This is a genomic window from Bacillus sp. ISL-18 (genome assembly GCF_018613415.1).
Lineage (GTDB): Bacteria > Bacillota > Bacilli > Bacillales > Cytobacillaceae > Neobacillus.
Map to the genome: position 1 here is coordinate 115,344 of NZ_JAGGQG010000002.1, position 114,332 is coordinate 229,675.

A 114,332-nucleotide genomic window follows, 5' to 3' on the forward strand; every position below is an offset into this window, starting at 1 on the left:
ACGAACACGATAAATTCCTTATCTTCGATATGCAAGTTGAAATCCTGTACAGCCGTTACTTTATTATCGTAAATTTTATAAATATGATCTAATTTTAATTCAGCCATTTGTGTTACCTCCCTGAATAAGTTGTATCTTTAGTGTACAGGGAATGAAAACATTTACATATAGACAGGTTGCACAAAAAGTGAAAACGCTTTTTTGGGCATGTTGTCATTTCTGCTGTTCATATAGCAGACAAGCTAGGAAGACAGTAAAAGCCCCATAGAAATCCTTAAGACCGATCCCTGACTTTTCGATAAATTTATCAATTCGATACTGTAGTGTATTTCGATGAATATATAATTTTTTTGCTGTCATACTGGCATTCAAATTGTTTTCAAGAAAGACTTTGATCGTGGCAAACATTTCATGATCTTCTTTGAATAGCTCAACGATTTCTTGGCTAACCTTATTTTTTAATTCGAGCGGCAGGTGAAAAGCTAAATACGCAGGAAAAACCCGTTCAAAAGTAAAGATATTCGACGGACCCATTCGTGAAACAGCGAAAGAAAAATACTCCTTCTCTTGAAGAAATTTACTTGGTAACTGCTCGGTAAATCCTCTTGGTTTACCGATGTAAAAAGAAATTTTTACATAAAAGTCGCTTTCAAGTGTTTCAGACATGGAAAGAATCTCTTCCTCTGAGAGGGCCATGGTATTCTTCTCTTCAATGACAATCCCTCTGCTTCCGCTTTCCCAAATAATCATAATGTCTTCCGTGAAAAAACCTTTTAAAGCGGATTCTATTTCAGGTTGATTGGTTTCAGCTCCGTTTATATGGAACTGGATAATTCTAAGTGTATTTCCAGCTATGTGGTTTGGTAACGGACCATTTGAATATAGAAAATCATGCCATATTTTTACAGTCGGATGAAGGCTCGAGTTCTGGAATTCTACTAAAGAATAGAGTGTTTTAAGGAGGCTCACTTCTCGTTCATTGAGCTCAGTTTTAGGAATCCCAATCCATTCCTCCTCTGCTTCACTGCAGAAATATAGATAGCGATCTGATGGATTTTCGGGCTTGCTGGGAAAAAGGATCGAATTTTGGTAGAGTGACATTATTTTATTTATCATGTATGATTTCCCCGTTATTAAAGATTTTCAGGCTTTAGGCAATATTATACCAATAGTATGGCAGAGCATAAAAGATAAATGGCTGCACCCAACTTAATTATTAGGTACAGCCATTTCAACTTTATTCAATTTCAGCTGGTGGTTCTTCTTTAGGAAGGTCATGTGCTTCCTCAATATTCGCCGCATCTTCGCGGGCATGGACTGAACCGCCGGACAATCCTTCATTGATCATACGGTCTACATCTACGAAAGCCTTATCTCTGCCTTCGAAGGCAGATTCCTTAGTAGAGAGATTATCTCTCATCATGTGAGTCACCCTTTCCTCTAATACAAATGAACCAGCAGACTTTTCTATTTTGGCCGCGGGTTTAATCTCATCGCATAAGAAGAGATGATGATCTTATTGTGCGGGAAAATGTAAAGTTTCATGCATTTTTTACGCTATTCATAAACATGATAAAGCATTAACTCATGAATCTGGCTCGTTACTACTTCAAGGTCCTCCTGTTCAGGTGCCTCACTCATCCATTCAATGGCACCCGTTTGGTGGTAGGTTCCCGTATATCGTTTTTTCTTGAAATAAAAGGAAATAGTCCAGCCCGGAATATGTTGATTTGAAAAAAGTGGTTTATATTGAAAGTGTAAAATCATCAGCATCCTCTCCTCCTTAAAGACTAATATACATATAGCTTACCTTGTCTTTAAGAAGAGGGAAATCTTTTCTTTCCGGCTGAGGAGGATTCTTCAATGAGTTGAAGAAATAAGCGACATAGGTTTTCAATTTTCTTTTTCTCAATCTCTTCTTCATCAAAGCTCATGGGTTTTGAATTTACCTCGTAAATATAATATCTTCCTGTTTTACTTACTCCGGCGTCAATGGTAAACTCACCGAAGTATCCAAAATAGTTGGATAGTGATTTACCGATACTAGGAATAATTGTCTGAAAAAACACATCATGCTCTTTTGATTTTAGCAGCTGATAGGGAAGGAGGCTTCCCCCTGACGGGATATGAGTTGTGATTTCTTGTTCCTGAGAAAGGCGAACCCCAACTCCTGAAAGGGTGTAATCATCATGATTGGCATGTGCTAGGATTCGAAAATCAAAACGTTTGCCTTCATACTCTGCTGATCGAACTTCTTCCTGTGCTATATATCGTTTCTTTAATAGTTCTTCGTTCCATTCTTCCCAAAAATGAGTAAAGGATGAGTAGGTTTCTTGTTTAAGAATGCTATCCAATTGTATTCCCGAGGGACCGTCCATCCGTAGACGTACAATACCTTTTCCCTTTGAAGATTGAGTGGGTTTTAAATAAATCCCTCCGAATTCCATGAGAAATTCTAATAATTCGTTATGCCCCTGTACAAGGATGGTTTTCGGCAAATAATACTGCAGGATATCATCACCTTTTAATAGTTGATACAGTTCATATTTGTCGATAAAACAAGGATTAAAAAAAGGTATTTTCTTTTTCTTTAAAAGTGAAAATAACCATTGGCTCTTTTCTTCCTGTTCTGAAGCACGAAACGGGATACGGTTATAGACTAAATCCGGGAAGGGGAAGGACTTCTTTTTCCAACGGTTTTCCTCAGGTGAATAAAAATAGCCGTATATATAATCATCCTTCACATCTTCCGGTATGAATACAAAGCTTAGTCCATTTAGTGAAATAAGCTTTTTTTGGATGTTAATAAATAGTGGACCATTTCCAGCAATGGTGTCCTCTGATTTCCTTGCTGTCAAGATACCAATCAATGGTGTGCCATCGGTTTTCATTTAAAGATTTCCTCAGGGTGTAATAAGGCTTGCTCAGTTAGAAAAACGGCAAACGCAATGGATAATTTCCGGGTTAATAAATCAAATTCCTTTAATTCCGGATGACTAAAGATGGATCTTCCTGGTTTCGAATTAGCTTCAAACAGCCAAACATCACCGTTTCGATCAATTCCTAAATCAAAGCCAATCTCTCCAATAATACCCTCAATAGTAAGATCGAGTGCCTTACTTAGCAAAAGAGCGGCCTCACTTAGTTTTTCACTGAAGGTTTCAGCTTCTTGTTTAGGGAAAATTTCACCAACTGTCTTTATTTCCCCGCCGCTTCGTGTATGGGTGGTGACGCTGCCTTGCCCAGCAATTTTTCCAGCAATGGCTGTTATCTGCCATTCACCATGTTCGTCTTTATTTGTATGGACGCGGAAATCAACTGGACGTTGATTGATTCTAAGCAGATGAATCCCTTGCTGGACTAACATTCTATCGAGTGATTGCGTTGCAAACACCGATTGAAATAATCGTTCCAAACTGGCGTATTTTCGTAATCGATTAGTTCCTGTGTCGTCTTGATACCGGCAATAATAATCGTTTGTGTGTTTGTCGAAGATAACTTGATGAACCCCATGACCTAGACTGCCATTCTTGGGCTTTATAACAACATGACCAAACTTGGAAAGCATGGTTTCAATTGAGGAAAAGGATGTAAACGGATAGGTCTCAGGTAAATAGGCTGTAACAGATGAGTCTTGCTGCAGTCTTTCATAAATATCAAGTTTATTAAAGAATCCAGGGTTGTACCATGGAATCAGATATTCTTTTTGGAGGCGATTTCTCACTTTAATTAATTTTGGATTTTCCTCACTTTTTCGATTCGGGAGGCGGTCATAGATCACATTGGGGAAAGGAACTTCAACTGTTAGCCAAGCATTATCCTGAAAGAAATATCCTTCCATCGTTCCCTGCTCCCAATTAATATGCTGTTCCCCAAAAACAAAGGCATGCGCACCGACAGATTGATTGACAGAAAGCAGCTTCGAAAAAAATAAGGTCCGTTCACCAATTGGCTGTTCTGGGTACGAAGTAAATCCAGCCGTAAAGATCCCAACTAATGGACCAATATAAAGAACCTCATCCTCTAGAAAGGCATGTAAAGGAACTCTAAAATAAGGATACTGGATCATCTCTTGGATTTTCCTGCTGATGACAATTCGGTCATCTTTGTCCGGATGGGGAAAAAATTCAACTTCCATTGATTTTGAGCCAAAAGCGATTTTTTTAATTTCTTTACCCTGAAGCAGCTTAGAAGGACAAAAGACAATTAACTGATCATTTTGTGCCACTTCAATGAGATAATGTTTTCTCATAATAGACCTTCCTTTCCGTTTGATCATGCTCTGAAAGGTATTTTCCGTAAAGGAGCGGTTTGGTGTAAAGGGACTCTTGTAATTCTGGGTTCGTCGATAAAAGCACTTTCCTGCCTGGTTTAGAGTTAATATCAAGTATCCAAATTGAACCGTCTTTGGCAATGCCGATATCTATTCCAATTTCAAATAGAGGCATAAACGCATGTTCCAGAGGAGAGGGGAGACTGGAAAGAATAAAATTTAGCTCCTGCTGTAAATATTCAGCTTTAGCAGGTGGAAGGGAAATAAGCCAGTCTTTAAAATTGATTACATTCCCTCCTGCAGCTAAGTTTGATAGAATTCCGCCTGTCGTTCCCATCCGTATTCCCCGCCCTTGTTCTCCCCATACTCCCTGTTCATTTTTTTGCAAAAGAATCCGAATATCAAAGGGCTTGTGGTCTTTATTTGAAAGTTCCAAATACGGCTGCAATAAATAACTTCGCTGTTTTAATAGAAGCTTGAGCCATTGACTAAGCTTTGCTTCATTTGGAAAGATTCGAGCAATAATTCTTTTTTGTTTTTCTGTTTTAACATGTATCGTTTTTTCATTTTTCTTTAAATAGTAAATACCGTACCCTTGGGAACCATTAATCGGTTTTAAAATTATTTTTTTCCTAAGTGTAAGTTCCGTCAAGATGCCTTCAACATCTGAAACTGCCTGTGTTGAAGGTAAATAGGATGCTAGTTTAGTCGTTTTTAAAGTTTGATATAGTTCCCATTTATTCGGTAATCCATAGCCTAAAAAGGTAATATCATTTCGGCTTTTTAACCATGTGACAATAGTCAGGCATTGTTTAGAATGTTCATCTTCTCCGTAAAAACAACGATCATAAATAATAGTTGGGATTGGAACGGTGCATTCCAACCAAGAAGCTGTACTTGAATCAAACTTCGCCCCTTTAACGTGGAGATTATGTGGATCTATATCGGAAGGAATAAACCTGAAAACCTCCATCTCCAATGACTCAGCACGGTTAGCCAATTCATTTATATATGCATTTTCACTTTCCCTATTTAATGTCATAATTCCAAATGTTAACAATTTACATTTCCTCCTTAATAACGGCTGTATCAAATGCAAGAATGGTACAGAACTGGATAATGGCCTTGGCAGAGGGTCTGATTTTTGTTAAACCATCCTCAAAGTTTTTGGATGGCTTAGAATTCACCTCGATTAACCATGGTTTTCCATCTTGATCAACGCCAATGTCGATCCCAAGTTCCCCAATAATGCCTTGTGAATTTCGGTTTAAAATCGAGGCAGTTTCGAGTGCTAATTCTTTCATTTGGGCTAGTACTTCTATAGCTTTGTTACCACTTATGCACGTTCTTAATGCATTTAATGGTCGTGTAAGGGTGCCGCCTCTTGCTAAATTTGAGACAAACTCTTGATCCGCGGCAATCCTTGCTACAGTTGAGGTTACCATCCAATCGTTATCCAAATTTTGATGGCATAGAACTCTGAAATCCATCAAAGCTGACTGATAGGACAACAATGGAATTCCTTGTTGAATAATATAAATCCGATCGTGGATAAATGGCTTGATTTGTTGATATAGTTCATCTAACGAAAAAGGCCCCCCTTGTTTAGCAGCCAAGGATTTTAACGAGGTTTCAAAAGTGTAAAGAGAATCCTGGGCACGAGTTACTTTAAAAATATTTCGGCCTTGACTTCCATGAATAGGCTTTAGAAAAAGGGTGTGATGTTTTTGTGCCAGGTCATAAAAATGTTTTTTCGAAAATAGTTTTGTTTCAGGTAGATAAGAATCTAGATTCTTTTCATATTTTAGGTGTTCGTAAACTTCCCACTTCGAAAGAAAGCGGTCGTTAAAGAACGGTATCAATAATTGCGCAACTTTTTCTCGAAAATGTTTAAAGTCCTTTTTATACTCCCGTGCTCTGGAATGGATCCGGTTATAAATAACATCCGGGACAGGCAGCTGTGCAGCGGTCCATTTTCCATCTTCGCAATAATATCCTTGACTACTTAAAAACTGTTCATAGGAAAAAACGTAGAAGAATCCACCATTCTCACTAAATCCTTGTTGAAGTTCCTCACAAAACAAATGGATGGAGCGAAATTTCGGTCCAGTGTTTTTGTTTTCAATTGAATCTGTCAATAAAGCTGCCACAGGTCCGAGCTTTAAGGTTTGACACTCAGGAAGAACCATTGCTTGAAATTTAATGGGATGAATGGGGAGAAAAAAGGATTCCATAAAATCTTCTGAAAAATGAATCGTATGATCTGGTAAGTCTTCGGTTTGAACGATCGCAGGAATGGTTTTTCTACCGATCGAGATGTTTAGCTCACTGAGCTGATTTAATTGTAGCTGCTTGCACAATTGCGCAGACATTTGGATAACATTCTTATCTTTGTCTGTTAATTTTTTCGGTACAATTAGGATCGAGGTTAATGAAAATGACATACTCACCCCTCATTTTCTTGGATATTGGGCATTAGTTGATATAAGTAATTTATGTAAAGGCTTGAGAAATGGTGATTTGAACATTCTCGCAATAAATAGAATAGTTTGTTATAGTTGTGAAGATGTTTATACAAAAAGGAGTGGCTTAAAATGGCAGTTAATTTATATGATTCAGCCTACGCATTAGAAACAGCAATTCGTCAAAGCAATGAGTATATACAATTACAGCAGGCTTATAGCGAAGTAAATGCAGACCCTCAAGCAAAACAAATGTTTGATCAGTTTAGACAAATGCAAATGAATTTGCAGCAAAAACAAATGATGGGCCAAAATATTTCTGAGCAGGAAATCCAGCAGGCTCAATCAACCGTTGGCCTTGTTCAGCAGAATCAAAAAATTGCCCGTCTAATGGAAGCAGAACAGCGAATGAGCATGGTGATTGGCGAATTAAACAAAGTTATTATGAAGCCATTGGAAGATTTATACGGAAACCTCTAAAATGAATTGAAAGCCTTCGGTCGCAAAACCGAAGGCTTTCTCTTTTTGTTCTATATACCCCCAAAAAATCATAAAAGTGTTATAAAGGTAATTTCACCAAGAACAGGGGGCAACATAATGATTTATCGCTTGCTTGCGCTAAATATTGATGGCACGCTACTCCAATCGAATGGGAAAATCCATAAATCAACTAGGGAAGCAATTGAATATGTTCAGCAAAAAGGGATTTATGTAACATTGGTTACATCGCGAAGCTTCCCCTCAGCTAAGAAGGTGGCGAAGGCGTTAAAAATAACCGCACCCCTTATTACCCACCAAGGAGCATTTATTGCCAGTACAGTGGAGAAGCCTGTTTATGTTAAAAGAATTGATGAAGACATCACGTATGATGCGATTCGTTTTTTAGAAGCATTGCCGTGTCAAATCAGGCTAGTTCATGAGCAATTTTCATTAGCCAATAAATTAAAGCTTAATAATCAGTTACTGGCTAAAACTGTATTTACTTCAGGAGATCCCGTTTTCTATTCCCAGCAATTTGTGTCTTCTTTAAGCGAGTATCTACATGACCAGCCAGTAACATCTCCTAAAATAGAGGTGTACTTTGAAGATGAGCGGGACCTTAGCGATGCAGTTCAGGCATTAAGAAAAATGTTTACAGAAATTGATGTGATCCAATTGGATTCTTTGAGATTAGATATTGTTCCGGCCGGTGTTTCTAAGCTGGCTGGATTATCATACTTAGGCAGCCAACTGGGGATCAAGCGAAGTGAAATGGTTTATATTGGTGATGGGCTGGATGATATTCCATTAATCGCAGCAGCAGGGCTAGGGGTGGCAATGTGGAATGCCGATTTTGAAGTAAAGAAGGCTTCCGATTGGGTAACCAGATCGAAAAATGAACATGGTGTTGCCTACATGGTAAAAGAACACTTCCGCAAGCAGCAGCCAATTGAATTTTTAAGGAAAATGAAGATCATCAAAAATTAAAATATGAAGGTGTCCCAAAAGTTTTAGGGATACCTTCTTTTTTACATTAAACTAGTCTGTTGATTTCCGCTCCAGGCGCTTCGCTTTCCGCGGGCGGTACGGGGAGCCTCCTCGTCGCTTCGCTCCTGCGGGGTCTCCCCTGCCCCGTACTCCCGCAGGAGTCTTCGCGCCTTCCGCTTCATTCAACAGGTGTGCAAATTTAGTCATCAACCATCTTTAGGGTCGGCCTCTTTTTGTAAGAACTTTGAAAATTGTCCGCTCCAGCAACTGGGGGTCAAGACGCTTCCTTTTTCCATTTGACCTTGTTTTCTTGATTTTGTACACTTAAGAGAGTTTAGAAATGTCTAGCATAAGCAGCAGAAGAAGGATTCTTGTGCTTTTTATATGAAAGGTGATTAACTTTGCGAATTTCAATTATTGGGATAGAGGATGAAAGATTTAACCGGCAATTGCAGCTTATTGCCAATTTGTTTTTTGAGGAATCTGAAGTTTTTATGGGGATTCAAAGCGATGAAGATGTTCACATAAAGTTTTCGCTACAGGTCCAAGATCTTATAACTGTAGAAGCTGAATTAAAGGATCAGAATGGAAAAGTACTGTTCACTAATTATCAGAAAAAAATGATTATATCAGATACTGAAAAGGAACAGTTTAAACAAATTAAGAATGCAGTAGCTCATGTTTATTTAACATTACTCCAGGACTGGACAGGCATTATACAAAAATGGGGGATTTTAACAGGGGTTAGACCTACAAAATTACTTCATCGGAAAGTGCAGGAAGGCATACCGCAAGAAGAGGCGCATCAGCAATTAAAAGAGGATTACTTAATTAGCGATGAAAAGATTGAGTTGATGCAGCATATTGTTGACCGCCAGCTTGCAGTTGTTCCTGACCTATATTCGCTGCAAAAAGAAGTCAGTATTTATATCGGTATCCCGTTTTGTCCAACCAAATGCGCCTATTGCACCTTTCCTGCTTATGCTATTAATGGCAGGCAAGGTTCTGTCGATTCTTTCTTGGGGGGCCTTCATTATGAAATGCAAAAGGTTGGTGTTTGGCTAAAGGAAAAAGGTGTCAGAATCACAACGGTTTACTATGGTGGAGGCACCCCCACTAGTATTACAGCGGAAGAAATGGATATGCTTTACGAAGAAATGTATACTTCGTTTCCTGATGTTGAGCACATTCGTGAAATTACAGTAGAGGCGGGGCGCCCTGATACGATTACACCTGAAAAATTAGAAGTCCTAAAAAAGTGGAATATTGATCGGATTAGTATAAATCCACAATCTTATACTCAAGAGACTTTAAAGGCGATCGGAAGACATCACACCGTTACCGAAACAATTGAAAAATACCATTTGGCGCGTCAAATGGGCATGAATAATATTAATATGGACTTAATTATCGGTTTACCGGGTGAGGGGTTGGATGAATTTACCCATTCCTTAACAGAAACAGAAAAATTAATGCCTGAGTCGCTGACCGTTCATACGCTGTCATTCAAGAGAGCCTCAGAAATGACAAAAAATAAAGACAAATATAAGGTTGCTCCGCGTCAAGAAGTAGAAAAAATGATGGAGCTTGCTGAAAATTGGACTAAAGCTCATAGCTATGTACCCTATTACTTATACCGTCAAAAGAATATCCTTGGAAATCTTGAGAATGTCGGGTATTCATTCCCTAATCAAGAAAGCATCTATAATATTATGATTATGGAAGAGCAGCAAACCATTATAGGACTTGGCTGTGGTGCTGCAAGTAAATTTATTAATCCGGTAACTGGGAAGATTACGCATTTTGCCAATCCGAAGGACCCTAAATCGTATAATGACAACTTTGAAAAATACACGCAAGATAAACTTACGATTCTAGAAGAATTATTCTCAGAAGAAGGTTCCCCTGCTTAAATCTAAGCGGGGTTTTTTGTATAAGGAATAGGAAAATTTACTTAGAGTACTGTCTGGATCAAGCCTTCCTTAAGAAAATTCAATATATTTTGAATGCTTATTTTTATTGTTGTCAATTCCATATATAATGGAATTGAATGAATAAAAGGGGGGAGATGCGGATGTCTATTAATTTTGTAACGGATAAGGTGAATTTGCGAGTAAATGGCCGTGTTGCCACGATTGAATTAAACCGGCCGGAGGCATTAAATGCAATGGACACAGATGTTATAAAGGGGCTGGTTTGCAAGCTGAAGGAGATTAGTGAGTCTGATGAAATCGATATAGTAGTCCTAACAGGAAAAGGAAAAGCCTTTTCAGCCGGCGGCGATATTAAAACCATGCTGTCCAATATGAATGAGGCGGATTTCTTTCCAGTGATGGATTACATCAGCGAATTAATTATTACTTTATACAGCCTGCCAAAACTAACAATTAGTGCTGTTTCTGGTGCAGCTGCCGGTTTAGGATTTAGTTTGGCGCTAGCGACCGATTATATTATCGCAGATAAAACTAGTAAGCTAGCGATGAATTTTATTGGTATTGGCTTAATTCCCGATGGCGGAGCACACTTCTTTTTAGAAAAAAGATTAGGAGAGACCATGGCTAAGCAGGTCATTTGGGATGGAAAAATGTTAAGTGCTGACGAAGCATATAAAATAGGATTAATCCAAGAAGTAGCAGCAGGCAGCCTTCAGGAAACATTAGAGGAAAGGGTACAAGATTGGTTAAGCCGTCCAGTTCAGGCCATGATTAAAACCAAAAAAATTATGGCTGAGAAGAATCGTCCCCAATTACTTAAAGTACTGGAGTTAGAGAAATTCGGCCAGCAAAAAATGCGTGAAACACTTGACCACCGTGAAGGAATCCGGGCTTTTCTCGAAAAAAGGAAACCGAAATTCATAGGAAAATAAAGCAACAAAGAAGCCCATGGGCTTCTTTGTTTGCTTTATGAATGAAATAATAAAAGCTTGCCGCTAGGTGATGTTAATCGATGTGTCTTTTCTAGTAATTGTTTTTCTTGTAATAGTTGTTCCCCTTGTTTCTTTGCAGCCTCATCATTTTCGGCTTGAAGATTTTCTTCTAATAATTTGTCCCCATTTGCCTCGAAGGCTGTTAATTTATAAGTTTTCATCGACAATCCCCCTCATGTATCAATGTTTAGTAGGAGCCGGCGTTTATTCATTAGCCGTTTCTATTAAAATTCTATTTTCACACAATTCTTTAAATTTTTCAAAATAAAAAAGTTGAAACCAAAATATGGTATATTCGTATTAAAGAAGGAAAGGGGTGCGTAATATGGTACTCAAACTTGAACATGTTACCAAAAGGTTTGGTCAATTTACGGCGGTTAATGATTTATCAATAACGGTACCTGAAAAAGAAATGTTTGGATTCTTAGGGGCAAACGGCGCCGGCAAAACGACAACATTTAGGATGATATTAGGACTACTGGATAGTTCGGGAGGCCGGATTACTTGGGATGACCACCCCATTGATTATTCCACTAGTCATTTGGTCGGCTATTTGCCTGAGGAAAGAGGCTTATATCCAAAATTAAAAGTACGTGATCAAATAGTCTATTTAGCAAGGCTGAGAGGAATGCAAAAGACTGAGGCATTAGTTGAATTAAAATCGTGGTTAAAGCTTTTTAAAATTCCAGACTATGAGAATAAGAAGGTTGAAGAGCTTTCAAAGGGAAACCAGCAGAAAATCCAGTTTATAGCTGCGGTAGTCCATAAACCTAAATTATTAATCTTAGATGAGCCGTTCAGCGGACTTGACCCTGTTAATGTTGAGATGCTAAAGGAAGCGGTTTTAACCTTGAAGGAAAATGGAGCAACAATCGTGTTCTCGAGTCATCGGATGGAGCATGTGGAGGAGATGTGTGAACACCTATGTATCTTACATAAGGGCAGTCCGGTCGTAAGTGGATCGTTAAAAGAGATCAAACGGGAATTTGGCAAAAAGAATCTAGTGATTCATGCAGATTTTGCCTTAGACTCATTGAAAAATTTCCCTGGGGTCGTGAAAGCTAAAGTGACCATGGAGGGTATTCACCTGCAGATTGATGGGGAGGAAGTTGCGGGGAAAATCCTTAAAGACATTGTCGATAAAGGGTTTATACGCAAATTTGCTCTAGAAGAGCCTTCATTAAATGATATCTTTATTGAGAAAGTAGGTAATTCTTATGAATAGTTTCTGGATTATCTTATTTCATACCTATCTTAACAAGCTCAAAACGAAATCGTTTATTGTCACGACATTATTAACCGTTGTCATTGTCTTAGCGATTACGAACATTAATAATATCATCGATTTATTTGATAAAAATGGCGGAAAGGAAAAGGTTGCGGTAATTGACCAATCCGGCCAGCTTTATGAGCCATATAAACAGCAAATAAAAAGTGTTAATAAGGATATTCAACTGACTTTTTACAAGGGCAGTGAAAAGCAGGCGGAAAGATTAGTTGAAAAAGGTGAATTTGCAGGAGTTATTCAACTGAATGTTAACGAGCAGAAGCTGCCTGAAGCTACCTATAAAGCCAAAAGTATCGCCGATTCAACTTTATATACTGATCTTCAAACAGGATTGCAGCAGCTTAAAACGATGCTTGCAGCTTCACAGATTAATTTAGCACCGGATCAGCTGCAAAAACTTTATGAACCAGTCTCGTTTAAAAAAATGGCCCTTGAAAAAAATGCCAAAACGGAAGAGGAGTTAAACCAGGCAAGAGGATTAGTCTATGTCTTGCTATTTGTTATCTATTTTGCCGTGATTATGTATGCCAACATGATTGCGATGGAAGTTGCAACCGAAAAATCTTCACGGGTTATGGAGATTTTAATATCAAGTGTTTCTCCAATTAAACAAATGTTTGCCAAAATAGTGGGAATTGGATTATTAAGCCTGACCCAATTAGCGGTTTTTTTAGTGGTTGGTTATTATTCATTTATGAGAAATATGGAGTCATTAAAGGATGGTTTTTTCGGGGTATATGGATTTGGAGGAATCCCAACCGCGACCATTGTGTATGCAGTTATTTTCTTTATTCTTGGTTATTTTCTATATGCCACACTCGCAGCCTTTTTGGGGTCGCTTGTCAGCCGGATTGAAGATGTACAGCAGATGATTACACCAATGACCTTAATGGTGGTTGCTGGCTTTATGATTGCCATGTTTGGACTTGGTAAGCCTGACGCCTCATTTATTACTGTAACATCCTATATTCCTTTCTTCACACCGATGATTATGTTTTTACGTGTCGGTATGCTGACGATCCCGGCCTGGGAGGCAATCTTAGGAATCATCATCCTTATTGCAACGATTGCAATACTTGCTATTTTTGGTGCCCGTGTATACCGCGGCGGTGTGTTAATGTATGGAAAATCGAACTCCTATAAAGACATTAAAAAGGCATTACAATTAACAAAAAACGAATAAGAATAAGAGGGTCTTACCACTTTTGGTAAGGCCCTCTTGTTTTAGAACATGTATTCGCATTTCTCCATTAAAGGTGCTACAATGGAGAAAAGATGGTGAAAGGAATATTTTATGAAAAAGATATCGTTTATCCATGCAGCCGACCTCCATTTAGACAGTCCCATGATTGGTTTAAAGCATTTGCCGGAAAATATCTTTAATCGAGTAAAAGAGAGTACATTTACTGCATTGAAAAAACTAACCGGGACTGCGATTGAGCGGCAAGTTGATTTTGTCATCATTGCAGGGGATATATTTGATGGTGAGGATCGCAGTTTACGTGCACAGGCTCGTTTTCGTAAGGAAATGCTAAAACTTAACGACGAAAAAATCCCGGTCTATATCGTTCATGGTAATCATGACCATTTAAATGGCTCTTGGGTTCACCTAGACATGCCAGAAAATGTACATGTTTTTGGAAGCAAGGTTGAAAAAATGGAGTTAATCACAAAAAGCGGTACCAAAGTCCATCTATACGGATTTAGTTATGGAACAAGACATATTTTTGAACGAAAAATCGATGAGTACAACAAAATCGAGGGCGCAGATTACCATATTGGAATTCTTCATGGAAATGAGAGTTCCGGGACAGACCACGATAATTACGCGCCATTTACAGTAAAGGATCTCGTTCAGAAAAATTTTGATTATTGGGCGCTGGGACACATTCATAAACGTTCAGAATTATCCTTGAATCCTCCTATTATTTATCCCGGTAATATCCAAGGAAGAAATAAAAAGGAACCGGGAAGTAAAGGATTCTATCATGTTGTATTTACAGATGGGGATGCAGCAATGGACTATATTGAGGCTTCTGATATTATTTGGGAGGAATTAACCGTTAATGCCGAGACAGCCGTTAACTTTGACGATCTCTTCCATTTATGCCAAATAGCCATTAATGAACTAAGAAGAGAACGTAACGGAACACTACTAACCCTTAGGTTGAAAAATACACAGCTGGCAGATATGCGCGAACAGAAAAGTATCGATAATGAATTGCTTGAACTTCTCTTAGAAGATGAAAGTGAAGAAGAGTCCTTTGTTTGGGTAGCGGATTTGAAATTCAATGAAAAATTGCCTTTCGATAAAGAAAAAGTAAAAACGGAAGCCAATTTTTATGGTGAATTATTTGAGGTCATCGACCATTTTGATCAAACCGAGCAAGCCTTAGCACCACTTTATGAGCATCCATTAGCAAGAAAATACTTACCGCATTTAGAAACGGCAGAGAAAGATGAATTACTTAGAAAAACAGAAAAATTAATAATTGAATTACTTTATCAGGCCTAATTAAGGAGAAGCGGATGAAAATTCAGGAAATATACATTTATGGATACGGCCAATTAGAAAATGTAATCATTAAGTCTCTTTCAGATTATCAAGTTTTTTATGGCGAGAATGAAGCAGGGAAGTCCACCTTGATGGCTTTTATTCATGGCATTTTATTCGGTTTCCCTACCAAACAGACATCCGAGCTTCGCTATGAACCAAAACATAGTACGAAGTACGGTGGAAAGCTTAGAATTTATCACGAAGAGCATGGATTTGCTGTGATTGAACGTGTAAAGGGGAAAGCCGCAGGGGATGTACAGGTGATGATGGATAATGGGACTGCCGGCGGTGAGGAGCTCCTAAAACAATTGTTGGGTAACTTTGATAAAAGCTTGTTTCAGGCCGTTTTCTCCTTTAATTTACAGGGGCTTCAGAACATTCACCAAATGAAGGGCGAAGAAATTGGCAAGTTTTTATTTTCAGCAGGGACCCTGGGCAATGAGCAGCTGGCCAAAGCGGAAAACTTTTTGCAAAAAGAACTGGATGTACGTTTTAAGCCATCAGGGAAGAAACCAATTTTGAATGAAAAATTACAGGAACTTCATGAATTAAAAGGGCAATTAAAAAAGGCGGCAGCGAGGAATAATGAATACGAGGAACTTCAACGAAAAAAAGAGGCATTGCATCAAGAGATCGATCTAAGGAATACTGCAATCCAAGAAACTGGCGAAAAAATCAATAAACTTAAAGAATGGAAGAGAATCGAATCTGTTGTTAAGGAAGAAATTTGGACCGAAACAGAGCTAAAGGAGTTAGGAACAATCGACTTCCCAGCTCGCGGGATTGAAAGACTCGAAAAAATAAATCAGCTGATTCATCCCCTTAAAGCCGAAATTACTAGTAGTACCACTAGGGTAGAAGGTTTACAGGAAGAATTAACCGGTATTGGCCCTGATCTTGAATTCCTAGAAAATGAGCCCTCCATAGTAACATTACTTGACCAAGTTCCAATTATCGAACAATTAACATTAGAGAAAAAGCAATCTGAACAGAAACTCTTAGATTTTGAAGAAAAGCTTTCGGTAACAAGAGAAAAACTGCATTTGCCCCTAACAGAGGATGAAATCCTCATGATTAATACAAATATATACATGAAAAACCAAGTAGAAATGGTTACTCGTAAAAAACAAAAGTTAGAAGAAGTAAAGGAAGAGTTAGATAGTCAATATCAAGAGGAAAAAGAGGCGCTTGATCAAATAGAAAAAGAGGTTCATTTCGCTGAGAGTAAGATATTGCCCCAAAAAGAAAGAGTTCAAATCGAGGAGCAAATAAGTCAGCGGAATGATAAACAGAGCTTAGAATGGGAACTAAAATCAATACAAGAAAAAATAGAATACTACCAGCATGAAAATGAGCGAAGTCAAGCGGCAAAAAAAAAGCAGCAAAGTGATCGGAAAAATCAGATGTTTCTCATTACGTCAATCCTATTTGGAGTATTTTTATATGGGCTAATTACCATGCAATGGTTCCTGATGATTGTTGGCGTAGCAGGGTGTATCGGTCTTGTCCTTTTTTGGATGAAAGGGGCAAAACAGACGAAAGAAGACAGCATTTGGCAAAAGATTGCTGAATTAAAAGAAGAAGAAAAAGCTTTGCAACAAAAGCTTCAGACATCCGAATATCTCGATGCTAAATCACTTGAGAATCAATTGCTTGTTGATAATCAAAGGCGTCAAGAGCTGCAATTGTTAAAACTCAAGCTAAAGCAGCAACAATCCCTATTTGAAAAGATCATCTCTAAATTCGAGGACTGGGAATTAGCAACAGAACAAAATAAAGAAAAACTCCTTTTCATTAGTAAAGAGTTAAATATTCCTGAATATATTGCCGTTAGTTTTTTAGCCGAGGCATTTGCGTATATTGAACAGTATAAATCGATTTGTCGAGATAAAAATCAGTTTGCACTAAGGATAAACGAAATTAACCATCAACAATCTTTAGTAGAAGAAGGCTTAAGGTCAATAGAAGAGCGCTTTTTACAAGAAAAGGGCCATGATTTACACACTTCAGCCTATCTAATACGAAACAAACTCAAGGAAGAACATGAAAAGCAAATCATGAGCAAAGAGAGAGCAAAGAAGCTAGCAGAAATTAAAGCAGATTTAGCTCAAAAAGTACAAGAACTAGAACTTTTACAACTAGAACATCATAAACTCTTACTTGCTGCAAAGGTAGATTCAGAACAAGAATTCTACTTATTGGGGGAAAAGGCAAAAAAATACGAGGAACTGCTTGAAAGACGACGCTCTCTGCACAACCAACTCCAATATTCTCTCCTCACAGAAATGGAGAAGGAAGGCTTTTTGTCTATATATGACTGCGAGGGGTTAATCAAGCAATGGGAGTTTGACATACAGCAATTACAAGAAAAGCTGAAAAAGGATCGAGATGAAATGGCTGCCATAAATTTTGAAATTCAAGTTCTCGAAGAGGGTGGGGTGTACACTGACATTCTCCATCAGTTTAAACAAAAGAACTATGAATTGGGAGAGGCAGCCAAAGAATGGTCTGTCTATCGTTTGGCGCAAGCGGTATTGGCGGAAACGATTGATAAATATAAAAACGTCCATTTGCCAAGAATGCTTGTAAAAGCAGAGGAGTACATGTCTTTTTTAACAGATGGAAGCTACAATAGAATCCATTTGCAAAAGTCAGGAACAGGTTTTCTAGTTGAACGGGATGACCACACTGTCTTTGAAGCAAATGAGTTAAGCCAAGCGACAACGGAACAATTATATGTTTCGATTCGATTGGCTTTGGCTACAACACTTTATGATAAATATCAGTTTCCTATTATCATCGATGATAGTTTCGTTAATTTTGATGCAAAAAGAACGCAAAAGGTGATTGAACTTCTGCGTGGATTGAAACAAAATCAGGTCCTATTTTTTACTTGTCATGAGCATTTATTAGCTCATTTCAAAAAGGAAAATGTTCTTCGTTTGGAAAAAGGTGCTGTTCAGACTACTTAATAGAGTAATAGCTGGATATGGTATACTCTAATTATCGGAAGGGAGAGTGAAGAGGTTGAGCAAGGGGATATTACAGTATGATGTTGGAGAACAAGTTGAATTATACCTTCTAATAAAGAGTTCAACAAAGGGAATTGCCAGTAATGGGAAAGCATTTTTGACATTAATTCTGCAAGACCAAAGCGGGGAGATTGAGGCGAAGCTTTGGGATGCTGGGGCAGAGGATGAAAAGAATTATGCAGCACAGACAATTGTAAAAATACTTGGGGAACTTCAAAACTACCGAGGGAAAAGTCAGTTGAAAATCCGTCAAATTCGAAAAACGGGCCCTTCTGATGGTGTCAGGCTTGATGATTTTCTTGTGACTGCACCAGTTAGTCAGGAAGAAATGATGAGTAAGTTGACCCAGTATATATTTGAAATGAAAAATCCGAATATCCAAAGGGTCACCCGGCATTTAATAAAAAAGCATCAAAAGGCCTTCTTAGAATATCCTGCAGCAACAAAAAATCATCATGAATTTGTTTCAGGGCTCGCCTATCACGTTGTCAGTATGTTGGACTTGGCCAAAGCAATAGCATCCTTATATCCCAGCCTTGATAAGGATTTACTTTATGCTGGAGTAATTTTGCATGATATGGGAAAGGTTATGGAATTATCAGGACCTGTTTCAACTACCTATACCATTGAAGGGAATTTACTTGGACATATTACCATTATGATCACCGAAATCGGAAAGGCAGCTGAGGAACTAGGCATTACAGGAGAAGAAGTATTAATCCTCCAGCACTTGGTTTTAAGCCATCATGGTAAAGCAGAGTGGGGAAGTCCCAAACCTCCTATGATAAAAGAAGCGGAAATCCTTCATTATATTGATAATCTTGATGCAAAAATGAACATGCTCGACCGGGCCCTTGAGAGAGTAAAGCCAGGGGAATATACCGAGCGCATATTTGCCTTAGATAACCGTGCCTTTTATAAGCCGGTATTCCATAAGTAATACAAAAAAATAACCCGATTTGGGTTATTTTTTTTGGGAAAAAGAATAATTTAGGTTCAGATGAAATATGTTGTAGTAAAAGAAAACTAAAGTGGACAAACATTAGTGAAGGGAGCAGGAGACATTGACGATACCTATTTGGATTTATGCAGTGGTGGCAGGAATAGTAATTAGCGCCCTAATGGCGATTAAAACGGGGCGGGAAGAGCGGCAAGTAGAAATGGAAAGTATCGAGCGTGAAGGAGAAATTTATATTAAACGACTTGAGCGTGAGAAGGAAAAACGTGAAGAATTGAGAGCACCTGGTGAATAAATGACGGGAAGAAAGCACAGATATAAACGAAAGACATTATAAAAAGCGGAAGTCCTGATACGGGCTTCCGCTTTCTTATGGTCATAACGCACTGTATCTTCGCTTCTTTATTGCGCAGGAGGCGTTGTTGGATTTAGAGCATCTTTTAAGTCTTTGTCATTAACTTTTACATCAGCTGCTTTTAACTCGCTCTGCATTGCTTTGTTAATATCATCACTTGTTAGTTTAGATGATTTGACCTGATATTCAATATCTTTCTTCATTGCATCATAAGACTTCTTCTCTTTTTTCTCAGTAACTTGAATGATATGATAACCAAATTGTGTCTTTACTGGTGCACTAATTTCATTTACCTTAAGAGCGTATGCACCTTTAATGAAATCAGCATCGTATTGGTCTTTATTTGTATTATTGATCGTACCTAGATCACCGCCGTTTTGAGCAGAAGCAGTATCGGTTGAATATTTTTTTGCAAGATCCTCAAATTTTGCACCGCTATCAAGCTGTTTCTTAACGTCAAGTGCAGTTTTCTCGTCTTTAACAAGAATATGACGAACCTTAATGTCAGGCTGGTAGGAAGCATAATAATCCTTTAATTCTTTATCTGTTACCTTAACATTTTTCATTGCAGCTTTTTCTTGTAACATACCGAGTTTCATGGTTTTCTTTAGGTCAGCTTCGTTTTTATAACCGTACTGTGCAAGAGTCGCATCAAAATTGGTACCAAGCTGTTCTTTTAAGTCGCTCACTTTTGCATTTAACTCTGCATCCGTTACTTTGTACTTTTTAGATAGCACCTTTTCGTATACAAGTTGTTGAAGGGCTTGCTGACCGTATTTATCCTTCATTGTATTATATAATTCTTCTTGAGTAACATTCCCAGCTTTACTTTCTGCCACTTTTTCTGAACTAGTTTGATTACATGCGCCTAGTGCAAGTACACTGCCAGCCATTGTAAGGGCTAAAATCCATTTTTTCATGCTGAAATCTCTCCTAAATAGTTAAATTCTGTGAAAAGGTTTGTCCACAATGTTTACTATAACATAAATGGGTACGGCTGCAAAAATAAAAGTGTACGTGTTTATCGAAATTTCAAACAAAATAAGCTTCTTGGACTTTTCCATAAAAAATGAGCTAAGTGCCTAAACGAAATGAAACCTTCATGAATAGTATATCTTAGTAAATGAAAAAGGAGGTTTTATGATGAGTGGAGGATATGGCGGAGGATTTGCTCTAATTGTAGTCCTTTTCATCCTATTGATTATTGTTGGGGCTTCTTGGGTTTATTAATTTAAGAAAATGACAATGAGGGGAGGCTAAATTATGTCTGGTGGAGCAGGTTACGGTGGAGGATTTGCATTAATTGTAGTTCTTTTCATCCTATTGATTATCATTGGAGCTTCTTGGATTTACTAATAAGAAGTAATAAAAATAAAAAGCGATGAGAATTACCTCATCGCTTCGCTTTTTTTATTCTAACCTTTATGATTACATATCCATTGATGGATTATGTATAGAGGATTTCTAAGTATGAAGAAATCAATAAAATGGTAATGAGCACATTAATGGTACGGAATACCTTATGCTGGTTTTCTTCCGGTATCTCTTTTTGGATACAAAGGGAATTAGTCATTTTATTTACATAAAATAAAATAAAAATTGCGAAGACAATAAAAATGGAGATCATCATTGATTCCCTCCCCAGATGGTTTACTAATGTTTCTTCAGCGATATGTTTCCCAAATATCCCTGGTGAAGCTTTTAATCGCTCGCTTCCACTTTTTTATACAATATCAAAAAAAATAAAAAAAAGATAGTAAAAAAGAATGGAAGTTTTCTAGAACTTTATGGAGTCGAAATATTTGCAATTATTTTTTCGATTATAAGACAAAAAGGTTTACCCATCCCTTTAAAAGGTGAATAATGAACATAGGTAAAGTAAGGTAATGAAAAGAGGCGTTAAAGTATGAATGAACAGGACCTTCTGCACAGGATTAATCTTCTTGAATTTCATCAAAGGCTGTTAATTAAATTGCTAAGCCATCCTAATAATGACTTTTATCGGCTAATCATTGAAAACGGGCTTTCAGAACGGGAAGTCAACAATTTCTACCATTTGTGTGATGAATTAACCGTGAAACTGGCAGAACAAAAAGCGGAAGGCTTCGTTCATTTCCATCCGCTTCTTAATCAATTATCAGCTGAGCTGCCTGCCCATTTAAAAATGGAAGAGGTCGTGAAGGCCTGCTTACAGCAAAAATTGTTTGAGCCTCTTTTTTTGGAGCTGCGAAAATATCTATAAGGGCATTTTAAACTAGGTTTTGTTCCGTCTTTTTTACTTTTTTCAATGTGCCATTTTCTTCAACAAACTCACTTTCAATATTATGGAAAGAGCGTTCAAAGATTTCCATAAAATCTTCGCCATAAATGTTACGGACAATGGCCATCATTTCAATTATTTCTGGAAATTTACCATATAAATCTCGAAGTGGTAACGCCCCTGAATAAACTGCATTTTCTTTTGGCTGATAGGTTTCCATTGATTGAAGCAGAATCTCTTCACCTTTGACTGTCAGTTGAATATAGGTATTTCGCTTGTCATTTTCCTTTTTAGAAAAATTTAGCAAACCTCGTTCTTCTAACTTTTTTGAAAAATTAAAAGCTGTTGAGACATGCATGACCCCAAATTTTGCCACGTCAGAGATGGAAGCTCCATTCAAATGATAAGCGATCCAGAGAATATGATGTTCATTAATATTTAAATCATAGGGTTTAATCCATTGCTGCCAATCTTTTTCAATTGATTTCCAGAGCGCTTTACTTAATTGAGTAATACGCTGACTAAAAATCATTGCTTCCTTTAACGAATATTGTTTCTCAGTCATCCCCATTTTCACCTACTTTTAATTTCTCTTTTTATCATTATGCCAATAAAATAAAAATTAATAAAGTATAAATTCACAAAATTTTTAGAAATTGCACAATTTTTATCTTGATTTTATGTTCTTTTAGTAAAATCTACTTGATATGATGTTTAAAAGGGTAGTTAGATTATTAATTATTATCTGAAATTTCATCTTCCAATTCTTGAATGGTATCTTTCATTTCACTAATTTCTTTTTGAATCCGCTCCTGTTGAGGGCTTACTTCTTCTTCCCAGTGTGCAAGGGCTGATTTTACTTCTGTTAAAAATGTTGAAATCTGTGCACGTCCTTCTTTTGATGCATGAATAGCAGAGTTTTTTAGCTCCAATAAGTTCTTCTGTATGACTTGTAATTGATTTAGTACACTCTGCGTATTTTTCTTCATTTTCCCTCTGGTTACTTTACCTGAATTTGGCGCAGTCAGTAATACACTAACTCCGGCAGCAAGCCCTCCTGTCATAAATCCGTATAGAAATGATCTAACTTTCATTTTACTTACTACCTCCAAATTGGCTATTTTAAAAAAATTTTCCTGTATAGAGTAATTCCCTCTACCTTTTCCCCTTAAACAAGTCCTTCATAGGAATGGACGATAACTCATATAAATAGTTACAACTATTGTTCGATAAGGATTCAAGTAGGGAGGAACAAAGGGATGAAGACTGCAGCGGTAATTCTTTTTATTTTAAGTGCGTTCCTGCTCTTTGGCACACTTAAATATTTGGTTGAGTTAAAAAGACCTGGTGTATATCCACCAAAACAAGTCTTAAAGAAAAGAGCAGCCGGGCTAGCCGGATTTGCCTGTATTTGTTTATTAATTGCGTTGTCTCTGTCGTATTTTCTCTAGAAGTAATTTAAGAAAAGAACCCCAGAGGGTTCTTTTTCTTAACAGATCCCGTGAATTATTTCTGAATCATGGAAGCTGTTGTTAATTTAGTTCTCTTAACAATCGATTGAGCTACTGGATACAAAATAACCATAACGACCGTATTTAGAACAGTTGCAGGTAATACAGCGGCTAAGAATAAAGCTGTAAATGGGGCAGGTAAGCTTGCAATAAAGAAGGCTGCACCTAAAAATACAGTTCCTGATACCAAAGTACCAATTGCTGTTAAGACTCCTACACTAATAATCGAATTCCGGTATTTGTTTAAGGCTAAAAATAAACCGAAAAAGACTAATGCAGTAATCGGCTTTTCGATGATATTTGGAATTGTTCCTCCAGGAAAACTTGTTGTGATGCCAGACAATACACCCGTTACAATCGCGAGCAGCATGACACTTTTTATCTCTGGAATAAGAATAATTCCTAAAAACATCATGGCAAGCATCATATCCGGCTTAATACTAAGGAATGCTGGCATTACTGTATGCAATACAACCCCTATCCCCGCTAAAAGTGCTAAAACGACAAGATTCTTTGTATTCATTTCTCATCTCTCCTCTGCTATCCTAAGCTATTTGTTTCTCCTGCAGTGCACTCATTGCCTGCAGCGAGAAACTTACACCCATTATACCATATTACGATAATATTTTTAAAGAAGTAATTTTCAGAAAATTTATGTTTAACCCTTGTTAAATGAACTATAGTTGTTTGTGAATCTTTGAAGCCATGTCCTGTAACATTTGTGGGGTATAATCACTTTGATTGTTTTTCCATACAGCGCCGAAGCCATCACCTTTTCCATAGCGCGGGATCAAATGCAAATGGAAGTGAAAGACAGATTGTCCTGCATGTTCACCATTATTATTAATGGAGTTTAACCCGATAGGTTCAAATTCCTGTTTTAAAGCATTGGCAATAGAAGGTACCACTTCGTATAGGTTTCGGGCAATTTCAGGTGTTAACTCATATAAGTTTTCTTTATGTATTTTCGGAATAACAAGGGTATGGCCTTTTGTTACTTGACTGATATCTAAAAAGGCTAAAACATGTTCATTCTCAAAAACTTTGGCAGCTGGAATTTCTCCATTTACAATCTTACAAAAAATACAATCACTCATACATACAGCCCCTTTTAAAAATGTTTGTATTATTTTACCATGAAAAATAGGAAAAAGACAGGATCCGCGTGGAATCCTGCCTTCCCGAAGGGGAATGCTTCAAATCTGCGTTCATTTAGGAATGTTCTTTGATAAACACCTCATTTTTCATAGAGTGTTTTTTTTATAAAGATACATCATTGTTCAAGCTGACCATCCCCTATATGTTTTTATTGGTTACCTAACCTTTAAAAACGGGTTGTGATCTGCGGTAAACACCTCATTTTCCGTTTATTTTTAAAGATAAACAGTTGAGTGTTACTTGAACTCTAAATGGTTACCATGCACATTGTACAAAACAACCATCCCCTTATCTGAAACGAATAGAAGCTCACTTGTTTGAAAGGAAATTGTCTTTAGCAGACACCTCATCTCAAATTTTGATGAATCACTTCATCGGAATAAGTTATTTCCCCTTCGAATATTATGATGTCCGTTTGTTAAAGTTTTATTCCAAAAAGATAAGAAAAATTGAATTTCTATTTTTTACGGTTGTTATTTGTTAAAATTAAATAAATGAATTCACGTTTTTGAATTCATGAATACATAGATGAATTCTTTCTGATCACGATAAACTTGAAATGGAAGGACGTTTGGGAATGGCTTTATTAAAAATTGATCATTTAGTCGGTGGCTATACGAGAAATCCTGTCTTAAAAGATGTTTCCTTTGACGTAAAAGAAAAGGAGATTGTTGGGCTAATTGGGCTAAATGGAGCAGGGAAAAGTACAACCATTAAACATATTATCGGGCTTATGGAACCTCATAAAGGTACGATTCAAATTAATGGCCAGTCCTTTATGGAAAATAAGGAAGCCTATCGCCGTTTATTTACGTTTGTTCCAGAGACACCGGTTTTATATGAGGAACTTACTCTAGACGAGCACTTGAGGTTAACCGCCATGGCCTATGGTTTAGATGAACCTGCCTTTAAAGAAAGGATTTCTCCGTTGCTTTCCGAATTTCGGATGGAAAAACGCTTAAAATGGTTTCCAGCTCATTTCTCAAAGGGGATGAAACAAAAGGTCATGATTATGTGTGCCTTTTTGGTTCAGCCCTCCCTTTACATTGTGGATGAGCCTTTTGTTGGACTAGATCCACTTGGAATTCAATCACTTCTTGATCTAATGAAAAAGATGAAAGAGAACGGTGCAGGAATATTAATGTCAACCCATATTCTTGCAACAGCTGAGAAGTACTGTGATCGCTTTGTCATTCTCCATGAAGGGAAAATTCGGGCTAAAGGCACACTGTCAGAATTAAGGGAACAGTTTTCGATGCCCACAGCTTCTTTGGATGATTTGTATATTCAATTAACAAAGGAAGAAAATTATGTTTGATGAAAATAAGCTTTGGAGGGACCGTGCCGGCGGTCGAATGAAGGACTTAGGAAGGTATTTACGTTATATTTTCAATGGTCATCTTGTGATTGTCTTATTATTTTTAATTGGTACCGCCGCATATTATTATCAAGAATGGATCAAGACTCTATCGCCGAATTTTCCAGCTGAGTTGGTCATAGCAGCCATTATTGGAATATTTGTTACCTATAGTCCGGTTTATAATTTTTTGCTTGAAGCTGACAAAGTGTTTCTACTTCCTTTAGAGGAGAGATTAAAAGGGTATTTTCTCCGTTCAGGGATTGCAAGCTTTGTGTTTCAAGGATATGTCTTATTATTAGTTTTTGCTGTCTTAATGCCCATCTATGCGCATGTCAGCGGAAATGGATTTGGTTCGTTTATTCCATTTTTACTCCTTTTGCTTGTTCTCAAGGCTTGGAATTTAGCGGCCACGTGGAAAATTCAATTTTACGTGGAAACAGCTGTCCACCGCTGGGATTACCTAATTCGTTATTTAATAAATGCAGTGTTTGCCTATCTTTTGTTAAAACAAGCAAATCTTCTTATTCTCCTTGTAATCGGGGTAATTATGGCCTTTTATTATTACTCCTTTCACGTAAAGACAACGAGAATGGGGTTAAAATGGGATCAATTAATTGAAGCAGAAGAAAAGAGGATGGCCTCTTTTTATCGGCTCGCTAATTTATTTACAGATGTCCCCAAATTAAAAGATACGGTTAAAAGAAGGAAATATCTAGATCTGTTCATTAGCAGGATTCCATTTTCACAAGAAAAAACCTACCTATACTTATTCGCAAGGACGTTTTTACGTTCATCTGACTACCTGGGATTGTTTGTCAGGCTGACGGTTATTGGTGTCCTGGCAGTTTATTTTATCTCCTTCGGAATTGGACAGCTTTTACTGACCATTTTATTTATATACTTAACGGGATTTCAATTACTGCCATTATGGAATCATCATCAAAATAAGCTTTGGGTGGATTTGTACCCGGTCTCAACAGGTGATAAGACAACCGCATTCCATTTTCTGCTAATGATCCTATTAGTGGTCCAATGCCTTATCTTTGCGTTATTAATTTTGCTTAAGGGAGAATGGTACTATTCACTGCTTGTTTTAGGAACAGGGGTCGTGTTTAGCTATTTCTTTGTATATTTTTACAGTAAGAGCCGGTTAAAGAAAATAACGTGAGGCCCCCTTTTTTGGGGGATTTTTTTTTGGAACTATTGGTCTGTTTTGCTCGTATAGATTACTAAAATAATAATGAGAGGAGTTGGTCCTATTTGAAGGAATATGAAATTAAAGTTTATGAAGAAGTGGAAGAATGGAAACGTAGAATAATCAAACGTTCAGGGATGATGAATCGGATCTCCAAGAAAGCCCAAGTGAAAATAAATGAATGGATTCCAGAAAAGGTACATGAAATGATGACGGAGAGCATTAAAGCAATGGTAAAGGCAACGTTATTTGGCTCTCAGCTCACTACCAATAGAGATCAAGCAAACGGTTTAACTCTAACTGAAAGAGATGAACTAGTTCGTAAAAAGATTTCCGTTTATCAAAAAACCGCCATTGTTGAAGGAGCAGGTACAGGGGCAGGAGGAATATTACTGGGGCTGGCCGACTTTCCATTACTCCTGACCATCAAAATGAAATTTCTGTTTGAGGCAGCATCCATCTATGGGTTTGATACAAAAAAATATGAAGAAAGATTATTCCTTCTACATGTGTTTCAATTAGCTTTTTCAAGTGATGAAATCCGGAAAAATACCTTATCAGAAATTGAACAATGGGAACAGAGAAAAATTGAACTCACAGAAATGGATTGGCGCAAGTTTCAGCAAGAATACAGAGATTATATTGATCTCGCCAAGCTTTTTCAGCTAGTGCCGGGAATTGGAGCTTTCGTGGGTGCTTATGCTAATCATAATCTTCTAAAGACTTTAGGTGACACTGCGATGAATTGTTATCGCTTAAGACTGCTGCAAAAAGCCCCTGAACTCTAAGTCAGGGGCTTGCCATTCTTATTCGGTATGGACGCTTAGTGCGGCTGAACCTAATGTTTTAGCAGCAATTAGCATCGCTTTCTCATTAATATCAAATCTGGGGTGATGATGCGGGTATCCATCTTCTTCTCGTGTTGGTTTTGCACCGGTGAAAAAGAAGGTACCGGGAACCTTTTCTAAATAATAGGCAAAATCCTCTCCACCCATTTCCGGTTCTGTTTCCTCAATGTTCGTAACCTCGGGAACAAAGCGAGCAGAACGGATGAGAAGTTCCGTTTCCTTTTCATGGTTAACAACAGGCGGATAACCTCTATAGTAGTCAAACTGATAGGAACTGTTTGACGTATAACATGTTCCATGTATGATTCTTTCCATTTCCACTTCAATAAACTGTCTGACTTCTTCATTAAATGTCCGAACTGTTCCCGTCAGCTTGGCTTTATCAGCAATCACATTAAAAGCATTTTCTGCAATAAAGGAAGCCACTGTAACCACTGCTGCATGAACAGGGCTAACCTTACGGCTGACAATTTGCTGGAGATTAACGACAAGCTGTGAAGCAGTCACAATCGCATCTCGTGTTTTATGAGGCTGTGCACCATGACCGCCTTTACCTTGTATTTCTACCTCAAATCGGTCAGCTGCTGCCATCATCGGTCCCGTTCGATATTGGATTGTACCTGTCGGTTCACTTGCCCAAAGATGAGTGCCGAAAATGACATCGACTCCTTCTAAACAGCCCGCTTCAATCATAGCTGCAGCCCCGCCGGGTGCATATTCTTCAGCATGTTGATGAATAAAAACATAGTTTCCTTCTAATTCATCCCTAAGTTCATTTAATGTTTTTGCAAGAATAAGAAGTGCAGCGGTATGGCCGTCATGTCCACATGCATGCATGACTCCGGGGACTAAAGATTTGTATGGTACATCCTTTTCATCTTGAATCGGTAATGCGTCAAAATCTGCCCGTAATGCCACCGTCTTACCAGGTTTTTTACCATAAACCTTGGCCACTACGCCATTGCCGCCGACTTGTCCCGTTACTTCTATATTCAGTTTCTCATAATAGTCTTGAATAAACCTAGCAGTGTTATATTCCTGGAACGATAATTCTGGATGCTGATGAAGGTAGCGGCGGATGGAGATCATTTCATCGTAGTAACCTTCTAATTTAGTGAATAGGTTGTTTAACATATGTCATCCCCCTTATGGTTAAAATTAAAGAATGTATTATCAAACAATTTTAACACTTTTACCACTATTATATAGATTTTTATAATGATTTTTTTTATACTTTTAAAAGTATGTTAACAAAGAGAATCAAGGGGATGGGGGAGGATTTTGAAAAATAAATCTTTTGTTTTTTTAATATTCGCTATTTTAATTGCTTTATATACGTCTATTAAAGTAGCTATTCACAGCACTTTTGGGATGGATGACTATGCCGCAGGCTTGTTTGCACACTTGCCTCGTACGGCTGCTCCATTTTTTATTCAAGTGTCGGAGTTGGGGGATAAAATCGGAATAGGCATTGTTGCCTTGTTCATGTTAGCGTGGTTACTGTTGAAAAGGCGGGACTTTGCTGGGGGAGCCATGCTCGCTTTATCAATAGCTTTAGCGAATGAACTTTATAAGATATTAAAAGATTGGTTTGTCCGTCCAAGACCTGATTTAGAACATCTGGTACAGGTTGAAAGTTATAGTTATCCAAGCGGGCATGCACTGGTAGGTATGGTGCTTTACTTTACAGCTGCTTATTTATTAATCGAGGGCATAAAGTCAAAAGTAGCCAAATGGTTCGTTGCCTTGTTAGCAGTAGTTATACTACTCCTTATAGGTGCTAGCCGGATTTTCTTACAAGTCCATTATCTTTCTGATGTATTGGGCGGATATGCGTTAGGATTTATATGGGCTGTTATTTGGATATTTTTCTATCATTTTTTTAAACAGCGATATACAAAGAAGAGGCCGAGTTAATCCCGGCCTTTTCTTTATATTAAAAACATTGATACGATCGTTGTGACGACTAGCCCAATAAAGACCGGGAGTAGGTTTCTTCTAGCCAATTCAAACGGGTCAACATTACAAATAGCAGCTGCAGGAATTAAAGCCCACGGGACAAGAGTTCCGCCGCCCACCCATATTGCTGCAATTTGACCTAGCGCAGTAAGGGTAGCTGCGCCTTTACCGATCGCTGCCGCGAATAAACTGGCAATGGACCCGGCTAGTGAGATTCCTGAGAAGCCTGAACCATCTAAGCCGGTAATTGCACCCACGGCTGTTAATGTGACTGCACCTACTTCTTTACTTAGTGGGACAATGCTGGCAAGGGCCACACCAAGATCATTAACAATCCCATTTGAGGTTTTTGGTAAGTACTCTCCGATGATTTTTGTAAAACCACTGTCGCCAAGATAGAAGAATGCGGCTATTGGAATAACCGGCCCAAAAACCTTAAACCCAAATTGGAAACCCTCAATTAAATATTGAGTCGTTTTTTCAAGCCCTTTATTCTTGTGACTCGTGACAGTAATAAGAAGAAGAATTAGAATAGAGGTTCCACCGATTAAGGCGGTTGCATCTCCGCCTGCTAAATCGAGTATGGACATAGCAATAACGTCCGCTACAAATAACAAGGGAACTAAAATGGCGAAAAAGCGTCTTTGGGCGAGTGTTAAGAGGACAGGTTTGTTACTTTCTTCCACAGAGGAATCAGGCAATATGAACGAAGTGGTTTGAAGGGCTCCGCGCTTCATATCTCTCCTTAAAAAATAGAAGGCGGTAGTCGTGGTGACTAGCCCCATAATCAAAACGAGTGGTATGCTGGCATTTATGACATCCTGAATGGGAAGTCCAGCTGCATCTGCTGTAAGTTTAGGGGCTGCTTGGATGACAAAGTCACCTGATAAGGCGATACCGTGTCCAAACAAATTCATCGCCATGGCGACACCAAGTGCAGGAAGACCAGCCCTAATTGCTACTGGAAGCAGGACGGCACCGAGCAGGGCAACGGCAGGGGATGGCCAAAAGAACCAAGAAATGACCATCATTAAAATCCCAATCGTCCAATAGGCAAGCCCTGGATTTCGGATTAATTTTCGAAAAGGTGAAATCATCACATCATTAATTCCCGTGGATGTTAGCGTATGGCTCATCGCCACAATAATCGAAATGACAAGAATAGTGGATAATAGTTCGGTGATAGCATAGCTAAAACTGTTAAAGATACTGCTGACGGAATGACTTAAACTGCCAGTGGCGGTCAAAGCAATTAAAAAAATTCCTATAATGCACACAATGGTCGTGTCCCTTCTCATGACCATAAATCCGATAATAAGAATAATAAAGGCTACATATATCCAATGAAGGGCGGTTAGTTGAATAAGCATATAAACTCCTCCTTTCTTCCAAAAGGGCTATAGCCCTGTTTTGGATGTAATACAGAATATGTAATCTGTATTAAGTGGTGAAATGGAGGAATAAAAAAATGGAGAATAATCTCCATTAGAAAATTAAAATTTATTTATCGCCTGCAATCGTATATTTGCTAACATACGGTGTACTAGTAAAAATCTTTTGCTGTGTGTCAAAGCTAGCTTTTAGTTGATCCACTGGGGAATTGGCTCCCTGCCATTTTAGATAGAAGGTTTGGTGTTCCCAAACCGTCATAATGATATAAGGATTTGAAGATTCGGGACGGAGTAATCGCAGTGCTGTTAATCCTTGGGTGTTTACAATCGCTTTTGCTTGTTGTTTAAACTGATGTTCAAATAAAGGACGTCCTTCATCCGAAACAGAGATGTTATGCATGACCACAAACCCTTTTTGTTGTAACTGTCCATCGGATTCTAAAACCTCGTACCTTCGTGGTTCGTTAAAAACAGTTTGACCATTGGTTTCATGCAGCAACAAGGCCCCGTTTTCATTCAGCATCGCCACCATAAGTTCATGACTATATTTATTTTCAATCTTCTTTAAAAAATCGAGTGTCCCGGCTGTTATATAAACATTCATACTTTTTCCCCCTAATTTATCATCTTCATTATTCTATACTTATTCATCATCCCTATTCTTGCTGATAGATGAAACAAATTCCGTAGCGTAAAAACGACTTTTTTTTGACAGATAGTATTGTAAGCTATACACAAATAGGATTAATAGGTATAGTGAAGACAGCTTTGTATACCAATGGTTTTTAATTTTATCGCCAATATATTAAAATGGAAAACAGACAGTCTTTGAAAGGTGGACATTCTTCATGACAAGAATAATTAATGAAACATTTTTAAAAGCCGCAAGGGGAGAAAAGACCGATTACGTACCTGTGTGGTATATGCGCCAGGCGGGCCGCTCGCAGCCAGAGTATAGAGAAATAAAAGAAAAATATTCCTTATTTGAGATTACACATCAGCCAGAGCTATGTGCTTATGTTACACGCTTGCCTGTAGAACAATATAACGTCGATGCCGCCATTTTATATAAAGATATTATGACACCGCTCCCAGCTATAGGCGTGGAAGTAGAAATAAAGGGTGGAGTTGGCCCGGTCATTGATAAACCGATTCGCTCTCTAGCTGATGTAGAAAAATTAGGTGAAATACACCCTGAAGAAGACGTTCCCTATGTATTGGATACGATTAAATTATTAACACAAGAACAGTTAAATGTTCCATTAATCGGTTTTTCAGGTGCTCCGTTTACTCTTGCCAGTTATATGATTGAAGGCGGTCCATCCAAAAACTATAATAAGACCAAAGCTTTCATGTATGCAGAGCCAAAGGCATGGTTTGCATTAATGGACAAACTCGGCGAAATGATTATTACATACGTAAAATCGCAAATTAAAGCGGGTGCAAAAGCCATCCAAATCTTTGATTCATGGGTGGGTGCCTTGAATGTAGAAGATTACCGTTACTTCATTAAGCCAATCATGAATCGAATTTTTACATCCTTAAAAGAGGAAAATGTTCCGCTTATTATGTTCGGCGTAGGTGCAAGTCATCTTGCCTTAGAATGGAATGAACTTCCCCTCGATGTGGTTGGTCTTGATTGGCGTCTGCCGATTCGTCAGGCTAGAGAAATGGGTATCCAAAAAACGGTTCAGGGCAACCTTGATCCAGCGATTCTATTAGCTCCTTGGGAAGTTATTGAAGAGAGAGCTAAAGCAATATTAGACCAAGGAATGGCTCAGGATGGTTATATCTTTAATTTGGGTCATGGTGTATTCCCATCCGTTAATCCAGACACATTAAAACGATTAACTTCTTTTATTCATGATTATTCGGCAACCAAAGTAAGCCGTTAATTTTAAAAGTAAAACATTAAATTGGTAAGCAGTCCAATTTTTTGGCACAATAGAATAAGCTGTTTCAAAAAGGCATTAAAAGGTAGATGGGCCTATAATGCCTTTTTACATAAATCAGACAAAGTAGGACACATAAATGAGGTGCAATTAAATGACAAAGAAACGTATGGGCCTGCTAGTTATGGCATATGGTACCCCCTATTCATTAGATGATTTAATACCATACTATACCCATATTCGCCATGGCCGTAAACCTACACCTGAAATGATCGAGGATCTCAGGAATCGTTACGAGGCAATTGGAGGGATTTCTCCATTAGCCAGAATTACACTTGACCAGGCAGAAAAGCTTGAACAACATCTTAATCAAATACAAGATGAGATTGAATTTAAAATGTATTTGGGTCTAAAACATATCGAACCATTTATTGAAGATGCGGTAAAAAAGATGCATGAAGATGGGATTGAAGAGGCTGTTAGTCTTGTACTGGCCCCGCATTTTTCTACCTTTAGTGTAAAATCTTACAATGGAAGAGCCGTTGAAGAAGCAGAAAAATTAGGCGGACTTACCATCAAAACGATTGAAAGCTGGTACAAGGAACCCCAATTTATTAGCTATTGGGTTGATAAAATAAAAGCAATTTTTGACCAAATGACGCTAGCGGAAAAGGAGAAGGCTGTATTAATCGTTTCTGCCCATAGCTTGCCGGAGAAAATCCTTCAGTTTGGCGATCCATATCCAAGTCAACTTCAAGAAACGGCTGATTTAATCGCCAATCAAGCAGGTATTGAAAATTATGAAATTGGCTGGCAAAGCGCTGGCAATACTCCAGAGCCATGGATTGGTCCGGATGTGCAGGACTTAACAAGAGACCTGCATGAAAGGAAACAATATACTTCTTTTGTTTATGCACCGGTAGGTTTCGTGTGTGAACATCTTGAGGTTCTTTATGATAATGACATAGAGTGCAAAACCGTAACTGATCAATTAGGGGCAAAGTATTACCGTCCGGAAATGCCTAATGCGAAAGATGAATTTATCGATTGTTTATCGACCGTCATCTTAAAGAGATTAGCTTAACTAGAATCGGTTTATAAAAGCCGGGTTTTAAATAATATTCCAATCAGAAGCTGTTCAGTCAAGTCAGCTTCTTTTTTCTATATCATGAATAGAGGCTGTATTTTGAGTATATTAAAGTTAGACTACGATTTGGAGGGGAACATATGAAATTGACAGTTATCGGATATTGGGGAGGGTACCCTAAAAAGAATGAAGCAAGTTCAGGCTATTTAGTAGAACATGAAGGATTTCAGTTATTAATCGATTGTGGGAGTGGTGTACTCTCAAAGCTTCAAAATGTTTTACAGCCTGAGGAATTGGATGCCGTCATTCTCTCCCATTATCACCCGGATCATAATGCTGATATTGGGGTATTGCAGCATGCTAGGTTAATACAAGGATTCCTGGGAAATGAACTGGCTAATCTGCCTGTTTACGGGCATTCTTTTGATGAGCAAGAGTTTAGAAAACTAACCTATAAAACGATAACAAAAGGTATAGCCTATAATCCTGATACAGCTCTATCTGCAGGCCCATTTACTATATCATTCTTGAAAACGAATCATCCTGTTCCCTGTTATGCCATGAGAATAGAGGCAGGCGGAAAGGTTCTCGTTTATACCGGTGATAGTTCATTTAAAGAAGAATTCATTAAATTTAGTCAGGATGCAGATGTTCTTCTATGTGAATGTAATTTTTATGGAAATCAAAGCGGTAAGTCCGCTGGGCATATGAATAGTATTGAGGCAGGTCAGCTTGCCGAGAGAGCTGGGGTAAAGCAGCTAATTCTTACACACCTTCCGCATTATGGAAACCTGGATGAGCTGATTACAGAAGCATCCCGGGAATTTGGCGGTATAATAAAACGTGCAAATGAATTACTATCTATATCACTTTAAGAAGGGGAAATGACGATGTTATTTATTGATAACAAAGGGTTTACGGATCCTCATATAAATCTGGCGATTGAAGAATATGCCTTGAAAAACCTTGATATAAACGAAACCTATTTATTATTTTACATAAATGAACCATCGATTATTATAGGGAAAAATCAAAATACGATTGAAGAAATCAATACTGATTATGTTGAAACGAATGGAATACATGTTGTTCGCAGATTATCAGGAGGTGGTGCAGTATACCATGATCTTGGCAATCTAAACTTTAGTTTTATTACCAAGGATGATGGGGAAAGCTTCCATAATTTCCGGAAATTCACTGAGCCTGTCGTTGAAGCATTGCAAAAGTTAGGGGTAAACGCCATGTTAAGCGGTCGAAATGACTTAGAAGTTGAGGGAAGAAAAATTTCAGGGAATGCTCAATTTTCTACAAAGGGCAGAATGTTTAGTCATGGAACTCTGATGCTTAATTCAGAAATCGAGAACGTAGTTTCAGCTTTAAAAGTTAAAAAGGATAAGATTGAATCAAAAGGAATTAAATCTGTTCGCAGCCGCGTCGCTAACATTTCAGAATTTTTAACAAAAAAGGTAAGTATAGAAGAATTTCGTTCCTTATTGTTAAAGAATATTTTCGGTGCACAAGATGATATACCGGAATATAGTTTAACAGAAGAGGATTGGGAAAAAATTCACCAGCTTTCCAAAGAACGATACCAAAACTGGGACTGGAATTATGGCAAATCCCCGAAGTTTAATCTTCAACATTCGCACCGTTTCCCAGTCGGTTCGATCGATGTTCGATTAGAGGTGAATAAAGGAGTAATCGAGAACTGTAAAATATATGGTGACTTTTTTGGTGTCGGTGAGGTAAGCGAAATTGAGAGGAAACTCACAGGTATTCGCTATGATAAAAGGGAAATCGAACAAGTTCTTTCAGACATAGATACAAAGCATTACTTTGGAAATATATCAAAAGAGGAATTTATTAATTTAATCTATTAACAAGAAGGCGATGTCATGAAGACATCGCTGTTTTTTATCCTTTTTTACGTATTATACTTGAATACTTAAAATTCAGGAAATATAATATATTTAGAAATTAATATGAATGATTATTCATTCAGAGGAGGGTAATGATGAATATTTCAACGCAACTCCAAGAAACCGCCAAGAAATTTGCCGACAAACCCGCTTATTTTTTTATGGGCCAACAAGGTACCTATGCCGAATTAGATGAAGCTATACAGAAGTTTGCTTCCGGTTTAGAAAAATTGGGAATCAAGCAAGGAGACCACATTGCTCTATTATTGGGGAATTCACCACATTTTGTCATCAGTTTATATGGGGCATTGCGGCTTGGAGTAACCGTTATACCCGTTAATCCCATCTACACCGCAGATGAAATAGGCTTTATCTTAAATAATGGCGATGTTAAAGCGGTCATTGCACTTGATTTAGCCTTACCTCTGGCAGAAAAAATGCATACCTTACTGCCAAGGGTAGAGCACTATATCTTTTGTGAAACAAAGCCCAATAGTCTCGTCTTATCAGAAATAGAAGGTCTTACTGTTTATCCAAAAATGAAATCGTTTACAGAGGTGATTGCCTCTGGGGAACAATTCTTTCAAGCTCCAATCTTGAGGGACGAAGATGTGGCGATTATCCTTTATACTTCTGGAACAACCGGAAAACCAAAGGGTGCTATGTTAACTCATAAAAATATATATAGCAACGCTAAGGATGTTGGCGACTACTTAAAAATGAATCAGGAGGACAGAGTTGTCACCGTTCTCCCGATGTTTCACGTATTTTGTTTGACCGTGGTGTTAAATGCCCCATTACTTTGCGGAGCAACCCTATTAATTGCACCGAAATTTAGTCCCAAAGAAGTTTTCTCGTTAATAAAGGAACAAACGGCGACTGTCTTTGCAGGTGTACCGACTATGTATAATTTCCTCTATCAATATCCAGATGGCGATCCGAATGATCTTAAATCTTTACGTTTATGTATTTCCGGTGGAGCATCCTTGCCCGTAGCATTATTAAAGAATTTTGAGAAAAAATTTAATGTGTTCATTTCAGAGGGCTACGGATTATCGGAAGCATCACCAGTAACCTCCTTTAATCCGCTTGATCGCCCTCGCAAACCTGGATCAATTGGCACGTCGATTCTCCGAGTGGAAAATAAAATTGTGGACGGTCTTGGACAAGATGTTCCAATCGGCGCTGTTGGAGAATTAATTGTTCGCGGGCCAAATGTGATGAAAGGGTATTATAAAATGCCTGAAGAAACACAAGCTGCCATTCGAGATGGCTGGCTTTATACCGGAGATATGGCAAGAATGGATGAAGAAGGCTACTTTTACATTGTTGATCGGAAAAAGGATTTGATTATTGTAGGCGGTTATAATGTTTACCCGCGTGAAGTAGAGGAAGTAATTTATAATCACCCTGATGTGGTGGAGGTCGCTGTAGTTGGTGTGCCAGATCCCAATCAAGGTGAGGCAGTTAACGCCTATGTCGTCAGTAAAAATTCTGCACTAACTTGCGAACAGCTTCAGGAATATTGCAGAGAGCACCTTGCCAAGTATAAAGTGCCGGCAACGATTGAATTCATAGATGAACTCCCCAAGAATACGACTGGAAAAATACTTAGACGGGCTCTTAAAAATATAATCTCGCAAAAAGTAAACAATTAAAAAATTTTTTCTAAGGCAGGCATTTTGCCTGCCTTTTTAGAATTCTCTAATATGGGAGGGGAGAAAAAATGGAGCGAGTATTACTTGAGATTCAAAATCATATCGCCGTCATTACGATTAATCGTCCAGAAGCATTGAATGCTTTTAATTACGACACGCTGCTAGAATTAAAACAAAAAATAGAACTTATTCGAATAAATCAAGAGGTACGGGCGGTTATTATCACTGGTGCCGGAGAGAAGGCTTTTAGCGTTGGCGCAGATTTAAAAGAACGAAAACATTTAACTGAGGAGCAAGTGAAGAGAAATTTATTAAAAATCAATGAGGTTTTTAACGATATTGACCTGCTTCCTCAGCCTACAATTGCGGCGATAAATGGTTTTGCATTCGGCGGGGGGATGGAACTGGCTTTAGCCTGTGATTTTCGGATTGCTGCGCAGACTGCTGTAATGGGATTAACAGAAACAAGTTTGGCCATTATTCCGGGTGCGGGCGGAACTCAGCGTCTTCCTAGATTAGTTGGGCAGGCAAAAGCACTCGAACTCATCTTAACGGCAAAACGGCTTACAGCAAACGAAGCAGATCATTATGGGCTGCTTACAAAAGTGGTCGACCGGAGTAAGCTGGTAAGTGAATGTTTTTCTTTTTGCTCAGAGCTGTTAGCAAACGGACCAGTTGCCCTGCAGCAGGCTAAGTTTGCGATTAAGAATGGCATGAATACCGATTTACATACAGGACTGCAAATCGAACGGAAGGCATATGAGGTCACCCTCAAAACGGAGGACCGCATCGAAGCATTACAAGCTTTTTCCGAAAAGAGGAAACCAAACTTTAAAGGAAAATAACATGGTGCCTGTCACATGGTTTTTTTTATAAGACCGTCTTTTCGTTTTCTTAGTTCTAATTCCGCCCTTTTAAACTAAACTAGGTATAGAGAGGTTGTACAAAAAGGGGGACAGAATCATGGTACGAAAAATGGGAGTCTATGCGGTTTTGGCCTTTTGTTTATATGGTTTGTTTATTTATTGGTATTTATTTCATTTTGCTAATACCTCATTACCATTTGAATATCAAGGCTCCAAGGCAGACCCATCAACTTTCCTAAATGGAAGGGAGTTAGACTTAAGCGAAGAGTATTCAAAGATTAGAAATTTATTGTTTTTTTTATCTACTCCATTTGAATGGCTTTTTTATTTTCTTATCCTTTTATTTGGGTTTTCAAAGGCCTTTAAGCGCTGGGCGGATCAATCAGCAAAGGTAAAGGCACTGCGGATGCCAATTTATTTAATCTGGCTATCCTTGTTTGCCTTTGCAGCTACTTTCCCGTTAAACTATATCAGCTATTCATTATCTCGAACCTATCATATTTCAACCCAGACATTTGCCTCCTGGATGAAAGATGAATTAATTGATTTCTGGATTAACTATGGTACATGGCTGATTATTGTCCCAGTTCTTTACTGGTTAATGAAAAAAAGTCAAAAGCGCTGGTGGCTTTATGGCTGGCTGTTATCCGTGCCTTTTACATTATTTATGATGTTCCTGCAGCCGGTTGTGATTGACCCGTTATACAATGATTTCTATCCTCTTAAAAACAAGGAATTGGAAACAAAGATTTTAGCATTGGCAGAGAAAGCACATATTCCAGCACAGCATGTTTTTGAGGTCAATATGGCGGATAAAACAAACGCCTTAAACGCTTATGTTAGCGGGATTGGTTCGAATGCCAGGATTGTTCTTTGGGACACAACATTGAACAGGTTAAATGATAATCAAATCTTATTTATAATGGCTCATGAAATTTGCCATTACGTTGAAAAACATATTTATTTTGGGATAGCGGGTTATTTGCTTTTATCCCTGCTGGGACTTTATTTAACCTACAAAATAATGAACTGGGCAGTAAGAAGATGGGGCAGGGAACTGAAAATAGATGATGTAAGAGATATTCGCTCCCTGCCGTTATTTTTTATGATTTTATCTCTGCTTTTATTTTCTGCGAGCCCGCTAACTAATCTCGTATCACGGTATGAGGAAAAGCGTGCTGATCAGTATGCAATCGAAATGACCAAAAACCCGGAAGCTGCTATCAGCTCCTTCCAAGAATTAACCCGGTCTGGATTAAGTGAGGTCAACCCGCCATTACTGGTGAAAATATTCCGATATACCCATCCATCCATGCTAGATCGAATTTCCATGTTAGAAGAATATGAAATTACCCATCGAAACCAACATTAACTATTCCTTTGTGGCCCAAGATTCATATCTTGGGCTTTTCTTTTCCATAAAAAAAAACCGCCAATTTCTCAGCGGTCGAGCATATTAGGTTCCGAATCGCTTGTTTATCTTAATTAGCTCATTAGAAAGAAGCTGAAAGGTCTTTTTGTCCCGGGTATCAATGGCCTTGTCAATTTTACGCAGCAACTTTTCCTTTTCTACATTCAACTGGATTTCCGATAGCAGCATCTCGATGTATAAATCCTGGACGAAGTTTTCTTTCATACGGGCTCGTTTCATGGCACCAATTTTCATTAATTCTTGGTATGACTTATCATTCATGAAAATCACCTCTGAGCTTTTTTAAAGTATATGGTTTTTTTGCCATAATATCAATAATATTTAAAATTTTCTATTAGTATTATTCTTGACAAATAATTGTGAATAATTTTTGAACAATTCAAGGAAATTAAGGGAGTAAAAAGTAAAAAGTGGTAAGATATGGTGGATAAAATGTAACTAGAGGGGTTGAGATTTTGCCGCAAAAACAAACGGGAGATTATATAGTGAATTCTTGTACCATGTATATAAAGCCGGAAGAGTATGGAAATAGGCTATTCTCAGTTATTGGTGAAGTCGAAGATGAAATTCTTTCTCCGCTTAAACCATTTAGTATCATTCAAAAAAGTTGCGCTTATTATGGTGTAGATTATGAAGGCAGAAGGAAAGGGACACGGTTATTAATTGACTATTCACGTAAGCTTCCGATTGTCATTGAACCCATTAACAACATCTATACATTCTGCACCGCTTCCCCAGAGAGTCCAAAATGTATCTGGTTCTTCGCTGAACATATCAAAGATTATCGGCGTGTTTCCGCACGGGAAACATTGGTCATTTTCCGCCATAATCAAACTCACATTTTCCCTGTTTCCTATAACACGTTTAATACCCAAATGCTGCGGACATCTTATTTACAAATGAAGCTAATGCAAAGAGTGGAGTTTAGTAAGAAACAATTAGCTTTTATGCTCCATGGGACAAAGCCTTCAAAGGCATCAGAGAGCAATGAGCTTTATTTGAATGAAAGAAAATAAGTGACTATCTGGACATGTCTCTTTTGGATAAGTATGTTTCTAATAACTCCTGGACTTTGTTTCGAATTCTTGGATTAAAATAATTATGGTTTTCTTCGTAGCCTTTGTAAATAAACATATACATTGTAAAAGCTTCATCCCGGTTTGTCTCAATTACCTGTAGTTTGTTCTTCTTCATATACTGTTTAACCTCAGCTAACTCGTGTTGAATTTTCTTCATGGTTTCTTCTATTAAATTTAAATAAGGTTTTTTTAATTTAAAAGGGCTGTTTGTTACAACGTTTAAATCGCGATTAAGGATAATAAGAACCATTGGTAAATAGATGGCCTTTTCCATGATGTCACGCTCATCCTCCGGAATTCTGGTCATTTTTCATCTTCTCCCTTTATAAAAGTAGAACGGGTGTTCTGAGTTAATTTTATCAAAAACAGACTGAAATATGCAATAGGTGATTAGTGAAAGAAAGCTTGTCATATGACAAGCTTTCTTTGTTGCAAAAATAAAGAAAGATATGAGAAAGTTTTTATTAATAGAAGGAGATTAGATAGGGGAAAATGAATTAAAATGAGGATACAAAAAAAGAATAACATCGTCATATAAACTGAAGGGATAACGTGGACGAATGGATGAAAAACAAATGAGATCTGATAGACATCAAAAAAAGAAAAAGAAAAGGTGGCCGTCCATTTTACTTGTGTGCCTGCTGTTGATAGGTGGAGTATCTGGATATGCTTATTATCAATATCAACAAGGGGTTAAACAATCATTAAAAAAACTCAACAATGATAAAAAAGATACAAACGTGGTTTATGATTTTTCAGGGCAAAAAGATCAGTATGGGGATACAAATGTCCTGCTGCTTGGCAGTGATGCACGGGGAAATGAAAAGTCCCGCTCTGACACCATAATGATCCTTCATTATAACGAAAATAAAGGGACCTTCAAACTAACATCGATTATGCGGGACAGCTATGTCGCCATTCCGGGTCATGCTAAACATAAAATTAATTCTGCTTTTGCACGCGGCGGTCCTGAATTAATGAGGCAAACAATTAAGCAAAATTTTGATATTGATTTGCAATACTATGCTATTGTTGATTTTCAAGGGTTTGCCCAGCTTATTGATGAATTATTTCCAAACGGTGTAGAAATGAATGTGGAAAAGAAAATGTCAGCGAATGTTAACCCTCCATTACAGCCTGGCCAGCAAAAACTAAATGGTGCCCAGATGCTGAGTTACGTTCGCTTTCGTCATGATGCGATAGGTGACTTTGGACGTGTTGAACGACAGCAGAAAGCAATAAAGGCCATAAAGGATCAATTAAGTGGACTTAAAACGGTTGCCAAACTTCCCAAACTTATTGGGGTGGTTACACCTTATATAAATACAAATATGCCAACCACTGATGGAGTATTTATGGCGAAAGAATTCCTTACCGGTGACCAAAATATTGAAACCCTCCGTATTCCCATTGATAATAGCTTTACAGAGCCGCGGATAAGTGGAGAAGGAGCGGTACTTAAGATTGATGTTGAGAAAAATAAACAGGCACTCCATCAATTTATAACACAGTAGGATTTATTTAATAAAGGAGAAAGCGGGATGGACTTCGAAACACTTAAAGCTTGGTTTACACTTGAACATATCATGAGCCTTATACAGGAGTATCGGGCTCTTGGTCCCATACCAGGCATCTTGTTGATTATTGTGGAAGCATTTTTGCCGTTTCTCCCTTTATTTGTATTTGTAATGGCAAATGCCAATGCCTTTGGTCTATGGCTGGGTTTTTTGTATTCTTGGCTTGGGGCTTGTTTAGGTGCTATTATTGTTTTTCTTCTAATTAGAAGATTTGGACAAAAACGGCTATTATCATTTCTGCCCAAACATCCAAAAGTCCGCAAACTTATGGATTGGGTGGAACGTCACGGGTTTGGCCCTCTTTTTCTATTAGTATGTTTTCCATTTACCCCATCAGCACTAGTAAACATTGTTGCTGGTCTTTCGAAAATCAGCTTGGCTCAGTACATGCTGGCCGTGTGTATTGGGAAAATGGTGATGATCTTTACCATAAGTTTTATCGGTTATGATCTCCATTCATTGATAACTAAACCTCTTCGCACGGTTATCGTTTTTATTGTTATCTTTATTCTTTGGTTTGTAGGGAAAAGAATTGAAGTTAAAATGAATAAGCGTTTAGAATTTGACCATAATGGAGAAATAGATAGAAAGAAAGAAAAGGAGAAACGGAGGAGTGTCAATGAAGATTGAATGGAAAAAAGAAGGATTAGAATGGATGAAGGCTTTTGCGATTGGAATTATTATTTTTGCGTTTATTCGAACTTTCTTCTTTTCTAATTATATAGTAGAAGGCGAATCGATGATGCCGACTCTCCAGAACGGAAACAAACTTGTTGTCAATAAGTTAGGGTATCAAGTAGGTGAGTTAAACCGATTTGATGTGATTGTCTTTCATGCTAATGAGAAAGAGGACTTCGTTAAGCGGATTATCGGTCTGCCAGGTGATCGGATTGAGTATCGGGATGACACGTTATATATAAATGGCCATAAATATGAAGAACCCTTCTTAAATATTTATAAAAAGAAATCCCCTGGATTGAAGTTAACAGGAGATTTTAGTTTAAAGGAAATTACCGGTGAAAATATTGTGCCTGCAGGGAAATTATTCGTTCTTGGTGATAATCGACTAGGGAGTTGGGACAGTCGTCAATTTGGCTTTATCAATGCCAGTCAAGTCGTCGGTAAAGTTGATTTGCGTTATTGGCCGTTAAATGAAATAAATGTTCACTTCTAATAAAAATAGGACGGAGACACGATTAGATGGAATCGTGTTTTTTTTTTTCGTATTTTTTACCATTATTGGTTTAAACCCGTCCACCTGAAAATCCAAACATTTGTACTCTTTTGTGATAGAATGGGAGATACAGAGTATAGGGAAGGGGAGGTTTTCTAATGTCATTAAGAATGATTACCGGCCGGTCAGGCAGCGGAAAAACGGCATTGTTCCTCGATGAAATCCGTGACCGTCTTTTAGAAAATCCGGAAGGAAATCCGATTATTTATATCGTACCGGAACAAATGACATTTTTAACAGAATATCGTTTGGCGACAGACTCGCTCGTTGGCGGGATGATCCGTGCCCAGGTGTTCAGCTTTTCCCGTTTGGCATGGCGAATTCTGCAAGAAACAGGCGGAATAACCCGTTACCATTTAAGTAGTGTAGGCATGAACATGTTAATTCGTAAAATAATTGATGAACAAAAGGAAAATTTAAATATCTTTCAGCGTGCGGCAGATAAAAATGGATTTGTTCAGCAGCTCGAACAAATGATTACTGAATTTAAACGGTATTGTATCAGCCCGGTGGATTTGATTCAAAAATCCACTCAACTTAGAACTGATGGTTCCGTATCGCAAGCATTGCATGACAAATTAACAGATTTAGAGAAGGTTTATTCGAAATTTGAGGACGAAGTCTTTGGGAAATATATTGATTCAGAAGATTATTTCCGACTTTTAGCTGAAAAAATCTCTGCCTCGGCCTATTTAAAAGAAGCGGAAATTTATGTTGATGGTTTTTACAGTTTTACGCCGCAGGAATTACAAATCATTGCTGAGTTAATGAAGCAATGTAAACAAGTTTCTATTTCGATGACGACAGATCGTTTATCCATTGATTCAGTTCCAGATGAACTCGATTTATTCCGCGCTTCGGCAGATGCCTGTTACAGTCTTTTTGATATGGCTAAAACATGGGGGATTGAAATAGCCCCACCAATCATACTCACAGACCAAAAAAAGTGGACGGCCCCATCCATCTGTCATTTAGAGAAACATTTTGATACCCGTCCAGCTTTACCTTTTCATGGAGCAACTGAAATTCAAATTAGTCAGGCAGTTAATCGGAGAGCAGAGATTGAAGGGATTGCCAGGGAAATCCGTCATGTAGTTCAAACTAGCGGTTACCGTTATCGTGATATTGCCTTATTAATTAGAAATGGAGGGGACTACCATGAAGTGATCGAACCTGTTTTTGACGATTATCAACTGCCTTATTTTATTGATCAGAAAAGGACCATGCTCAATCATCCCTTAATTGAATTAATTCGTTCAACGCTAGAAATCATTAACTCTTTTTGGCGCTATGAACCGGTATTTAGAGCGATTAAAACAGAATTGCTCTATCCACTTCAAGAGAATCCTGCTAAAATGCGGGAAAAGATGGATAGGCTTGAAAATTATTGCCTTGCCTACGGAATTAATGGCAGCAAATGGACCAAAAAGGACCGTTGGGGTTACCGGCGAATTAGAGGGCTTGAATTGACAGGAAGCGGGCAGACCGATGCTGAAAAAGAGATCGAGAATGAAATAAATGAATTAAAGCTTCTGGTTACAGCGCCAATTTTACGTTTGTCCAGACGTTTGAAAAAAGCTGATACCGGACGAAAGCTCTGTGAGGCAATTTATTTATATTTAGAAGAATTGGATATACCCGATAAACTTGAGAATTGGAAAGTAGCTGCTGAGGAAAAGGGAAACCTTGTAAGAATGCGGGAGCATGAACAAGTATGGAATGCTGTGGTTGACCTGCTAGATCAATATGTAGAAATATTAGGAGAAGAGCAAGTTAGCTTAAAAGCCTTTGCTGCCATTTTAGAAGCAGGCTTTGATTCCTTACATTTTTCACTTATTCCACCCGCACTTGACCAGATTCTCATCGGTGACCTGGAAAAATCGCGGTTAAATGATAGTAAGATAGTATTTGTTGTTGGTGTAAATGAAGGGGTATTACCGGCAAAAATCTCAGATGAGGGCATTCTTGCTGAGGAGGACCGGGAGCTATTATTAGCTGCTGGAATGAATGTGGCACCAAGCAGCCGCACCCGCCTGCTCGATGAAAACTTCCTTGCCTATAAAGCTTTCACCGCACCCTCGGAGTTTCTTTATGTGAGCTATCCTCTTGCCAATGATGAAGGGAAAGCCTTAATTCCTTCCTCTTACATTAAGCGTCTTAAAGATTTGTTCCCGGCCATACAAGAGACTTACTATGTTGCAGATCCCTCAGAGCTTGACGAGAAGGGCCAGTTAGGTTTTGTATCTAATTTTACGACCACCTTGTCCTACCTAAACGCACAACTGCAATGGAAAAAGAGAAACTATCCAATCGCTGATTTGTGGTGGGATGTGTATAATTACTACCTCCAAAGTTCCTGGAAAAATAAAACCGCCAAAGTACTGTCGAGTCTTTTTTATACAAATGGGACTGTTCAATTGTCCCCTGAGGTGGCAGATACATTATATGGTGATATTATTCAAGCTAGCGTGTCAAGAATGGAATTATATAATGGATGCGCCTTTTCTCATTTTGCACAGCATGGGTTAAAACTTCGTGAGCGGCAAATCTTTCGTTTAGAAGCACCAGATATCGGGGAATTATTTCATGCTGCTTTAAAACAAATTGCCGAGACCGTAAATGAACAGAATCTATCATGGGCTAAGTTAACTCGCCAGCAGTGTGAACATCTAGCCAAAGACGCAGTCAAAACCTTGGCGCCAAAGCTGCAAAATGAAATCCTGCTAAGCTCAGAAAGACACCATTATATTCAGCGGAAGTTAGAACAAATTATTACCCGTGCCTCGATTGTTTTGAGCGATCATGCCAAGGTAAGTGGTTTCTCGCCGATTGGATTAGAATTAGCTTTTGGGCCTAATGGGGAACTGCCGCCGTTAAGCTTCTCTTTAAAAAATGGAAAGAGAATGGAACTAGCTGGACGAATTGATCGGGTTGATCAAGCAAAAGCCGAGGATGATAGTGTCTTTTTAAGGGTAATCGATTATAAATCAAGCGAAAAAGATGTTAATTTAACAGAAGTATACTATGGTTTAGCCTTACAAATGCTGACCTACCTTGATATCGTCATGACACACTCTACTGAATTGGTGGAAATGAAAGCGAGTCCTGCTGGTGTACTTTACTTTCACGTTCATAATCCTTTTATTAATACAAAGAAAATGCTGACCATTGACGAAATTGAAAATGAAATCATGAAAAAGTTTAAAATGAATGGATTAATGCTCAGCGACCAAAAAGTAATCCAGCTGATGGACCAATCTCTAGAGTCTGGTGACTCACACATCGTCGCAGCTGGCATCAAGAAAGATGGAAATTTATCCAAGAAATCAAAGGTTGCCAGCTTAGAAGAATTTAATCAGTTAAGAAATCATGTTCGGACCATCTATCAAAATACAGGTAATGCCATTATTAACGGTCAAATTGATATTTCACCATTTAAATTGAAGGACAAAACAGCTTGTACATTCTGTTCCTATAAATCTGTATGTCAGTTTGATGAATCAATTGATCATAATCATTTTCGGATTCTAACACCACATTCAAAGGATGAGGTATTAGAATTGATCAAAGAGGAGGCTTCTGAAAATGAATAGTCTTGTAATTCCTCCGAAGCCTGAAGGGGTAACCTGGACGAACGACCAGTGGAAGGCCATTGCAGCTAGGGATAAGGATATCCTTGTTGCGGCTGCCGCTGGTTCGGGGAAAACAGCAGTACTGGTCGAAAGAATCATCCAAAAGATAGTCTCAAAAGAAGAACCAATCGATGTTGACCAGTTACTAGTGGTTACGTTTACGAGTGCTTCCGCGGCAGAGATGAGACACCGAATTGGGGAAGCGCTGGAAAAGGCAATTGACCAAAATCCCGAGTCAAGAAATTTACGAAAACAGCTTAGCCTATTAAATAAGGCAACCATCTCGACTCTGCATTCTTTCTGCATGGAAGTGATCCGTAAATATTATTACTTAATTGATATTGACCCTGGTTTCCGCATCGCTGATGTAACAGAGGCCCAATTAATTAGAGATGAAGTAATGGATGAATTATTTGAAGAGGAATATGGAAAAAAAGATAATGAAGCATTTTTTAATTTGGTAGATTCGTTTACAAGTGATCGAAGTGATGCGGCCTTAATGGACATTGTTCGATCCATTTACGACTTTGCTCAGTCCAATCCTCTTCCAGACAGTTATTTGGAGAAAATCATTTCTATGTACCAGGTGGAGGAAATTGCGTCGATCGAGGACCTTCCTTTTATTGAGGCACTTCTTTTTGATAGTAAACTGCAATTAGAAGCGGCTAAAGAAATGATCGAGCAAGCGCTCGAGCTTACAAAGCTGCCAAATGGACCGGCACCTCGTGCAGAGAACTTTTTAGATGATTTACAGGTCATTGACACCTTAATTTCAGCCGAGCAGGATTCATGGAACACGCTTTACCAGGCCATGCAAACCTGGTCTTTCACAAGGGCTAAACAGGTAAAGGGTGATCACTATGATAAGGAATTAACAGAAAAGGCCCAGAAACTACGGGACAAAGCCAAGAAAAAAATTCAAGGTATAAAGGATGAACTCTTTTCACGACGGCCTGAAAGCTTTTTACGGGATATGGTAGAAATGCGTCCATTAATCGAAACATTAGTTTATCTTGTAAAAGAGTTTTTCAACCGGTTTGCTAAGGCAAAACAGGAAAAAGGGCTGGTCGATTATAACGACCTGGAACATTTTTGTCTTGCTATTTTAACAGAAGGAGTTTCGGATGAAGGTGAATTCCTGCCATCAGAGGCAGCCCGCGCGTATCGGCTCCATTTTAAGGAAGTTTACTGCGATGAGTACCAAGATACGAATATGGTACAGGAGACCATTTTGAAGCTGGTAGCAAAGGATGAGGGAGAAAACGGTAATCTTTTTATGGTTGGGGACGTAAAGCAGTCCATTTACCGGTTCCGCTTAGCAGAACCACAGCTGTTCCTTTCCAAATATAATCGTTTCACAGTGGATGGGTCCTCATCCGGACTCCGAATTGATTTGGCTCAAAACTTCCGAAGCCGGAAAGAGGTCCTTGATGCGACAAACTATCTCTTTAAACAGATTATGGGGGTCAAGGTAGGAGAAATCCGGTACGACGAGGCGGCTGAACTTCGAAATGGTGCACCATATCCTGAAGATAAGGAATTTCCAGTAGAGTTGATGCTCATTGACCAAAATGCTGAAAGTCATAAGGCGGAAGAAGTGGAAACAGGCGACGAAACAGATTTAGTAGAATTCGACACAGCCGATCTTGAACAATCACAGCTAGAAGCAAGGGTGATTGCTGCTAAAATTAAGGAACTGATCAGCGCTGGGACACCTGTATATAACGCCAAAACAAAAACAGAAAGACCTATAATGTATCGGGATGTAGTGATCCTTTTCCGCTCAATGACATGGGCACCGCAATTTATGGAGGAGTTCAAACAACAAGGGATTCCCATCTATGCCAATCTATCAACCGGTTATTTTGAAGCAACAGAAGTATCCATTATGTTGTCACTTCTTAGGGTTATTGATAATCCGTACCAAGATATTCCCCTTGCCTCTGTCTTGCGTTCCCCAATTGTTGGGTTAAACGAGGAGGAACTATCGAAAATTCGGATCGGCAGGAAGAGCGGTTCGTTTTGGGAGGCTGTTAATGCCTTTTGTTTAAGTAAAACGTCTGAAGTGAATGACCCCTTTTATGAAAAGGTTCGTGCTTTTTTTGACTTGTTAAAAGAATGGCGAGCGTTAGCCAGACAAGGTTCACTCTCAGAACTGATTTGGCAGGTATATCGTGACACTCAATTTTATGACTTTGCTGGCGGATTGCCTGGCGGAAAGCAGCGGCAGGCGAATTTACGTGCTTTATATGATAGGGCACGTCAATATGAGCAGACATCTTTCCGCGGATTGTTTCGATTTTTGCGATTTATTGAGCGCATGATGGATAGAGGAGATGATCTCGGCGCAGCCAGAGCACTTGGTGAGCAAGAGGATGTTGTCCGAATCATGACCATCCATAGCAGTAAGGGATTGGAATTTCCCGTTGTATTTATGGCGGGAATGGCACGGAATTTTAATATGACTGACATTCGTAAACCATTTATGCTTGATAAAGAGCTTGGATTTGCAGCGAAATATGTGAATGCGGAAAAACGGATTTCTTATCCATCACTGCCGCAAATCGCCTTTAAACAGAAGAAAAGGATGGAAATGCTCGCTGAAGAAATGCGCGTGTTATATGTGGCCATGACAAGGGCAAAAGAAAAGCTGTATATGACCGCAACATTAAAAGATGCCGGCAAACAAATCGACAAGTGGAAAGATGTTTCCGCCCATAACGAATGGCTATTGAAGGATTATGAAAGAGCTTCTGCCACGAGTTATATGGACTGGATTGGACCTGCACTCGTCCGTCATCGCGATTTTAGCGGGCTATGTGTAGAAGGTGAGAGAAATTGGGAGGTACCGCCGGAGATTTCAAACCATCCATCTTCATGGAAGATCACGTTACAACATGCTGATGAAATAAAAAAACAGGCTATTTCCATTGAAAATGAAGAGGACCAACTTCTTAAAAAAGTTGAAAATTTAGAGCAGGTGCCATCTGAATCAACCTTAGCAGATGAAATACATGCGCGGCTTACTTGGGAATATCCTTTCCTCGGTGCTGCCAGTCATCGTTCAAAGCAATCTGTTTCCGAAATCAAACGTACCCGGGAACTAACAGATGAATACAGCAGTACAGAACTCCTTGGGCGTTTTCGAAAGTCCATCTTGAAACGGCCTAAGTTCATGCAGGAGAAACAATTAAGCCCCGCTGAACGCGGGACAGCCATGCACATGGTCATGCAGCATGTAGATTTGAAAAAAGAAGTGAATGAAAAAGCAATTGCTGAACAGTTAAACTGGATGGTAAACAATGAATTATTAACACCTGAACAAAGTGAAGTAATTGATGCAAAATTAATTGCCCAATTTTTCACCTCACCGCTCGGACAGAGATTTTTTAAAGCTAAAGCGGTTCATCGGGAAGTTCCTTTTACTGTTTCCTTACCTGCACATGATGTTTATCCTGATTGGAATGAGGGGGATGAATCAGTGTTTGTACAAGGGATTATCGACTGCATCCTAGAGGATGAAAATGGCCTTGTGTTAATTGATTATAAATCCGATGGAATAACAGACAGGTATAAAGGGGGCTTTAATCAGGCCAAGGAAATTCTTGAAAACCGTTATAAATTACAAATTAACTTATACACGAAAGCGATAGAACAGATTTGGAAAAGAAATGTAACGGAAAGATATTTATTTTTCTTTGACGGTGCTCACATCTTGAGGCTGGAAAAATAAAAAAATGACATAGACCATTATGGTTTATGTCATTTTTAATTATTCCCTGCAATAGGCTGATCAATCAGATTGGTGTCAAGTACATTGGTACCACTTAAGCCGTTATTCGTCACAATGATCCCTCCGGTATTAAATCCTCCAGAACCGGCAAATGTTTTAGAACTGCTTTTCGGCGAAATATAAACGGTGTCACCAAATTGTACAATTCCTCCGCCTACATTAACAATTTGTACTGGGCCTAGGATTGCTGGCATGAAAAACATCCTTTTCTATTTGAACTTACAGCTATATACCTTATATGATGATAACTTATGCTTCTATTTCATGTCTTGTTCATCCTCACGCGGGAGAAGTTGACGGATATGCTTAATCCTTACTTCCATCGAAGCATGTTTAGTATTGCCGACATGTAAAATAGAAGAGTTCGAGACCGCAGTTACATGAATTCTATTAACTCTTATAAGAGGAGTTGCATTGTTTCGAGATATTGAAATGGCTTCAACAATTGGCGGGAGTGGAAGAGGTCTTCTAAAAATCTCATAAGATGGAAAATTGCCTTCGTTTCCATGAAAAAATTCTGCTTCCCTTTGGACGGCAAGTGCCCGTGAAAATCCATTTAGGTAACATGAATCTCCAAGTTGAATGATCGAGGAGAAAGCAACTTGGCTAACAGACAAACGGTCAACACTAGAGGTTCGGGTTAGCATAGCCTGGCGTCACATCCTGTTCTAAAGGAACAAACGGTCCAATAATCAGCGATTCCGCCGGCGTATCAAAAGCGGAAGATAATTGGATTGTTTCAGCATCTCCAACCATAAATAAGGAAGAACTTGCAACACCGATAATTTTAATATTTTCAACATGAAGGATGTGGTTGTGAACTTCAAAATTCATTTTGGCTTCATTCCTTTCATATTTTCAGGTAAATTATTCAAAAAGGTCCATACACCATTTTGGATTTCCTGCTTGATGGAATTAATAACAATCTCATCAAACGATGCACCTTTTTCTTCCGAACGAACTTTTGTTGCATTTGCCTTGAGATGGAAGTCTATTCTGTTTGGAAGCTGTCGAATAATATCTTCCTTAATAAAGGATAGGTAAGAATCATTTGGCTGAATCGATAACTGATTCTGGGCCTCAACAATAATTTGAGGTAAGTCCGTTTCTAAATATTCATAAATAGCTTTCTCGACTTCCATTGATCGTTGCATTTGTTCCTTAGAGGATAAAGGAGTATTTAAAGACTGGTTTTGTACAGCAAAGTCTTCAATTCCAGATAAATCATTAGGATTTAAACCAATATTTAGCGTGCCTTCGAGTGTCTCCACTTTCAATTGATCAAATTTATATTCAATTCTATCGACATGGACCACGGGCTTTTCTTGAATCTGCTTGAACTCTTTCTGTAATTTATTTATGGTTTGTTCTAATGCAGCAATCCTCTGCTCTTGAGATTGAATATACATTTGCATCCATTGAAGGTACTGATTAAGATCCTGATACATTAGAATCACCCCCGCCAGCCATTTTCCCTTTTGTTCTAACTATATGCAGGGGGACCCAATGATTTGCTTAATTTATTGTCCATCATAAAGAGGAAAAGACCTTTTTATGTCCTTCTGACCGCAGCTTGTAACGGGACAGAGGGTGCTAAAATTTGTCCTGCTTGGGGGACCATTTGCCCTCCAGGTTTTTTTCCTGCCGGTGCCGGCTGGGTGAACCCTCCCGTATTATATAAATTGGCCTGGGGTTTTATAATACCAGCACTGCCAATTTGCAGGACAGAGGAATTGGTGATCCCGCCAATTTTAATAAAATTAATATGAATGGATTGTTGGATATAAAAATTCATGATTAAATCCCCCATTCATTACATATTAAGGAAATTATTTTGATCAATGACATCTGGATCACTTGTATTGGTTGAACTTAATTGGTTATGAACTTGTAATTGTTCGCCGGTATTAAAGGAACCAGCACCAGAAAATGTTTTAGCGGTAGCGAACGGCATGATTTTATAGACATCACCAATATGGAAGACGGAACTGCTCCCAAGTGTTATAACCTGTGCAACTCCAACAATCGCTGGCATAAACAACACCCTTTTTTGAATTTCAATTTTTATTCATTTAGCAACATTTGGCGGCAGGTCATTTTTTGTGTATAGAATTACTTTATTATCTTATGTCTGGGCGGCTGTAATGTGAATCATATGCCCAAAATTAATTGTTTGCTAGTGTTTATTTACGTTAAATCCCTTACTTATTTTCGTATTTTTACCTCCCCTATGGTATGATAATCTCGAGCAGGACATACATAAGGAGGAATTATCGTGATTCATGCACATATTACAGCATGGTTTTTAGCTCTTATCCTATTCTTTGTGGCCATTTCATTAAATAAAAGTGGTAAAGCAAAGGGAGTTAAAATTATTCAAATGATCTTAAGGGTACTATACTTGCTGATTATTGCGACAGGGGTAGGACTTCTTTTCTCAGTGTACAAAATCGATGTATGGTATATTTTAAAAGCGGTTGTAGGATTATGGGTAATTGGCTTATTTGAAATGATTCTTAGCCGGATCATTCATAAGCGAAGAACTTCTACTTTCTGGATTCAGTTTGTTGTTGCGTGGTTACTAGTACTATATTTAGGGTTTGTAAAATTGCCAATGTCATTTTTACACCCGTAAAAAATGAAGCTGCCGGAGTAATTTCGGCAGCTTTTTTTAGTGACATGTTAACGATATAGTAGTGACAACTTTAAAGTTTGGTTTTAATATTTAAAGTGGGAGGGGGAATACCTATGCTAGTGAAGGTGTTTGCGAATCTCCGGCAAATTTGCGGAGGGGTAACCGTCGAGGTAAGTCCTGACGGTGATCGAGTGATTGATGTTTTAGATAAAATGATAGAAATGTTTCCTGCGTTACAAGCTGAAATTTTTACGACTGAAAAAAGACTGCTTCCGTTTGTTCATGTGTATGTAAATGGAAGGAATATCATCCATCTTGATGACCTTGAAACAAGGGTGAAGGATGAAGATCAATTTGCTCTCTTCCCGCCTGTAGCCGGAGGCTGATATGGCAGAAATAGATTTAGAGTTTCGGGGAATCAAGATAGATCATCTTGGCATGTATTTTCAAGAACTTGGGGCCATCCAGGTAACGGATACTTTTCCTTTTATCTATGAGGCTGAAGGGTGGAGCGGACAGATTTTATCAGAGGAGGAACTTGCTTTCACGGCCATCTTTAAGGTTAATGCAGTAAAGGTCCGTTTTATTGCTGAAGATGAAGAAACATTGATGAAGGTTATAAAGAATTATCGTTATAAAACAACTAGGATTGGCGGATAAAAAAGCATCTGCGAACGTTACCTTCGCAGATGCTTTTTTGTCCTATTAAACTAATTGACTTTCAGAATCAATAATGCCTAATTCACGAAGCTTTTGTTCAGGGACTAATCCATCTTTCCAGCCGCGGACTTGATAATATTCTTCAAGCATAATATCCATCCGGCTTACATGACCTGCACTATTTCCAGATGCAGGTTCTTCAGTAAACCGTTTTGGAAGGAAATCGTCTTCACGTTTATTAAAACCAGCAAGGTTATTATAGTAACGCTCAAGATTGTAAATTCTTTCTCCGGCCTTCATCACATCATCGGCCGTCATTGGTATTCCAGTCATGGTACTGTACTGCTCTGCATAATGCTCGGCATTTTCCGAGAAAGAAGAGAACTTACAAATATTCATTGAATCTGAAAATGCCAGCATATCTTGGAATATTTTTAATAGTTCACCTTTTCCTTCTGGCTTTAATCGGTCGGTTGGCTCAGGTATACCTGCAATTTCACTGGCGACAGTGTAGCCGCGTAAGTGACAGGCACCACGGTTACTAGTGGCATAACCAAGTCCGATACCTTGGATTCCTCGTGGATCATAGGCCGGAATGGATTGACCTTTTACCGACATGGAAAGCTGTTGTGCACCCCATGCAGCTGTTGCACGCGCAGGGCCTTCAGCAAGAATGCCGCCAAAACCTTCACGCAGGGCAATTTTTCTTGTTAATTCAATCATGGAGTCAGCGTCTCCCCAGATTAATTCTTCCTTTATAATCCCTTTTTCAAACGCTTCCATTGTTACGGAGAAGCAATGACCAAGCTCGATCGTATCGAGACCGTATTCATTACAGCGGTCAATTAAATAAGAAATTGCTTCGGCGTCGCTTAAAAGACAGTTAGAGCCAAGTGACCAGGCAGATTCAAACTCTACACTTTCAACGCGCGTCTTATATTTACCATCTTTTACTTCTACTTCAATCTTGCAGCCTACCGGACAAGCATGGCAGGTGTTATTAGCAACACGAAGATGGGTGTTAACATATTCACCACTGTGTTTTTCTGCCTCATCCCAGTGAGTTAGCTGCGAGTTTTTCGTTGGAAGCGCTCCCACTTCGTTGATTAGGTTTGTAAGCACATTCGTCCCATAGACGGATAATCCACCTTTGTTCGGTGCAGTTAAGCCGCCGTCTAGTATTGCTTTAACTGCTTTCTTATTGGCTTCTTTATATTCAGCCGCTAATTTAGGTGCAGGCATATTTCCTTTTTGGGCTGCTTTAATGACAATCGCTTTTAATTTCTTATAGCCTGCCACTGCAGCTGTTCCGCCACGGCCGGCAGCACGATCATGCTCATTGATGAAAGAGGCAAAACGAACCGTATTCTCGCCCGCTTGACCAATTGTCATGACACTTAGGTCTTGTTCACCGTATTGGTCTTTCATAGCTTGAATAAATGCTCTGGTGCTTGTTCCCCAAAGAGTAGAAGCGTCGCGGAGTTCTGCTTTACCGTCTTCAATAAAAAGGTAAACAGGTTTATCACTTTTCCCTTTAAAAATAAGGTTATCAATACCTGCCCATTTTAGCCGCGCTGCGGTCCATCCGCCAATGTGAGAATCCGTAACTGTTCCTGTAAGCGGTGATTTAGTTACAACACAAAGCCGTCCGCTCATCGATGAACGAGTACCGGTGACAGGGCCTGTCATAAAACATAAAATGTTATCAGCAGATAATGGCTCGACTTCTGGGCCATTATCTAATACATATTTGACACCGAGGCCACGGCCGCCTATGTATTTTTTGGCATCCTCTTCATTAATAGGCCTGTAATCCACTGTCCCGCTTGTTAAGTCGACTAGAACTTCCTTGTTTTTGAAACCGCCAATACTCATAAATTCCCCTCTTTTCCATTAAACTTTTTATATGAATCTCCTAACCAATGGCTAAGAAATATCTCCAAAATTTAGCTTTTCATCCAATTTCTATTATACACTTTTACAATTATTATTAAAATTAAAAAAGTTTAGTAATATCAGATATTTATTTGATAAGATAATAGTATTATCGTTGGACCTGAAGTCGTTAGAGAAAAGAGGAAGCTCATGAATGATTTAGCACGGTATTCGAGACAAATCCTTTTTCCGAGTATTGGGGAAGAAGGGCAGAGGAATATGCTGAGGAGCCGGGTGGCAATCGTTGGGGCAGGGGCACTTGGTACGGTGATTGCTAATCATCTTGTTCGCTCTGGGGTAGGATATATAAGGTTAATCGATCGGGATTTAGTAGAATGGTCCAATCTGCAGCGGCAAATTCTCTATACAGAGGAGGATGCGCGCAAGCAGCTTCCAAAGGCCATCGCCGCTCAAGAAAAGCTGAAGGATATCAATTCGACTGTTATGGTTGATGCCGTTATAGCTGACTTAAATCTGGACAATGCCGAAGAGTTATTAACAGGTATGAACGTTATCGTTGATGGAACTGATAATTTTATGACCCGTTTTTTAATTAATGATGTCGCTGTCAAGTATCGGATTCCCTGGGTACATGGAGCAGCAGTAAGTTCACGGGGAATGTTTGCTGTCATTAAACCGGGAGTAACCCCCTGTTACCGTTGTCTTTTTCCTAATGTTCCGAGCGGCAATGGAGAGACTTGTGATACAGTGGGGGTTTTGTCACCCTTAACCGATATCATCGGATCTTTTCAGGCGATGGAAACAATGAAGCTATTAGTGGGAGCAGAAACCACTCCTAATCTAGAACAAATTGATATTTGGGACCTATCTTCCATGCAAATGGATATTTCACAAGGCAGGAATCCTAATTGTCCTACATGTGGACAAGGCCATTTTGATTTTTTAGACCGCTCCTCGGACCATCAGGTAGCGTATACAACACTTTGCGGTCGCGATACAGTGCAAATCAGCCCAAGACATAAAAGAGAGTTAGACCTAAAGAAGACAGCAGAGAACCTTCAAAAAAGTGAAAAAGTATCAGTTAACGAATTTTTACTCCGTTTTTCTCCGGATGATGGAGTAACCATTGTGGTCTTTAAGGATGCCCGCGTTCTCATCCATGGGACAAATGATATAATAAAAGCAAAACAGCTTTACGCGAAATATATAGGAAGTTAAAAACCAAAAGGCTGGGAGTTTCCAGCCTTTTGGTTTTTATGAAATCATTTTTTCTATCACTAACCGTTTCCCAGTGTTTAACGTGAATTCAAACCGATCATTGACTTTTTCAAAGTAGCAAAAATGATGCTGTACGTTACAAATTTGTTCCTGATTATCAAATACCATAAAATTCACGCCATCTTTTCGATTTTCGTCCGATAAGAAGGATAAATGGTTATAACAGTAGATGCAGTCATAAATGGAAAAATTTAATGAATTTAATGTTGTAACGAACTGGAAAAAGGCGTCATCATTCACTCCATCCAAAAGGCGCTCAAGAGAATAAATTAAATGTTTTTTCATTCTAATCGTATCGTGATCACGAAGCATAATCGCTTCCTTCCCACAATGAATCTTTCCGGGTTCACCCACGATCCCTTTCTTCCAACGGTTCAGCCGGAAAACCTCAATTTCTTGATGAACAAAATCATCTAACATCGTGGCTTCTTCTGTTTCCTCATCGAAAAAAATCCATTGATCATTGATTTGTTCAACGGTTCCTACGTTGTAAGCTCTTTGTTGAAAATCATATAGTTTTAATCGTTGTTGTCGATTCATCTCTAACCTCCGTACACAGTTGCTTTCATTTTTCTTTTTTGACATCTTCATGCCTTTTTATAACCAGGTTTTTTTTGAAATCTTAAGTATAAAAATTTTTATTCGGAAGAATCCGTGTTCCATGTAGCATTTGGATCATTCTATTTTAGGACAATTAACCATTTAATCTGGGCTGAATAGTATAGAGCATGTAATACCTGTTCAGTTATTTATTTGTAAGGGAGTGAGATGCGAATGTGCGGAATCTCAGGATGGGTTAATTTTAATAAAGTAATAAAAAACGAAACGGAAACCCTAGTGAAAATGGCGAATACATTGGCAAAAAGAGGTCCAGATGAAACAAATACCTGGCAGGATACACACGCCTGCTTTGGTCATAAAAGACTGATCGTGGTTGACCCTGAAGGCGGCAGACAGCCAATGACCAAACACAAAGAGGGTTTTGATTACACCATTTGCTACAATGGAGAATTATATAACACTGAAGATCTTCGCAAAATCCTTCTTACTAAAGGATATTCGTTTAAAGGTCATTCTGATACAGAAGTACTGTTAACTGCCTATATAGAATGGGCGGAAGAGTGCGTCAATCATTTAAATGGAATCTTTGCTTTTGCTATTTGGGATCCGAAAAGAGAACAGCTCTTTATCGGACGAGACCGTCTTGGCGTCAAACCGTTATTCTTTACAGAACATCAAAAAGGGATTATCTTTGCATCAGAAATTAAGGCTATTCTAGCTCATCCGGAAATCAAAACAGAGATCACTCATGAGGGGCTGGCAGAGGTCCTTGGAGTAGGTCCTTCTAGAACACCAGGATCTGGTATTTTCAAAGGGATGCAAGAACTGCGGCCTGCCCATGCTTTAACTTTGTCACGAAATGGCTTAAAGGTTTGGCGTTATTGGAATGTAAAGAGTGAGGAACATAAGGAAAATGTGGAGGAAACAGCCGAAAAGGTACGATACTTAGTTACGGACGCAGTAACAAGACAGCTTGTTTCCGACGTACCATTGTGCACCTTTTTATCCGGCGGCCTTGATTCTAGTATTATCACAGCGATTGCTGCGAAAGGATTTGCAGATCAGGGAAAGGGGCAGCTTCATACTTATTCGATTGATTATGAAGGAAATGACCTGCATTTCACCTCGAATGAATTTCAGCCCGATGCAGACGGAACGTTCATTCAAATGATGACGGAAAAGTTTGCTACCCGGCATCACAACAAAACCATCTCACAAGAACAATTAGTTCACGACCTTGTAGAGGCCACTGCTGTTCGAGATTTTCCTGGAATGGCGGATGTCGATTCCTCGTTACTATGGTTTTGTAAAGAAATTAAAAAGGATTTTGTTGTTAGTTTGTCTGGAGAATGTGCAGATGAGATTTTCGGCGGATATCCGTGGTTTCATCGTAAACAGGATTTAGAGCGGCCAGGTTTTCCCTGGATGCGTTCCGTAAATGAGCGGCAAAATCTTTTGAAGCCGTATTGGCGGGATCAATTAAATTTAAGTGAATTTTCTATGAATCAGTATCAACAGGCCATTGCTGAAACGCCAAAATTGGAAGGCGAAAGCATTGAAGAAGCAAAGCGGAGAGAATTATTCTATATTAATATGACCTGGTTTATGACGACCTTACTTGATCGAAAAGATAGAATGAGTATGGGGGCCAGCCTTGAGGTCCGGGTACCATTTGCCGACCATCGTCTTGTAGAATACTTGTGGAATATTCCATGGGACATGAAAATGTATCGAGGCAGAGAAAAAGGACTTCTCCGCAAAGCCTTTGAAGGGATTCTGCCTGAAGAAGTCCTTTATCGCAAAAAAAGTCCATATCCAAAGACGCATAATCCGGAATATACTGCCGCTATACAAAAATGGATGGGGACCATATTACAGGATAAAGCTTCGATATTGCATGAGTTTTTCCAAAAGGAACAACTTCAAAGTATTGTAGAGACTGGCGGAAAATCATTTAAGGAGCCGTGGTTCGGCCAGCTAATGACGGGTCCGCAATTATTAGCCTATCTTGTTCAGTTCCATACATGGTTTAAGAACTATAATATTAATATCGTAAATTAGGCCTTTCAATTTCAAGGAAAATTATTTAAAAATTATTATTAAAATTTGGAATAAAAGCAGGATTAGATTAAAATGTTTAGTGGAAGAGGGAACCTTTCCTCTTCCTTTTTTAAGGAGGAAAAAGCCGTGAAAAAAATAACGTTATTATTATTAACCTTTTTACTTTGCTCAAGCCTTCCTGCTCATGCGGAAATAGAAAAGGAAAACCGCTTATGGCAGGATGAATCCATTTACTCGCTTATGGTGGACCGTTTTAATGATGGGAACATAAAAAATGACTTTAATGTAGACGCGAAAAACCCCTTAGCATACAATGGCGGTGATTTTCAGGGGATCATTGACAAATTAGATTACATACATGATATGGGCTTTACAGCCATTCGACTAACTCCAATCTTTGATAATACCGAAAATGGGTACCATGGTTATTGGGTAAAGGATTTTTATAAAACCGATGAGCATTTTGGCACAATCAAGACTTTTCAGGAGCTTGTAAAAGAAGCTCATAAGCGAAAAATGAAAGTTATTATTGATTTTGTGGCTAATAATACCGCTGCGGATCATCCGTGGGTAAGTGATCCTGCTAAAAAGAATTGGTATCACCCCAATCAGGAAATGGCTGAAGGGACGAATGGCTGGGTAGATGGTTTGCCTGACCTTAATCAGGACAACCCTGAAGTAAAAAAATATCTGATAGATGCCGCCAAATGGTGGATTAGCAAAACGGATATCGACGGGTATAGCCTGCCAGAGGTCAATCAAGTTCCATTAAGTTTCTGGACTGATTTTTCAAATGCCGTTAAGAAAGAGAAAAAGGATTTCTTCTTAATGGGTGTCCCGCAGGATAATGCCGCAATAGATACAGCTAAGTATCAAAACGCAGGAATTGACAGCGTATTCGATAATGCGAAAAGTAAGAATTTAAGAAAGGCGTTTGCCACCACGAACCAATCCTTTTCTGATTTGGACTTATCTTCAAATCATGATGGAAAGCCAGAATTAATAGCGAACTTTTTTGATAATGAGTATACGGCAAGATTTACGGCTGATATCGTGGAGAAACGACAATTTCCAGGTTCTCGGTGGAAAACTGCGTTGACATACCTATATACAACCCCAGGTATACCGATTTATTATTATGGAACGGACATTGCCTTAAATGGCGGCAAAACTCCTGATAATCGCAGGCAAATGAACTTCCGGACGGAGAAGGACCTGATTGACTATACCACCAAAATTTCTGAATTAAGAAATAAGCTGCCTTCTTTAACAAGAGGGACCATGAAAATGCTCTATGATAAAGGCGGGATGGTTGTTTATAAGCGCGTTTATAAAGGTGAAACTTCGATTATTGCGATTAATAATTCCACAAAATCACAAAAGGTGATTTTAACGGAAAAGCAATTAGCTCCTGATAAGGAACTTCGTGGTTTACTTGCCGGGGATATAGTCCGCAGTCACAAGAATGACTACATCCTTATAGTAGACCGGGATAATTCGGAAATCTATGTCCTTACTGAAAAAAGCGGCATTAACTTTACCTTTATTGCAGCCTTAGTTGGAGTGGGGGTCTTATCTTTAATTTTCCTTTTATTGGTTATTAAGCGTGGGAGAAAAGTGAAAGTAGACTAGTTAAAATCGGCGGAGACATCTCCGCCGATTTTTTTATAAATCAAGAAAGTGACCAGGGCGCTTACGCTTTTTTTTCTTAACCATTTACAATGGTACCACCGTTAACATGGATCATTTGCCCACTTACGTAAGAAGAGTCATCGGAGGCCAGATATACGTAGCTCGGTGCGAGTTCATGCGGCTGTCCAGCTCTTCCTAGAGGTGTATCTGAACCAAATTTTTCTACTTGATCCTCTGGGAACGTTGATGGGATTAAAGGCGTCCAAATTGGACCTGGAGCAACTCCGTTCACGCGGATCCCTTGTTTTGCCAGCGACATCGCCAATGAACGTGTAAAGGAGACAATTGCTCCTTTCGTTGCAGAATAGTCTAATAATTGTTCGTTTCCATGATAAGCGGTGATGGAAGCCGTATTAATGATTGATGCTCCCTTTTTTAAATGGGGCAGCGCCATTTTGGTCATGTAAAAGAAGGAAAAAATATTAGTTCGGAAAGTTTTTTCCAACTGTGATGATGTAATATCTAATAAGCTTTTTTGTGGATGCTGCTCTGCGGCATTGTTGACAAGAATATCAAGTTTTTGAAACTCGTTCATCGTCTTGCTCACAATATCTTTACAGATATCTTCGGAACCAATATCGCCGGAAAATAAGAGACATTTGCGGCCTTCTGCTTCAATAAGCTGTTTTGTTTCCTCAGCATCCTGGTGTTCGTTTAAATAAACAATCGCGACATCAGCCCCTTCCTTTGCAAAATAAATCGCAACGGATTTGCCTATGCCGCTGTCGCCTCCCGTAATAATGGCTGTCTTACCTGCAAGTTTTCCGCCCGGTTTATAATGAGGATCTACTGAGAGTGGACGAGGATTCATTTCACTTTCTACTCCAGGCTGGTGATTCTGGTGTTGTGGCGGAAAGGTGCTTTTTTGTTGATTTTGATTATTACTCATTTTCTTAACCTCCCAATGTCATTCACTGTTAGTGTGAGAAAAAAGAGTCAAATTCATGACCAAAATAAAAAAGACGAAGGATGATTTTTCCTTACGCCTTTAATATTACCCGCCTTAATGAATAGTAAAACTCCTTACTCCTCGGAGTTTTCTTATCGATAATTTATAAATTGAACATCAATACTAAGATCAGCTTCACGTACTAAGGAAATAATTCTTTGCAGATCATCACGGCTTTTGCCGGTTACCCGGACTTGATCGTCCTGAACCTGGCTCTTTACTTTTACACCACTATTTTTAATAATGGTATTAATTTTTTTAGCGTTTTCCTTGTCAATTCCTTGGGCAATTTTTGCCCGTTGGCGAACAGTGCCACCGGATGCCTTTTCGATTTTACCATAGTCCAAATTTTTAACAGGCACACCACGTTTAATTAATTTACTAAATAATACATCTTTTAATTGGTCCATTTTATATTCGTCATCTGAAACAAGAACAAGTTCTTCTTTATCAAGTGATACTTCACTTTTACTGCCCTTAAAATCATATCGTGTTCCAATTTCTTTCATCGTTTGAGTGATTGCATTGGTGACTTCAGAAAAGTCTACTTTGGATACAATATCAAATGAGCTGTCTTTAGACATAGCCATCCCTCCAATTAATTGATACATTATCTGCTAAAGTTTCCCTTTACGGGTACATTATAGTAAAATAAATCAGTTCAAACAAGTCAGAAAAGCGAAAGCGCCTTGAACAGGGGCGACAGGCATAAGACGAGCCGGCGGGAAGGTTGTTCTTTAACCTTTTCGACGGATTGGCTTATGACCCCGAGCCCCTAGGCGCTGCAGCTAGACAGTAAGAAAAGCGAAAGCGCTGAAGCTGACAAGAAGAAAAGCGAAAGCGCCTTAAATAGAAAAAAGGAGTTAGAATAGATGTCTTTAACAGAATTGATTGGTCAGTCTACCACATTAAACGTAGCCCGAATTACAGACTTTGGTTATTTTTTATCAGATGGTAATGAGGATGTTTTATTGCATAAAAACCAGGCACAGCATGAATTGGCGGAAGGGGATGAGGTAGAGGTTTTTTTATTTACTGATTCTCAGGGAAGAATTTCCGCTTCCATGACCATACCAGAGCTTTCGGTCGGAACCTATGCATGGGTCAAAGTGACAGATACAAATCCAAAAATTGGTGTATTTTTAAACATCGGCCTTCCGAAGGATATTTTGTTAGGTGCAGATGACCTCCCTGCACATCAGTCCGTGTGGCCGAAGGTTGGGGACATGGTTTATATTACTTTGAGGGTGAATCGCAGTAACTTGTTGTATGCCCGGCTGGCAAGCGACCAGGTAATCCAATCTATCTCAATTGAAGCAACAAGAAAGGATTTTAACAAAAATATACAAGGGCATATTTATCGAACCGCTAAGGTCGGAAGCTGGGTTTACACAATTGAGGGCTTTAAAGGATTTATCCATGAATCACAGCGTAAAGTTGAACCTCGGTTAGGTCAAAAGGTTGAAGGGCGGATCATTGACGTTAAGGAAGATGGAACGATCAATGTCTCATTACTTGCACGAAAAGAAGAGTCCCAAGATACAGATGCAGAGAAAATCTACGAATATTTGATGAGCCGTAATGGAGCGATGCCTTATAATGATAAAAGTATGCCTGAGGATATCCAAGAACGCTTCGGCTTAAGTAAAGGGGCTTTTAAGCGGGCATTAGGAAAATTAATCAAAGAAGGAAAGGTCTATCAGGAAGGCAGCTGGACCTATGAAAAAAAAGATTAAAGGTTGCTTACATACTCTTTTTCGAAATGACAGACAATAAGTCTTGCATGAAATATAGAAAGGAGTATGGATATGCCGCACACTTCTGATAATGATAAAAAAGCACAAGACAATAATGCATTACGACATGAAAAAAATATGCTTCGTGAAAAAAATCGCCAAGCAGGAAAAAATCAATACTCAAAGAAAACGGATCACAAATAAGAAAAGCTGCAGCGCATTGAACAAGCCTAGGCGTTGCAGCTAAACAAAAAAAGAGCGGGAAATCCGCTCTTTTTTCGAATTATATTAATTTAAAAAGAAAATAGAAATCGTACCAGGACCTGTGTGGGATCCAATTGCTGAGCCGATCGAGGAGATGTAGACTTCTTTGGGATGGAATTCATTCATAATCATCTCTTTTACTTCCTGCGCAGTTGCTTCCGTATCTGCATGACTTATTCCGATGATTTGCTCATCCAAACGGGAACCACGTTCCTTCATAATTTCAATAATCCGGCGGAATACTTTCTTTTGTCCTCTAATTTTCTCAATCGGAACAAGTTTTCCCTCTTCCATATTTAAAAGCGGTTTAATATTGAGCAAACCGCCAAGAAAAGCAGAAGCCTTAGAAACCCTGCCTCCTTTTGCTAAGTAATCCAAATCCTCAACAGTAAAAATATGCTCCATATGTTCACATCTGTATCTTACATCCGCTAAAATTTCCTCTTTTGATGCATTTTGCAGTGAAAGCTTAGCTGCTTCCATAACAATCAGACCTGCTCCAAGCGATGCACACTTTGTATCAACAATGGTTAATTGGAAGTCTGGATATTTTTCCTTCACTTGGTCAAGAATCATAACAGCGGTTGAATAGGTACCGGATAACTCGGAGGAAAAGGCGATGTAAATGCCATTTTCATTCTTCTCAGCCATTTCTGTAAAAACTTCTTCAAATAAAAGGGGAGAAACCTGAGAGGTTTTTGGAACATCCCCACTCCTTATCGTATCATAAACCGTTTTCGGATCAATTGTTTTTACATCTTCATAATCTTGGTCATTAATTTGTACCTTTAATGGGAATAATACAACATTATTTTCATTATAAAAATTTAACGGTAAATCACATGCACTGTCAGCAAGTATTTTTACTGTCATAAATGTACACCTGCTTTCCAATCATATAGTTCATTTACTTTTAAGTTTATCGGTTTCATCTTAAAATTACAATTTCTAAATGGAGAAGTCATTATAGCTAAATTTTAAAGTTTAGGGGGAATTCTATTGCTTTGGCTCCAAACTAAAAAAATCGTGATTGTAATCGCTGGTGCATTAATAAATGCACTCGCCATGAATTTATTTTTAATACCAGCGAATGTTTATTCCAGCGGTTTTACTGGTGTCGCTCAATTACTCTCAAAGGTATTAAGTGATTATACTGCTATCAATGTTTCGATGGGTTTTTTATTGTTGCTTTTAAATATTCCGGTTGCGATTCTCGGCTGGAAAAAGGTCGGGAAATCATTTACCGTTTACAGTTTTTTGAGTGTTTTACTTACTTCCTTATTCCTATCAATGATTCCCATTAAACAAGTTTCACATGATATTTTACTTAATGCTGTATTTGGGGGAGTTATTCTGGCAATTGGGGTAGGGATCACGTTAAAATGGGGTGCCTCCACAGGCGGAGTTGACATTATTGCTATGGTTCTTTCCCGGATGAAAGACAAACCCGTTGGTCCTTATATGTTTGTCCTAAACGGGATTATCATTATTACGGCTGGTTTCCTTTATGGCTGGGAAAAAGCACTCTATACTCTTGTTACTTTATATACTTCCACCAGGGTAATTGATGCTATTCATACAAGACATGCCAAGTTAACAGCAATGATCGTTACAAAAAAGGCAGATGAAATGAAAAAGGCCATTCACGCTTCTCTTGTAAGAGGAATTACGATGATCCCAGCTAAGGGAGCCTTTTCGAATGAAACGAGAGAAATGCTGATGATTGTCATAACTCGATATGAACTGTTTGATTTAGAAAGAATCATTCATGAAGTCGATCCTAATGCCTTTACGAACATCGTGCAAACAACAGGGGTTTATGGTTTTTTTCGGAGAGAATAAAAAAATAGAGCAAGCGCCCATTTTAGTGGGCGCTTGCGCTTTTGTTCTACTATCTAATCTGATCTAGCTCTTGTTGCATTTGTTGGAGCTGGGCTTGTTCTGCTACAGTCGAATTGGCATAGGCAGAACTAAGGGCATTCTTTGCTTTTGCTACAGCAGAATCAAGGTCAGCAGGGCTGGCGGATTGCGCCATCTCCACAAATCGTCTGGCTTCCTGGAACAATTGGTTTCCCATGTTATATTCCTCCAAGCGAGGATTCTTGCACATTGGCCATCTTCTGAGCTTCCGCTTCAGCATAGGTCATGTGATAGGGAATACGTTCAGCATGTTTGCTGACCGTATCGGCTCCTTGTTGGACAAAGCGTTTTGATTTGTTTCGTTTACCCATTCGAATCCCTCCAATATGCTCAAAGCTAAGATTGAAACAGCTTTGCTGCCTCAAACCTAGTATGCACATCTATTCTCCGGTTCATTTAGGTAAACTATGGCGGAAAGTTGAATTTTTTATCTTATAAATTTAACAAATCTGCTAAGTATTCACCAACGCCGTCTTCCTCATTACTAAAGGTGACTCCTTTCGCAATATTTTTTACTTGGTCGATGGCATTTCCCATCGCAATCCCGTGACCAGCATATTCAAGCATCTCTAAATCATTGTCCTCGTCGCCAAATGCCACTATTCTCTCCGCAGGAATTCCGTAGTAGTCGGCTGCTTTTTTCAACCCAACAGCCTTATTTAAACCACTTCTAATAATTTCAATTACATGCCAGGGTGCAGCCCAACTGCGCTGTTCAATAACTTCAGCATGTATCTCAGATAAGTGATCCCGGATTTTTTTCAATTGGTCTTCTTCCGTATGAATAAGCAAACTTGTCGGTGAAGCCGTTAAATAGTTCGCCAAATCGCCTGTAGTGATCCGGGGATTCCCATAGCTAAACAGCTCCAATAACTTTTCATCATGATAGTGGAAATAAATATCATCCATTACCTCAGCTATAATATTGTGAAATTGAAAACTTCTACAAGCCTCTACAATGTCTTTAGCTACCTTAACATCAAGCGGCTCATGATAAAAACCCCAATTTTGGTCGAGCGGGTGATGCGTAAATGCTCCATTAAAATTAACGATCGGGGTATCTAATTCCAATTCTCGGTAATACATCTCACTAGAGCGGTATGGCCTTCCGGTAGCAATCATCACGATATGGCCTTCTGCTTTTGCTTTCTCAATAACAGCCTTATTTCTAGTGGAAATGGTTTTATCATCTTTTAATAATGTCCCATCTAAGTCTAATGCAATTAAATGTTTCTCCGCCACATGGACACCTACTTTTTTTAATTAATCAAGAAAATGCATTGCTTTAGAAAAAAACTTGTCTACATGATACACTACCATTAAGGAATGGTTGTATTTCATAGGTAAACCAACATGAATATTCCTATATCTACTATGTTAACAATTTTTTAGCTAAGGTGTAAAAAAATTCACACCAGCTAATTGTAAAAAACGATATACTTGTTTACGTAAATGCTTTTGGTTAAAGTTTACCACAAGTGAATAGACCAACCAAAAGCAGTGCAAGGTAGTTTTAAGTGTGTAACAAAAAATAAGTCCAAAAGGAGTGTTATTATATGAATGAAGAGTTAAAAGACAATATAATGGGCGCATTAGAGCTTGTTATCGACCCAGAATTGGGGGTAGATATTGTAAATTTAGGGTTAGTTTATGATGTTGATATGAATGAAGAGGGATTAGTCACAATTAACATGACCCTAACGGCGATGGGGTGCCCGCTGGCAGGTACCATAGTTGACCAAGTAAAACGTGCTCTGGCAGATATCCCTGAGATTAAAGATACGGATGTTAATATTGTTTGGAACCCGCCTTGGAACAAAGATATGATGTCACGCTACGCAAAAATTGCTTTAGGAATCCGTTAAGGTATAAACATGAAAAATAAAGTTATTTTGGTAAGCTCGAATCAACTTGGCAGCGGCGACCAAACACTTGGTGGAAATATTCTGGAAACTTTTTTTACGGTCCTTAAACAAAAGGAAGAACTTCCTGTGGCTGTTTTTTGTATGAACAGCGGTGTGCTAACGATGACAGAGGATTCATTTGTTTCCGTCCATTTGCAGGAACTAGAAGAAAAAGGTGTCGATATTTTAGCCTGTAAAACTTGTGCTGACCACTATGAGGCAGCGGAACGTTTGGTGGTCGGAAAAATTAGTAGTATGGCAGACTTTGTAGATTTAGCTTCCAAGTATAATGTGCTAACTATATCTTAAACAGCAGAAAAATATAGTGGGTAGGAGAAACACACGGTATTCTATAGGAATATATCGTGTGTTTTTTTTGTTTTTCTACGGGGTTATATAGATTGAATTAACTGGAAAAAGTCCTAAGTTAGGCTCATTTAGACAGGCATAGATGGAAATTTCTAGTCAGAATGGTTGATACTGTTAACCGCAAGTTAATTTTCGTCACAAAAGATACACATATCATTTGCCTCATGTGAGATAGTTCACTTTTTTAAAATATAAACAACATTATAATACAGATAATCAAGCTGTTTGAAATGAAATAGCAGATTGGGGAGGCGTTTTCAATTGTCTTTTAATCGAGACTTTAATAAAGATCCGTTTATTGTGATTTGGGAATTGACTCGAGCATGCCAGCTAAAATGTTTGCATTGCCGTGCGGATGCCCAATATACTCGTGACCCACGTGAACTAACATTAGAAGAAGGTAAAAATTTAATTGATCAAATATATGATATGAATAACCCTATCTTGGTCTTTACAGGCGGAGACCCTTTAATGAGAGAGGATATCTTTGATATTGCTAAATATGCCGTTGAAAAGGGAGTCCGGGTATCCATGACTCCAAGCGCCACGCCAAATGTAACTAAAGAAGCAATCGAAAAAGCAAAAGAGGTGGGACTGTCACGCTGGGCCTTTAGTATTGATGGACCTACTGCAGAGATTCATGATCATTTTCGCGGAACGGCCGGTTCTTTTGATTTAACAATGGAACGAATTAAGTATTTGCATGAACTGGAGATTCCAATTCAGATTAATACAGTTATATCGAGATATAACGTTGATTTTCTGGAGGAAATGGCTAAAATGGTTGAGGAATTGAAATGTGTGCTTTGGAGCGTCTTTTTCTTAGTACCAACAGGCCGAGGCCAAGTGACCGACATGATTTCACCGGTTGAACATGAAAAGGTTTTGAGATGGCTGTATGACCTAAGCAAACGTGTTTCTTTCGATATTAAAACAACTGAGGCTATGCATTACCGCCGCGTTGTAATTCAGCAAAAAATGCGTGAAGCGCATAAACAAACAAATGAAATTGACTATTTGACTGCCCTTACTGAAAAAGGCTTAACAGGTTCCATTGATGGACTTGGACGCGCCCCTAAAGGCGTTAATGATGGAAACGGCTTTGTATTTATATCACATATTGGTGATGTCTATCCAAGTGGGCTTTTACCAGTCAAAGCTGGAAATGTCAGAGAAACCCCATTAGCAGAAATTTATCGGGAATCCCCTATTTTTAAGGATTTAAGAAATCCAGATGGGTTTAAAGGGAAATGTGGTGTGTGTGAGTTCCGCTATGTTTGCGGTGGTTCGAGGTCAAGAGCATATGCCATGACAGGTGATTACCTTGAAAGTGAACCATTCTGTGTCTATATCCCTAAATCATTAAGAGAAAAACAGGAACAAAGATAACAAATTAACAAAGGCTGCCTCCAAAAAAGAGACAGCCTTGAAAAAAATCTTATTCTATATTGCAATATACTGCTGAGCAATTTTCACAGCCGATTTCGTCCTTTAAATATTGCAAATTTAATATGGTTATCTTGCTTTTCTTAACAGAAATAATCTTATCTCGTTTCAACTCACTTAGAATTCGATTTGTACTTTCGCGGGATGTACCGCAAAAATTAGCGAGCTCTTGATTGGTAAGAGGCAAGTCAATGATGATTTCCTGACCTTTATGGATGCCATAACTATTGGACATTCTAATCAGGGTTGAAAATAGGGCACCGCGTTTACCGTTTAAGACAAGATCACGAAATTTGGTTTGTGTTTTACGGAAATGATCACTCATCCATTTCATGAATTCAAATGCAAGCTTGCTGTTTTGGAAAATCTCACTTTCAATAATATCTTTTTTAATGGCAACAACTTCGCCTTCTTCAAGTACTTTGGCGCTTAATAAGTATTTGGGATTATCCGTAAATAAGGTTAATTCACCACAAATATCATTGGCTCCGCAAATTCTTAAGGAAAGTTCACGTCCGTCGGAAGTAATTTTACTGATTTGAATTTTGCCAGAAAGGATAATATATAACTCCTCCGCAACCATTCCTTCTTGAAAAAGAAAAGTCCCTCTTTCACTTTTAAATTTTCGATCTGCAAATGTAAGTAATTCTTTTATTTCAATTGAATGGGTTGGTTTCATTGTCAACGTCATCTCATTCACCTCTAATTATTTATAAACAAGTCAGAATTTGTATTTTAGTTTGTTAATCTTATTCTAACTGATAAGAGGTTCATAAAAATGGGTAAACAATGACAATATAGTGAAAACCTAAAAGTGTTTTATTAACACGTTTTTTGTTGTGAAAATTAGAGCTCTTTTGAAAATCGTGGATTGTCCTTTCCAAAACAATCATTTATCGAATCAGAAACATCTGTTAAGATTAGAATAGATAAATGTATTTTAATAGTGAATAAAGTAACAGCCTTTTTGGTGTAAACCTGTTACACTCATCATATAGAGCTTCCTTTTAATATAATGGAGTTGATATAAATGGAAAAAACCATTATTAAAGATAAATTAAATAGACCCTTGCATGACCTAAGAATTTCGGTAATAGATCGTTGCAACTTTCGTTGTCAGTACTGTATGCCTGCGGAGAAATTTGGCCCTGATTTTGAATTTCTCCCGAGAAGTGCCTTATTAACCTACGAGGAAATTGAACGGCTAGGAAGGATTTTTGTTGGATTAGGTGTTGAGAAAATACGGCTAACTGGTGGTGAACCGTTGCTTCGAAAGGATCTTCCCCTTCTTGTAGAGAAGCTTTCAGTGATTGAGGGGCTTAGTGATATCGGTTTAACAACAAATGGGGTGCTGCTTCCAAAATTGGCAAAGAACTTAAAAGAAGCCGGTCTAAAAAGAGTAAATGTCAGCCTTGATACATTAAACGATGAATTGTTTGGTCAAATTAATGGAAGAGGTGTAAGTACTGCCCCTGTTTTGGAGGGGATTGAGGCTGCCAAGCAGGCTGGTCTTGGGGTTAAGATCAATATGGTCGTCAAAAAGGGGCTAAATGATACTGAGATTATTCCTATGGCGGAATATTGTAAAGAACATGACCTCGAATTACGCTATATTGAATTTATGGACGTGGGTTCAACAAATGGCTGGAAAATGGATGACGTGGTAACCAAGAAGGAAATTTACCATTTGCTCAAGGAACATTTCGAACTCGAACCCGTTGGTCCTGCATACTTTGGTGAAGTAGCCAAGCTCTATAAATATAAAGACAAAGATGTTAATGTTGGTTTTATTACGTCTGTTTCAGAGTCATTCTGTTCCAGCTGTACCCGGTCAAGACTGTCTGCAAATGGACAAATATTTACTTGTTTGTTTAATGGAAACGGTCATGATATTCGCAATTTCATGAGAAATGGAGCAACGGATGAGCAAATAACCGAGCGGATTACGGCGATATGGAATGGCCGGGATGATCGATATTCTGATGAAAGAACAGCGGAAACCCATAAAAATCGTAAAAAAATTGAAATGTCCTATATTGGCGGATGACTCTCTTTTTAAAAGAGGGTTATTTTTTTACAAAAAAAACAACCCGCTGTGTAAGCGGGTTGACCTTCAATTAGCTTAAATATCTTGGGAATAAAATGTTGTTTTCAAGATGTACATGCATAAAGGTTAAGCTTTCTAATGCTTCTAAACGGGCATAAACCAAACGTAGGTACCACAGGCATCCGCAGGAAGGGCAAAATCAGAAGTTACTGCACGGATTTGTCTTAATAGATCTCCGGCATGGTCATGTTCTTTTTCAAGCTCGACAATCATTTTAATGGCTTCCTCAGGATTAGCGGCCGTACCATTGGCAAGCTGCTTAATAAGCGGGAACACAATTTCTTCTTCTTTTGCCATATGTTCAAGTAATTCCTTTTTAAACTCATAAAAAAGCTCATTCATTTTAATAAGTTCCGGATGATGTTCACCGTGAACGCGCGAAACCTTTGTAACATATGGGCTTAGCATAGCTAATTCCTCTTCAGAAACACGATGGTAATTAGTAATCACATGATTAATAATGGTATGGGAGTCTGAATCTGTCCATACATCTACATTTTTCTCAGTGTTTTCATACTTTTCAAAGACATCTTTTAATTCATCAATGATAGTATCAAGGTTTAGCTCGTTTTGTTCTGCCGCTTGGGATAATGGGATATTTCCCCCACAGCAAAAATCAATTCGGTTTTTCTTAAATAGATCACTTGCTTTTGGAAGTTCGTTAACAATATCTCTAACTAATGAATCGGCTGTTATGGTAAAAGTCATGATTATTTCCTCCTAAAGATAAGGTAAGTTATTTATGACTTAAGCATAATAGAAATATTGAATACTATTGGTGACCTGTATCACACATTGGCTATTTTTTTTCTTTTTCGTCTAATTTGTGACATTTGATACGTTTGTAAGTCTTCTGTAGACTTATAATGAAAAGTAGCTGTTATAATCCATTACATAACGAATCAAAATTATCTGTTTTAGGCAGGAGCTGATTTATTTGCTAGAAAGAAGAAATCCAATTTCGATTGGAGAAGCAGTAACACAAATTATGAAACATCAAATAAGCGGCGTGACAGAACATGTTTCCATAAATGAAAGCTACGGCCGTTATTTATCAGAAGATCTAATCGCAACGAACAATGTTCCTCACTTTGATAGAGCTCCATATGATGGCTTTGCTGTTCGTTCCATCGATACTTTGGAAGCCTCGCCAGCAAATCCGGTTGAATTTGAAGTAATCGACCACATTGGTGCTGGAATGGTCTCTGCTAAATTAGTAGGGGAAAAACAAGCTGTTCGAATTATGACAGGTGCAATGATGCCAAATGGAACAGATGCGGTAGTTATGTTTGAAGTAGCTAAGGACTTTGAAAAAAGTGGCATTCCCTATATGTCCATGAAAAGGAAAATTAGCAAAGGGACCAATGTTTCATTTATTGGAGAAGATGCAAAACAAGGCCAAATTCTCGTGGAAAAAGGAACCTTAATAAACCCAGGTATACAAGCGATGCTGGCGACTTTTGGCTATAAAGAAGTACCTGTAGCAAAAAAACCGCTGATCGGTCTCTTCGCTACGGGGACAGAATTATTAGAAGTAGAAGAGGAATTAGTCCCCGGGAAAATACGCAACAGCAATTCCTATATGATTGCAGCTCAAATTGAAAGGGCCGGCGGAACCGTTCATTATTATGGGAAGCTTCCAGATGAATTTGACACATGTTTTGAAGCGGTTAAACATGCTTTAAACGAAGTAGATCTTCTGATTACCACTGGGGGAGTTTCCGTGGGTGATTTCGATTATCTTCCTGGAATTTATGAAAAACTCGGTGCGGAAGTATTATTTAATAAGGTTGCCATGCGTCCTGGCAGTGTAACAACGGTTGCCGTTTATAATGGAAAAATCCTGTTTGGATTATCTGGTAACCCGTCTGCTTGTTATGTGGGGTTTGAATTGTTTGCCCGCCCGATTATCCGCAAACAGCTTTATTCTAACAGACCCCATTTACGGAAAGAAACGGCTTTGCTAGAAGTTGATTTTCCAAAAGCTAACCCGTTCACGAGATTTGTTAGAAGTGCCACCTTTATTGATAAGGGAAGGTTAAAATAAACACCGAGCGGATTGGACAAGTCGAATATTATTATGAGCCTGGCCGGTGCAAACTCATTCATGATCCTTCCAGGCGGAACTAGAGGGTTTATGGCGGGAACGGAAGTCGAGGTATTGCTCCTAGATGATCAAGTCGGTAGTGTATGGCCTTGGTAAAACCATTTATTTTTCAGGTGGTTGGCTATCAGAATAGTGGGAAGACAACCATTTTAACCAAACTGATAAAAAACCTATCAGACCGAGGAAGAAGAACAGTCACCATCAAACATCACGGCCATGGCGGTAAACCTGCTGTACCGGAACAAAAGGACTCTTCAAGACATCTAAGTTCAGGAGCGCTTGCTTCCCTTGTCGAAGGGAGCGGCAGAATGATTTTACAAGCTGACCCTCAAAACCTAAGCTTGGAAGAGCAGATAGAATTAATAAAGTTTTTTCAACCTGACGTCATTATAATTGAAGGCTATAAATATAAAGATTACCCTAAGCTCCTTTTACTAAGAAATAAAGAGGACTTGCCTTTATTGGATGTAACAACCAAAATTTGTGCTGTCGGTTATTGGTCAGAAGAATTAAACAATGACTATTTGTATCCATCTTTCTCTATTAACGATGACGCTATGATTCATTGGATTGCTGAATTCATTCTGAAAAATGTTCATAAAAGTGATGAAAAAAGTTAATAAAATTGTCATATATGTTACTTTTATCACAGCAACACAGTCTGGTTCGGATTATAATATTTGCAGGGGTTATATGGTTTGTTAATATAGGTAGTTAGTTAAGGACTGGAAATGCAGGTTCCAATCAGAGGATAGCTACTCTAGAGATGATCAATGTTACCATAACCTGATTGGTTCCAATGCATTTCCATTCATATCTAAAGATTGAAGAAGGTAAAATTGCCTTCTTTTTTTCATATTTAATGTGATGATCTTCACTTTATTTTCTGTTCAGCTCTTTTATAGTAAGGCTATCAGGAAAAGGAGTGAGCAAAGATGAAATTATTTTTACCCAAACAACATGGTGCATGGGCAATGCTGATCATTCCCTTTTGGTTAGGTGTTATCAAAGGTGGATTTGTTTGGCAGGACGTACCGTTTTTTATCGGCTGGATTTTCTTATATTTAGCCACTTACCCTATGCTCCTTTTATTTAAAAAGAAAAAGATTCAATTCTATACCAAATGGACCATTATTTATATTATACCAGCCTTAATGCTGTTACTGTTTCCGCTGCTCAAAAGGCCTTCTATCGTCCTTTTTGGTCTTTTGATGCTGCCGTTCTTTGCAATAAATGCTTACTATACATCAAAAAATAAAGATCGTGCATTTATGAATGATATGAGTGCAATCATTGTATTTTCCATTGCAGGACTGGCCAGCAGTTACTTAGGGCACGGTGCGATAAACGAGCAAGCGTTGATTTTTCCGTTTTTAACATCAGTATTATTTTTTATGGGCTGTACCTTCTATGTAAAAACGATGATTAGAGAGAAGAAAAGCAATCTATTCAAATGGATTTCATGGACATATCATCTACTTATAGTGGCTGCATGGTTCCTTAGTGGTTTTTGGATCGTGGCGATTGCTTATATCCCGAGTTTACTTCGAGCCTATTTCTTTTATGGGAAAAAATTAACGCCGCTTCAAATTGGCGTATATGAGATCGTTAATTCAGCCATTATCTTTATTATTCTTGCCATTCAAATTGTCACCCTAAATTAAAAAAATCGGTCAGCTTGACCGATTTTTTTATGTTTATTAATCAACCTTACATATCTCAACAGGGCAATCTTCACAATCGATTTCTTTTTTTAAATACTCAATATCATGAATGGTAATTGTACCTTTATCAATTGAAAGGATAGCTGATTTTCTTAAATCACTAAGGAGCCGATTGACTACCTCGCGGGAGGTACCACAGAAATTTGCTAACTCTTGATTCGTAAATGGTAATTCTACGAGTATTCCCTGATCTGTTTTCATTCCATAACTATTACTGATGCGAATTAGAGTCGAATACAACGCTCCCTTTTTTCCATGGAGGACTAAATCACGAAATTTAGTTTGCGTTTTTCGAAATTGCAGGCTCATCCATTGGATAAATTCAAAGGAAAGGGCAAGATCTTGGGATAGCTTTTCCTCTAAAACATCCTTCATAATGACAGCTACTTCACCGCTCTCTACCACTCGAGCACTTAGTAAATAGCGTGAAGAAGAGGAGAATAAATTTAACTCGCCAATAAAATCTCCTTTAGAGCACATTCTAATGGTTAGTTCACGTCCGTCCGGAATGATTTTACTGACTTGAAGGATCCCGCTTTGAACTAAATACATTTCATCGGCTTGAGAACCTTCCTGAAATAGAAATTGTCCTTTTTTAATTTTTTTTATATGATGAACGGTCTCAAAGAGATGAGATAATATTACCGGCATTTCTTTTACTGACTGCATACTATAACCACCTTTAAAGGTACATATTGAATTTCCAAAAATGCAAGACATGGTTAATGAGATTCCCTAGATAATACTATAATTATATTGTTAACAAAGAATAATTATCAATATCTGTAGAATAAGTTCATACAATCGTCAAAAACTTAAGTCAATACGGCATATTACCCAGGAAATATTGTCGACTTATGTTGGATTTGAAAGAATTTCCCTTTAATGCTGATGCAATCTAACGGGGATAATAAGTTTGTATAGAAAAGGGGGGATTAGAGTGGGACAAAATCATCAGTTTAAATCAGGTAAAAAAGCACCCAATAATGGCTATTACATTGAAGTTGGTGATACAGGAAGCAATGTAACAAATCCAAAGAAAATTAAACTTAAAGCAGGCGACCCGTTTCCTGAAACATCAAATGATGAACGTGTTTGGACCTATGTTCGCAAACCTTAATTCTTTAGTAAAAGTCATCTTTTTAGATGGCTTTTCTTCTTGTGTTATTTTACTTATTGTAATGAATTTCTTATAATAGAAATAAATAGGTCAAAAAAGGTCAAAAGGAGTGAGAAACGGTGGATTTAAACCGAATGACGGAACGCTTACAAACAGGCATCATGGAGGCGCAAAGTTTAGCTATCAAAGAAAATCATCAAGAAATTGATGAACTGCATCTGTTTCTTTCGCTAATGGATCAGGATGACAGTCTAATCGCATCTATATTCGAAAAAGCCGGCTTAACGGCTGAAAAGGTAAAAAAATCATTATTGGGAGAATTGGCAAAAAAACCGCAGGTAACTGGGAGCGGTGTTGAACAGGGTAAGCTTTATGTTACTGCAAAACTCCAAAAGTTACTGGTAAGTGCGGAAGAGTTTGCGGCTAAATTTTCGGATGAATACATTTCAGTTGAACACATCTTGTTGGCTGCTGTTTATGCAAATGATTCACATATGAAAAAAATCATTCAAATATACGGTCTAACACCGGAAATGATTTTAAAAGCAATAAAGGAAATAAGGGGGAACCAAAGAGTGACATCACAAAATCCGGAAGCAGGATATGATGCTCTTAAAAAGTATGGACGGGACCTTGTAGCCGAAGCAACAAGCGGTAAAATTGATCCAGTCATCGGCAGAGACGCTGAAATTCGTAATGTGATACGAATTTTATCACGTAAAACAAAGAATAATCCTGTCTTAATCGGTGAACCAGGGGTTGGGAAAACAGCAATTGTTGAGGGAATTGCTCAGAGAATTGTGAGAAAAGATGTTCCAGAAGGTCTTAAAGATAAAACGATTTTTTCATTAGATATGAGTGCATTAATTGCTGGAGCAAAATTCCGGGGTGAATTTGAGGAACGGCTTAAAGCGGTCTTAAATGAAATTAAGAAAAGTGAAGGACGTATTCTACTTTTTATCGATGAAATCCATACCATTGTCGGTGCAGGTAAAACGGAAGGGGCGATGGATGCTGGAAATATGTTGAAACCGATGCTTGCTAGAGGGGAACTGCATTGTATTGGAGCAACTACACTTGATGAGCATCGGAAGTATATTGAGAAGGATCCCGCGCTTGAACGGCGTTTTCAACAAGTACTGGTTCAAGAACCAAATGTAGAAGATACCATCTCGATATTAAGGGGACTAAAGGAACGCTTTGAGGTCCATCACGGGGTCAAGATTCACGATCATGCCTTAGTGGCAGCGGCCACATTGTCAGACCGCTATATAACAGATCGCTTTTTACCAGATAAGGCAATCGACCTTGTCGATGAAGCCTGTGCCATGATTCGTACGGAAATTGATTCTATGCCAACAGAACTGGATGAAGTGACACGCAGGGTTATGCAGTTGGAAATTGAAGAGGCTGCACTTCGGAAAGAAAATGATGAAGGTAGTAAATTAAGACTCGAATCCTTATTAAAGGAACTAGCAGATTTAAAAGAACAAGCGAATACGATGAAGGCAAAATGGATGCAGGAGAAACAAAGTATTCAAAAAGTACAGGAGAAAAGGGAGCAGCTTGAAAAACTCCGCCGTGAACTCCAGCAATCAGAAGATCGTTATGATTTAAATCGAGCGGCTGAATTAAGGCATGGACAAATTCCTTTAGCGGAAAAAGAACTTAAAGATTTGGAGGAAAAAGCTGCTACAGATGAACGGCTTCTTCGAGAAGAAGTGACTGGAGAAGAGATATCCAATATCGTGTCTAGATGGACAGGCATACCACTTTCTAAACTAGTAGAAGGAGAAAGAGAAAAGCTGCTTAAATTAGAATCAATCCTTCATGAACGAGTGATTGGTCAGAATGAAGCGGTTACTCTAGTAACGGATGCCGTCCTAAGAGCAAGAGCTGGTATTAAGGACCCCAATCGTCCAATTGGATCATTTTTATTTTTAGGACCAACCGGCGTGGGGAAGACAGAATTAGCAAAGGCACTGGCGGAGTCCTTATTTGACAGTGAAGAGCATATGATAAGGATAGATATGTCTGAATACATGGAAAAGCATGCAGTTTCACGTTTAATTGGGGCGCCTCCGGGATATGTAGGATATGAAGAAGGAGGCCAGTTGACTGAAGCGATTAGAAGAAGGCCATACTCGGTTATTCTTATGGATGAAATTGAAAAAGCCCATCCGGAAGTTTTTAATATTCTCCTTCAGGCTCTTGATGACGGACGAATTACAGATTCGCAAGGCCGAGTGGTCGATTTTAAAAACACCGTCATTATTATGACTTCCAATATTGGGTCTCCCTACCTGCTTGATCGAAGTGAAAGTGAGATTGAAATTTCGGATGAAACGAGAGCGAAGGTCATGAGTAAGTTAAGGTCTCATTTCCGGCCGGAATTCTTAAATCGAATAGATGAGACGATTCTCTTTAAACCTTTATCATTAGAGGAGATAAAGAATATTGTCAGTAAAATGCTGAACGATTTGCAAAATCGATTAAAGCAGCAGCAAATTAATATTACGATCAGTGAAGATGCGAAGGAGTTTATAGCAGTAAATGGCTTCGATCCTATTTATGGGGCGAGACCTTTAAAGCGCTATATTCAAAGGAATATTGAAACAAAGCTGGCTCGTGAAATCATTGCCGGCAGGGTACACGAGCAGTCAACCGTAGGAATAACCGTCCAAGATGGTGATGTATTAATTAACGTGCAAAAATAGTAGTCCAAACAGAAAAAAGGTCATCCAGTTAGCGTGGAAGACCTTTTTCTCTAGATAAAATAATATAAAAATGCTTAGAAAATTGTCCAGCTTCAAGTACTTCGCTAAACAGGCGCTTACGCTTTTCGTTTAATGCTTTTCAACAGGTTCATTTGGAATCACTGCAGCAGCAATAAGAATTAATATGGTTACCCCTACAGCAACAATTGAACCTTGAGCAAAATTATATTCTGCGCCGGCTGTCATGGAACTAACAACATATGTAAGCATTTGCACTAAAAGGAAAGACCAGAAAAAAGTCCAAAATATACGCACTCAGTTTCACCTCTTACTTATTTTACATTAATTTAAATACTACCATACAATGAAGAAAAAATATATAAAAAAACAATTTTCTGATTTATGTTCCCAAGTTCGTTTAAAATGGGCAAACTCCCTTTCAACTATTGTGAAACGGCATACAATACCATGAGGAAATATGTAAAAGGAGATTTAGCGATGGAGAATCGTAATTTTCAGATGGATACCCAATGGAATATCATTCATTACCCCGAAAAGCCTAAAGGATTTGGGATCTTAATAATTGGAGATGAAAGGCATTTTGTTGATGAGAGCAAGTGCTTTTGGACGCAAAACGAAGGAAAGCTGGCGATTATCAATGAATTAAAAGATGCCGGGTACACCATTTTTTCCTCAAATCTTTATGGGCGTAACTGGGGTAGCGAAGATGCTGTCGAACTTGCTCAAAGGTTATATCAGCATGTCATTAGAAGTGAAATCCTTAATAATAAAATTCATATTTTGGCAGAAGGGATGGGTGCATTAGCAGCCATAAAACTTTTGGAAAAAATGAAGGGATCGATTCGATCATTAGTGCTGCTTAATCCCATTCTTTCATTGAAAAATCATCTTGAACAAGAAAAAGAGCACAAGTTCTTTTACAAAAAATTAATGAGGGAATTAACGGCTGCACATCAAACCGACCAATCTACTCTTGAAAATGAAATATTTAAGATGGATGAAGTGGTTAATCTTGATTATGAATGTCCAATCACGATTATCCAAGTGTTGTCAGGTGGGAAAGCGTACACCCAATCAAAGCTTTATCAAAAAGTTATTAATACCCCTAAAATAAACCCAATCTTTATCCTTCCTGAAAAAAAACCTCAGCTTGGAACCATGTTAATCAAGTTTTTTAACAGTCATGAAAAAGTACTTTAATGATAACCCTCCCCAAAATGAAATAATTCCTAGTAAAATCGCATAGGATTCATTAAAGTTATTTTGGGGAGGAAGAGGTAATGGACAAGGCCATGATTTTTGGCATTTATGATTTTGTTAGTTTTCAAATGGGGCGTGCCCTCTTAAATATGGGGTTAGAGGTTATTGGAATTCATATCGATGAAAACAACCATACTCCCTACCTGGAGGAGAAAAGGCTGGAGGTGGGCAGGAATGCAAACTTTAGAGAGATTCTGCTATCAGAATTGGATACATGCAGAGAAGTTGACACCACTAAAACAACGTTAATCCTTTCACTTTATGATCTATATATGTTGAGTGATGAGACCATTTTTCAAAAACAAACGGTTACTAAATTACAACAATTTATTGAAGGGAATAAAAGTCTGACAGATATCGTATTCCTTCTACCAATCCAATTATTAGTACCTGATGGGGCAAATAGCCTGCGGACTGTAATCAATGAAGCCATTGCCTGGGGGAAAAATAATCAATTTTATTATTTACCGGCCATTTATGGTCCTTGGCAGCCATCCACCTATACATTCCAACAGGCCCTCCTTGCAAACATGGATAGCAGCGAAATCAGGGTAAATAAACGTGAATGGACCGGAGATATCCTATATGTGGATGATGCAGTAGAGGCTATTCTGGTTTCGAATGAAAATTTAACGGTTGAGGATAACAGGCACTTTTTGATTGAAAGCGGCCTAGAGAATTATTGGGTTCAGTGTGCAGCACAACTGAAACTAGAAACGAAAGAAATTTATCCCGAAAAATTAGATATAGATCAAACAATCAGTCGAGTGACAGTAAAAAAGGTAACTCCATTCAGCGAGTCATTTGAAAAACAAATAGAAATGACGAGGCGTTTAATCTAAATGTATGAAATTGGTGAATTTTAAACCATATTTCCTAACTAGGGGATGGAGGACTTTTCAATTAGTTAATCAAGGGTTAAAATAAAAAGAAAAAAACGTTTTTTCCATTTGGAGTGGTTGCAGCACATATGTCCAATACTAAATAGGAAGGTGTTTAACCACTCGAAGAAAATGGGAGAATAGCCTAATTAATTTTATAAAAGGAGTACATAACGTGAACAATCAAGACAATACACTACAATTTATGCAGATTGCAATGAAACACTTACCGGAGGCAAAAGAGCAATTAGACCAAGCAGGGGTTGAACTAACGATGGATCTTATTCAGCCCTTTATGAATTTATTTACTAAAGTGATGCAGGAAGCCTATGAACTTGGTAAAGAAGATGCTCTTAAGGAAAGTCTAAAAAAATAAGCTGCCAGTTATTGGCAGCTTATTTTTTTTTCCATAATTGTTCGATATATGGGTAAACTTTACTAAATAATGGCTTCATCCCACGGACGGAATCAAGAAGTGTATCAATATTCATCATAAGTTCCTCATAATTAATGGCAGACTGGTTTTGCTTTGGTTCTAGATGGTGCCGAGATTCTTGCCCATCACTGTCTCTCCTAGGACCAAACATTAAACTTGTAAAACGGTCTGCCTTTGATTGTTCTTCCCTTTCTTCTTGTTTTTTGGAGCCTTGCTCCACATCAAAATTTGCCATCCTGCTTCGGCCTCCCCTAATAAAAATACCTTTTAATCTAGAATATGTTTCAATAAATAAAAGGTATGTACATTAGCGGATGATAAATAGGATTAAACAGTTGCTTAAAATAGGAGGAGTTTGATAAAATTAGTACCAAGTCATAATAATTGATATTAATCCAAGAAATAGATAAGATCTTACCTAGATTAAAGGAGATGGAATAATGAGAGCTGGTATTGTGGGAATGGGCAGATACTTACCGGAAAAAATACTCACTAATCATGATTTAGAAAAAATGATGGATACCTCTGATGAATGGATTAAAACCATGACAGGGATTGAAGAAAGAAGAATTGCTGCGGATGATGAAAATACGTCCGACATGGCATTTGCTGCCGCGCAAAAAGCAATCGAAAATGCTGGTATTACAGCAGCAGATATTGATTTAATATTAGTTGCCACTGTGACACCGGATTCTCCCTTTCCATCGGTATCCTGCCGAATTCAGGAAAGATTAGGAGCCAAAAAAGCTGCAGCAATGGATGTAAGTGCCGCTTGTGCTGGATTTATGTATGGGATTGTAACGGCCAAACAATTTATTGAGTCACAAGTCTACAAATACGTACTAGTTGTTGGTGTTGAAAAACTTTCAAAAATAACAGACTGGAATGATCGAAATACGGCTGTATTATTTGGCGATGGTGCCGGTGCTGCCATTATTGGACCCGTATCTGAAAATCGTGGAATTTTATCTTTTGAATTAGGGGCTGACGGGACCGGAGCAAAACACTTATACCAAGATGAATACATTATCATGAATGGGCGCGAGGTCTTTAAATTTGCCGTTAGACAAATGGGAGAAAGCTGTATAAATGTACTCGAAAAAGCCGGGTTAACAAAAGATGATGTCGATTTCTTAATCCCGCATCAGGCCAATATCCGAATTATGGAAGCCTCGAGACAGAGATTGGAATTACCAATCGAAAAGATGTCTAAGACGGTTAATAAATATGGTAATACTTCAGCTGCATCGATTCCGATTTCACTGATAGAGGACGTCGAGGCTGGCAGAATTAAAGAGGATGACTTAATTGTAATGGTTGGTTTTGGCGGAGGCTTAACCTGGGGCGCCATTGCGATGCGCTGGGGAAAATAATTGTCGTTTAATTTTTTAGGATAAATAGAATGGAAAAGGAGATGTTTAAATGGAAAAGCGCAGGGTCGTAGTAACAGGAGTCGGAGCAGTTACACCGCTTGGAAACGATGTTGAGACCACATGGAAAGGGATCCTCGAAGGAAAGTCCGGAGTTGGGCCAATGACAAGGGTGAATGCCGACGAATATCCGGCAAAAGTTGCTGCAGAGGTAAAAGACTTTAATCCAGAAGCTTTTATTGATAAAAAGGACGCACGGAAGATGGACCGTTTTACACAATTTGCAGTTGCTGCTGCCCTAATGGCGGTACAGGATGCCAATTTAACAATTAATGAAGAAAATTCTCATAGAGTGGGCGTTTGGATTGGCTCAGGTATTGGCGGGATGGAAACGTTTGAACAGCAATTTGAGATCTTCCAAAAAAGAGGTTATAAACGTGTTAGTCCTTTCTTTGTTCCCATGCTGATTCCGGACATGGCCACAGGTCAAGTTTCGATTATACTTGGTGCCAGAGGCTTCAATTCATGTACAGTAACAGCTTGTGCTACTGGAACTAACTCCATTGGTGATGCCTTTAAAGTCATCCAGCGTGGTGATGCTGACGCAATGGTAACAGGGGGAGCAGAAGCACCAATCACAAAAATGTCAGTAGCAGGATTTTGTGCTAACACTGCATTATCCACCAACCCAGATCCAAATACTGCCAGTCGGCCGTTTGATAAAAACCGCGATGGATTTGTCATTGGTGAAGGTGCCGGCATTGTGGTATTGGAGGAATTAGAGCATGCACTAGCTCGTGGGGCAAAAATTTATGCAGAGATCGTCGGATACGGAGCAACAGGTGATGCCTACCACATTACAGCTCCTGCCCCAGGTGGTGAAGGCGGTGCCCGAGCCATGAAGATGGCGATTAATGATAGTGGTTTAGCTCCTGAAGAGATTGATTATCTCAATGCCCATGGCACAAGCACGGAATATAATGATAAATATGAAACGCTTGCAGTGAAAGAGGTATTTGGTGATCACGCCTCTCACTTACCTATGAGTTCGACTAAATCCATGACAGGCCATCTTCTTGGTGCTGCAGGTGGGGTAGAAGCAATCTTTTCAGTATTAGCAATTAGAGATAGCATTTTGCCGCCAACGATTAATTATGAAACACCAGACCCTGAGTGTGATTTAGATTATGTAGTAAATTCGGCACGCACGAAAGAAATCAAGGCAGCTATGAGCAATTCTCTTGGCTTTGGTGGTCACAACGCAACCATTGTCTTTAAAAAATATGAATAAAAACAAGAAGGGCCAAACGTTATGTTTGGCCCTTCTTGTTTTTTAGAAGATGAACCCCAGAATGCTCGAACGTCTTTCTTCATTTTTCATAAAATGACCAGAAGATAGTTACTACGTAAATGGGGTGTAGCAATGGGAATCATTAGGACTGACGAGTGGCTTGAAGAGAACTTTGACAATCCGTTGAAAATCTGTGAAAGGCTTCTTCCTTATTTCAAAGGACAATCAAAGCGAGAGATCTATCGCGAACTAATGAATTTTGGAATGTATCAGCCGTCTCACTCAACCTGGAATTATCAACAGATTCTGCGCAAACAGAAAACGTGGGATAAGGTTGGGAAAATTTATGCTAAGTATAAAAGCAGTTGGAATGGTCCGGATATCCCCATTTTCCTCTTTCCGATTGCCCAGGCTGGGGGATTTTTTAGAAGGGAGGAGAAAGGGAAAGCAGGGGTAACCTTTCCTGATAAAATGTTTTTATTTCTATCAAATTACGATGATCCGACAGATGTTGAAGCTCTTTTCGTGCATGAATATCATCATGCCTGCAGAATGCGCTTGTTAGGAAAGAGTGTAGAGGATTACACATTACTTGATTCATTAATAATTGAAGGACTAGCGGAATATACTGTATTAAAAAAATGCGGCCGGGAATATTTAGCCGCCTGGTGCACGATGTATACAGAAAAAGAGTTGAAAAAATTTTGGGATAGATATCTTAAAAATCAGCTGGGAATAAAGAAAAATGAGAGAAGACATGATGAACTGCTATATGGAGGGGGAAGGGTTCCAAAACTACTAGGCTATGCAGCAGGCTTTTATCTAATAGAAAAGTATTACAAGAAGAACCAGTATTCAACCAAATCATCTTTTACTACACCTGCAGAAACCTATCTAAAAGGTACAGATCTATTTTCCTAGCAAAACGTTGTTGGAAGTCTTTTTGGTACAAGAATAAAAATCTTTAATCTTACCAATCTATCTCGCGTTAGTCATAATTTTGTAATAGATGTTTTTAAATACAATAAGGTATAGAAATGATAAACGAGGAGGAAGGTGGATTATGAGCCGAAAAAAATCATTATTAAGGGAGGAACCATTGCTCGTAGTGAACAATTTAGAAGCAGCTTTTGAGATTGATGGGAAGGATTATAATGCCGTAGATGATGTTTCATTTGAGGTAAAACCACGGCAAATCCTAGGAGTTGTCGGAGAGTCAGGCTGCGGTAAATCGGTCATGAGTCTATCAATCATGCAGCTGCTTCCAAAAGGAAGCGGGAAGGTAATAGCGGGGGAAATGATCTTTGATGGAATTAACCTTGCAAAAATGACGGAATCACAGATTAATAAAATCCGAGGAAAAGATATTTCAATGATATTCCAGGAACCGATGACATCCTTGAACCCAGTTTTCACCATTGGGTACCAACTACAGGAAGTCTTTTTTAATCACTGGAAGATTACAAAACGAGAGGCTAGGCAAAAGTCCGTTGCCCTCCTAAAAGGTGTGGGGATCTCTCGTCCGGAAAAAATAGTGGATGAATATCCCCATCAACTATCAGGTGGAATGAGACAAAGAGTCATGATTGCTATTGCCATCGCCTGTCAGCCTAAATTACTAATAGCCGATGAGCCCACCACAGCTTTGGACGTGACTGTACAAGCACAAATTCTTGAGCTCCTAAAAGAAATTCAATCCGTTAATGATATGTCGATTATCCTGATTACACATGATTTAGGTGTAGTTGCGGAAATGTGTGATGAAGTGATGGTCATGTATGCCGGAAAGATTGTCGAACGAACTGATGTAGATACTTTATTTCATAACCCCAAACATCCTTATACAACGCTGCTATTGGGGGCTATTCCAAAAATGGACGAGCCAAGAGAACGATTAAGCTCTATTCAAGGAATTGTTCCTTCACTTACAAAAATTCCGGAAACTGGCTGCCGTTTTGCTCAACGATGTCCCCATGCGATGCCTGAATGCCTGACAATCACCCCTATCCTTAAAAGTATTGACCCAGGGCATGAAGTTGCTTGCCTGCTATTTGAAAAAAGTAGTCCAAGAGAAGGGGGATGGGATGATGACTACTTCCGTGCCTAGTAAGAAAGTTGAGACCTCTCTAAACCCTGAAAATCTGTTGGAAATTCATCATCTTAAAACCTATTATCCTGTAAAAGGTGGTTTTTTTAAGCGGATTATCGGAAATGTTAAGGCTGTCGACAATATCTCTTTTGAAATTAAGAGAGGAGAAACACTTGGTCTAGTCGGTGAATCGGGATGTGGTAAATCCACTACTGGTAGAACGATATTAAGATTATTAATGCCAACAGAAGGACAAATCCTTTTTGATGGCAGAGATATTACCCGCCTATCTGGAAAAAGGCTTCGTGAAACTCGTAAAGATATGCAAATGGTATTCCAAGACCCATATGCTTCACTCAATCCAATGCAGATGGTCGGAGATATAATTGGAGAACCTATCAATAATTTCTCAAAAAAAAGTAAGTCTGAATTAAAAATAGAAGTCATGGATTTACTAGATAAAGTCGGACTTCCGCATGATGCCTACTATAAATATGCTCATGAATTTTCCGGCGGTCAACGGCAAAGAATTGGAATTGCCCGTGCACTTGCATTAAAACCCAAATTCATTATTGCAGATGAGCCGGTGTCAGCACTAGATGTTTCTGTACAATCACAAGTTTTAAACTTATTAAAAGACTTGCAGCGTGAATTTCAACTAACCTTCCTTTTTATCAATCATGATTTAAGTGTGGTGAAACATATGAGTGATCGCATTGGTGTCATGTACTTAGGAAATATGGTCGAGCTTGCCGATAAAAACAGCCTATACGTAAAACCACTTCATCCCTATACACAGGCATTAATTTCAGCAATCCCATCCCCAGACCCAAGGATTAAGAAAGAAAGAGTCATATTAAAAGGGGATGTCCCCAGTCCTATTAATCCCCCCTCGGGCTGTCCATTCCATCCACGGTGTCCTGCGGCTGTGGAGCAATGTTCAAAAGTTAAACCCGTATTAAAGGAGGTGAAGCCTTCTCATCGAGTAGCCTGCCACCTTTACTAAAAAGGGGCATCTTCTATATGGCAGACAGGCGCCTTGTTTCGGTATAAAAACGTACTTAGCTCAACTTTAAAAATATCAAGGGGGGAACTGAATGAAGAAAAGAAGTATGTTTTTGCTGGCAGCTTTAATGTTAGTTTTTTCTGCATTTTTAGCAGCTTGCAGCAGCGGTGAAAAAGCTAGTACAAAGCAGAACGACAACAATGGGGTTAAAAATAATGTCTCAGCTGGCAAACCACAGGATGGCGGGACATTAATTTATGCATTAGACTCAGCACCTGAGGGTAAATTCAACTATGCATTCTATGGAAATGCGACAGATCAATATGTGATTGATTTTTTTGATGAAAATTTAATTGATTATGACGAAAACCTGAAGGCACAGCCGCATATAGCTTCTTGGAAAACCACAGATAATAAGGTGTTTGATTTTGAAATCAAAAAAGGGGTTAAGTGGCATAACGGAGACGAATTATCCGTTAAGGATTGGGAATTTGCGTTAAAAGTAATTGCTGATAAGGATTATGATGGTCCTCGTTTTGATAATGTAAGGAATATTGTTGGGGCACAAGACTACCATGATGGAAAGGCCAAGGGAATTTCGGGTATCAAAATCATAGATGATTACCATATCCAAATTACCTTCGATAAGGCACGTGTAAATAACTTAGATAACCTTTGGACCTATCCAATGAACCAAACAGAATTTAAAGGGATCGCTGTAAAAGATATGATGGGCTCTGCACAAGTTCGGACCAAGCCTGTGGGATTAGGACCATTTAAAGTAACGAAAGTAGTCCCAGGGGAATCAATTCAAATGGAGCGATTTGATGATTACTTTGGCGGTAAGCCTCATATTAAAAAAGTAGTCATTAAGGTTATTGATCCATCACTTTCTGTTGGGGAATTAAAAAATGGCACACTTGATATGACCTCATTTCACCCAAGTATTATCGATCAAGTGAAGGCACTGGACAATGTCAATGCCATCACATACCCAGGAGTCAGCTATTATTATGTAGGTTTCCGATTAGGTACTTGGGATGGTGAGAAAAACATCATGAATGACCCTAAATATCAAAATAAGAAACTACGTGAGGCCATGTATTATGCCATTAATCGTGAAGAATGGGTAAAAGCTTTCTTTTATGGGGTTGGTAAGCCAGTAAACCGTCCTGTTCCAACAAATCACTGGATTGCAGCAAATAACAAAGATCTAGAGCAATACAAATATAATCCAGAAAAAGCAAAAAAACTATTAGATGAAGCAGGCTATAAGGATATAGACGGGGATGGTTTCCGTGAAGATCCAAAAGGGAAGAAGTTCGTCGTAAACTTCAGCCACTATGCAACACAAAACCCAACATTCGAATCACGTGCCAAAGCATTGACTCAATACTGGGAGGCAGTCGGCTTAAAGTCCAAATTAACGATGACAGACGTCAATCTTTATTATGAAATGCTGGATAAGGCAGATAAATCGATTGAAGTATTCTTCGGTGGGTGGCAGACTGGATCAGATCCTGACCCAACTCCACTTTGGGGTTCAAAAGCCATGTGGAACTATCCACGCTGGGTAAATGATGAGAGTGATAAGCTTCTAGATCAAGCACTTGATATAAGTGTAGTTGGTACAGATAACAATAAACGAAAAGACATTTATGTCCAATGGCAAAAACTATTCATGAAAGAGCTTCCTGTATTGCCAATTGCAGAGATTGACGAAACAATGGCGGTCTCAAAGCGAGTTCAGAATGTAAAATTCGATGTTTCGGGTATGAATCGGCCTAACGAATGGTGGATCAAGCAATAAATCCGTTGATCATGTCTGCATGACGCGTTTAAAAACGTAAAGTTCAAATAGGGGAGGATAGAAGGAAGTTTCTGTTCCTCCCATTTTTTCTTATAGGCTGCATATATCCATGGATTTAACCTAGTTTATAGACGAGGAGAATGCACATGCTTAAATATGCATTTCGAAGAATTTTGGGCATGATTCCCATGTTATTCCTTATCTCTATTGTCGTATTTACCTTGGCGAAACTTATGCCTGGTGATTCTCTAACAGGAGAAATAGACCCAAGGAATACAAACCCGCAATATATCGCTGAAATGCGTGAAAAATTGGGCTATAATGACCCGATGCCAAAGCAATATACCCGCTGGATTGGGGAGTTTATTCAAGGGGATTTTGGTAAATCAACCCGATTTAAAATTCCAGTCGCAGAGGTAATTTCAGAAAAAATTCCTAATACATTATTACTCGGATTATCCTCGATTCTAATTACCTACCTTTTTGCCTTTTTAATGGGGCTGTATTCAGGCAGGAAGCCTTATACTCTTGGTGACAATATCATTGGTGGATTAAATTATTTAGGATTATCCATTCCTTCCTTTATCGCAGGGGTATTTGCTATTTTCCTTTTTTCTTTTACATTAGGCTGGTTTCCGTCAAATGGATCAGTGGATATCGGTGTGACGGAAGGGACACTTGAATTTTGGCAAAGCCGTATCCATCATGTATTCTTACCAGCAGTCGTTTTAGGTCTATTGAGTACGGCTAGTTATACTCAGTTTTTACGCAATGACATTATTGAAAACAGCCGTAAAGATTTTGTACGGACTGCACGTGCAAAAGGGACACCAGAAAGAAAGATATATAATGTTCATATTTTAAGAAACTCGATTATCCCCCTCATTACCTTTTTAGGCTTTGATTTAGTAGCTATTATCTCGGGTGCGATTATTACCGAAACGATCTTTACTTATCCAGGTCTTGGACAACTATTCTTACAATCTGTTGGAACAAGGGATTATCCTGTCTTAATGACCTTGACCATGATGTTCTCATTTATAACACTAATTGGGAACTTGATTGCTGATATATTGTATGGTGTTGTAGATCCAAGGATTAGGTTAGATTAGGAGGGGAGAACATGGAAGTTATAACAGATTCAAAATTAACGGTCAATCCCCGTGAAAAAAGTTTGTCGCCATGGGCAATTGCTCGGAAAAAGTTTGTAAACAATAAACTCGCGATGATTAGCCTTGCTTTCTTAATTGTGGTAGCAATTGTTTCCTTCTTGGCTCCATATATTACAACCGCGGATGTAACCAAGATTAATATTGGGGAGATGTCATTAGAACCATCGGGTAAGCATTGGCTGGGTACCGATAAGGCTGGCCGTGATGTATTTACGAGGCTGCTATATGGCGGAAGGATATCCTTGTTAGTAGGTTTGAGCTGTACGTTATTTGTTATTGTTATCGGAACGTTGATTGGATCGGCCTCAGGTTATTTTGGCGGAGTCATTGATCGTTTATTAATGAGGTTTACTGATTTTATTTTAAACTTTCCTTTCCTTGTATTTGTCATTGTCTTGAATGCAATTCTTTTTGGAAAAGTGAATGGTTTATGGGTTTTAATCGGTACAATCAGTATTTTAAGCTGGGGGGGAATTGCCCGGATAGTCCGCAGTAAAATCTTGGCTGAAAAAGAAAATGAATATATTGTTGCTGCTGTTTCTATTGGTTGCACACCTGCAACAATTATTATTAAACATCTATTGCCTAATATTTTGTCAACTATTATTGTTCAGGCCACGATTACGTTTGCAACGATGATTGTGGCGGAAACAGGCTTAAGCTTTTTAGGATTTGGAGTTCCACAGGAAATACCCAGCTGGGGGAATATGTTGAATTCAGCAACTGAGCCCGATGTCCTTCAGTTCAAACTCTGGATTTGGGTTCCACCCGCACTAATTATTACGATTACGATTCTATCGATTAATTTTATTGGTGAAGGATTAAAAGATGCCTTCAATCCAAAATCAAAAAGATAAATCTACCAAAGTGAGTGGTAGTTTTTTTATAAAAAGAAAAGTTTCTGTAAAAGCAATTGGAGCAAAATATATAAAAAGGAATAATTTAACTAAGGTCTGCCTATACTGATTGACAAACAGTTTCTTGAAGTGAGGGGTTGTAAAATGTTGTATCTTCATGATGTTTGGGTTAATTGGTTTGAAGGTGAGGAAAATGGATATAATGTTTGCCACTTTCATGAATGGCGGAAGGATGACGGAGTAGAGCTCCTAGATCAAGTACCGCTTATTAAAATTGAACCGCTGTTATTTGGTTATATTGAGAATGATCTATCTGAGTTACCTCAACAGCTTCTCGATGATATTTATCAAAAAGCGTACTTAAGAAAAAACCATGAAAGAATTCAACTCGACTATTGCTTTGTTGTTACGGACGGAACGGGAATATTAGCTGTTGATACAATTGGCTACAATATTCCAATCCGAAAAAGCAGATTAATACCTAGGCAGGAACAGCTCGTGTATGAAATGATAAGCCAGCATGAAGCAAAGCCCTATCATTTTTACGCACAGCCTAAAACAAAGGACTTCCATATACTTTCACCAGATCCCGATTTGATGAGAGGATTAACAAGAAAAGAACGACAGTTAAAACAATTATTATTTATGGCTCTAGACCAATTGTTAACTTCTAATAACGAAGCGGAAGTTCGCTATTGGTATACTGAATGGTGTCCAGAGCAATATTCGACCATTCAAGAAATGAATTTTGAAGAAGCATGGGAACAGTTATTTGAGCAAACAAAATATGGCTGGTCAAGTCGTCACGAAACATTCTGTGAAAATTTAATAAAAGGGCAGCCCTTCTTTGAAAAACTTTGGGAGATGGAGCATGGTCCAAGAGTAAATTAAAAGCCTGATCCAAAAGGTATGTCAACCATACCTTTTGGACAGGCTTTTATCATTTTTCAAATTATTAAATGTCAGCTTTTAAAAATTCCCAGCGCAAGGCGCCGCTAAACAGGGCGCTTGCGCTTTCTTAAAACTAACGTTTTTTTCTGCCAAGCCCCATTGCTTTTTCCATTTTCTTGAGGGTTTTGCTGGCAACCATGTTTGCCTTTTCAGCTCCGCGGTCTAAAATATCATCAAGTTCACTGGATTCCAACAAATGGTAGTATCTCTCTTGAATTGGTTTTAGAAAATCAACCACTACATCTGCCAAATCGCCTTTGAAATCTCCATAGCCTTTTCCAGTATACATTTCTTCAAGTTCTCCAATTGATTTCCCGCCAAGGATGGAATAAATGGAAAGCAAGTTAGAAACCCCAGGTTTGTTCACTGTATCAAACTTAACAATTCCATCTGAATCCGTGACAGCACTTTTGATCTTCTTCACAATTTGATTTGGCTCATCTAGAGGGGTAATAAATGCCTTTTTATTCGGATCAGACTTACTCATCTTTTTTGTTGGTTCTTGAAGTGACATTATTCGAGCGCCAACCTTTGGCAAGCTGATTTCAGGAATAGTGAGAATATCATTATATTTTTTATTAAACCGTTCAGCTAAGTCACGTGTTAGTTCCAAATGCTGTTTTTGATCTTCACCAACAGGAACAAGATCGGTGTTATATAAAAGGATATCTGCTGCCATTAATGGCGGATAAGTTAACAAGCTCGCCGAAACGGCTTCTTTACCAGATGATTTATCCTTAAATTGCGTCATCCGTTCAAGTTCACCAATATAGGAAATACACTGCATAATCCAACCTGCCTGTGCATGTGCAGGAACTTCCGATTGGATAAACAAGGTAGCCTTCTCCGGATCGATTCCTACAGCCAGATATAATGCAGCTAAACTGCGGATATTTTTCCTAAGTGTTTGTGGATCCTGTGGAACGGTAATCGCATGCTGGTCCACAATACAAAAGAAACAATTGTACTCGTGCTGTAATTCCACAAATTGTTTCATAGCACCAATATAGTTCCCCAGTGTGATCGTTCCACTTGGTTGAATACCTGAAAAAATTGTCTTCATTAAGATTTCCTCCTAAAAATATATAAAAAAAACCATTCATCCCTAATAAACTATAGGGACGAATGGTTCGCGGTACCACCCTAAATTACTCAAAAAGAGTCACTCAGTATCAAGTCATCTTTATATAGATGCTTTGAAATCCTTTTAACGCAAGGTAAACGTCTGCTCCTACTATTATAAAGAAAATGAAAAAAGGTTCAGGCAGAGGCTCAAAAGTCCATTCCGTATTTTTTCGCGTTTGTTTTCACCGGCCACAAACTCTCTGAATCGAAGGTAAATACGTACTACTCTTTATCAATGCTTTTTGAAAAATATATGCGTTTAGTCACATTATAGCTGAAAGCAATCATTTATTTCAAGTTAGTTAAGTGTAATGGACAATGAGAGCAACAGCCATTAATAGTCCAGTAATAAGCCCATGAAGAAAGAGCGGCTTTCCGTTTAATGTAATTAATTCCGATAATCCAGGAATGTCCTCAAATCTTCTTTTATCTTTCCCACGGGAAAAGAAAAGATTTAGGGACTTTGACATGACATCATAAAAACCGCTATGAATGGTAAAGAGTAATAAAGATAACAAAATGTACCCTGAAGTAACATAAAAAGATATATCGATATAGCTAACTAGAGTGATTTTGTGATGAATAATAAAACATAATATGACAATTATGAATTGCGTAATAGAGAGAATTATAAAATTTTTCTTAACATTAAATTTCAAGAGATGACCTCCAAAAGCTTGATTTAACAAGATAAACTAGGGTACAGTATACAAAAAATTACTGTATAAGTCTAAATTATAACATAGACAATTGTCATGATTACGTAATGAATGTTTCGAAAATGTAAATTAATTTTCAAAAAGTAATGTACAATTTGTTGAAAATATGTATAATAGAGAATGTAGTAATTTTTCAGAATAATAGAAAAGGGAGGTCTACTAGTGAAGAAATCAAAACTCTCACTACTTTTAGTACTATCACTAGTACTTAGCATGTTCTTAGCAGCATGTTCTGGCGGTGGTAAGAAAGACACAAGCTCATCTGATGGAAAAAGCACTGGTAAAACAGAGCAATTAGCAGATAAACAAGAACTTAATGTTTTGGAATCCGCTGAAATTCCTTCAATGGACAGTGTAATGTCTCAAGACACATTAAGCTTTACAACACTTAATGCTACAAACGAAGGTCTATATCGTTTGGATCCAGATCAAAAAGTTATTCCTGGTGTTGCTGACGGCATGCCAACTTATAATGATGACAAAACTGTTATCACGATCAAATTGAAAAAAGATATTAAATGGTCAAACGGTGACCCTGTTACCGCTAATGACTTCGTATTTGCATGGAGACGTGCAATCAATCCTAAAGTAGCTGCTCCATACGGCGCATACTTCATGGAAGGTAAAATCAAAAATGCTTCTGAAATCGTAGCTGGCAAAGCTAAGCTTGAAGATTTAGGGATTAAAGCATTAGATGATAATACAGTTGAAATCACGCTAGTAAGAGCTCTTCCATACATCGAATCATACTTAACATTCCCATTATTCTACCCACAAAATGAAAAGTATGTTACAGCACAAGGCGCTAATTATGCAAAAGATGCTGCTCACATTCTTTACAATGGTCCATTCAAAATGACTAAGTGGGATGGCCCTACAGGAACTGAATGGGTATTAGAAAAAAATGCAGATTACTGGGATGCAAAAGAAGTTACTCTAAAAAAGATCAACTTCAACGTTTCTAAAGATCCACAAGCTTCCGCAAACGCATATACTGCTGGCGAAGCTGATATTACACCAAAATTAGCTCAAGCTGCAATCCTTTCTCAATTTGAAGGAGCAGATGACTTACTTCGTTACCAAGAGCCATCTATCTGGTGGTTAAAAATGAACGAAAAGAACCCAGCATTGAAAAATGTTAACATCCGTAAAGCTATCGCACTTTCTGTTGATAAAAAAGCGTTAGTTGATGATGTATTAGCAAATGGTTCAATCTCTGCTGACTTCCTAGTTCCAAAAGGTTTCGCTTTCTTAGATGGTAAAGATTTCCGAGATACTGCTGGAACTTACCTGAAATCTGATAAAGAGAAAGCAGCAGAACTTTGGAAAAAAGGACTTGCTGAAACTGGTCTGAAAGAAGTAAACTTTACGTATGTTGGTCAAGACACTGAAACTTCAAAAGTTACTGATGCTTACATCAAAGACCAATTAGAAAAGAATCTACCAGGATTAAAGATTACCATTGAGGCTGTACCATTTAAAATTCGTATCGCACGTGAAGATGCTGAAGATTATGATTTATTAATGGGTGGTTGGGGACCAGACTATGCTGACCCAATGACATACATGGATCTATGGGTCACTGGCGGAGGCCAAAACCATATGAGCTATAGCAACCCTGAATTTGATAAATTAATCAAAGCAGCTAACGAAGATCTTGTTGCTAAGCCACAAGAACGCTGGAAAGCACTTCAAGATGCTGAGAAAATCTTGTTAGAAGATGATGCTGCAATTGCACCGCTTTACCAACGTTCTGTTAACCTCTTGATCAATCCAAAGGTTAAAGGCTTTGCACACCATGCATTCGGTCCTGACTATAGTTACCAGTGGATTAAAATCACAAAATAGTAGCTATAACTAATCAAATATGAAGAGAGTATATTTTCCCAATATACTCTCTTTTTACCTGTACGAGAATTGTCGTAATACGTCGAAAATTTAATCAATTAGGAGGTGTAGGCATGGTCAAATATATACTAAAACGTGTTGGCTATATGATTATTACACTTTTTGTCGTTACATCGCTTACCTTTTTCCTCATGAAGCTAATTCCTGGTAGTCCTTTTAATAACTTCGAAAAGCTTACTGAAGTTCAGCGTAATATCTTACTGGATAAATATGGCTTGAACGACCCCGTGCCTGTTCAATATTATAACTATATGGTGAACTTGGTAAAAGGGGATTTAGGAGTTTCCTTCCAATTTGATAATACCCCTGTAACAGAACTTATTGGTAACCGACTTGGACCTTCTGCTCAATTAGGTTTGCAAGCTATGATTGTAGGTTCCATTTTAGGTATCCTATTAGGAGTGTTAGCTGCTCTAAAACAAAATACCTGGATTGACTATGGTTCTACTTTTATTGCAGTAGTAGGTAAGTCTATTCCATCCTTTATTTTTGCTGGTTTATTACAATACTATGTTTCAGTTAAATTAGGTTGGCTTCCAGTAATGTTATGGAAAGGGCCGGAGTATACGATCCTTCCCACAATCGCACTCGCCATGTTCCCAATTTCGATTGCAGCACGTTTTATGCGAACGGAAATGGTGGAGGTTTTAGGGTCAGATTTTATTACTTTGGCGAGAGCTAAAGGGGCAAGCCGCTGGCAAATTAGCTTTAAGCATGCCTTAAGAAATGCTTTAATTCCTGTTGTAACGGTCTTGGGACCATTAGCTGTCAGCTTAATGACCGGTTCACTTGTCATTGAGCAAATTTTTGGGATACCAGGTATCGGTGAGCAGTTTGTTAAATCAATTAATATGAATGATTACCCCGTAATTATGGGAACTAACATTTTATTTGCGGTACTATTTATCGTCGTGATCTTGATTGTTGATATTCTTTATGGAATCATCGACCCACGTATTCGTGTATCGGGGGGGAAAACTAAATGAGCAACAAAGACATAACAATTTCAAAGGATATGTTTGCTCCTGCCCACATTGATCCATCAAAAAGTGAAAAAATTGCAAAACCAAGTTTAAACTTCTGGCAGGATTCATGGCTAAGGGTCCGGAAGAATAAAGGTGCAGTAGTCAGTATGATCATCCTAGTAATTATGATTATCATGGCATTCGTTGGCCCTATGATTACGCCTTATGCCTATGACACGCAAAACACTAAACATAATAATTTACCGCCGCGTATACAAGGATTAGAAAATGTTCACTGGCTTCCATTTGATGGTACCTTGACTAGAAGAGATGGCACTGAATATAACGCCTATGAAGTACGTAAAGTAGATGCCTATTATTGGTTTGGCACCGATGGCTTAGGCCGTGACCAATTTGCACGTGTATGGAAAGGTACACAAGTATCTCTATTTATCGCCTTTATGGCTGCGTTAATTGATATGGTTATTGGGGTTGCCTATGGAGCCATATCCGGTTATTTGGGCGGCCGGACGGATAGTGTAATGCAGAGGATCATCGAGGTTATCGTCGGTATTCCGAACCTGATTGTCGTTGTTTTGATGATTCTCGTGTTAAAACCCGGAATTATCCCAATTATTATCGCCTTAACCATTACGGGATGGACGAGTATGGCTCGTGTAGTACGTGCGCAAGTATTAAAATTTAAGGGCCAAGAATTTGTATTGGCAGCTAAAACCTTAGGTGCTTCAAATTCATCTATTATTTTTAAACATATGATTCCAAATATGTTTGGTGTCATTATTATTAATACGATGTTTTCCATCCCGAATGCTATTTTCTTTGAGGCATTTCTAAGTTTTATCGGGCTGGGATTACAAGAACCACATGCATCTTTAGGAACATTAGTAAATTCAGGATTTAAATCAATGATCGCTTTTCCATATCAAATGATTATTCCTTCCATTATGATTGCGATAATCATGGTATGCTTCAACCTTGTTGCGGACGGATTGCGTGATGCATTGGATCCAAAAATGCGTGATTAGAAGGCAGGTGGATGTAAATGGAAAAAATTTTAGAGGTAAAGGATTTAAATATATCATTTCATACCTTTTCGGGTGAAGTTAAAGCTATTCGTGGTGTAAGTTTTGATTTATATAATGGAGAAACTCTGGCCATTGTGGGTGAGTCAGGTTCAGGAAAATCGGTCACAACCAAATCAATCATGCGTTTACTTCCTGAACATAATTCTGAAATAAAAGGCGGCCAGATTCTTTTCGAAGGCAAAGATTTAACAAAATTAAAAGATAAAGAAATGCAAAAGATTCGTGGAAAAGATATTTCGATGATTTTCCAGGATCCAATGACATCCTTAAATCCAACAATGAAAATTGGCAACCAGATTATGGAGCCACTTATAAAGCACCAAAATATGAGCAGGCATGCTGCAAGAGAAAGAGCAGTCGATCTATTAAAGCTTGTTGGTATTCCAAAACCTGAAATTCGTGTAGACCAATATCCGCATCAATTTTCAGGCGGTATGAGACAAAGGGTGGTAATTGCCATTGCATTGGCTTGTAATCCTAAGGTTCTTATTGCAGACGAACCTACAACTGCTCTTGATGTTACCATTCAAGCACAGATTTTAGAATTGATGAAGGACTTACAGAAGAAGATTGATACATCTATTATTTTTATTACGCATGACTTAGGTGTGGTTGCAAATGTGGCTGATCGCGTTGCGGTAATGTATGGCGGAAAAATTGTTGAAATCGGCACGGCGGATGAAATTTTCTATAATCCGCAGCATCCTTATACATGGGGATTGATTAGTTCAATGCCGGATATGGATACAGATGATGAAGAATTATTCTCAATTCCTGGTACACCGCCGGATCTATTGGACCCGCCTAAAGGTGATGCATTTGCACCAAGAAACCCTTATGTAATGAAAATTGACTTGGAGCAGGAGCCTCCATTCTTTAAAGTATCCGATACCCATTATGCTGCAACATGGTTATTACACCCGGATGCTCCAAAGGTTGAGCCCCCTGAAGCCGTTAAGAGACGCCAAAATCAGTATGTAGGCACGAATGGTGCAAGTAAATTCCCTGGTTCAAAGGAGGGGAAATAAAATGGCACAGAGAGAGAAACTACTTGAAATTAAAAACTTACAGCAATATTTTAACCCAGGTAAGCCAAATGAAGTAAGGGCAGTTGACAATGTCAGCTTTGATATCTTTAAAGGCGAGGTAATGGGGCTTGTAGGTGAATCTGGCTGCGGTAAATCCACAACAGGCAGAACGATTATTCGATTATATGATGCTACAGGTGGAGAAGTATTATATGATGGTGTTAATGTGCATGGGAAAAAGTCCAAGAAGCAATTAAAAGAATTTAATCGTAAGATGCAAATGATTTTTCAGGATCCCTATGCTTCTTTAAATCCGAGGTTGAAAATTGCAGATGTTATTGCTGAGGGCATTGATATTCATGGATTGGCAAAAAACAAGGAAGAGCGATTGAATCGGGTTTATGAGCTTCTTGAGACGGTCGGTTTGAATAGAGAGCACGCCAATCGCTATCCACATGAATTTAGCGGCGGACAGCGTCAACGGATTGGGATTGCCCGTGCTCTTGCAGTTGAGCCCGAATTCATTATTGCGGATGAACCGATTTCTGCATTGGACGTTTCCATTCAAGCGCAGGTAGTTAACTTAATGAAAAAGCTTCAGAAAGAAAAAGGATTGACCTATCTGTTTATTGCGCATGATTTATCTATGGTTAAATATATAAGTGACCGAATTGGTGTAATGTATTTTGGTAAAATGGTCGAGCTTGCACCAGCTGATGAACTTTATAAAAATCCACTACACCCTTATACACAGTCACTATTATCTGCTATTCCTGCTCCAGATCCAATAAGCGAGAGAACAAGAAAGCGGAGACCTTATGATCCAGCATCTCACAATTATGCTGACAATGAAGCTCTTGAATTTAGAGAAGTCACTCCTGGGCACTTTGTTCTTTGTTCAGAAAAAGAGTTCAAACAATATCAAGCAATTTCTAATAAGTAAAAAAAAACGATCTCGATTTTTATTGAGATCGTTTTTTCTCGAGAATGGATTAGTGTTTTTTGCCCCCCACCATTTTCCAGCCATTTCGATATTTAGCACTTTCATCTGTAAATTCAGTTCTACGTTTACCGCCAAATATTTTTTCCCCAATACCGTTCGTTATCACACCCATGAAAGCTGTAATTCCAATAATTAATAATGAAACAATCATCAAATCTTTTATGTAATCACCCAACATGAATCCCTCCAAAATAGCTAATTAGACTAAATAAAAGTAAGGAAAAATCACTTCTCTTCTTTATTGTAAAAGAACTCGTAATTTATTGAAAGAAAAATATAAGAAATTCACCAAAAGATGAATGCGTTTTCATTTAAATTCGTTTAATTGAGAAAAAAGTTAAGAGTAAATTAAGCATGGAGTTATAAAATTAAGACAGTAAAAGGCTTGTTGAATTAATAATGTATAGTACCCACAAAGAGATGATGCAAATTACGAACAATATAATATTGAAAGTAAGATTTATTCTAATTTACAAGCAAATGTACTTAAAAAATATGAAACTTTTTGGTTTATTAATCGTCTAATATCATGTAACCAAAGAAATAGAACGTTTTTTCTGTCGATATAATTTTTTTAAAAGGGATACCTTTTTTGGAAACAGTGGTGTATAATTTATGATAGAAATTACTTATTTATAATTATTTTAATTACGAAAAGGGTTTCTTCCACAATAATAATGGGTACAAGACTATATAAGATTACAATTATGTAAATTAAAGAGGAGTGTGAAGAACAGATGGTAACACTATACACTTCACCAAGTTGTACATCATGTAGAAAAGCAAAATCATGGTTAGAAGAGCATGAAATTCCATACACTGAAAGAAATATCTTCTCAGAGCCCCTATCCATGGAGGAGATTAAAGAAATTTTACGAATGACTGAGGATGGCACCGATGAAATCATTTCAACCAGATCGAAAACCTTCCAAAAATTAGATGTAAACTTAGACACCATGCCATTGCAGGATTTATTTAAATTAATAAAAGAAAATCCTGGATTATTGCGTCGACCAATTATCATTGATGAAAAACGTTTACAAGTCGGTTACAATGAAGATGAAATTAGACGTTTCTTACCTAGAAGGGTTAGAACCTTTCAATTACGTGAAGCACAAAAAATGGTTAACTAATTAATGAGACCTTCTTGATGGAGGTCTCTTTTGTATAACCAATAAATTTGTATAATATCAATCATTTTGCTATTATAAAAGGAATATCCTATATTAATCATTAGGCAAAAACACGGTTTTTAAGATTTTATTGTTTTTTATTTCCCATATCAGAACTTTTATCATAAAATGAAAGTACAAGAGTATTTCCTTTTTAGATGTAAATCATAATAGTATTATCTGCTTGGGGGTATTTAGTCCCTTCAATATGGAAACGGAAGGGAGAGGTTTTGATGGAGATTGAACGAATCGATGAATATACTGTGAAGTTCTACATTTCCTATGGTGATATTGAGGAGAGAGGCTTTGACCGTGAGGAAATCTGGTACAATCGGGAACGCAGTGAGGAACTCTTTTGGGAAATGATGGATGAAGTTCATGGTGAGGAAGATTTTGTCGTTGAAGGCCCACTATGGATCCAAGTCCAAGCGCTTGATAAAGGGTTAGAGGTTCTTGTTACTAAGGCTCAACTTTCAAAAGACGGACAAAAGTTTGAACTCCCTATCCCTAATGAAAAAATGAAGGACATTCCCGGTGATGACAAAATTGAAGAGATCTTAGATCAGCATTTTAGCCCTATTCATACCGATGAAGAAGACTTAATGCTTGAGGAAGAGTCTTTGGAATTTCTCCTAGCCTTTAAGGATTTTGAGGATATTATTAGCCTATCGAATCGGGAAGGTTTAGATAATTTAGATACGAAGCTTTATCACTTTGAAGGAAAATATTATTTATATACAGAATTTCCGGAAGATTTATATGAAGAAGATGAAATTGATGATATCCTAAGTATTTTACTGGAATATGGTTATGAAACACAATTAACCATTCATCGGATTCAGGAATATGGAAAAGAGATTATGGCGAAAGATGTTTTCGCGGAAGTACGTAAATATTTCAGCTAATAATTATACCGATTTCACATTTGAAATCGGTCTTTTTATCATTATGAATAATTGATAATTTTGGCAGGTGAGTACCCTGAAAAACACAGTGAGGGTGATCTTATTTTTAGCGGTTTTGTCCGGACTATTGTTTTTATTTAAAGATCAGCTGGAAAGCGGCATTTTCGGATTTTTGAGTGTTTTAATTACACTGTCTGTTATTTTTATCGGATTTGTCATATTCTTTGAAAATCGTCACCCGACACAAACCATTACATGGTTAGTGGTTTTAGGGAGTTTTCCGCTTATCGGCTTTATTTTTTATTTATTGTTTGGGCGGAATTATCGGAAGGAAAAGATGTTCCGAAAGAAGTATTTTCTTGATAAGCAAGCATTCCTAACAGTTGAGGGAGACGACGATCCAAGAGGTCAGGAGAAACTCAATTTGATGGGGCAGCATCAAGGGAAGTTATTTAAGCTGGCTCAGAAACTAGGGAATAGTCCCATCTCCTTTGATACGGCTACAAAAGTTTTAACCAATGGAGAAGAAACCTTTCAACATATTATGGAACAACTAAAAAGGGCACGTCATCATATCCACCTAGAATATTATATCGTTCGACATGATCAGATTGGCCAAGAAATAAAAGAAATCTTAATTCAAAAGGCAAGTGAAGGGGTTAAGATTCGTTTTCTTTATGATGCAGTCGGCTCTTGGCAGCTCTCTAAACACTACATTAATGCTTTAAGAAATGCGGGCATTGAGGCCGTTTCGTTTGGGCCTGTAAAATTGCCTTTTTTAAATAATAAATTTAACTTTCGTAATCATCGAAAGATCATTGTCATTGATGGAAACATTGGTTTTGTTGGCGGCTTGAACATTGGTGATGAATATTTAGGAAGAAACAAAGAAATTGGCTTTTGGCGCGATACCCATTTAATGCTTAAGGGTGAAGCAGTCCGAACACTCCAGTTAATTTTTTTACAAGACTGGTACTATATGACCAATCATAGTTTTTTAACGGCGGAATACCTTTCACCTCAAATAGATCATAAACATCATGGTGGAGTACAGCTTATTGCAGGCGGTCCTGATAATGAATGGAGTGTCATTAAAAACATCTTTTTCTCCATGATTGCTTCTGCTGAAAAATCGGTTTGGATTGCATCCCCTTATTTTATTCCAGATGAAGATATATTCTCAGCCATCAAAGTGGCAGCGTTGAGCGGTGTGGATGTAAGACTCCTGGTACCTAACCGGCCCGATAAACGAATTGTTTTTCATGCATCAAGGTCTTATTTTCCGGAGTTGCTGGAAGCAGGTGTAAAGGTATACGAATATCAACGCGGGTTTATGCACAGTAAAATTGTTATTGTCGATAACGAGCTCGCTTCGATTGGAACCTCTAATATGGATATGAGAAGCTTTCACTTAAATTTTGAAGTTAACGCGTTTTTGTTTCGGACTAAAAGTACAGAAGAGCTGGTAGAGGAATATATCAATGATTTAAAATTTGCACGACAGCTTGACTTGGAGATTTTTCAGCAACGGCATATTGGATTTAGAATTTTAGAATCAACTGCTAGACTCTTATCACCACTTCTTTAAGTGTCGAAATGATGAAACTCGTCGAAAAGTCGGCGAGTTTTTTAATAATTAAAAGGAAAATACAGGGGGATAGTCGAATTGATAGGTAGAAAAGGAGGGGAACGATTTGTTAACAGCATTAACCAAAACAGGTAAAAAGATTTGCCTAGGCTTTGATTATCGAAAAGAAACACTAATGTCATTGCGCAACAAGGAAGAATTCGTTTGTCCGATTTGCAGGGAAACCGTTCTGTTAAAACTGGGAGATCAAAGAATCTTTCATTTTGCCCATAAACAGGGCAGCCAATGCCGTGAAAGTTTTGAAAATGAATCATATGAACATGTAGAAGGGAAGAGGCAGCTTTTCCAATGGCTTAGTACACAAAATATACCGTCTGAGTTAGAATATTATGACCGTAACATCCAACAACGGCCTGATATTATGTTCAAATTTAAAGGACAGAAGTTTGCACTAGAGTATCAATGTTCTTTGTTACCTGAAAAAGTTTTCAGGAAAAGAACGATCACTTATTTAGAGAATGGTTATACACCCTTCTGGGTCCTATCTAGCAGCCATCTTCATCAAAAACGCAGAAATCTTATCACATTGTCAAACTTCCATTATTCGTTTTTAAGATATGCATCCTCCGGACGACTTTATATACCCGCTTATAGCTCCGAAAAACAACTCTTTCAACTAGTGGAATCGATTACTCCCATCTCGATCAAAAACTCTTTCGCACATGTATCATCACGACCCATTCAAACCCTCGAACTAGATTCTGTACTAGAGTCCAATCATGATCATCCCCCTACCCAGGAAAGCTGGAAAAGAGAAATGGAAAGATATATCTTCAACTGGGCGCTTCACCCGAGCGCAGAGCATAGGCCATTTCTGCAGGAGGTCTATAACCAAGGGTTAAATCTCTTTCTGCTTCCTCCTGAAATTGGTCTGCCAGTTCCCCATTCGGTCCTTATTCAAACACCTCCGTTTATTTGGCAAACCTATTTGTTTCTTGATGTGCTAGCTAACAAAAATCCCCAAGATCTCATCTCACTAAAGGAGATTTATGCTTCCTTTCAAAAAAGAATCTTTAACAAACAGTTGATCATTCGCAACCACCCTCAAATAATTGATGTAAATCCATTCTTGGCAATAATTGAATATTTAGAGCTTCTTGAGAAATTAAACTTCCTAACAAGGAAGAACGACACAATTTTTGAAGTAGAAAAGAAATTTTTAATCCCGCAATCAAATCGTGAAAAAGATGAAGCCAAACGTGTTTTCTTAATTCAATATAAAAAAATGTTAGCGAGACCATAGAAGAGGGAAATTAATACTAATAATAGCCATCTGGGCATAATATAGTAGGAGGGCATTTTGATTGGTTTTAAAGGAAAAAAGGCAAAAAAGGAGAATAAGTTAATAGTAAGTTTTTCCAAGTAAAATGAATGGAGGATAAATAAATGGCAAATGAAACTAAAGTAAAGCAGCTGCCAGCAAGAAGTGAAATTCCAGTTGAGGACACATGGAAATTAGAAGATATCTTTGCAAGTGATCAGGACTGGGAAAAAGAGTATCAAGAAATTAAGAATCAAATCCCTGAGATAAAGCAATACGAAGGCAAATTAGGAGAGAGTGCGGAAACACTCTATCAAGCCTTACAGTTCCAAGACAAATTGTTAGAACGGATCGGCAAGCTTTATACATATTCACATATGCGTTACGACCAAGATACAACAAACTCCTTTTACCAAGGCTTAGATGATAGAATGAAAAATCTCTATTCCCAAGCTGCGAGTCAGCTAGCCTTTATTGTCCCGGAAATTCTCTCAATTGACGAGGGAAAGGTAAATAACTTCTTAAATGAACAGCCAGAATTAAAATTATATAAACACGCGCTGGAAGAAATCAATTTACAAAGACCGCATGTGTTAAGTGCAGAACAGGAAGCTTTGTTGGCTGAGGCAAGTGAAGTAATGGATGCCTCAAGTAATACATTTGGTATGTTGAACAATGCAGACATAGAATTTCCTACCATTCAAGATGAAAACGGAGAAGAGGTTGAGGTAACGCATGGTCGCTACAGCCGCTTTTTAGAAAGTGCGGATCAGCGTGTTAGACGTGACGCTTTTCAAGCCGTTTATAAAACCTATGGAGCTTTTAAGAATACCTTTGCAAGTACTCTTAGCGGAAATGTAAAAAAGGATAATTTCAATGCGAGAGTACGGAAATATGATTCCGCAAGACATGCAGCATTATCAGCGAATAACATACCTGAGAGTGTGTACGATAACCTAGTCGATACCGTAACGGAGAATCTTCACTTGTTACATCGTTATGTCAAGCTGCGGAAGAAGGTACTTGGGCTTGAAGAGCTTCATATGTATGATTTGTATACTCCGCTAGTAAAAGATGTAAAAATGGAAATCAAGTATGAGGATGCAAAAGATTTAGTTATAAAGGGTCTTGCACCATTAGGGGAGGAATATTCAAATATCCTAAAAGAAGGATTTGAAAACCGCTGGGTGGATGTACATGAAAACAAGGGCAAACGCAGTGGTGCCTATTCCTCCGGGGCCTACGGAACCCATCCATATATCTTAATGAACTGGCAGGATAATGTAAATAATTTATTTACGCTCGCTCATGAATTTGGCCACTCTGTGCATAGTTTCTATACACGTAAAAATCAGCCGTATGCATATGGAAATTATTCGATATTTGTGGCGGAAGTAGCTTCAACTTGTAATGAGGCACTCCTCAATGACTATTTATTAAAAACCATTGATGACGAACAAAAAAGGATTTATCTATTGAACCACTATCTCGAGGGCTTTAGAGGGACTGTGTTCCGTCAGACTATGTTTGCTGAATTTGAACATTTAATTCATCAAAAGGCACAAAATAATGAAGCATTGACAGCCGATTCTTTAACTGAAGCTTATTATGCATTAAATAAGAAGTATTACGGTGAGGAAGATATTTTTATTGATGAAGAAATCGGTTTGGAATGGGCAAGAATTCCGCATTTTTATTACAATTATTATGTTTATCAATATGCAACTGGATTTAGTGCAGCCACAGCATTAAGCAAACAGATTCTAGAAGAAGGCGAGCCGGCGGTTAAGCGGTATATCGAAGAATTCCTAAGTGCTGGAAGTTCCGACTATCCAATTGAAGTCCTGAAAAAAGCAGGAGTCGATATGACCAGTGCTTCCCCAATTAAGGATGCATGTAAGGTATTTGAAGAAAAATTAAATGAATTAGAAAAACTATTAGGATAAGGAAGCGGAATTAGTCACGGGGCTCTTGAACCGGACAACGATCCAAGATATAGCTTTATCAAAAAAGGATGGGCCATAAGGGCTCCATCCTTTTAAAAACCTCTAAACCGTCTCCGATCATTCAGATATACCATAAAAATAAGAATGGATATAAACAAGATAGGAAAACTCAGCAGCATTGGGAAAATGTGAATCAACGCTAGGAGATTCAGAAAAAAGGCGATAACAATAAAAAGAATCATGATGATATAAGGTAATTTGCCCATATAACGTCCACCTTTTCGATTACTTATTGTATATCTATTGTCGATTCGGTGAATTTATTACTTTTTGACAATTATGTGAAATAAAGCACAAACATATTGTCACATGCTAATCCTGCATGGTATATTTTATACGTGAAGTTGATCACAACAAACATATACCCCTTTGTTTGACCGTGAAAAATTTCTCCCATCCCCTTTGTTCGTAATAATAGAAAAATGCCTTGCAGTCGTAAAGCTGCAAGGCATTTTCGTTTTCAGTAAAAAATTATTTTGATACTTAAAGTGCGGAGCTTTTTCGATAAAAAAAACAAATGTCAATCATGTTATGACATTTGTCTATTCATCAATATATCGCCAAAATGTACCGTATTTTGCGGGTATTTGCTCAACCACCTGTTTTAACAAAAGCTTCTTCATTTCCCGTTCAATCTGGGAAATGGACATATTATAAACAACAGCAATTTCTTTAGAAGCAACAAGCTTAAAGAATTTAAGAAAAGCTTCTAGTGGCGGTGGTGGAGATTTTTCAGGGCTTTCAGAAAGCATTTCTTCGAGAATTTGTACATAGACCTCATAGGGGTAAGAACCGGTAATTTTAATCCCCTCATCCTCAATATTTTCATTAAAAAATACGAGCGTTGGAATTTCATTTACATCCATTTCAGAAGTGATTTTTAAATCACATTGAAAGGCTTTGGCGGCGCTGTCGGAATGAATATCTTTCATGAATTCCTCGACGTCTAAGCCAGAATGATCCGCACATTTCTTTAACACCTCAAGGTTTGAAGGGTTCTGCTTTTCTAAAAATAACATTTCCTGAATTTTACGGAAGAAACGTAAGCCTGCTCGTCTACCCTGTAATTCAGCAGCTTTAATCGCAATAGAAACAATGTAAGGATTATCAATCGGATTCTCCAACCAAAGTGTACCATCACAAGACATTCCTGATCTGCTGCCTGTTTTTTCCCAAACCTGAGCGATATTTTCATAATTCTTCTTTTTACTCAAATTTAAATTAGCTAATCGTCCACTTAATACATGCTTAATCGAAAAGTACCGGCCGTACTCAATTTTAAGTTTTTTGAGAATCGGCTCTAATGCCCAGCATTCAGGGCATAACGGATCAATAAACATATAGATTTCGATTGGCTTTTTGTCATTGCCTCTGAAATGGTCCTTGGGAACAGGGGATGAAGAATTATTCACGATTTTCACCCATACTCTCACCATCATCAGGCGTGTTAATCATATGTTGAGCCGTAAGATATAGCCGTGCGTAAAATTCTTCTCTTGCCGGTCCTTCTAATTCGACGAGATCCATTGCTTTCTTCATACAAGATAACCAAGCAGTTGCACGGGTTGGTGTAACTGGAAATGGCAAATGACGTGCTCGCATCATCGGATGACCATGTTCTTCTGTATAGAGAGGAGGGCCTCCTAAATATTGGGTTAAAAATTGCTTTTGTTTCCGGGCAATTTCTGAGAATTGATTTGGAAATATGGGCGCAAGGTCAGGATGTTGTGCAACAAGGCTATAGAAAGTGTCGACAAGACGGTGTAGTGAATCTTCACCAATTACTTCGAATGGTGTAAGCTTTTTATCAATCATGTTGACAACTCCTTTCATCTATATTGTATTCATATTTTAACAATGCCCAATTCATATCTCAAATGAATTGCCTTGAAAAGGATTGATTTTTAAGTTGTATATTTTTTTATTTTATAAAAAGGCTGCAGCTCATTCATTTAGTTTGTTTGTTTTTTTGGTTATAAAAGCGTTGGACTTTATTCTCGGTAGGACGTTCTGGAATCTTAAAGCGGTTTAGAAGGGCATGGAAGTTTATTAGGCCTTCTTGATAGTCTTCAACTTCATATTCTATTTCATAATCTTCCTGTTGAAGATAAATACTGTGGTCAAGGACGAGCAGTCCTTTCTCATAGACAATCTCAGCCCGATTGGTGATCAGTGAACCAAAATATTCAATCTTGGCAAAAGGGATGTTCGTTTCTTCAACTAATTGTTTTATTTGTCCCCCTGGCAGTCTGCCATTATGAATAGCTGCAGATGCTTCCTCACTGGTTAATGTTTGATTGGTTTCAAGCAGCCCAATTTCTCTTGGCTGTTTGAGGGTCATTACATAATCCGTGCCTTTCTTCCGAATCCGTAGGGCACTTTTCGTATTCTTTAACGCAAAATCAACTGTATCAAAGTATAAGTTCTCCTGCGTGAAAATCTGATTTTCCGTTACGTTAAACGCCGCTAAAAGTCTTTCATATTCTGCTTTTGTGAGCAGGTTTTTAAACTCAATTTCGATATTTTGGCACATCCGATTTCTTCCTTTCACCAAATAGATGAGTTCATCATACCGATGAAGTTTGGCTGTTGTCTAGTTTCCGAATCTTGCCGCTTTTAAAAAAAGCAATCCTTGGGAGAAATGGTCTGATTATGCTAAAATAGGAAGGTGAAGATGGAGGTTTAATTATGAAGAAGAAAATAATCATTCAAACAGCAGTTTTAACGGATTCAAAGCTAATTTTAGAAACGGATGAATCCATTAATGGGTTAATTCCTGGGGAACAAATACTTGTTGACTCGGATCATAGCGCATTTATTTATCTTATGGAAGATCAAGAAGACTATACATATATTGTTTTATCAGAAGATCTATGGTCATATTTAAAAACGGCAAACGAGCAAAAACTATCTGTTCTAGTTAGTTCAAATAAGGAACAAATTGAACTCATAAATTTTCATGACGAATTAGAGTATATTCTAAGTAATATTAAAGGTAACAGTAACTATGGTGATGAATTGGTAACGAAGGTTGAGAGATTGTTCTTATCCGTTTAGCTTGAAAAAGGCGAAAAAGTAAAAGTTGCCTTATTCTAACGATATTGTTTTGTCGAGGTGGAACCATGAAGCACTGGGATCAATTTTTAGCCCCTTATAAACAGGCTGTATCAGAATTAAAAGTAAAATTAAAAGGGATGAGAGGGCAATACGAGTTAGATTCTTCTCATTCACCGATTGAATTTGTAACAGGACGAGTAAAACCAATTGCTAGTATTCTCGATAAAGCGAACCAAAAAGGGATTCCGCTTGAAAGCCTGGAAGAGGAGATGCAGGATATTGCCGGGATGCGGATTATGTGTCAGTTTGTCGATGATATACACACAGTTGTTAATTTATTAAGAAACCGCAATGATCTTGAAATTGTTGAAGAAAGAGATTATATTTCTCATGAAAAAACAAGTGGATACCGCTCCTACCATGTGGTCATTCAATATCCTGTCCAAACGATTCATGGGGAAAAGAAAATCCTAGCTGAAATCCAAATACGGACATTGGCGATGAATTTCTGGGCCACGATTGAACATTCCCTTAACTATAAATATAAAGGGGTATTTCCTTCCGATATCAAAATGAGATTACAAAGAGCAGCAGAAGCAGCATTTCGTTTAGATGAGGAAATGTCATTAATCCGCGGTGAGATCCAGGAAGCACAAGCATTTTTTACACGGAAAAAGGAATTGACACAAGAGGAAAAAAACTAAGTAAAGCCTGTTTTCCTTTTGAAAGCCTATTTTTAAGGAGAATATAATATGAAATTTGCGATTACTTCAAAGGGAGATCAAAAGTCCAATATTTTAATGCATAAAATGAGGACCTATTTACTGGATTTTGACCTTATTTACGATGAGGACCAACCTGATATTGTTGTTTCCATTGGCGGAGACGGGACACTTCTTTATGCGTTCCATCGTTATAGCAGCCGTTTAAGTAAAACAGCATTTGTCGGAATACATACTGGGCACCTAGGATTCTACGCAGATTGGATACCGGATGAAATTGAAAAGCTTGTTATCGCCATTGCGAAAACTCCTTTCCAAGTCGTAGAATACCCTCTCCTTGAAGTCATTATCCGATATACACACGCCGGAAAAGAATCCCGGTACTTGGCGCTTAATGAATCAACGGTGAAAAGTGTTGAAGGTACTCTTGTCATGGACGTTGAAATTCGCGGCCAACATTTTGAACGTTTCCGTGGTGATGGCCTGTGTGTCTCTACTCCATCTGGAAGTACGGCTTATAATAAGGCTCTTGGCGGGGCAATTATTCATCCATCGATCTCAGCTATACAAGTTGCGGAAATGGCCTCCATTAATAACAAGGTGTTTCGAACAGTTGGCTCACCGCTAATTCTGCCAGCACACCATACCTGTATGCTTAAGCCAGTTAAAAAATCCGATTTTCAAATTACCATTGATCACCTGACTTTACTCCATAAAGATGTAAAATCAATTCAATTCAGGGTACCGGAGGAGAAGATCCGTTTTGCCCGTTTCAGACCGTTTCCATTTTGGAAAAGGGTCCATGATTCATTTATCTCTGATTAAGCCGGAGGACCTTACTAATGGAAACACGTTTTAAATTGAACTGGATCATTGATGAGTCCAGTGCAGGTATCCCAATAAAGGAATTCTTGAAACAAAAAGAAATCTCCCGAATATCTTTAACGGACATTAAATTTAAGGGCGGCTTTATTCTTGTTAATCATGAGGAAGTAAATGTAAGATATCGGCTAAACGAAGGTGATTCGTTAACGGTGATTTTTCCTGCTGAAATTCCAAGTGAGGGGGTAAAGGCAGAGGATATCCCGTTGTCCATTTTGTATGAAGATGAATTTTTACTTGTGGTAAACAAACCGGCGATGATGAACACAATCCCTTCCCGTGAACATCCGAATGGCAGCCTTGCTAATGCACTTGTGGGCTATTACCAGCGGGCGGGCATTCAGGCCACTTCCCATATCGTCACAAGACTGGACCGTGACACGTCGGGGATTGTATTAATTGCCAAGCACCGTCATGTTCATCATTTATTTAGTAAAATGCAGCAAAATGGATTGGTGAAACGAACATATGAAGCTTTTGCGGGTGGTTTACTTGCATCTGAACAGGGAAGCATTATTGAACCGATTGGCCGGAAACAAGATAGCATAATTGAACGGGAAGTACGAGCTGATGGTCAATATGCGTGTACCCATTATCGGGTCATTAAGAGGTATTCTACATTTACTCATATCGAACTTGGGCTAGAAACAGGCCGGACCCATCAGATAAGAGTTCATATGTCCTTTTTTGGACATCCACTGCTAGGAGATGATTTATATGGAGGAGATACTGCCTTAATCAAACGGCAGGCCCTTCATTGTAAAAAAATTCAATTTCAACACCCCTTTTATAAGGAGGAAATGTCCTTCGCGGCTGTTCCGCCAGAAGATATGACTCGATTATTAGAGGCTGACCAGCTTGATTAGCGGTCAGCCTTTTAAATTGGCTTTGAGCAATTGTCCAGCTCCAGCGCCTAGTGTCCTTCGCGTTTCTCCCTTCGATAAGTCAACATCGAATCGCTTTCTTTCTCCGTGTTTCCTTTATCTCAGTCAAAGTACTCAGGCCATACGCAGATATTAAATAGGCGCTGCCTCTTTTCTAATCAAATTGTTTAAATTTTTCTTCAATGTATGGCATAGTAGAAGGAACAGACACTAATTCCATCTCTGGATAACGTAATGCCGTCAATTTACCGCCAAACACAGCTCCTGTATCAATGTTATACGTGTTATTAATAATCCGCGGCTCTTTGACCGGAGTATGACCATAAACAATACAGGCATCGCCAATATAATTTTTCGCCCAATCCAATCTAACAGGTGTTCCATCCGGATTCTTTTTACCAGTAATATCACCATAAAGGACAAATTCTTTTACTTTTCCATGTGTTTGACCGATATATTCTTTTTTAATTCCGGCATGGGCT

120 protein-coding genes, 1 pseudogene and 1 other annotated feature (2 of these 122 cut by a window edge) are annotated in these 114,332 nt (G+C 38.3%); of the genes and pseudogenes, 75 read left to right on the plus strand and 46 right to left on the minus strand.

Going from position 1 to position 114,332, the window contains the following annotated elements:
* The 8 genes from J7E81_RS00700 to J7E81_RS00735 form a co-directional block, all read right to left on the minus strand.
* Positions 1–107: the 5' portion of an ABC transporter ATP-binding protein gene (locus tag J7E81_RS00700; RefSeq protein ID WP_215040073.1), read on the minus strand. The gene continues 1,006 nt to the left of window position 1, outside the view; only the first 107 of its 1,113 coding nucleotides appear in the window; the start codon lies at positions 105–107; its stop codon lies off the left edge, out of view.
* A gap of 106 nt (positions 108–213) precedes the next feature.
* Positions 214–1,116: a PucR family transcriptional regulator gene (locus tag J7E81_RS00705; protein WP_215040077.1), complete on the minus strand. Its 903-nt coding sequence runs from the start codon at positions 1,114–1,116 to the stop codon at positions 214–216.
* A 121-nt stretch (positions 1,117–1,237) separates the two neighbouring features.
* A complete protein-coding gene (locus J7E81_RS00710) occupies positions 1,238–1,423 on the minus strand; it encodes a hypothetical protein (RefSeq protein WP_215040079.1) in 186 nt (61 codons plus the stop codon).
* A gap of 134 nt (positions 1,424–1,557) precedes the next feature.
* Complete coding sequence (locus J7E81_RS00715) at positions 1,558–1,767, minus strand: YheE family protein (RefSeq protein WP_215041165.1); 210 nt, start codon at positions 1,765–1,767, stop codon at positions 1,558–1,560.
* A gap of 50 nt (positions 1,768–1,817) precedes the next feature.
* Positions 1,818–2,891: a YheC/YheD family endospore coat-associated protein gene (locus J7E81_RS00720; RefSeq protein ID WP_215040081.1), complete on the minus strand. Its 1,074-nt coding sequence runs from the start codon at positions 2,889–2,891 to the stop codon at positions 1,818–1,820.
* Positions 2,888–4,252 (minus strand): YheC/YheD family endospore coat-associated protein, encoded by a 1,365-nt coding sequence (locus J7E81_RS00725; RefSeq protein ID WP_215040083.1) that lies wholly within the window; start codon positions 4,250–4,252, stop codon positions 2,888–2,890. Before J7E81_RS00725 ends, J7E81_RS00720 begins: the two co-directional genes overlap by 4 nt.
* A complete protein-coding gene (locus J7E81_RS00730; protein WP_215040085.1) occupies positions 4,230–5,333 on the minus strand; it encodes a YheC/YheD family endospore coat-associated protein in 1,104 nt (367 codons plus the stop codon). The genes J7E81_RS00725 and J7E81_RS00730 overlap by 23 nt, the downstream gene beginning before the upstream one ends.
* A gap of 1 nt (position 5,334) precedes the next feature.
* Positions 5,335–6,717 (minus strand): YheC/YheD family endospore coat-associated protein, encoded by a 1,383-nt coding sequence (locus J7E81_RS00735; protein WP_215040087.1) that lies wholly within the window; start codon positions 6,715–6,717, stop codon positions 5,335–5,337.
* Between the two features lie 150 nt (positions 6,718–6,867).
* Here J7E81_RS00735 and J7E81_RS00740 point away from each other — a divergent pair, with 150 nt between their 5' ends.
* The 4 genes from J7E81_RS00740 to J7E81_RS00755 all read left to right on the plus strand — a co-directional run bounded on the left by J7E81_RS00740 (position 6,868) and on the right by J7E81_RS00755 (position 11,068).
* Positions 6,868–7,215 (plus strand): YlbF/YmcA family competence regulator, encoded by a 348-nt coding sequence (locus J7E81_RS00740; RefSeq protein WP_215040089.1) that lies wholly within the window; start codon positions 6,868–6,870, stop codon positions 7,213–7,215.
* 117 nt (positions 7,216–7,332) lie between these two features.
* The gene (locus tag J7E81_RS00745; protein WP_215040091.1) at positions 7,333–8,202 is read left to right on the plus strand and encodes a Cof-type HAD-IIB family hydrolase; all 870 of its coding nucleotides are present in this window, start codon (positions 7,333–7,335) and stop codon (positions 8,200–8,202) included.
* A gap of 401 nt (positions 8,203–8,603) precedes the next feature.
* Complete coding sequence (locus J7E81_RS00750) at positions 8,604–10,115, plus strand: coproporphyrinogen III oxidase (RefSeq protein WP_215040094.1); 1,512 nt, start codon at positions 8,604–8,606, stop codon at positions 10,113–10,115.
* A 161-nt stretch (positions 10,116–10,276) separates the two neighbouring features.
* Positions 10,277–11,068 (plus strand): enoyl-CoA hydratase, encoded by a 792-nt coding sequence (locus J7E81_RS00755; RefSeq protein ID WP_215040096.1) that lies wholly within the window; start codon positions 10,277–10,279, stop codon positions 11,066–11,068.
* A 35-nt stretch (positions 11,069–11,103) separates the two neighbouring features.
* Here J7E81_RS00755 and J7E81_RS00760 read toward each other — a convergent pair whose 3' ends face one another.
* Positions 11,104–11,289: a YhzD family protein gene (locus J7E81_RS00760; RefSeq protein WP_215040098.1), complete on the minus strand. Its 186-nt coding sequence runs from the start codon at positions 11,287–11,289 to the stop codon at positions 11,104–11,106.
* Positions 11,290–11,453: 164 nt separating this feature from the next.
* Between J7E81_RS00760 and J7E81_RS00765 the strand changes: the two genes are divergently transcribed.
* From J7E81_RS00765 to J7E81_RS00790, 6 genes are all read left to right on the plus strand, one after another.
* A complete protein-coding gene (locus tag J7E81_RS00765; RefSeq protein ID WP_215040099.1) occupies positions 11,454–12,353 on the plus strand; it encodes an ABC transporter ATP-binding protein in 900 nt (299 codons plus the stop codon).
* A complete protein-coding gene (locus J7E81_RS00770; protein ID WP_215040100.1) occupies positions 12,346–13,599 on the plus strand; it encodes an ABC transporter permease in 1,254 nt (417 codons plus the stop codon). The genes J7E81_RS00765 and J7E81_RS00770 overlap by 8 nt, the downstream gene beginning before the upstream one ends.
* 111 nt (positions 13,600–13,710) lie before the next feature.
* Positions 13,711–14,931, plus strand: coding sequence for a metallophosphoesterase family protein (locus J7E81_RS00775; RefSeq protein WP_215040102.1), 1,221 nt, complete (start codon positions 13,711–13,713; stop codon positions 14,929–14,931).
* A 14-nt stretch (positions 14,932–14,945) separates the two neighbouring features.
* Complete coding sequence (locus J7E81_RS00780; RefSeq protein ID WP_215040104.1) at positions 14,946–17,945, plus strand: ATP-binding protein; 3,000 nt, start codon at positions 14,946–14,948, stop codon at positions 17,943–17,945.
* Between the two features lie 55 nt (positions 17,946–18,000).
* Positions 18,001–18,945 (plus strand): 3'-5' exoribonuclease YhaM, encoded by a 945-nt coding sequence (yhaM, locus tag J7E81_RS00785; protein ID WP_215040107.1) that lies wholly within the window; start codon positions 18,001–18,003, stop codon positions 18,943–18,945.
* Positions 18,946–19,069: 124 nt separating this feature from the next.
* Positions 19,070–19,258, plus strand: coding sequence for a sporulation YhaL family protein (locus J7E81_RS00790; protein ID WP_215040109.1), 189 nt, complete (start codon positions 19,070–19,072; stop codon positions 19,256–19,258).
* 107 nt (positions 19,259–19,365) lie between these two features.
* Here J7E81_RS00790 and J7E81_RS00795 read toward each other — a convergent pair whose 3' ends face one another.
* Complete coding sequence (locus tag J7E81_RS00795; protein WP_215040110.1) at positions 19,366–20,238, minus strand: peptidylprolyl isomerase; 873 nt, start codon at positions 20,236–20,238, stop codon at positions 19,366–19,368.
* A gap of 223 nt (positions 20,239–20,461) precedes the next feature.
* On the opposite strand from J7E81_RS00795, the gene J7E81_RS00800 reads away from it, so the two are divergent.
* Together J7E81_RS00800 and J7E81_RS00805 are read left to right on the plus strand one after the other, a co-directional pair.
* On the plus strand, positions 20,462–20,548 hold the full coding sequence (locus J7E81_RS00800) for a YjcZ family sporulation protein (protein ID WP_160724698.1): 87 nt from the start codon (positions 20,462–20,464) through the stop codon (positions 20,546–20,548).
* A gap of 33 nt (positions 20,549–20,581) precedes the next feature.
* Complete coding sequence (locus J7E81_RS00805) at positions 20,582–20,674, plus strand: YjcZ family sporulation protein (protein WP_205178909.1); 93 nt, start codon at positions 20,582–20,584, stop codon at positions 20,672–20,674.
* A gap of 91 nt (positions 20,675–20,765) precedes the next feature.
* Here the strand turns inward: J7E81_RS00805 and J7E81_RS00810 are convergent, their stop codons facing one another.
* On the minus strand, positions 20,766–20,945 hold the full coding sequence (locus J7E81_RS00810; RefSeq protein WP_098529757.1) for a hypothetical protein: 180 nt from the start codon (positions 20,943–20,945) through the stop codon (positions 20,766–20,768).
* Positions 20,946–21,224: 279 nt separating this feature from the next.
* On the opposite strand from J7E81_RS00810, the gene J7E81_RS00815 reads away from it, so the two are divergent.
* Positions 21,225–21,560 (plus strand): DUF1878 family protein, encoded by a 336-nt coding sequence (locus tag J7E81_RS00815; protein WP_215040111.1) that lies wholly within the window; start codon positions 21,225–21,227, stop codon positions 21,558–21,560.
* 7 nt (positions 21,561–21,567) lie between these two features.
* Here J7E81_RS00815 and J7E81_RS00820 read toward each other — a convergent pair whose 3' ends face one another.
* Positions 21,568–22,149, minus strand: coding sequence for an HTH-type transcriptional regulator Hpr (locus J7E81_RS00820; RefSeq protein WP_215040112.1), 582 nt, complete (start codon positions 22,147–22,149; stop codon positions 21,568–21,570).
* Between the two features lie 163 nt (positions 22,150–22,312).
* Entirely contained in the window at positions 22,313–22,672 is a 360-nt protein-coding gene (locus J7E81_RS00825) for a YtxH domain-containing protein (protein WP_215040113.1), read from the minus strand.
* Positions 22,673–22,837: 165 nt separating this feature from the next.
* Between J7E81_RS00825 and yhzF the strand changes: the two genes are divergently transcribed.
* On the plus strand, positions 22,838–23,029 hold the full coding sequence (gene yhzF, locus J7E81_RS00830; RefSeq protein WP_215040114.1) for a membrane protein YhzF: 192 nt from the start codon (positions 22,838–22,840) through the stop codon (positions 23,027–23,029).
* A 55-nt stretch (positions 23,030–23,084) separates the two neighbouring features.
* Here the strand turns inward: yhzF and J7E81_RS00835 are convergent, their stop codons facing one another.
* Both J7E81_RS00835 and J7E81_RS00840 read right to left on the minus strand, forming a co-directional pair.
* Entirely contained in the window at positions 23,085–23,612 is a 528-nt protein-coding gene (locus J7E81_RS00835) for a tryptophan transporter (RefSeq protein ID WP_215040116.1), read from the minus strand.
* 154 nt (positions 23,613–23,766) lie between these two features.
* Positions 23,767–24,186 carry an HIT family protein gene (locus tag J7E81_RS00840; protein ID WP_215040118.1) on the minus strand — a complete coding sequence of 140 codons (420 nt, stop codon included), beginning with the start codon at positions 24,184–24,186 and terminating at the stop codon, positions 23,767–23,769.
* A gap of 638 nt (positions 24,187–24,824) precedes the next feature.
* Here J7E81_RS00840 and J7E81_RS00845 point away from each other — a divergent pair.
* The 3 genes from J7E81_RS00845 to J7E81_RS00855 all read left to right on the plus strand — a co-directional run bounded on the left by J7E81_RS00845 (position 24,825) and on the right by J7E81_RS00855 (position 27,590).
* The gene (locus J7E81_RS00845; protein ID WP_215040120.1) at positions 24,825–25,565 is read left to right on the plus strand and encodes an ABC transporter ATP-binding protein; all 741 of its coding nucleotides are present in this window, start codon (positions 24,825–24,827) and stop codon (positions 25,563–25,565) included.
* Positions 25,558–26,775 (plus strand): ABC transporter permease, encoded by a 1,218-nt coding sequence (locus tag J7E81_RS00850; RefSeq protein ID WP_215040122.1) that lies wholly within the window; start codon positions 25,558–25,560, stop codon positions 26,773–26,775. The genes J7E81_RS00845 and J7E81_RS00850 overlap by 8 nt, the downstream gene beginning before the upstream one ends.
* Positions 26,776–26,867: 92 nt before the next feature.
* Positions 26,868–27,590 (plus strand): EcsC family protein, encoded by a 723-nt coding sequence (locus J7E81_RS00855; protein ID WP_215040124.1) that lies wholly within the window; start codon positions 26,868–26,870, stop codon positions 27,588–27,590.
* A gap of 18 nt (positions 27,591–27,608) precedes the next feature.
* Here J7E81_RS00855 and J7E81_RS00860 read toward each other — a convergent pair whose 3' ends face one another.
* On the minus strand, positions 27,609–28,784 hold the full coding sequence (locus tag J7E81_RS00860; protein WP_215040126.1) for a M20 family metallopeptidase: 1,176 nt from the start codon (positions 28,782–28,784) through the stop codon (positions 27,609–27,611).
* Positions 28,785–28,931: 147 nt separating this feature from the next.
* Between J7E81_RS00860 and J7E81_RS00865 the strand changes: the two genes are divergently transcribed.
* Positions 28,932–29,567, plus strand: coding sequence for a phosphatase PAP2 family protein (locus tag J7E81_RS00865; RefSeq protein ID WP_215040128.1), 636 nt, complete (start codon positions 28,932–28,934; stop codon positions 29,565–29,567).
* 14 nt (positions 29,568–29,581) lie between these two features.
* Here J7E81_RS00865 and J7E81_RS00870 read toward each other — a convergent pair whose 3' ends face one another.
* Positions 29,582–30,979, minus strand: a complete 1,398-nt coding sequence (locus J7E81_RS00870) for a hypothetical protein (RefSeq protein ID WP_215040130.1) — start codon at positions 30,977–30,979, stop codon at positions 29,582–29,584.
* A gap of 130 nt (positions 30,980–31,109) precedes the next feature.
* The gene (locus J7E81_RS00875) at positions 31,110–31,604 is read right to left on the minus strand and encodes an antibiotic biosynthesis monooxygenase family protein (protein ID WP_215040132.1); all 495 of its coding nucleotides are present in this window, start codon (positions 31,602–31,604) and stop codon (positions 31,110–31,112) included.
* 244 nt (positions 31,605–31,848) lie between these two features.
* Here J7E81_RS00875 and hemE point away from each other — a divergent pair, with 244 nt between their 5' ends.
* From hemE to J7E81_RS00910, 7 genes are all read left to right on the plus strand, one after another.
* Positions 31,849–32,895: a uroporphyrinogen decarboxylase gene (gene hemE / locus J7E81_RS00880; protein WP_215040134.1), complete on the plus strand. Its 1,047-nt coding sequence runs from the start codon at positions 31,849–31,851 to the stop codon at positions 32,893–32,895.
* 151 nt (positions 32,896–33,046) lie between these two features.
* Positions 33,047–33,976, plus strand: coding sequence for a ferrochelatase (hemH, locus tag J7E81_RS00885; RefSeq protein ID WP_215040136.1), 930 nt, complete (start codon positions 33,047–33,049; stop codon positions 33,974–33,976).
* A 143-nt stretch (positions 33,977–34,119) separates the two neighbouring features.
* Entirely contained in the window at positions 34,120–34,854 is a 735-nt protein-coding gene (locus J7E81_RS00890) for an MBL fold metallo-hydrolase (RefSeq protein WP_215040138.1), read from the plus strand.
* Between the two features lie 15 nt (positions 34,855–34,869).
* Complete coding sequence (gene lplA / locus J7E81_RS00895) at positions 34,870–35,859, plus strand: lipoate--protein ligase (protein ID WP_215040140.1); 990 nt, start codon at positions 34,870–34,872, stop codon at positions 35,857–35,859.
* Between the two features lie 134 nt (positions 35,860–35,993).
* Entirely contained in the window at positions 35,994–37,556 is a 1,563-nt protein-coding gene (locus J7E81_RS00900) for a fatty acid--CoA ligase family protein (protein ID WP_215040142.1), read from the plus strand.
* A 68-nt stretch (positions 37,557–37,624) separates the two neighbouring features.
* The gene (locus J7E81_RS00905; protein ID WP_215040145.1) at positions 37,625–38,401 is read left to right on the plus strand and encodes an enoyl-CoA hydratase-related protein; all 777 of its coding nucleotides are present in this window, start codon (positions 37,625–37,627) and stop codon (positions 38,399–38,401) included.
* Between the two features lie 118 nt (positions 38,402–38,519).
* Positions 38,520–39,794 (plus strand): M48 family metallopeptidase, encoded by a 1,275-nt coding sequence (locus tag J7E81_RS00910; RefSeq protein WP_215040147.1) that lies wholly within the window; start codon positions 38,520–38,522, stop codon positions 39,792–39,794.
* An 84-nt stretch (positions 39,795–39,878) separates the two neighbouring features.
* Here J7E81_RS00910 and J7E81_RS00915 read toward each other — a convergent pair whose 3' ends face one another.
* Positions 39,879–40,115, minus strand: a complete 237-nt coding sequence (locus J7E81_RS00915; RefSeq protein ID WP_215040149.1) for an IDEAL domain-containing protein — start codon at positions 40,113–40,115, stop codon at positions 39,879–39,881.
* A 194-nt stretch (positions 40,116–40,309) separates the two neighbouring features.
* On the opposite strand from J7E81_RS00915, the gene J7E81_RS00920 reads away from it, so the two are divergent.
* The gene (locus J7E81_RS00920; protein ID WP_215040151.1) at positions 40,310–40,870 is read left to right on the plus strand and encodes a competence protein ComK; all 561 of its coding nucleotides are present in this window, start codon (positions 40,310–40,312) and stop codon (positions 40,868–40,870) included.
* A 4-nt stretch (positions 40,871–40,874) separates the two neighbouring features.
* Here J7E81_RS00920 and J7E81_RS00925 read toward each other — a convergent pair whose 3' ends face one another.
* Positions 40,875–41,240 (minus strand): YhjD family protein, encoded by a 366-nt coding sequence (locus J7E81_RS00925; RefSeq protein ID WP_215040153.1) that lies wholly within the window; start codon positions 41,238–41,240, stop codon positions 40,875–40,877.
* A 268-nt stretch (positions 41,241–41,508) separates the two neighbouring features.
* Between J7E81_RS00925 and J7E81_RS00930 the strand changes: the two genes are divergently transcribed.
* The 5 genes from J7E81_RS00930 (at position 41,509) to addA (ending at position 51,109) form a co-directional block, all read left to right on the plus strand.
* Positions 41,509–42,447, plus strand: a complete 939-nt coding sequence (locus tag J7E81_RS00930) for an LCP family protein (protein WP_215040154.1) — start codon at positions 41,509–41,511, stop codon at positions 42,445–42,447.
* A gap of 27 nt (positions 42,448–42,474) precedes the next feature.
* A complete protein-coding gene (locus J7E81_RS00935; protein WP_215040156.1) occupies positions 42,475–43,140 on the plus strand; it encodes a TVP38/TMEM64 family protein in 666 nt (221 codons plus the stop codon).
* Complete coding sequence (lepB, locus tag J7E81_RS00940) at positions 43,130–43,684, plus strand: signal peptidase I (protein ID WP_215040157.1); 555 nt, start codon at positions 43,130–43,132, stop codon at positions 43,682–43,684. Before J7E81_RS00935 ends, lepB begins: the two co-directional genes overlap by 11 nt.
* A gap of 158 nt (positions 43,685–43,842) precedes the next feature.
* A complete protein-coding gene (addB, locus tag J7E81_RS00945) occupies positions 43,843–47,337 on the plus strand; it encodes a helicase-exonuclease AddAB subunit AddB (RefSeq protein ID WP_215040160.1) in 3,495 nt (1,164 codons plus the stop codon).
* The gene (gene addA / locus J7E81_RS00950) at positions 47,330–51,109 is read left to right on the plus strand and encodes a helicase-exonuclease AddAB subunit AddA (RefSeq protein ID WP_215040162.1); all 3,780 of its coding nucleotides are present in this window, start codon (positions 47,330–47,332) and stop codon (positions 51,107–51,109) included. The genes addB and addA overlap by 8 nt, the downstream gene beginning before the upstream one ends.
* A 35-nt stretch (positions 51,110–51,144) precedes the next feature.
* Here addA and J7E81_RS00955 read toward each other — a convergent pair whose 3' ends face one another.
* The 6 genes from J7E81_RS00955 to J7E81_RS00980 form a co-directional block, all read right to left on the minus strand.
* Positions 51,145–51,363 carry a spore germination protein gene (locus J7E81_RS00955; protein ID WP_215040164.1) on the minus strand — a complete coding sequence of 73 codons (219 nt, stop codon included), beginning with the start codon at positions 51,361–51,363 and terminating at the stop codon, positions 51,145–51,147.
* A 63-nt stretch (positions 51,364–51,426) separates the two neighbouring features.
* Positions 51,427–51,816, minus strand: coding sequence for a spore germination protein GerPE (locus J7E81_RS00960; RefSeq protein ID WP_215040166.1), 390 nt, complete (start codon positions 51,814–51,816; stop codon positions 51,427–51,429).
* A complete protein-coding gene (locus tag J7E81_RS00965; RefSeq protein WP_215040168.1) occupies positions 51,797–52,003 on the minus strand; it encodes a spore gernimation protein GerPD in 207 nt (68 codons plus the stop codon). The genes J7E81_RS00960 and J7E81_RS00965 overlap by 20 nt, the downstream gene beginning before the upstream one ends.
* Entirely contained in the window at positions 52,000–52,617 is a 618-nt protein-coding gene (gene gerPC, locus J7E81_RS00970) for a spore germination protein GerPC (RefSeq protein WP_215040170.1), read from the minus strand. The genes J7E81_RS00965 and gerPC overlap by 4 nt, the downstream gene beginning before the upstream one ends.
* Positions 52,618–52,721: 104 nt before the next feature.
* On the minus strand, positions 52,722–52,964 hold the full coding sequence (locus J7E81_RS00975) for a spore germination protein GerPB (protein WP_215040172.1): 243 nt from the start codon (positions 52,962–52,964) through the stop codon (positions 52,722–52,724).
* 18 nt (positions 52,965–52,982) lie between these two features.
* A complete protein-coding gene (locus J7E81_RS00980) occupies positions 52,983–53,204 on the minus strand; it encodes a spore germination protein (protein ID WP_215040174.1) in 222 nt (73 codons plus the stop codon).
* Between the two features lie 240 nt (positions 53,205–53,444).
* On the opposite strand from J7E81_RS00980, the gene J7E81_RS00985 reads away from it, so the two are divergent.
* The 3 genes from J7E81_RS00985 (at position 53,445) to J7E81_RS00995 (ending at position 54,464) form a co-directional block, all read left to right on the plus strand.
* Positions 53,445–53,804: a YisL family protein gene (locus J7E81_RS00985; RefSeq protein ID WP_215040175.1), complete on the plus strand. Its 360-nt coding sequence runs from the start codon at positions 53,445–53,447 to the stop codon at positions 53,802–53,804.
* Between the two features lie 113 nt (positions 53,805–53,917).
* Entirely contained in the window at positions 53,918–54,190 is a 273-nt protein-coding gene (locus J7E81_RS00990) for a ubiquitin-like small modifier protein 1 (protein ID WP_215040177.1), read from the plus strand.
* A 1-nt stretch (position 54,191) separates the two neighbouring features.
* Positions 54,192–54,464, plus strand: a complete 273-nt coding sequence (locus J7E81_RS00995; RefSeq protein ID WP_215040178.1) for a MoaD-like domain-containing protein — start codon at positions 54,192–54,194, stop codon at positions 54,462–54,464.
* Positions 54,465–54,509: 45 nt separating this feature from the next.
* On the opposite strand, the gene J7E81_RS01000 is transcribed toward J7E81_RS00995, so the two are convergent.
* Positions 54,510–56,339 carry an aldehyde ferredoxin oxidoreductase family protein gene (locus tag J7E81_RS01000; protein WP_215040179.1) on the minus strand — a complete coding sequence of 610 codons (1,830 nt, stop codon included), beginning with the start codon at positions 56,337–56,339 and terminating at the stop codon, positions 54,510–54,512.
* A gap of 210 nt (positions 56,340–56,549) precedes the next feature.
* On the opposite strand from J7E81_RS01000, the gene J7E81_RS01005 reads away from it, so the two are divergent.
* On the plus strand, positions 56,550–57,578 hold the full coding sequence (locus J7E81_RS01005) for a ThiF family adenylyltransferase (protein WP_215040180.1): 1,029 nt from the start codon (positions 56,550–56,552) through the stop codon (positions 57,576–57,578).
* Between the two features lie 36 nt (positions 57,579–57,614).
* On the opposite strand, the gene J7E81_RS01010 is transcribed toward J7E81_RS01005, so the two are convergent.
* Positions 57,615–58,178 (minus strand): DUF2777 domain-containing protein, encoded by a 564-nt coding sequence (locus tag J7E81_RS01010; RefSeq protein WP_215040181.1) that lies wholly within the window; start codon positions 58,176–58,178, stop codon positions 57,615–57,617.
* 234 nt (positions 58,179–58,412) lie between these two features.
* Between J7E81_RS01010 and asnB the strand changes: the two genes are divergently transcribed.
* Both asnB and J7E81_RS01020 read left to right on the plus strand, forming a co-directional pair.
* Complete coding sequence (gene asnB / locus J7E81_RS01015; protein WP_215040183.1) at positions 58,413–60,260, plus strand: asparagine synthase (glutamine-hydrolyzing); 1,848 nt, start codon at positions 58,413–58,415, stop codon at positions 60,258–60,260.
* A gap of 126 nt (positions 60,261–60,386) precedes the next feature.
* A complete protein-coding gene (locus J7E81_RS01020; protein WP_215040185.1) occupies positions 60,387–61,892 on the plus strand; it encodes an alpha-amylase family glycosyl hydrolase in 1,506 nt (501 codons plus the stop codon).
* 76 nt (positions 61,893–61,968) lie between these two features.
* Here J7E81_RS01020 and J7E81_RS01025 read toward each other — a convergent pair whose 3' ends face one another.
* Together J7E81_RS01025 and J7E81_RS01030 are read right to left on the minus strand one after the other, a co-directional pair.
* Complete coding sequence (locus tag J7E81_RS01025; RefSeq protein WP_215040187.1) at positions 61,969–62,841, minus strand: SDR family oxidoreductase; 873 nt, start codon at positions 62,839–62,841, stop codon at positions 61,969–61,971.
* A 152-nt stretch (positions 62,842–62,993) separates the two neighbouring features.
* Complete coding sequence (locus tag J7E81_RS01030) at positions 62,994–63,485, minus strand: YajQ family cyclic di-GMP-binding protein (RefSeq protein WP_215040189.1); 492 nt, start codon at positions 63,483–63,485, stop codon at positions 62,994–62,996.
* A 288-nt stretch (positions 63,486–63,773) separates the two neighbouring features.
* On the opposite strand from J7E81_RS01030, the gene J7E81_RS01035 reads away from it, so the two are divergent.
* Entirely contained in the window at positions 63,774–64,637 is an 864-nt protein-coding gene (locus J7E81_RS01035) for a CvfB family protein (protein ID WP_215040190.1), read from the plus strand.
* A gap of 72 nt (positions 64,638–64,709) precedes the next feature.
* Complete coding sequence (locus J7E81_RS01040; protein ID WP_215040192.1) at positions 64,710–64,841, plus strand: DUF3941 domain-containing protein; 132 nt, start codon at positions 64,710–64,712, stop codon at positions 64,839–64,841.
* Positions 64,842–64,925: 84 nt separating this feature from the next.
* Here J7E81_RS01040 and J7E81_RS01045 read toward each other — a convergent pair whose 3' ends face one another.
* On the minus strand, positions 64,926–65,774 hold the full coding sequence (locus tag J7E81_RS01045) for a DegV family protein (RefSeq protein WP_215040194.1): 849 nt from the start codon (positions 65,772–65,774) through the stop codon (positions 64,926–64,928).
* Between the two features lie 126 nt (positions 65,775–65,900).
* Between J7E81_RS01045 and J7E81_RS01050 the strand changes: the two genes are divergently transcribed.
* On the plus strand, positions 65,901–66,743 hold the full coding sequence (locus J7E81_RS01050) for a YitT family protein (protein WP_215040195.1): 843 nt from the start codon (positions 65,901–65,903) through the stop codon (positions 66,741–66,743).
* A 49-nt stretch (positions 66,744–66,792) separates the two neighbouring features.
* On the opposite strand, the gene J7E81_RS01055 is transcribed toward J7E81_RS01050, so the two are convergent.
* From J7E81_RS01055 to J7E81_RS01065, 3 genes are all read right to left on the minus strand, one after another.
* Entirely contained in the window at positions 66,793–66,978 is a 186-nt protein-coding gene (locus tag J7E81_RS01055) for a DUF3813 domain-containing protein (RefSeq protein WP_215040197.1), read from the minus strand.
* Between the two features lies 1 nt (position 66,979).
* Positions 66,980–67,132 carry a hypothetical protein gene (locus J7E81_RS01060; RefSeq protein WP_180230019.1) on the minus strand — a complete coding sequence of 51 codons (153 nt, stop codon included), beginning with the start codon at positions 67,130–67,132 and terminating at the stop codon, positions 66,980–66,982.
* A gap of 121 nt (positions 67,133–67,253) precedes the next feature.
* Positions 67,254–68,063 (minus strand): Cof-type HAD-IIB family hydrolase, encoded by an 810-nt coding sequence (locus J7E81_RS01065; RefSeq protein WP_215040198.1) that lies wholly within the window; start codon positions 68,061–68,063, stop codon positions 67,254–67,256.
* Between the two features lie 314 nt (positions 68,064–68,377).
* Between J7E81_RS01065 and J7E81_RS01070 the strand changes: the two genes are divergently transcribed.
* From J7E81_RS01070 to J7E81_RS01080, 3 genes are all read left to right on the plus strand, one after another.
* Positions 68,378–68,686 (plus strand): metal-sulfur cluster assembly factor, encoded by a 309-nt coding sequence (locus J7E81_RS01070; RefSeq protein WP_215040199.1) that lies wholly within the window; start codon positions 68,378–68,380, stop codon positions 68,684–68,686.
* 9 nt (positions 68,687–68,695) lie between these two features.
* Positions 68,696–69,034, plus strand: a complete 339-nt coding sequence (locus tag J7E81_RS01075; protein WP_215040200.1) for a DsrE family protein — start codon at positions 68,696–68,698, stop codon at positions 69,032–69,034.
* A gap of 321 nt (positions 69,035–69,355) precedes the next feature.
* Positions 69,356–70,483, plus strand: coding sequence for a TIGR04053 family radical SAM/SPASM domain-containing protein (locus J7E81_RS01080; protein ID WP_215040201.1), 1,128 nt, complete (start codon positions 69,356–69,358; stop codon positions 70,481–70,483).
* 49 nt (positions 70,484–70,532) lie between these two features.
* On the opposite strand, the gene J7E81_RS01085 is transcribed toward J7E81_RS01080, so the two are convergent.
* Entirely contained in the window at positions 70,533–71,231 is a 699-nt protein-coding gene (locus J7E81_RS01085; RefSeq protein WP_215040202.1) for a Crp/Fnr family transcriptional regulator, read from the minus strand.
* Positions 71,232–71,570: 339 nt separating this feature from the next.
* Between J7E81_RS01085 and moaA the strand changes: the two genes are divergently transcribed.
* Complete coding sequence (moaA, locus tag J7E81_RS01090; protein ID WP_215040203.1) at positions 71,571–72,587, plus strand: GTP 3',8-cyclase MoaA; 1,017 nt, start codon at positions 71,571–71,573, stop codon at positions 72,585–72,587.
* A gap of 144 nt (positions 72,588–72,731) precedes the next feature.
* Here the strand turns inward: moaA and J7E81_RS01095 are convergent, their stop codons facing one another.
* Positions 72,732–73,355, minus strand: coding sequence for a DUF542 domain-containing protein (locus J7E81_RS01095; RefSeq protein WP_308162110.1), 624 nt, complete (start codon positions 73,353–73,355; stop codon positions 72,732–72,734).
* A 229-nt stretch (positions 73,356–73,584) separates the two neighbouring features.
* Here J7E81_RS01095 and J7E81_RS01100 point away from each other — a divergent pair.
* From J7E81_RS01100 to J7E81_RS01110, 3 genes and pseudogenes are all read left to right on the plus strand, one after another.
* Positions 73,585–74,850, plus strand: a pseudogene (locus J7E81_RS01100) (molybdopterin molybdotransferase MoeA).
* On the plus strand, positions 74,838–75,374 hold the full coding sequence (gene mobB / locus J7E81_RS01105) for a molybdopterin-guanine dinucleotide biosynthesis protein B (RefSeq protein ID WP_215040204.1): 537 nt from the start codon (positions 74,838–74,840) through the stop codon (positions 75,372–75,374). Before J7E81_RS01100 ends, mobB begins: the two are co-directional and overlap by 13 nt.
* A gap of 315 nt (positions 75,375–75,689) precedes the next feature.
* Positions 75,690–76,418, plus strand: coding sequence for a YwiC-like family protein (locus J7E81_RS01110; RefSeq protein WP_215040206.1), 729 nt, complete (start codon positions 75,690–75,692; stop codon positions 76,416–76,418).
* A 36-nt stretch (positions 76,419–76,454) separates the two neighbouring features.
* Here J7E81_RS01110 and J7E81_RS01115 read toward each other — a convergent pair whose 3' ends face one another.
* The gene (locus J7E81_RS01115) at positions 76,455–77,147 is read right to left on the minus strand and encodes a Crp/Fnr family transcriptional regulator (protein WP_215040207.1); all 693 of its coding nucleotides are present in this window, start codon (positions 77,145–77,147) and stop codon (positions 76,455–76,457) included.
* A gap of 271 nt (positions 77,148–77,418) precedes the next feature.
* On the opposite strand from J7E81_RS01115, the gene J7E81_RS01120 reads away from it, so the two are divergent.
* Together J7E81_RS01120 and clpB are read left to right on the plus strand one after the other, a co-directional pair.
* Positions 77,419–77,598, plus strand: a complete 180-nt coding sequence (locus tag J7E81_RS01120; RefSeq protein WP_215040208.1) for a YjzC family protein — start codon at positions 77,419–77,421, stop codon at positions 77,596–77,598.
* A 119-nt stretch (positions 77,599–77,717) separates the two neighbouring features.
* Positions 77,718–80,315 carry an ATP-dependent chaperone ClpB gene (gene clpB, locus J7E81_RS01125; RefSeq protein WP_215040209.1) on the plus strand — a complete coding sequence of 866 codons (2,598 nt, stop codon included), beginning with the start codon at positions 77,718–77,720 and terminating at the stop codon, positions 80,313–80,315.
* A 129-nt stretch (positions 80,316–80,444) separates the two neighbouring features.
* Here the strand turns inward: clpB and J7E81_RS01130 are convergent, their stop codons facing one another.
* A complete protein-coding gene (locus tag J7E81_RS01130; RefSeq protein ID WP_215040210.1) occupies positions 80,445–80,630 on the minus strand; it encodes a YjzD family protein in 186 nt (61 codons plus the stop codon).
* 183 nt (positions 80,631–80,813) lie between these two features.
* On the opposite strand from J7E81_RS01130, the gene J7E81_RS01135 reads away from it, so the two are divergent.
* The 3 genes from J7E81_RS01135 to J7E81_RS01145 all read left to right on the plus strand — a co-directional run bounded on the left by J7E81_RS01135 (position 80,814) and on the right by J7E81_RS01145 (position 82,853).
* Positions 80,814–81,536, plus strand: coding sequence for an alpha/beta fold hydrolase (locus tag J7E81_RS01135; protein ID WP_215040211.1), 723 nt, complete (start codon positions 80,814–80,816; stop codon positions 81,534–81,536).
* 80 nt (positions 81,537–81,616) lie between these two features.
* Positions 81,617–82,438 carry a hypothetical protein gene (locus tag J7E81_RS01140; RefSeq protein WP_215040212.1) on the plus strand — a complete coding sequence of 274 codons (822 nt, stop codon included), beginning with the start codon at positions 81,617–81,619 and terminating at the stop codon, positions 82,436–82,438.
* 214 nt (positions 82,439–82,652) lie between these two features.
* Positions 82,653–82,853, plus strand: coding sequence for a ComZ family protein (locus J7E81_RS01145; protein ID WP_308162111.1), 201 nt, complete (start codon positions 82,653–82,655; stop codon positions 82,851–82,853).
* A gap of 19 nt (positions 82,854–82,872) precedes the next feature.
* Here the strand turns inward: J7E81_RS01145 and J7E81_RS01150 are convergent, their stop codons facing one another.
* Positions 82,873–83,148, minus strand: coding sequence for a hypothetical protein (locus J7E81_RS01150; RefSeq protein WP_215040214.1), 276 nt, complete (start codon positions 83,146–83,148; stop codon positions 82,873–82,875).
* Between the two features lie 205 nt (positions 83,149–83,353).
* Between J7E81_RS01150 and J7E81_RS01155 the strand changes: the two genes are divergently transcribed.
* The 9 genes from J7E81_RS01155 to J7E81_RS01195 all read left to right on the plus strand — a co-directional run bounded on the left by J7E81_RS01155 (position 83,354) and on the right by J7E81_RS01195 (position 93,399).
* The gene (locus J7E81_RS01155) at positions 83,354–84,286 is read left to right on the plus strand and encodes a beta-ketoacyl-ACP synthase III (RefSeq protein WP_215040216.1); all 933 of its coding nucleotides are present in this window, start codon (positions 83,354–83,356) and stop codon (positions 84,284–84,286) included.
* 49 nt (positions 84,287–84,335) lie between these two features.
* Positions 84,336–85,574: a beta-ketoacyl-ACP synthase II gene (gene fabF, locus J7E81_RS01160; RefSeq protein ID WP_215040218.1), complete on the plus strand. Its 1,239-nt coding sequence runs from the start codon at positions 84,336–84,338 to the stop codon at positions 85,572–85,574.
* Between the two features lie 132 nt (positions 85,575–85,706).
* Positions 85,707–86,495: a DUF2268 domain-containing putative Zn-dependent protease gene (locus tag J7E81_RS01165; RefSeq protein WP_215040220.1), complete on the plus strand. Its 789-nt coding sequence runs from the start codon at positions 85,707–85,709 to the stop codon at positions 86,493–86,495.
* A 142-nt stretch (positions 86,496–86,637) separates the two neighbouring features.
* Positions 86,638–87,681, plus strand: a complete 1,044-nt coding sequence (locus tag J7E81_RS01170; protein ID WP_215040222.1) for an ABC transporter ATP-binding protein — start codon at positions 86,638–86,640, stop codon at positions 87,679–87,681.
* Positions 87,662–88,669 carry an ABC transporter ATP-binding protein gene (locus J7E81_RS01175; protein WP_374103968.1) on the plus strand — a complete coding sequence of 336 codons (1,008 nt, stop codon included), beginning with the start codon at positions 87,662–87,664 and terminating at the stop codon, positions 88,667–88,669. Before J7E81_RS01170 ends, J7E81_RS01175 begins: the two co-directional genes overlap by 20 nt.
* 91 nt (positions 88,670–88,760) lie before the next feature.
* On the plus strand, positions 88,761–90,479 hold the full coding sequence (gene opp4A / locus J7E81_RS01180; RefSeq protein WP_215040226.1) for an oligopeptide ABC transporter substrate-binding protein: 1,719 nt from the start codon (positions 88,761–88,763) through the stop codon (positions 90,477–90,479).
* Positions 90,480–90,625: 146 nt separating this feature from the next.
* Positions 90,626–91,591, plus strand: coding sequence for an oligopeptide ABC transporter permease (opp4B, locus tag J7E81_RS01185; protein ID WP_215040228.1), 966 nt, complete (start codon positions 90,626–90,628; stop codon positions 91,589–91,591).
* 11 nt (positions 91,592–91,602) lie between these two features.
* Complete coding sequence (gene opp4C / locus J7E81_RS01190) at positions 91,603–92,508, plus strand: oligopeptide ABC transporter permease (RefSeq protein ID WP_215040230.1); 906 nt, start codon at positions 91,603–91,605, stop codon at positions 92,506–92,508.
* 144 nt (positions 92,509–92,652) lie between these two features.
* Positions 92,653–93,399, plus strand: coding sequence for a YjbA family protein (locus tag J7E81_RS01195; RefSeq protein ID WP_215040232.1), 747 nt, complete (start codon positions 92,653–92,655; stop codon positions 93,397–93,399).
* A gap of 133 nt (positions 93,400–93,532) precedes the next feature.
* Here J7E81_RS01195 and trpS read toward each other — a convergent pair whose 3' ends face one another.
* Positions 93,533–94,522 carry a tryptophan--tRNA ligase gene (gene trpS, locus J7E81_RS01200; RefSeq protein WP_215040234.1) on the minus strand — a complete coding sequence of 330 codons (990 nt, stop codon included), beginning with the start codon at positions 94,520–94,522 and terminating at the stop codon, positions 93,533–93,535.
* A 51-nt stretch (positions 94,523–94,573) separates the two neighbouring features.
* Positions 94,574–94,829, minus strand: a binding site (T-box leader).
* A gap of 57 nt (positions 94,830–94,886) precedes the next feature.
* Entirely contained in the window at positions 94,887–95,243 is a 357-nt protein-coding gene (locus J7E81_RS01205) for a hypothetical protein (protein ID WP_215040236.1), read from the minus strand.
* A gap of 222 nt (positions 95,244–95,465) precedes the next feature.
* Between J7E81_RS01205 and J7E81_RS01210 the strand changes: the two genes are divergently transcribed.
* From J7E81_RS01210 to J7E81_RS01230, 5 genes are all read left to right on the plus strand, one after another.
* The gene (locus J7E81_RS01210) at positions 95,466–97,151 is read left to right on the plus strand and encodes a peptide ABC transporter substrate-binding protein (RefSeq protein ID WP_215040238.1); all 1,686 of its coding nucleotides are present in this window, start codon (positions 95,466–95,468) and stop codon (positions 97,149–97,151) included.
* A gap of 113 nt (positions 97,152–97,264) precedes the next feature.
* Entirely contained in the window at positions 97,265–98,197 is a 933-nt protein-coding gene (gene opp3b / locus J7E81_RS01215) for an oligopeptide ABC transporter permease (protein WP_215040239.1), read from the plus strand.
* Positions 98,194–99,222, plus strand: coding sequence for an oligopeptide ABC transporter permease (gene opp3C / locus J7E81_RS01220; protein ID WP_215040240.1), 1,029 nt, complete (start codon positions 98,194–98,196; stop codon positions 99,220–99,222). Before opp3b ends, opp3C begins: the two co-directional genes overlap by 4 nt.
* Before the next feature lie 17 nt (positions 99,223–99,239).
* Positions 99,240–100,310, plus strand: coding sequence for an ABC transporter ATP-binding protein (locus tag J7E81_RS01225; protein WP_215040241.1), 1,071 nt, complete (start codon positions 99,240–99,242; stop codon positions 100,308–100,310).
* Between the two features lies 1 nt (position 100,311).
* Positions 100,312–101,253 (plus strand): ABC transporter ATP-binding protein, encoded by a 942-nt coding sequence (locus J7E81_RS01230; RefSeq protein ID WP_215040242.1) that lies wholly within the window; start codon positions 100,312–100,314, stop codon positions 101,251–101,253.
* A 49-nt stretch (positions 101,254–101,302) separates the two neighbouring features.
* Here J7E81_RS01230 and J7E81_RS01235 read toward each other — a convergent pair whose 3' ends face one another.
* Entirely contained in the window at positions 101,303–101,491 is a 189-nt protein-coding gene (locus J7E81_RS01235; RefSeq protein WP_215040243.1) for a hypothetical protein, read from the minus strand.
* A gap of 559 nt (positions 101,492–102,050) precedes the next feature.
* On the opposite strand from J7E81_RS01235, the gene spxA reads away from it, so the two are divergent.
* The 5 genes from spxA (at position 102,051) to pepF (ending at position 108,245) form a co-directional block, all read left to right on the plus strand.
* Positions 102,051–102,446, plus strand: a complete 396-nt coding sequence (gene spxA, locus J7E81_RS01240; RefSeq protein ID WP_205178781.1) for a transcriptional regulator SpxA — start codon at positions 102,051–102,053, stop codon at positions 102,444–102,446.
* Between the two features lie 272 nt (positions 102,447–102,718).
* Positions 102,719–103,390, plus strand: coding sequence for an adaptor protein MecA (mecA, locus tag J7E81_RS01245; RefSeq protein ID WP_215040245.1), 672 nt, complete (start codon positions 102,719–102,721; stop codon positions 103,388–103,390).
* Positions 103,391–103,466: 76 nt separating this feature from the next.
* Positions 103,467–104,978 (plus strand): cardiolipin synthase, encoded by a 1,512-nt coding sequence (gene cls / locus J7E81_RS01250; RefSeq protein ID WP_215041167.1) that lies wholly within the window; start codon positions 103,467–103,469, stop codon positions 104,976–104,978.
* A gap of 106 nt (positions 104,979–105,084) precedes the next feature.
* Complete coding sequence (locus J7E81_RS01255) at positions 105,085–106,281, plus strand: competence protein CoiA (protein ID WP_215040247.1); 1,197 nt, start codon at positions 105,085–105,087, stop codon at positions 106,279–106,281.
* 143 nt (positions 106,282–106,424) lie between these two features.
* The gene (gene pepF, locus J7E81_RS01260; protein ID WP_215040249.1) at positions 106,425–108,245 is read left to right on the plus strand and encodes an oligoendopeptidase F; all 1,821 of its coding nucleotides are present in this window, start codon (positions 106,425–106,427) and stop codon (positions 108,243–108,245) included.
* Between the two features lie 602 nt (positions 108,246–108,847).
* Here pepF and J7E81_RS01265 read toward each other — a convergent pair.
* The 3 genes from J7E81_RS01265 to J7E81_RS01275 form a co-directional block, all read right to left on the minus strand.
* Positions 108,848–109,741 (minus strand): ClpXP adapter SpxH family protein, encoded by an 894-nt coding sequence (locus tag J7E81_RS01265; protein ID WP_215041169.1) that lies wholly within the window; start codon positions 109,739–109,741, stop codon positions 108,848–108,850.
* Positions 109,710–110,120, minus strand: a complete 411-nt coding sequence (locus J7E81_RS01270; RefSeq protein ID WP_215041168.1) for a globin domain-containing protein — start codon at positions 110,118–110,120, stop codon at positions 109,710–109,712. Before J7E81_RS01270 ends, J7E81_RS01265 begins: the two co-directional genes overlap by 32 nt.
* A 133-nt stretch (positions 110,121–110,253) precedes the next feature.
* Positions 110,254–110,838, minus strand: a complete 585-nt coding sequence (locus J7E81_RS01275; protein ID WP_215040250.1) for a CYTH domain-containing protein — start codon at positions 110,836–110,838, stop codon at positions 110,254–110,256.
* Between the two features lie 155 nt (positions 110,839–110,993).
* Here J7E81_RS01275 and J7E81_RS01280 point away from each other — a divergent pair, with 155 nt between their 5' ends.
* From J7E81_RS01280 to J7E81_RS01295, 4 genes are all read left to right on the plus strand, one after another.
* Entirely contained in the window at positions 110,994–111,362 is a 369-nt protein-coding gene (locus J7E81_RS01280; RefSeq protein WP_215040251.1) for a UPF0738 family protein, read from the plus strand.
* A gap of 65 nt (positions 111,363–111,427) precedes the next feature.
* Entirely contained in the window at positions 111,428–112,066 is a 639-nt protein-coding gene (yjbM, locus tag J7E81_RS01285; protein WP_215040252.1) for a GTP diphosphokinase, read from the plus strand.
* A gap of 48 nt (positions 112,067–112,114) precedes the next feature.
* A complete protein-coding gene (locus tag J7E81_RS01290; RefSeq protein WP_215040253.1) occupies positions 112,115–112,909 on the plus strand; it encodes an NAD kinase in 795 nt (264 codons plus the stop codon).
* Positions 112,910–112,926: 17 nt separating this feature from the next.
* Positions 112,927–113,832, plus strand: coding sequence for an RluA family pseudouridine synthase (locus tag J7E81_RS01295; RefSeq protein ID WP_215040254.1), 906 nt, complete (start codon positions 112,927–112,929; stop codon positions 113,830–113,832).
* 172 nt (positions 113,833–114,004) lie between these two features.
* Here the strand turns inward: J7E81_RS01295 and prpE are convergent, their stop codons facing one another.
* On the minus strand, positions 114,005–114,332 hold the end of the coding sequence (gene prpE / locus J7E81_RS01300; RefSeq protein ID WP_215040255.1) for a bis(5'-nucleosyl)-tetraphosphatase PrpE. It continues 413 nt past the right edge of the window; the window shows 328 of its 741 coding nt (coding positions 414–741); the start codon falls outside the window, past its right edge; it ends in the stop codon at positions 114,005–114,007.

What these genes read in the sequence shown, in the direction of transcription:
- J7E81_RS00705 (WP_215040077.1), bottom strand. Translation starts at nt 1,116, where the DNA reads ATGATAAATAAAATAATGTCACTCTACCAAAATTCGATCCTTTTTCCC.
- J7E81_RS00710 (WP_215040079.1), bottom strand. Translation starts at nt 1,423, where the DNA reads ATGATGAGAGATAATCTCTCTACTAAGGAATCTGCCTTCGAAGGCAGA.
- J7E81_RS00715 (WP_215041165.1), bottom strand. Translation starts at nt 1,767, where the DNA reads ATGATTTTACACTTTCAATATAAACCACTTTTTTCAAATCAACATATT.
- J7E81_RS00720 (WP_215040081.1), bottom strand. Translation starts at nt 2,891, where the DNA reads ATGAAAACCGATGGCACACCATTGATTGGTATCTTGACAGCAAGGAAA.
- J7E81_RS00725 (WP_215040083.1), bottom strand. Translation starts at nt 4,252, where the DNA reads ATGAGAAAACATTATCTCATTGAAGTGGCACAAAATGATCAGTTAATT.
- J7E81_RS00735 (WP_215040087.1), bottom strand. Translation starts at nt 6,717, where the DNA reads ATGTCATTTTCATTAACCTCGATCCTAATTGTACCGAAAAAATTAACA.
- J7E81_RS00740 (WP_215040089.1), top strand. Translation starts at nt 6,868, where the DNA reads ATGGCAGTTAATTTATATGATTCAGCCTACGCATTAGAAACAGCAATT.
- J7E81_RS00745 (WP_215040091.1), top strand. Translation starts at nt 7,333, where the DNA reads ATGATTTATCGCTTGCTTGCGCTAAATATTGATGGCACGCTACTCCAA.
- J7E81_RS00755 (WP_215040096.1), top strand. Translation starts at nt 10,277, where the DNA reads ATGTCTATTAATTTTGTAACGGATAAGGTGAATTTGCGAGTAAATGGC.
- J7E81_RS00760 (WP_215040098.1), bottom strand. Translation starts at nt 11,289, where the DNA reads ATGAAAACTTATAAATTAACAGCCTTCGAGGCAAATGGGGACAAATTA.
- J7E81_RS00765 (WP_215040099.1), top strand. Translation starts at nt 11,454, where the DNA reads ATGGTACTCAAACTTGAACATGTTACCAAAAGGTTTGGTCAATTTACG.
- J7E81_RS00770 (WP_215040100.1), top strand. Translation starts at nt 12,346, where the DNA reads ATGAATAGTTTCTGGATTATCTTATTTCATACCTATCTTAACAAGCTC.
- J7E81_RS00775 (WP_215040102.1), top strand. Translation starts at nt 13,711, where the DNA reads ATGAAAAAGATATCGTTTATCCATGCAGCCGACCTCCATTTAGACAGT.
- J7E81_RS00780 (WP_215040104.1), top strand. Translation starts at nt 14,946, where the DNA reads ATGAAAATTCAGGAAATATACATTTATGGATACGGCCAATTAGAAAAT.
- J7E81_RS00795 (WP_215040110.1), bottom strand. Translation starts at nt 20,238, where the DNA reads ATGAAAAAATGGATTTTAGCCCTTACAATGGCTGGCAGTGTACTTGCA.
- J7E81_RS00800 (WP_160724698.1), top strand. Translation starts at nt 20,462, where the DNA reads ATGAGTGGAGGATATGGCGGAGGATTTGCTCTAATTGTAGTCCTTTTC.
- J7E81_RS00805 (WP_205178909.1), top strand. Translation starts at nt 20,582, where the DNA reads ATGTCTGGTGGAGCAGGTTACGGTGGAGGATTTGCATTAATTGTAGTT.
- J7E81_RS00810 (WP_098529757.1), bottom strand. Translation starts at nt 20,945, where the DNA reads ATGATCTCCATTTTTATTGTCTTCGCAATTTTTATTTTATTTTATGTA.
- J7E81_RS00815 (WP_215040111.1), top strand. Translation starts at nt 21,225, where the DNA reads ATGAATGAACAGGACCTTCTGCACAGGATTAATCTTCTTGAATTTCAT.
- J7E81_RS00820 (WP_215040112.1), bottom strand. Translation starts at nt 22,149, where the DNA reads ATGGGGATGACTGAGAAACAATATTCGTTAAAGGAAGCAATGATTTTT.
- J7E81_RS00825 (WP_215040113.1), bottom strand. Translation starts at nt 22,672, where the DNA reads ATGAAAGTTAGATCATTTCTATACGGATTTATGACAGGAGGGCTTGCT.
- yhzF (WP_215040114.1), top strand. Translation starts at nt 22,838, where the DNA reads ATGAAGACTGCAGCGGTAATTCTTTTTATTTTAAGTGCGTTCCTGCTC.
- J7E81_RS00835 (WP_215040116.1), bottom strand. Translation starts at nt 23,612, where the DNA reads ATGAATACAAAGAATCTTGTCGTTTTAGCACTTTTAGCGGGGATAGGG.
- J7E81_RS00840 (WP_215040118.1), bottom strand. Translation starts at nt 24,186, where the DNA reads ATGAGTGATTGTATTTTTTGTAAGATTGTAAATGGAGAAATTCCAGCT.
- J7E81_RS00845 (WP_215040120.1), top strand. Translation starts at nt 24,825, where the DNA reads ATGGCTTTATTAAAAATTGATCATTTAGTCGGTGGCTATACGAGAAAT.
- J7E81_RS00850 (WP_215040122.1), top strand. Translation starts at nt 25,558, where the DNA reads ATGTTTGATGAAAATAAGCTTTGGAGGGACCGTGCCGGCGGTCGAATG.
- J7E81_RS00860 (WP_215040126.1), bottom strand. Translation starts at nt 28,784, where the DNA reads ATGTTAAACAACCTATTCACTAAATTAGAAGGTTACTACGATGAAATG.
- J7E81_RS00870 (WP_215040130.1), bottom strand. Translation starts at nt 30,979, where the DNA reads ATGCTTATTCAACTAACCGCCCTTCATTGGATATATGTAGCCTTTATT.
- J7E81_RS00875 (WP_215040132.1), bottom strand. Translation starts at nt 31,604, where the DNA reads ATGAATGTTTATATAACAGCCGGGACACTCGATTTTTTAAAGAAGATT.
- hemE (WP_215040134.1), top strand. Translation starts at nt 31,849, where the DNA reads ATGACAAGAATAATTAATGAAACATTTTTAAAAGCCGCAAGGGGAGAA.
- hemH (WP_215040136.1), top strand. Translation starts at nt 33,047, where the DNA reads ATGACAAAGAAACGTATGGGCCTGCTAGTTATGGCATATGGTACCCCC.
- J7E81_RS00890 (WP_215040138.1), top strand. Translation starts at nt 34,120, where the DNA reads ATGAAATTGACAGTTATCGGATATTGGGGAGGGTACCCTAAAAAGAAT.
- lplA (WP_215040140.1), top strand. Translation starts at nt 34,870, where the DNA reads ATGTTATTTATTGATAACAAAGGGTTTACGGATCCTCATATAAATCTG.
- J7E81_RS00900 (WP_215040142.1), top strand. Translation starts at nt 35,994, where the DNA reads ATGAATATTTCAACGCAACTCCAAGAAACCGCCAAGAAATTTGCCGAC.
- J7E81_RS00905 (WP_215040145.1), top strand. Translation starts at nt 37,625, where the DNA reads ATGGAGCGAGTATTACTTGAGATTCAAAATCATATCGCCGTCATTACG.
- J7E81_RS00910 (WP_215040147.1), top strand. Translation starts at nt 38,520, where the DNA reads ATGGTACGAAAAATGGGAGTCTATGCGGTTTTGGCCTTTTGTTTATAT.
- J7E81_RS00915 (WP_215040149.1), bottom strand. Translation starts at nt 40,115, where the DNA reads ATGAATGATAAGTCATACCAAGAATTAATGAAAATTGGTGCCATGAAA.
- J7E81_RS00925 (WP_215040153.1), bottom strand. Translation starts at nt 41,240, where the DNA reads ATGACCAGAATTCCGGAGGATGAGCGTGACATCATGGAAAAGGCCATC.
- J7E81_RS00930 (WP_215040154.1), top strand. Translation starts at nt 41,509, where the DNA reads ATGAGATCTGATAGACATCAAAAAAAGAAAAAGAAAAGGTGGCCGTCC.
- J7E81_RS00935 (WP_215040156.1), top strand. Translation starts at nt 42,475, where the DNA reads ATGGACTTCGAAACACTTAAAGCTTGGTTTACACTTGAACATATCATG.
- lepB (WP_215040157.1), top strand. Translation starts at nt 43,130, where the DNA reads ATGAAGATTGAATGGAAAAAAGAAGGATTAGAATGGATGAAGGCTTTT.
- addB (WP_215040160.1), top strand. Translation starts at nt 43,843, where the DNA reads ATGTCATTAAGAATGATTACCGGCCGGTCAGGCAGCGGAAAAACGGCA.
- addA (WP_215040162.1), top strand. Translation starts at nt 47,330, where the DNA reads ATGAATAGTCTTGTAATTCCTCCGAAGCCTGAAGGGGTAACCTGGACG.
- J7E81_RS00955 (WP_215040164.1), bottom strand. Translation starts at nt 51,363, where the DNA reads ATGCCAGCAATCCTAGGCCCAGTACAAATTGTTAATGTAGGCGGAGGA.
- J7E81_RS00960 (WP_215040166.1), bottom strand. Translation starts at nt 51,816, where the DNA reads ATGCTAACCCGAACCTCTAGTGTTGACCGTTTGTCTGTTAGCCAAGTT.
- J7E81_RS00965 (WP_215040168.1), bottom strand. Translation starts at nt 52,003, where the DNA reads ATGAATTTTGAAGTTCACAACCACATCCTTCATGTTGAAAATATTAAA.
- gerPC (WP_215040170.1), bottom strand. Translation starts at nt 52,617, where the DNA reads ATGTATCAGGATCTTAATCAGTACCTTCAATGGATGCAAATGTATATT.
- J7E81_RS00975 (WP_215040172.1), bottom strand. Translation starts at nt 52,964, where the DNA reads ATGAATTTTTATATCCAACAATCCATTCATATTAATTTTATTAAAATT.
- J7E81_RS00980 (WP_215040174.1), bottom strand. Translation starts at nt 53,204, where the DNA reads ATGCCAGCGATTGTTGGAGTTGCACAGGTTATAACACTTGGGAGCAGT.
- J7E81_RS00990 (WP_215040177.1), top strand. Translation starts at nt 53,918, where the DNA reads ATGCTAGTGAAGGTGTTTGCGAATCTCCGGCAAATTTGCGGAGGGGTA.
- J7E81_RS00995 (WP_215040178.1), top strand. Translation starts at nt 54,192, where the DNA reads ATGGCAGAAATAGATTTAGAGTTTCGGGGAATCAAGATAGATCATCTT.
- J7E81_RS01000 (WP_215040179.1), bottom strand. Translation starts at nt 56,339, where the DNA reads ATGAGTATTGGCGGTTTCAAAAACAAGGAAGTTCTAGTCGACTTAACA.
- J7E81_RS01005 (WP_215040180.1), top strand. Translation starts at nt 56,550, where the DNA reads ATGAATGATTTAGCACGGTATTCGAGACAAATCCTTTTTCCGAGTATT.
- J7E81_RS01010 (WP_215040181.1), bottom strand. Translation starts at nt 58,178, where the DNA reads ATGAATCGACAACAACGATTAAAACTATATGATTTTCAACAAAGAGCT.
- asnB (WP_215040183.1), top strand. Translation starts at nt 58,413, where the DNA reads ATGTGCGGAATCTCAGGATGGGTTAATTTTAATAAAGTAATAAAAAAC.
- J7E81_RS01025 (WP_215040187.1), bottom strand. Translation starts at nt 62,841, where the DNA reads ATGAGTAATAATCAAAATCAACAAAAAAGCACCTTTCCGCCACAACAC.
- J7E81_RS01030 (WP_215040189.1), bottom strand. Translation starts at nt 63,485, where the DNA reads ATGTCTAAAGACAGCTCATTTGATATTGTATCCAAAGTAGACTTTTCT.
- J7E81_RS01035 (WP_215040190.1), top strand. Translation starts at nt 63,774, where the DNA reads ATGTCTTTAACAGAATTGATTGGTCAGTCTACCACATTAAACGTAGCC.
- J7E81_RS01040 (WP_215040192.1), top strand. Translation starts at nt 64,710, where the DNA reads ATGCCGCACACTTCTGATAATGATAAAAAAGCACAAGACAATAATGCA.
- J7E81_RS01045 (WP_215040194.1), bottom strand. Translation starts at nt 65,774, where the DNA reads ATGACAGTAAAAATACTTGCTGACAGTGCATGTGATTTACCGTTAAAT.
- J7E81_RS01055 (WP_215040197.1), bottom strand. Translation starts at nt 66,978, where the DNA reads ATGGGAAACCAATTGTTCCAGGAAGCCAGACGATTTGTGGAGATGGCG.
- J7E81_RS01060 (WP_180230019.1), bottom strand. Translation starts at nt 67,132, where the DNA reads ATGGGTAAACGAAACAAATCAAAACGCTTTGTCCAACAAGGAGCCGAT.
- J7E81_RS01070 (WP_215040199.1), top strand. Translation starts at nt 68,378, where the DNA reads ATGAATGAAGAGTTAAAAGACAATATAATGGGCGCATTAGAGCTTGTT.
- J7E81_RS01075 (WP_215040200.1), top strand. Translation starts at nt 68,696, where the DNA reads ATGAAAAATAAAGTTATTTTGGTAAGCTCGAATCAACTTGGCAGCGGC.
- J7E81_RS01085 (WP_215040202.1), bottom strand. Translation starts at nt 71,231, where the DNA reads ATGACGTTGACAATGAAACCAACCCATTCAATTGAAATAAAAGAATTA.
- moaA (WP_215040203.1), top strand. Translation starts at nt 71,571, where the DNA reads ATGGAAAAAACCATTATTAAAGATAAATTAAATAGACCCTTGCATGAC.
- J7E81_RS01095 (WP_308162110.1), bottom strand. Translation starts at nt 73,355, where the DNA reads ATGACTTTTACCATAACAGCCGATTCATTAGTTAGAGATATTGTTAAC.
- mobB (WP_215040204.1), top strand. Translation starts at nt 74,838, where the DNA reads ATGGCCTTGGTAAAACCATTTATTTTTCAGGTGGTTGGCTATCAGAAT.
- J7E81_RS01110 (WP_215040206.1), top strand. Translation starts at nt 75,690, where the DNA reads ATGAAATTATTTTTACCCAAACAACATGGTGCATGGGCAATGCTGATC.
- J7E81_RS01115 (WP_215040207.1), bottom strand. Translation starts at nt 77,147, where the DNA reads ATGCAGTCAGTAAAAGAAATGCCGGTAATATTATCTCATCTCTTTGAG.
- J7E81_RS01135 (WP_215040211.1), top strand. Translation starts at nt 80,814, where the DNA reads ATGGAGAATCGTAATTTTCAGATGGATACCCAATGGAATATCATTCAT.
- J7E81_RS01140 (WP_215040212.1), top strand. Translation starts at nt 81,617, where the DNA reads ATGGACAAGGCCATGATTTTTGGCATTTATGATTTTGTTAGTTTTCAA.
- J7E81_RS01150 (WP_215040214.1), bottom strand. Translation starts at nt 83,148, where the DNA reads ATGGCAAATTTTGATGTGGAGCAAGGCTCCAAAAAACAAGAAGAAAGG.
- J7E81_RS01155 (WP_215040216.1), top strand. Translation starts at nt 83,354, where the DNA reads ATGAGAGCTGGTATTGTGGGAATGGGCAGATACTTACCGGAAAAAATA.
- fabF (WP_215040218.1), top strand. Translation starts at nt 84,336, where the DNA reads ATGGAAAAGCGCAGGGTCGTAGTAACAGGAGTCGGAGCAGTTACACCG.
- J7E81_RS01165 (WP_215040220.1), top strand. Translation starts at nt 85,707, where the DNA reads ATGGGAATCATTAGGACTGACGAGTGGCTTGAAGAGAACTTTGACAAT.
- J7E81_RS01170 (WP_215040222.1), top strand. Translation starts at nt 86,638, where the DNA reads ATGAGCCGAAAAAAATCATTATTAAGGGAGGAACCATTGCTCGTAGTG.
- J7E81_RS01175 (WP_374103968.1), top strand. Translation starts at nt 87,662, where the DNA reads ATGACTACTTCCGTGCCTAGTAAGAAAGTTGAGACCTCTCTAAACCCT.
- opp4A (WP_215040226.1), top strand. Translation starts at nt 88,761, where the DNA reads ATGAAGAAAAGAAGTATGTTTTTGCTGGCAGCTTTAATGTTAGTTTTT.
- opp4B (WP_215040228.1), top strand. Translation starts at nt 90,626, where the DNA reads ATGCTTAAATATGCATTTCGAAGAATTTTGGGCATGATTCCCATGTTA.
- opp4C (WP_215040230.1), top strand. Translation starts at nt 91,603, where the DNA reads ATGGAAGTTATAACAGATTCAAAATTAACGGTCAATCCCCGTGAAAAA.
- J7E81_RS01195 (WP_215040232.1), top strand. Translation starts at nt 92,653, where the DNA reads ATGTTGTATCTTCATGATGTTTGGGTTAATTGGTTTGAAGGTGAGGAA.
- trpS (WP_215040234.1), bottom strand. Translation starts at nt 94,522, where the DNA reads ATGAAGACAATTTTTTCAGGTATTCAACCAAGTGGAACGATCACACTG.
- opp3b (WP_215040239.1), top strand. Translation starts at nt 97,265, where the DNA reads ATGGTCAAATATATACTAAAACGTGTTGGCTATATGATTATTACACTT.
- opp3C (WP_215040240.1), top strand. Translation starts at nt 98,194, where the DNA reads ATGAGCAACAAAGACATAACAATTTCAAAGGATATGTTTGCTCCTGCC.
- J7E81_RS01225 (WP_215040241.1), top strand. Translation starts at nt 99,240, where the DNA reads ATGGAAAAAATTTTAGAGGTAAAGGATTTAAATATATCATTTCATACC.
- J7E81_RS01230 (WP_215040242.1), top strand. Translation starts at nt 100,312, where the DNA reads ATGGCACAGAGAGAGAAACTACTTGAAATTAAAAACTTACAGCAATAT.
- J7E81_RS01235 (WP_215040243.1), bottom strand. Translation starts at nt 101,491, where the DNA reads ATGTTGGGTGATTACATAAAAGATTTGATGATTGTTTCATTATTAATT.
- spxA (WP_205178781.1), top strand. Translation starts at nt 102,051, where the DNA reads ATGGTAACACTATACACTTCACCAAGTTGTACATCATGTAGAAAAGCA.
- mecA (WP_215040245.1), top strand. Translation starts at nt 102,719, where the DNA reads ATGGAGATTGAACGAATCGATGAATATACTGTGAAGTTCTACATTTCC.
- pepF (WP_215040249.1), top strand. Translation starts at nt 106,425, where the DNA reads ATGGCAAATGAAACTAAAGTAAAGCAGCTGCCAGCAAGAAGTGAAATT.
- J7E81_RS01265 (WP_215041169.1), bottom strand. Translation starts at nt 109,741, where the DNA reads ATGGTGAGAGTATGGGTGAAAATCGTGAATAATTCTTCATCCCCTGTT.
- J7E81_RS01270 (WP_215041168.1), bottom strand. Translation starts at nt 110,120, where the DNA reads ATGATTGATAAAAAGCTTACACCATTCGAAGTAATTGGTGAAGATTCA.
- J7E81_RS01275 (WP_215040250.1), bottom strand. Translation starts at nt 110,838, where the DNA reads ATGTGCCAAAATATCGAAATTGAGTTTAAAAACCTGCTCACAAAAGCA.
- J7E81_RS01280 (WP_215040251.1), top strand. Translation starts at nt 110,994, where the DNA reads ATGAAGAAGAAAATAATCATTCAAACAGCAGTTTTAACGGATTCAAAG.
- yjbM (WP_215040252.1), top strand. Translation starts at nt 111,428, where the DNA reads ATGAAGCACTGGGATCAATTTTTAGCCCCTTATAAACAGGCTGTATCA.
- J7E81_RS01290 (WP_215040253.1), top strand. Translation starts at nt 112,115, where the DNA reads ATGAAATTTGCGATTACTTCAAAGGGAGATCAAAAGTCCAATATTTTA.
- J7E81_RS01295 (WP_215040254.1), top strand. Translation starts at nt 112,927, where the DNA reads ATGGAAACACGTTTTAAATTGAACTGGATCATTGATGAGTCCAGTGCA.